General features: G+C 36.9%; 111 protein-coding genes, 2 tRNA genes, 2 pseudogenes and 4 other annotated features (2 of these 119 only partly in view). Of the genes and pseudogenes, 17 read left to right on the forward strand and 98 right to left on the reverse strand.

The window, feature by feature from the left end; all coding sequences use genetic code 11:
• Position 1: a 1-nt sliver of a class I SAM-dependent DNA methyltransferase gene (locus M1D73_RS22485; protein WP_000536320.1), read on the reverse strand. 638 nt of this gene lie to the left of the window's left edge; just 1 of its 639 coding nucleotides falls inside the window; the start codon is cut by the window's left edge — 1 of its three bases falls inside, at position 1; its stop codon lies beyond the left edge, outside the window.
• A 136-nt stretch (positions 2–137) separates the two neighbouring features.
• Here M1D73_RS22485 and M1D73_RS22490 point away from each other — a divergent pair, with 136 nt between their 5' ends.
• The gene (locus M1D73_RS22490; protein WP_000010984.1) at positions 138–353 is read left to right on the forward strand and encodes a YrzA family protein; all 216 of its coding nucleotides are present in this window, start codon (positions 138–140) and stop codon (positions 351–353) included.
• Between the two features lie 34 nt (positions 354–387).
• On the opposite strand, the gene M1D73_RS22495 is transcribed toward M1D73_RS22490, so the two are convergent.
• The 13 genes from M1D73_RS22495 to alaS form a co-directional block, all read right to left on the reverse strand.
• The gene (locus tag M1D73_RS22495) at positions 388–1,050 is read right to left on the reverse strand and encodes a YrrS family protein (RefSeq protein ID WP_121868083.1); all 663 of its coding nucleotides are present in this window, start codon (positions 1,048–1,050) and stop codon (positions 388–390) included.
• Between the two features lie 116 nt (positions 1,051–1,166).
• Positions 1,167–2,921, reverse strand: a complete 1,755-nt coding sequence (locus M1D73_RS22500; RefSeq protein WP_000695149.1) for a peptidoglycan D,D-transpeptidase FtsI family protein — start codon at positions 2,919–2,921, stop codon at positions 1,167–1,169.
• Positions 2,922–3,008: 87 nt separating this feature from the next.
• Positions 3,009–3,689, reverse strand: coding sequence for a hypothetical protein (locus M1D73_RS22505; RefSeq protein WP_000680871.1), 681 nt, complete (start codon positions 3,687–3,689; stop codon positions 3,009–3,011).
• 281 nt (positions 3,690–3,970) lie between these two features.
• Positions 3,971–4,447, reverse strand: a complete 477-nt coding sequence (gene greA / locus M1D73_RS22510) for a transcription elongation factor GreA (protein ID WP_014894880.1) — start codon at positions 4,445–4,447, stop codon at positions 3,971–3,973.
• 278 nt (positions 4,448–4,725) lie between these two features.
• Entirely contained in the window at positions 4,726–5,364 is a 639-nt protein-coding gene (gene udk, locus M1D73_RS22515; protein ID WP_000537078.1) for a uridine kinase, read from the reverse strand.
• A 17-nt stretch (positions 5,365–5,381) separates the two neighbouring features.
• Entirely contained in the window at positions 5,382–6,662 is a 1,281-nt protein-coding gene (locus M1D73_RS22520) for a peptidase U32 family protein (RefSeq protein ID WP_000217974.1), read from the reverse strand.
• Between the two features lie 18 nt (positions 6,663–6,680).
• Positions 6,681–7,610, reverse strand: a complete 930-nt coding sequence (locus M1D73_RS22525; protein ID WP_000742801.1) for a peptidase U32 family protein — start codon at positions 7,608–7,610, stop codon at positions 6,681–6,683.
• Positions 7,611–7,617: 7 nt separating this feature from the next.
• Entirely contained in the window at positions 7,618–8,259 is a 642-nt protein-coding gene (locus M1D73_RS22530) for an O-methyltransferase (RefSeq protein WP_000389102.1), read from the reverse strand.
• 203 nt (positions 8,260–8,462) lie between these two features.
• Positions 8,463–9,533, reverse strand: a complete 1,071-nt coding sequence (gene mltG / locus M1D73_RS22535) for an endolytic transglycosylase MltG (protein ID WP_000572139.1) — start codon at positions 9,531–9,533, stop codon at positions 8,463–8,465.
• Between the two features lie 223 nt (positions 9,534–9,756).
• Positions 9,757–10,035, reverse strand: coding sequence for a DUF1292 domain-containing protein (locus tag M1D73_RS22540; RefSeq protein WP_000392247.1), 279 nt, complete (start codon positions 10,033–10,035; stop codon positions 9,757–9,759).
• Between the two features lie 12 nt (positions 10,036–10,047).
• On the reverse strand, positions 10,048–10,461 hold the full coding sequence (gene ruvX / locus M1D73_RS22545; RefSeq protein WP_001221193.1) for a Holliday junction resolvase RuvX: 414 nt from the start codon (positions 10,459–10,461) through the stop codon (positions 10,048–10,050).
• Between the two features lie 3 nt (positions 10,462–10,464).
• Entirely contained in the window at positions 10,465–10,731 is a 267-nt protein-coding gene (locus M1D73_RS22550; protein ID WP_000348590.1) for an IreB family regulatory phosphoprotein, read from the reverse strand.
• Positions 10,732–10,807: 76 nt separating this feature from the next.
• Positions 10,808–13,450, reverse strand: a complete 2,643-nt coding sequence (gene alaS / locus M1D73_RS22555; protein ID WP_000811828.1) for an alanine--tRNA ligase — start codon at positions 13,448–13,450, stop codon at positions 10,808–10,810.
• Positions 13,451–13,490: 40 nt separating this feature from the next.
• Positions 13,491–13,710: a binding site (T-box leader), on the reverse strand.
• 241 nt (positions 13,711–13,951) lie between these two features.
• On the opposite strand from alaS, the gene M1D73_RS22560 reads away from it, so the two are divergent.
• On the forward strand, positions 13,952–14,296 hold the full coding sequence (locus M1D73_RS22560; protein WP_000209578.1) for a PH domain-containing protein: 345 nt from the start codon (positions 13,952–13,954) through the stop codon (positions 14,294–14,296).
• Between the two features lie 44 nt (positions 14,297–14,340).
• On the opposite strand, the gene M1D73_RS22565 is transcribed toward M1D73_RS22560, so the two are convergent.
• A complete protein-coding gene (locus M1D73_RS22565) occupies positions 14,341–15,408 on the reverse strand; it encodes an AI-2E family transporter (protein ID WP_000793131.1) in 1,068 nt (355 codons plus the stop codon).
• 176 nt (positions 15,409–15,584) lie between these two features.
• On the opposite strand from M1D73_RS22565, the gene M1D73_RS22570 reads away from it, so the two are divergent.
• The gene (locus M1D73_RS22570; RefSeq protein WP_000242535.1) at positions 15,585–15,797 is read left to right on the forward strand and encodes a hypothetical protein; all 213 of its coding nucleotides are present in this window, start codon (positions 15,585–15,587) and stop codon (positions 15,795–15,797) included.
• Between the two features lie 46 nt (positions 15,798–15,843).
• Here M1D73_RS22570 and M1D73_RS22575 read toward each other — a convergent pair whose 3' ends face one another.
• From M1D73_RS22575 to cymR, 7 genes are all read right to left on the reverse strand, one after another.
• Positions 15,844–15,972 (reverse strand): YrzQ family protein, encoded by a 129-nt coding sequence (locus tag M1D73_RS22575; RefSeq protein WP_001053553.1) that lies wholly within the window; start codon positions 15,970–15,972, stop codon positions 15,844–15,846.
• Positions 15,973–15,990: 18 nt separating this feature from the next.
• Positions 15,991–16,179 (reverse strand): hypothetical protein, encoded by a 189-nt coding sequence (locus M1D73_RS22580; protein ID WP_000469281.1) that lies wholly within the window; start codon positions 16,177–16,179, stop codon positions 15,991–15,993.
• Between the two features lie 127 nt (positions 16,180–16,306).
• Complete coding sequence (gene recD2 / locus M1D73_RS22585) at positions 16,307–18,643, reverse strand: SF1B family DNA helicase RecD2 (RefSeq protein ID WP_000528082.1); 2,337 nt, start codon at positions 18,641–18,643, stop codon at positions 16,307–16,309.
• A 95-nt stretch (positions 18,644–18,738) separates the two neighbouring features.
• A complete protein-coding gene (locus tag M1D73_RS22590; RefSeq protein ID WP_000066409.1) occupies positions 18,739–19,398 on the reverse strand; it encodes a tetratricopeptide repeat protein in 660 nt (219 codons plus the stop codon).
• A 109-nt stretch (positions 19,399–19,507) separates the two neighbouring features.
• Positions 19,508–20,623 (reverse strand): tRNA 2-thiouridine(34) synthase MnmA, encoded by a 1,116-nt coding sequence (gene mnmA, locus M1D73_RS22595; protein WP_001038010.1) that lies wholly within the window; start codon positions 20,621–20,623, stop codon positions 19,508–19,510.
• 16 nt (positions 20,624–20,639) lie between these two features.
• Entirely contained in the window at positions 20,640–21,785 is a 1,146-nt protein-coding gene (locus M1D73_RS22600; protein WP_000439881.1) for a cysteine desulfurase family protein, read from the reverse strand.
• 35 nt (positions 21,786–21,820) lie between these two features.
• Positions 21,821–22,237, reverse strand: a complete 417-nt coding sequence (gene cymR / locus M1D73_RS22605; RefSeq protein WP_000704116.1) for a cysteine metabolism transcriptional regulator CymR — start codon at positions 22,235–22,237, stop codon at positions 21,821–21,823.
• Between the two features lie 293 nt (positions 22,238–22,530).
• On the opposite strand from cymR, the gene M1D73_RS22610 reads away from it, so the two are divergent.
• Both M1D73_RS22610 and M1D73_RS22615 read left to right on the forward strand, forming a co-directional pair.
• The gene (locus tag M1D73_RS22610) at positions 22,531–23,817 is read left to right on the forward strand and encodes a replication-associated recombination protein A (protein WP_000812943.1); all 1,287 of its coding nucleotides are present in this window, start codon (positions 22,531–22,533) and stop codon (positions 23,815–23,817) included.
• 37 nt (positions 23,818–23,854) lie between these two features.
• Entirely contained in the window at positions 23,855–24,496 is a 642-nt protein-coding gene (locus tag M1D73_RS22615) for an RsfA family transcriptional regulator (protein WP_000857713.1), read from the forward strand.
• A 574-nt stretch (positions 24,497–25,070) separates the two neighbouring features.
• Here the strand turns inward: M1D73_RS22615 and M1D73_RS22620 are convergent.
• The 11 genes from M1D73_RS22620 to M1D73_RS22670 all read right to left on the reverse strand — a co-directional run bounded on the left by M1D73_RS22620 (position 25,071) and on the right by M1D73_RS22670 (position 39,811).
• Positions 25,071–25,838 (reverse strand): tRNA threonylcarbamoyladenosine dehydratase, encoded by a 768-nt coding sequence (locus M1D73_RS22620; protein WP_000903179.1) that lies wholly within the window; start codon positions 25,836–25,838, stop codon positions 25,071–25,073.
• 496 nt (positions 25,839–26,334) lie between these two features.
• Positions 26,335–28,110, reverse strand: a complete 1,776-nt coding sequence (gene aspS / locus M1D73_RS22625; RefSeq protein WP_000840891.1) for an aspartate--tRNA ligase — start codon at positions 28,108–28,110, stop codon at positions 26,335–26,337.
• 12 nt (positions 28,111–28,122) lie between these two features.
• Positions 28,123–29,394, reverse strand: a complete 1,272-nt coding sequence (gene hisS, locus M1D73_RS22630; RefSeq protein ID WP_000027084.1) for a histidine--tRNA ligase — start codon at positions 29,392–29,394, stop codon at positions 28,123–28,125.
• Between the two features lie 69 nt (positions 29,395–29,463).
• Positions 29,464–29,694 (reverse strand) — a binding site (T-box leader).
• Between the two features lie 54 nt (positions 29,695–29,748).
• On the reverse strand, positions 29,749–29,925 hold the full coding sequence (locus M1D73_RS22635; protein WP_183128497.1) for a hypothetical protein: 177 nt from the start codon (positions 29,923–29,925) through the stop codon (positions 29,749–29,751).
• Positions 29,926–30,090: 165 nt separating this feature from the next.
• The gene (locus tag M1D73_RS22640; RefSeq protein ID WP_001266965.1) at positions 30,091–30,531 is read right to left on the reverse strand and encodes a D-tyrosyl-tRNA(Tyr) deacylase; all 441 of its coding nucleotides are present in this window, start codon (positions 30,529–30,531) and stop codon (positions 30,091–30,093) included.
• A gap of 16 nt (positions 30,532–30,547) precedes the next feature.
• The gene (gene relA, locus M1D73_RS22645; protein ID WP_001262795.1) at positions 30,548–32,731 is read right to left on the reverse strand and encodes a GTP diphosphokinase; all 2,184 of its coding nucleotides are present in this window, start codon (positions 32,729–32,731) and stop codon (positions 30,548–30,550) included.
• 210 nt (positions 32,732–32,941) lie between these two features.
• Positions 32,942–33,454 (reverse strand): adenine phosphoribosyltransferase, encoded by a 513-nt coding sequence (locus tag M1D73_RS22650; RefSeq protein ID WP_000346215.1) that lies wholly within the window; start codon positions 33,452–33,454, stop codon positions 32,942–32,944.
• A gap of 47 nt (positions 33,455–33,501) precedes the next feature.
• Entirely contained in the window at positions 33,502–35,841 is a 2,340-nt protein-coding gene (gene recJ, locus M1D73_RS22655) for a single-stranded-DNA-specific exonuclease RecJ (RefSeq protein ID WP_481157965.1), read from the reverse strand.
• A 101-nt stretch (positions 35,842–35,942) separates the two neighbouring features.
• Positions 35,943–36,836, reverse strand: a complete 894-nt coding sequence (locus M1D73_RS22660) for a cation diffusion facilitator family transporter (protein ID WP_000409743.1) — start codon at positions 36,834–36,836, stop codon at positions 35,943–35,945.
• Positions 36,837–36,992: 156 nt separating this feature from the next.
• Positions 36,993–39,257 carry a protein translocase subunit SecDF gene (gene secDF, locus M1D73_RS22665; protein ID WP_001119067.1) on the reverse strand — a complete coding sequence of 755 codons (2,265 nt, stop codon included), beginning with the start codon at positions 39,255–39,257 and terminating at the stop codon, positions 36,993–36,995.
• Between the two features lie 269 nt (positions 39,258–39,526).
• Entirely contained in the window at positions 39,527–39,811 is a 285-nt protein-coding gene (locus M1D73_RS22670) for a post-transcriptional regulator (RefSeq protein ID WP_000886980.1), read from the reverse strand.
• A 186-nt stretch (positions 39,812–39,997) separates the two neighbouring features.
• Between M1D73_RS22670 and spoVB the strand changes: the two genes are divergently transcribed.
• The gene (spoVB, locus tag M1D73_RS22675; RefSeq protein ID WP_000198301.1) at positions 39,998–41,557 is read left to right on the forward strand and encodes a stage V sporulation protein B; all 1,560 of its coding nucleotides are present in this window, start codon (positions 39,998–40,000) and stop codon (positions 41,555–41,557) included.
• A gap of 80 nt (positions 41,558–41,637) precedes the next feature.
• On the opposite strand, the gene M1D73_RS22680 is transcribed toward spoVB, so the two are convergent.
• Positions 41,638–42,285 (reverse strand): DUF421 domain-containing protein, encoded by a 648-nt coding sequence (locus M1D73_RS22680; RefSeq protein WP_000454837.1) that lies wholly within the window; start codon positions 42,283–42,285, stop codon positions 41,638–41,640.
• Positions 42,286–42,388: 103 nt separating this feature from the next.
• Here M1D73_RS22680 and M1D73_RS22685 point away from each other — a divergent pair, with 103 nt between their 5' ends.
• Positions 42,389–42,772, forward strand: coding sequence for a TIGR04086 family membrane protein (locus tag M1D73_RS22685; protein WP_000349148.1), 384 nt, complete (start codon positions 42,389–42,391; stop codon positions 42,770–42,772).
• A gap of 36 nt (positions 42,773–42,808) precedes the next feature.
• On the opposite strand, the gene yajC is transcribed toward M1D73_RS22685, so the two are convergent.
• From yajC to ruvA, 6 genes are read right to left on the reverse strand one after another with little or no spacing between them, the layout of a single operon-like run.
• Positions 42,809–43,069: a preprotein translocase subunit YajC gene (gene yajC / locus M1D73_RS22690; protein WP_000991115.1), complete on the reverse strand. Its 261-nt coding sequence runs from the start codon at positions 43,067–43,069 to the stop codon at positions 42,809–42,811.
• A 27-nt stretch (positions 43,070–43,096) separates the two neighbouring features.
• Entirely contained in the window at positions 43,097–44,236 is a 1,140-nt protein-coding gene (gene tgt / locus M1D73_RS22695; protein WP_000125365.1) for a tRNA guanosine(34) transglycosylase Tgt, read from the reverse strand.
• Between the two features lie 12 nt (positions 44,237–44,248).
• Positions 44,249–45,301 (reverse strand): tRNA preQ1(34) S-adenosylmethionine ribosyltransferase-isomerase QueA, encoded by a 1,053-nt coding sequence (queA, locus tag M1D73_RS22700; RefSeq protein ID WP_000354014.1) that lies wholly within the window; start codon positions 45,299–45,301, stop codon positions 44,249–44,251.
• A 19-nt stretch (positions 45,302–45,320) separates the two neighbouring features.
• Positions 45,321–45,521, reverse strand: a complete 201-nt coding sequence (locus tag M1D73_RS22705; protein ID WP_000138162.1) for a DUF2905 domain-containing protein — start codon at positions 45,519–45,521, stop codon at positions 45,321–45,323.
• Positions 45,518–46,519, reverse strand: a complete 1,002-nt coding sequence (gene ruvB / locus M1D73_RS22710) for a Holliday junction branch migration DNA helicase RuvB (RefSeq protein WP_000344449.1) — start codon at positions 46,517–46,519, stop codon at positions 45,518–45,520. Before ruvB ends, M1D73_RS22705 begins: the two co-directional genes overlap by 4 nt.
• Before the next feature lie 5 nt (positions 46,520–46,524).
• Complete coding sequence (gene ruvA, locus M1D73_RS22715) at positions 46,525–47,142, reverse strand: Holliday junction DNA helicase RuvA (protein WP_000464511.1); 618 nt, start codon at positions 47,140–47,142, stop codon at positions 46,525–46,527.
• 188 nt (positions 47,143–47,330) lie between these two features.
• Between ruvA and M1D73_RS22720 the strand changes: the two genes are divergently transcribed.
• Positions 47,331–48,275, forward strand: a complete 945-nt coding sequence (locus M1D73_RS22720) for an iron-hydroxamate ABC transporter substrate-binding protein (RefSeq protein WP_000823606.1) — start codon at positions 47,331–47,333, stop codon at positions 48,273–48,275.
• Between the two features lie 14 nt (positions 48,276–48,289).
• On the opposite strand, the gene M1D73_RS22725 is transcribed toward M1D73_RS22720, so the two are convergent.
• Complete coding sequence (locus M1D73_RS22725) at positions 48,290–48,820, reverse strand: BofC C-terminal domain-containing protein (protein ID WP_000871192.1); 531 nt, start codon at positions 48,818–48,820, stop codon at positions 48,290–48,292.
• Between the two features lie 429 nt (positions 48,821–49,249).
• On the opposite strand from M1D73_RS22725, the gene M1D73_RS22730 reads away from it, so the two are divergent.
• Complete coding sequence (locus M1D73_RS22730; RefSeq protein WP_000721223.1) at positions 49,250–49,684, forward strand: hypothetical protein; 435 nt, start codon at positions 49,250–49,252, stop codon at positions 49,682–49,684.
• A 33-nt stretch (positions 49,685–49,717) separates the two neighbouring features.
• Here M1D73_RS22730 and M1D73_RS22735 read toward each other — a convergent pair whose 3' ends face one another.
• The 5 genes and pseudogenes from M1D73_RS22735 to nadB all read right to left on the reverse strand — a co-directional run bounded on the left by M1D73_RS22735 (position 49,718) and on the right by nadB (position 56,210).
• Positions 49,718–50,362 carry a YhcN/YlaJ family sporulation lipoprotein gene (locus M1D73_RS22735; protein WP_001093536.1) on the reverse strand — a complete coding sequence of 215 codons (645 nt, stop codon included), beginning with the start codon at positions 50,360–50,362 and terminating at the stop codon, positions 49,718–49,720.
• 1,947 nt (positions 50,363–52,309) lie between these two features.
• Positions 52,310–52,466, reverse strand: a pseudogene (gene safA / locus M1D73_RS22740) (SafA/ExsA family spore coat assembly protein); the annotation flags it as partial.
• 225 nt (positions 52,467–52,691) lie between these two features.
• Positions 52,692–53,798: a quinolinate synthase NadA gene (gene nadA / locus M1D73_RS22745; RefSeq protein WP_000025342.1), complete on the reverse strand. Its 1,107-nt coding sequence runs from the start codon at positions 53,796–53,798 to the stop codon at positions 52,692–52,694.
• A 29-nt stretch (positions 53,799–53,827) separates the two neighbouring features.
• A complete protein-coding gene (gene nadC / locus M1D73_RS22750) occupies positions 53,828–54,661 on the reverse strand; it encodes a carboxylating nicotinate-nucleotide diphosphorylase (RefSeq protein WP_121868086.1) in 834 nt (277 codons plus the stop codon).
• Positions 54,662–54,680: 19 nt separating this feature from the next.
• On the reverse strand, positions 54,681–56,210 hold the full coding sequence (gene nadB, locus M1D73_RS22755; protein WP_100655102.1) for an L-aspartate oxidase: 1,530 nt from the start codon (positions 56,208–56,210) through the stop codon (positions 54,681–54,683).
• Between the two features lie 152 nt (positions 56,211–56,362).
• On the opposite strand from nadB, the gene M1D73_RS22760 reads away from it, so the two are divergent.
• The 3 genes from M1D73_RS22760 (at position 56,363) to M1D73_RS22770 (ending at position 58,774) form a co-directional block, all read left to right on the forward strand.
• On the forward strand, positions 56,363–57,505 hold the full coding sequence (locus tag M1D73_RS22760) for an IscS subfamily cysteine desulfurase (RefSeq protein WP_000973777.1): 1,143 nt from the start codon (positions 56,363–56,365) through the stop codon (positions 57,503–57,505).
• Complete coding sequence (locus tag M1D73_RS22765; RefSeq protein ID WP_000812275.1) at positions 57,505–58,047, forward strand: transcription repressor NadR; 543 nt, start codon at positions 57,505–57,507, stop codon at positions 58,045–58,047. Before M1D73_RS22760 ends, M1D73_RS22765 begins: the two co-directional genes overlap by 1 nt.
• Positions 58,048–58,126: 79 nt before the next feature.
• Entirely contained in the window at positions 58,127–58,774 is a 648-nt protein-coding gene (locus M1D73_RS22770) for an MOSC domain-containing protein (protein ID WP_000510666.1), read from the forward strand.
• 160 nt (positions 58,775–58,934) lie between these two features.
• Here the strand turns inward: M1D73_RS22770 and pheA are convergent, their stop codons facing one another.
• The 32 genes from pheA to hemA form a co-directional block, all read right to left on the reverse strand.
• A complete protein-coding gene (gene pheA, locus M1D73_RS22775) occupies positions 58,935–59,786 on the reverse strand; it encodes a prephenate dehydratase (protein WP_000621705.1) in 852 nt (283 codons plus the stop codon).
• A 96-nt stretch (positions 59,787–59,882) separates the two neighbouring features.
• The gene (locus M1D73_RS22780) at positions 59,883–61,796 is read right to left on the reverse strand and encodes an ABC transporter permease (RefSeq protein WP_001028683.1); all 1,914 of its coding nucleotides are present in this window, start codon (positions 61,794–61,796) and stop codon (positions 59,883–59,885) included.
• 49 nt (positions 61,797–61,845) lie between these two features.
• Positions 61,846–63,768 (reverse strand): ABC transporter permease, encoded by a 1,923-nt coding sequence (locus M1D73_RS22785; RefSeq protein ID WP_001011410.1) that lies wholly within the window; start codon positions 63,766–63,768, stop codon positions 61,846–61,848.
• Positions 63,743–64,519, reverse strand: a complete 777-nt coding sequence (locus M1D73_RS22790) for an ABC transporter ATP-binding protein (protein WP_000114529.1) — start codon at positions 64,517–64,519, stop codon at positions 63,743–63,745. Before M1D73_RS22790 ends, M1D73_RS22785 begins: the two co-directional genes overlap by 26 nt.
• 93 nt (positions 64,520–64,612) lie before the next feature.
• The gene (locus tag M1D73_RS22795) at positions 64,613–65,695 is read right to left on the reverse strand and encodes a HAMP domain-containing histidine kinase (protein WP_000865181.1); all 1,083 of its coding nucleotides are present in this window, start codon (positions 65,693–65,695) and stop codon (positions 64,613–64,615) included.
• On the reverse strand, positions 65,685–66,392 hold the full coding sequence (locus M1D73_RS22800; protein ID WP_000276723.1) for a response regulator transcription factor: 708 nt from the start codon (positions 66,390–66,392) through the stop codon (positions 65,685–65,687). Before M1D73_RS22800 ends, M1D73_RS22795 begins: the two co-directional genes overlap by 11 nt.
• A 139-nt stretch (positions 66,393–66,531) precedes the next feature.
• Complete coding sequence (gene obgE / locus M1D73_RS22805) at positions 66,532–67,818, reverse strand: GTPase ObgE (RefSeq protein ID WP_000497128.1); 1,287 nt, start codon at positions 67,816–67,818, stop codon at positions 66,532–66,534.
• Positions 67,818–68,366, reverse strand: coding sequence for a sporulation initiation phosphotransferase B (locus M1D73_RS22810; RefSeq protein WP_001003584.1), 549 nt, complete (start codon positions 68,364–68,366; stop codon positions 67,818–67,820). The genes obgE and M1D73_RS22810 overlap by 1 nt, the downstream gene beginning before the upstream one ends.
• Positions 68,367–68,429: 63 nt before the next feature.
• Complete coding sequence (gene rpmA, locus M1D73_RS22815) at positions 68,430–68,720, reverse strand: 50S ribosomal protein L27 (RefSeq protein ID WP_000944958.1); 291 nt, start codon at positions 68,718–68,720, stop codon at positions 68,430–68,432.
• 3 nt (positions 68,721–68,723) lie between these two features.
• Positions 68,724–69,068 (reverse strand): ribosomal-processing cysteine protease Prp, encoded by a 345-nt coding sequence (locus tag M1D73_RS22820; protein ID WP_001973720.1) that lies wholly within the window; start codon positions 69,066–69,068, stop codon positions 68,724–68,726.
• 11 nt (positions 69,069–69,079) lie between these two features.
• Positions 69,080–69,388: a 50S ribosomal protein L21 gene (rplU, locus tag M1D73_RS22825; RefSeq protein WP_000270907.1), complete on the reverse strand. Its 309-nt coding sequence runs from the start codon at positions 69,386–69,388 to the stop codon at positions 69,080–69,082.
• A gap of 14 nt (positions 69,389–69,402) precedes the next feature.
• Positions 69,403–69,480: a sequence feature (ribosomal protein L21 leader region), on the reverse strand.
• A 77-nt stretch (positions 69,481–69,557) separates the two neighbouring features.
• Positions 69,558–70,946 (reverse strand): Rne/Rng family ribonuclease, encoded by a 1,389-nt coding sequence (locus M1D73_RS22830; protein WP_000855491.1) that lies wholly within the window; start codon positions 70,944–70,946, stop codon positions 69,558–69,560.
• Between the two features lie 67 nt (positions 70,947–71,013).
• Positions 71,014–71,874: a stage IV sporulation intramembrane metalloprotease SpoIVFB gene (gene spoIVFB / locus M1D73_RS22835; protein ID WP_000599058.1), complete on the reverse strand. Its 861-nt coding sequence runs from the start codon at positions 71,872–71,874 to the stop codon at positions 71,014–71,016.
• Complete coding sequence (gene spoIVFA / locus M1D73_RS22840) at positions 71,867–72,613, reverse strand: stage IV sporulation protein SpoIVFA (protein WP_000797471.1); 747 nt, start codon at positions 72,611–72,613, stop codon at positions 71,867–71,869. Before spoIVFA ends, spoIVFB begins: the two co-directional genes overlap by 8 nt.
• Before the next feature lie 133 nt (positions 72,614–72,746).
• Positions 72,747–73,544: a septum site-determining protein MinD gene (gene minD / locus M1D73_RS22845; protein WP_000503309.1), complete on the reverse strand. Its 798-nt coding sequence runs from the start codon at positions 73,542–73,544 to the stop codon at positions 72,747–72,749.
• 2 nt (positions 73,545–73,546) lie between these two features.
• On the reverse strand, positions 73,547–74,233 hold the full coding sequence (gene minC, locus M1D73_RS22850) for a septum site-determining protein MinC (protein ID WP_000391522.1): 687 nt from the start codon (positions 74,231–74,233) through the stop codon (positions 73,547–73,549).
• 35 nt (positions 74,234–74,268) lie between these two features.
• On the reverse strand, positions 74,269–74,814 hold the full coding sequence (gene mreD / locus M1D73_RS22855; protein WP_000975766.1) for a rod shape-determining protein MreD: 546 nt from the start codon (positions 74,812–74,814) through the stop codon (positions 74,269–74,271).
• 14 nt (positions 74,815–74,828) lie between these two features.
• Complete coding sequence (gene mreC, locus M1D73_RS22860) at positions 74,829–75,680, reverse strand: rod shape-determining protein MreC (RefSeq protein ID WP_001135488.1); 852 nt, start codon at positions 75,678–75,680, stop codon at positions 74,829–74,831.
• Positions 75,681–75,721: 41 nt separating this feature from the next.
• On the reverse strand, positions 75,722–76,741 hold the full coding sequence (mreB, locus tag M1D73_RS22865) for a cell shape-determining protein MreB (protein WP_000466736.1): 1,020 nt from the start codon (positions 76,739–76,741) through the stop codon (positions 75,722–75,724).
• A 157-nt stretch (positions 76,742–76,898) separates the two neighbouring features.
• Positions 76,899–77,576 (reverse strand): RadC family protein, encoded by a 678-nt coding sequence (radC, locus tag M1D73_RS22870; RefSeq protein WP_001013390.1) that lies wholly within the window; start codon positions 77,574–77,576, stop codon positions 76,899–76,901.
• A 46-nt stretch (positions 77,577–77,622) separates the two neighbouring features.
• Positions 77,623–78,198, reverse strand: coding sequence for a Maf family protein (locus M1D73_RS22875; RefSeq protein WP_001226290.1), 576 nt, complete (start codon positions 78,196–78,198; stop codon positions 77,623–77,625).
• Between the two features lie 232 nt (positions 78,199–78,430).
• Complete coding sequence (locus M1D73_RS22880; RefSeq protein ID WP_000361009.1) at positions 78,431–79,381, reverse strand: stage II sporulation protein B; 951 nt, start codon at positions 79,379–79,381, stop codon at positions 78,431–78,433.
• A 165-nt stretch (positions 79,382–79,546) separates the two neighbouring features.
• On the reverse strand, positions 79,547–80,848 hold the full coding sequence (locus M1D73_RS22885) for a bifunctional folylpolyglutamate synthase/dihydrofolate synthase (protein WP_121868087.1): 1,302 nt from the start codon (positions 80,846–80,848) through the stop codon (positions 79,547–79,549).
• 93 nt (positions 80,849–80,941) lie between these two features.
• Positions 80,942–83,587 carry a valine--tRNA ligase gene (locus tag M1D73_RS22890; protein WP_481157966.1) on the reverse strand — a complete coding sequence of 882 codons (2,646 nt, stop codon included), beginning with the start codon at positions 83,585–83,587 and terminating at the stop codon, positions 80,942–80,944.
• Positions 83,588–83,624: 37 nt separating this feature from the next.
• Positions 83,625–83,856: a binding site (T-box leader), on the reverse strand.
• Between the two features lie 250 nt (positions 83,857–84,106).
• A complete protein-coding gene (gene ysxE / locus M1D73_RS22895) occupies positions 84,107–85,132 on the reverse strand; it encodes a spore coat protein YsxE (protein ID WP_000350658.1) in 1,026 nt (341 codons plus the stop codon).
• Positions 85,133–85,198: 66 nt separating this feature from the next.
• Positions 85,199–86,209: a stage VI sporulation protein D gene (gene spoVID / locus M1D73_RS22900; RefSeq protein WP_002024850.1), complete on the reverse strand. Its 1,011-nt coding sequence runs from the start codon at positions 86,207–86,209 to the stop codon at positions 85,199–85,201.
• A gap of 79 nt (positions 86,210–86,288) precedes the next feature.
• Positions 86,289–87,578, reverse strand: a complete 1,290-nt coding sequence (gene hemL, locus M1D73_RS22905; protein ID WP_000712943.1) for a glutamate-1-semialdehyde 2,1-aminomutase — start codon at positions 87,576–87,578, stop codon at positions 86,289–86,291.
• Positions 87,578–88,567: a porphobilinogen synthase gene (gene hemB, locus M1D73_RS22910; protein WP_001087065.1), complete on the reverse strand. Its 990-nt coding sequence runs from the start codon at positions 88,565–88,567 to the stop codon at positions 87,578–87,580. The genes hemL and hemB overlap by 1 nt, the downstream gene beginning before the upstream one ends.
• A 20-nt stretch (positions 88,568–88,587) precedes the next feature.
• A complete protein-coding gene (gene hemD, locus M1D73_RS22915) occupies positions 88,588–89,340 on the reverse strand; it encodes a uroporphyrinogen-III synthase (protein ID WP_000992353.1) in 753 nt (250 codons plus the stop codon).
• Between the two features lie 2 nt (positions 89,341–89,342).
• Positions 89,343–90,272: a hydroxymethylbilane synthase gene (gene hemC / locus M1D73_RS22920; protein ID WP_001226407.1), complete on the reverse strand. Its 930-nt coding sequence runs from the start codon at positions 90,270–90,272 to the stop codon at positions 89,343–89,345.
• A 15-nt stretch (positions 90,273–90,287) separates the two neighbouring features.
• The gene (locus tag M1D73_RS22925) at positions 90,288–91,121 is read right to left on the reverse strand and encodes a cytochrome c biogenesis protein (protein ID WP_000008991.1); all 834 of its coding nucleotides are present in this window, start codon (positions 91,119–91,121) and stop codon (positions 90,288–90,290) included.
• 17 nt (positions 91,122–91,138) lie between these two features.
• Positions 91,139–92,473, reverse strand: a complete 1,335-nt coding sequence (gene hemA / locus M1D73_RS22930) for a glutamyl-tRNA reductase (protein WP_000547868.1) — start codon at positions 92,471–92,473, stop codon at positions 91,139–91,141.
• Positions 92,474–92,889: 416 nt separating this feature from the next.
• On the opposite strand from hemA, the gene M1D73_RS22935 reads away from it, so the two are divergent.
• Together M1D73_RS22935 and M1D73_RS22940 are read left to right on the forward strand one after the other, a co-directional pair.
• Positions 92,890–93,342 (forward strand): MarR family winged helix-turn-helix transcriptional regulator, encoded by a 453-nt coding sequence (locus M1D73_RS22935; protein WP_000133916.1) that lies wholly within the window; start codon positions 92,890–92,892, stop codon positions 93,340–93,342.
• A gap of 2 nt (positions 93,343–93,344) precedes the next feature.
• The gene (locus M1D73_RS22940; RefSeq protein ID WP_000359781.1) at positions 93,345–93,761 is read left to right on the forward strand and encodes an organic hydroperoxide resistance protein; all 417 of its coding nucleotides are present in this window, start codon (positions 93,345–93,347) and stop codon (positions 93,759–93,761) included.
• Between the two features lie 33 nt (positions 93,762–93,794).
• Here the strand turns inward: M1D73_RS22940 and ysxC are convergent, their stop codons facing one another.
• The 7 genes from ysxC to M1D73_RS22975 form a co-directional block, all read right to left on the reverse strand.
• Positions 93,795–94,391 carry a ribosome biogenesis GTP-binding protein YsxC gene (ysxC, locus tag M1D73_RS22945; RefSeq protein ID WP_000869116.1) on the reverse strand — a complete coding sequence of 199 codons (597 nt, stop codon included), beginning with the start codon at positions 94,389–94,391 and terminating at the stop codon, positions 93,795–93,797.
• Positions 94,388–96,718, reverse strand: coding sequence for an endopeptidase La (gene lon, locus M1D73_RS22950; protein WP_000097289.1), 2,331 nt, complete (start codon positions 96,716–96,718; stop codon positions 94,388–94,390). The genes ysxC and lon overlap by 4 nt, the downstream gene beginning before the upstream one ends.
• Before the next feature lie 182 nt (positions 96,719–96,900).
• Entirely contained in the window at positions 96,901–98,571 is a 1,671-nt protein-coding gene (gene lonB / locus M1D73_RS22955; protein ID WP_000119176.1) for an ATP-dependent protease LonB, read from the reverse strand.
• A gap of 106 nt (positions 98,572–98,677) precedes the next feature.
• Complete coding sequence (gene clpX / locus M1D73_RS22960) at positions 98,678–99,937, reverse strand: ATP-dependent protease ATP-binding subunit ClpX (RefSeq protein ID WP_000472289.1); 1,260 nt, start codon at positions 99,935–99,937, stop codon at positions 98,678–98,680.
• 264 nt (positions 99,938–100,201) lie between these two features.
• Complete coding sequence (gene tig / locus M1D73_RS22965; protein ID WP_000105215.1) at positions 100,202–101,479, reverse strand: trigger factor; 1,278 nt, start codon at positions 101,477–101,479, stop codon at positions 100,202–100,204.
• 309 nt (positions 101,480–101,788) lie between these two features.
• Entirely contained in the window at positions 101,789–102,787 is a 999-nt protein-coding gene (locus tag M1D73_RS22970; protein ID WP_000358277.1) for a hypothetical protein, read from the reverse strand.
• A 197-nt stretch (positions 102,788–102,984) separates the two neighbouring features.
• Positions 102,985–103,233, reverse strand: coding sequence for a hypothetical protein (locus tag M1D73_RS22975; RefSeq protein ID WP_001983650.1), 249 nt, complete (start codon positions 103,231–103,233; stop codon positions 102,985–102,987).
• Between the two features lie 519 nt (positions 103,234–103,752).
• Here M1D73_RS22975 and M1D73_RS22980 point away from each other — a divergent pair.
• Positions 103,753–104,367 (forward strand): PH domain-containing protein, encoded by a 615-nt coding sequence (locus M1D73_RS22980; protein ID WP_000473863.1) that lies wholly within the window; start codon positions 103,753–103,755, stop codon positions 104,365–104,367.
• Positions 104,368–104,451: 84 nt separating this feature from the next.
• On the opposite strand, the gene M1D73_RS22985 is transcribed toward M1D73_RS22980, so the two are convergent.
• Positions 104,452–104,652: a hypothetical protein gene (locus M1D73_RS22985; RefSeq protein ID WP_000124460.1), complete on the reverse strand. Its 201-nt coding sequence runs from the start codon at positions 104,650–104,652 to the stop codon at positions 104,452–104,454.
• A 152-nt stretch (positions 104,653–104,804) separates the two neighbouring features.
• Here M1D73_RS22985 and M1D73_RS22990 point away from each other — a divergent pair.
• Positions 104,805–104,897: pseudogene (locus tag M1D73_RS22990) on the forward strand (DUF6572 domain-containing protein); the annotation flags it as partial.
• 180 nt (positions 104,898–105,077) lie between these two features.
• On the opposite strand, the gene M1D73_RS22995 reads toward M1D73_RS22990, so the two are convergent.
• The 8 genes from M1D73_RS22995 to M1D73_RS23030 form a co-directional block, all read right to left on the reverse strand.
• Positions 105,078–105,151, reverse strand: a tRNA-Arg gene (locus M1D73_RS22995).
• A gap of 1 nt (position 105,152) precedes the next feature.
• Positions 105,153–105,226, reverse strand: a tRNA-Gly gene (locus M1D73_RS23000).
• 108 nt (positions 105,227–105,334) lie between these two features.
• Positions 105,335–105,838, reverse strand: coding sequence for a metallophosphoesterase (locus M1D73_RS23005; RefSeq protein WP_000645488.1), 504 nt, complete (start codon positions 105,836–105,838; stop codon positions 105,335–105,337).
• Between the two features lie 13 nt (positions 105,839–105,851).
• A complete protein-coding gene (locus M1D73_RS23010; protein WP_000815939.1) occupies positions 105,852–106,460 on the reverse strand; it encodes an XTP/dITP diphosphatase in 609 nt (202 codons plus the stop codon).
• Between the two features lie 11 nt (positions 106,461–106,471).
• Positions 106,472–107,212: a ribonuclease PH gene (gene rph / locus M1D73_RS23015; protein ID WP_088322136.1), complete on the reverse strand. Its 741-nt coding sequence runs from the start codon at positions 107,210–107,212 to the stop codon at positions 106,472–106,474.
• Between the two features lie 131 nt (positions 107,213–107,343).
• Positions 107,344–108,393, reverse strand: a complete 1,050-nt coding sequence (gene gerM / locus M1D73_RS23020) for a spore germination protein GerM (protein ID WP_001126746.1) — start codon at positions 108,391–108,393, stop codon at positions 107,344–107,346.
• Positions 108,394–108,574: 181 nt separating this feature from the next.
• Positions 108,575–109,384 (reverse strand): glutamate racemase, encoded by an 810-nt coding sequence (gene racE, locus M1D73_RS23025; protein ID WP_000774005.1) that lies wholly within the window; start codon positions 109,382–109,384, stop codon positions 108,575–108,577.
• A 213-nt stretch (positions 109,385–109,597) separates the two neighbouring features.
• Entirely contained in the window at positions 109,598–110,923 is a 1,326-nt protein-coding gene (locus M1D73_RS23030) for an MFS transporter (RefSeq protein ID WP_000513856.1), read from the reverse strand.
• Between the two features lie 545 nt (positions 110,924–111,468).
• Here M1D73_RS23030 and M1D73_RS23035 point away from each other — a divergent pair.
• Complete coding sequence (locus M1D73_RS23035; protein WP_000823849.1) at positions 111,469–112,152, forward strand: type 1 glutamine amidotransferase domain-containing protein; 684 nt, start codon at positions 111,469–111,471, stop codon at positions 112,150–112,152.
• Positions 112,153–112,200: 48 nt separating this feature from the next.
• Here the strand turns inward: M1D73_RS23035 and M1D73_RS23040 are convergent, their stop codons facing one another.
• From M1D73_RS23040 to M1D73_RS23055, 4 genes are all read right to left on the reverse strand, one after another.
• Positions 112,201–112,839, reverse strand: a complete 639-nt coding sequence (locus M1D73_RS23040) for a TetR/AcrR family transcriptional regulator (protein ID WP_001233006.1) — start codon at positions 112,837–112,839, stop codon at positions 112,201–112,203.
• A gap of 320 nt (positions 112,840–113,159) precedes the next feature.
• Positions 113,160–113,822 (reverse strand): type 1 glutamine amidotransferase domain-containing protein, encoded by a 663-nt coding sequence (locus M1D73_RS23045; protein WP_000919607.1) that lies wholly within the window; start codon positions 113,820–113,822, stop codon positions 113,160–113,162.
• 106 nt (positions 113,823–113,928) lie between these two features.
• Entirely contained in the window at positions 113,929–114,153 is a 225-nt protein-coding gene (gene gerE / locus M1D73_RS23050; protein WP_000659484.1) for a spore germination transcription factor GerE, read from the reverse strand.
• 165 nt (positions 114,154–114,318) lie between these two features.
• Positions 114,319–115,343 carry the 3' portion of a purine/pyrimidine permease gene (locus M1D73_RS23055; RefSeq protein ID WP_000732140.1) on the reverse strand. 271 nt of this gene lie beyond the right edge of the window, so the window shows 1,025 of its 1,296 coding nt (coding positions 272–1,296); the start codon falls outside the window, past its right edge — the gene reads right to left on this strand; it ends in the stop codon at positions 114,319–114,321.

Below are 115,343 nucleotides of genomic sequence, written 5' to 3' on the forward strand. Positions count from 1 at the left end.
TAAAAATTCCCCTTTTTCTTATCGGTTTTATCAGTATGATATTCCCTCTTTCTAAAAATGTCAATTGAAATGTACATGGTATTTCCTTCTTTTCTTTGTTACACTATAGTTGATTACATAGGAGAGGGGCCGTCTTCATGTCATTTACCTTTGAAATGTTAGAAGATAAAGTAGAGTTTTTTGAAGCGGGAGACTTAGCTTCTTTAGAACGAAAAATTAGTGAACAAATTGATAATAATAAAGCACTTATGCTTGAAGTTCATCACATCTCTCATCAAATGGTTATGGATCCTGAAAGCAAAAGACCGTATTATAGCGCGGTTGTTCATTTTAAATTAAAGAAATTGCGTTAACAAAAAAGAGAAGCTCCTAAGGAGCTTCTCTTTTTTAGTTTAGAGTTTGAACAAGTACTGGTTTCCAGCCCTCATTGTCTACCCAATCAATATTTACGTAATATCTTTTCCCACTTTGCTTATCTTGAACATCACCATAAGCTTTGCTCTTTCCAGTTTTGTCTCTTCCAACAAAATGGAATACTAATTGCTCTTTCGGTATCTCAACACCTGCAGCAATTGCACTTTGCATCTCATTCCAATCTGATGACCCTTGTTTAAACGTCATCGCCGGTGATGAACCTTGTTCTGTTCCTACAGCTTTCCAAGAAGGTTTTGTGTAAGCCTCTTTTGCCTTAGATACAGTTTTTTCAGCTGATACTTTCTCGTTAGCTTTCGCTTCTTCTTCAGCTTTTTTCTGTTTTTCTTCAGCCTTTAGCTTCTCTTCTTCAGCTTTTTTCTTAGCTTCTGCTTGCTCTTGTTCTTTTTCTTTTTTCTTAGCAGATTCTTTATCTTCTGATTTTCCAGCTTTCTCATTCTTTGTTGTTTGTTGAGAGACTTTCTTATCAGTAGAAGATGCTTGCTCTTTCGTACTAGGAACGAACAATTGATATGCTACAATAGCTACTAATAGTAATACAATAGCGATTGCAATATTTAAAACACCGTTTTGACGACGTTTTTGTTGTTTCTGTTGGAATCTTGATCCTCCTGCCATTCTCCAAACCTCCATGCAGTTTTTCCTAATTGCTATTGTAACATTAAATCTAGAAAGGTTGAACATTTACAATGATATTTTCATGAAATGAAGACATTTCACTATAAATTGCAAGATTACTTTTCATTCTCCAATTGATAGATTGCTCCCACCATATCTTTAAAAATAGGTGTAACTTTATTCACTTTGCTATCAGTCTCTAGATCAACAACAACTAAAGCATATCTTGGATTCTCATACGGAAAATAACCTGCAAACCAGCGATTCACCCTCGTCCCTTTCCCCGTTTGCGCTGTCCCGGATTTTCCAGCGACACTTAGTGGCAACGAACGGAATGCCGTTCCTGTTCCTTTCTCCCTTGTTACAACGCCTCTTAATAACTCTTGTAATGTTTTCACTGTTTCATACGAAAGCTGTTTTCCATTTAACGTATGGCTCTCAAATGTAAAAAAATCCGCTCCATTTTTATATACTATTTTTTCAACAGCTTTCACTTCCATCTTTTCTCCATTCCTCGCAATCGTCGCCATCATATTGGCAATTGCTAGAGGTGATATACGTACATCTTTCTGTCCAATCGCTGTTTGTTCTACCGCTTTTTTATTACTTTTATTTTCTTCATTCCCCCAAATAGTAGTGCCTTTCTCTTCTGACATTTGCTCAAAATGAGGTGTATGAAATACAGAACCTTTCCATCCAACCTTTTCATTTGCTCCTAGAGCTGCTACGTATGTTTCTAACACCGTCCTATCCTTTTGTAATAGCTCGTTACCTAACTCGGAAAATGTCCTGTTACAGCTCCTAGCAAAGCTCTCTTTAAAGTTAAGCGTACCCATCCTAACTTGCGGGTCGTTTTCACCATATAAATCTTTATTACAGTTAAATGTCCGATTAAACAAATTTACTTTTTGATCAATGACTGCAGCTGCAACTACTGTTTTAAAAACCGAGCCTGGAAAATGTGGCGTTAACATTTGATTTTCAAGTGTAGTTTTATATAAATTCTCATCCCTTACTTGTAAAGACGGCTTACTAACCATCGCTAATATTTCATTTGTCTTTACATCAAGTAATACTAATCCCCCCTTCTTTATTTCATTTGCTTCAATCACTTCTTCTGCTTTTTGCTGCAACTCTTTATGTAAAGTAGTTTGAATCCTAACTGGATAAAATGGATTTCCTGGTGAAGTGTATTTCGCTTGCTTTCCGAAAATTGGTTCTCCTTGCCGATCTACTTGATATAATACTTTTGCCTCTCCATCAGTCAATAGAAATTCATCAAATGATTGCTGTAATCCTGAAATACCTATCGGCGTTTGTTTTGAAATTTTTTTCAATTCTCCATATCGCTTTTGAAATTCCCTTTCGTTCTCCCCTACATCACCAATTAAATGACTTATCTCTCCAGTTTGTTTTAATCGCACTTCAGCTGCTACAATACCTAATACATGTAATTCATTTACCTTCTCCATCTGCTCTCGTGTCACTCGAAATGGAGCAGTTTCTCCTTGTAGGGTAAATGCATTTTTGTTATTTTTCATTTGTCTTCTAATCTCTTGTCTCGACACACCAATGATATGCGCGATTTTCTCTAACATGTCATTTTTTATTTGTAAAAATGGAAAAATAATTAAAACAGGATATTTTTCCTCACCTATTTCTTTACCATTACGATCTATAAACTGCCCACGTCCATCGTCTACTGTAATGGATTGTGTGCGTTGCGTAACACTTTTTTCAATTAAATTTATTTTGCGATCAGTAAATGATTCTGTATCTATAATTTGAATTTGGATTAAACGACAAAGCAATAAAAACATAACGCTCATAAAACAAATTAAAACAATTGTAATTCTCCGTTTTATTTTCATAAAAAACACCTCATCTATTGTAGTTTAGACGAGGTACTATTTTATTTATACAAGCTCCAAAACAAAAATAGATATTATATAAAGCTATTATTGTTTTTTTGGCTTCTCTAAAAATTTCGTAAGAAGCGATTTAAATTCAGTTTCATTCACTCCAGTGTTTTTAGCAACTTCAATTACAGTAGTTGTTACATTAGCCGCTACTTTTAAATAGTCCTTACTGAAATTATCCATTTCATTTCTTTTTTCTTTTGCATTCTCAACTGTTACAGAATCAATACAAGTAATCATCTTATCTACAATATGTAAATAATTATTTTGTGCATCTATTATTTTTTGAACGTCATCTTTATTACTTACTTTCGATTGTTTTAAATATGTATATGCTTGATTCACTTCATCTTTTAAAATTTTATCATTATTTTTCGCCTGTTCTTGTAACATATTCTTCATATCATCTATTGTTTTTTGATCCATCGAATCTCGCAATAAATAATCTGGATTCCCAATCGCATAATCGTACTTAATCGTTACATCTTGAAATATTTTCATCACAATAGCTAATTGATACGCTACATCAAAATCATTGAATTCCTTTTTATCTTGTGGATTTGCTAAGGCTTTTGAACTCTCAGTTGCTTTAATATCCTGTTTTTCTTCTTGCTTCACTTTTTCTCCCTTTGATGATGTAGTTTCCTCTTTCGTTCCGCAGGCAGCAAGTCCTAATATAGAGATACTACAAACCAATCCTGTAAAGATTTTATGTTTCATAATTAGCCCCTTTTCCCTTTTGAAACCTATATTCTCCAATTATGATATCAAAGTTTAAAATGTTTTTTTGACATTTTTTGTCGAATCACTCCCAGGTTTACACAATTTTTTCTATTCTACAGATAAAGTGAAACTTTAATTAGCCCTCACCAAGCGGGCGTTTACGAGCAGTCCGACGCCCACCTAACTTCTTTACTTCCGCTGAAGTTTGAGATAGTGGTCTTACTGCCTGGCAAATAGCGGGATAAAAAAAAAGATTCTCCCGATAGGAGAATCTTTTTTTATTTTACAGAGACAATCTCTACTTGCATTTCTCCGCCTGGTGTTTGGATTGTTACTTTCTCACCAATTTGCTTACCTAATAAGCTTTTTGCGATTGGAGAATCGTTAGAAATTCTTCCTTCAAATGGGTCAGCTTCCGCGCTACCTACGATTGTGTACGCTTCTTCATCTCCATTTGGTAATTCTTTAAATGTTACTGTTTTACCTAATGTAACAACAGTAGATACTTCGCCATTATCTTTAATGATAACTGCGTTACGAATCATATTTTCTAATTGTGTAATACGTCCTTCTACGAACGCTTGCTCATCTTTCGCTGCATCGTACTCAGAGTTCTCAGAAAGGTCCCCGAAGCTACGTGCGATTTTAATACGTTCTACTACTTCTTTACGTCTTACTGTTTTTAATTGCTCAAGTTCGTTCTCTAGTTTTTGCTTACCCTCTTGCGTCATAGGGTATGTTTTTTCTGTTGACATATTTTCCACTCCTTTTATATACCAATCCCCCGAAAAAAAGAGGAGTTCCATATGAAAACTCCTCCGCTTCCATTGTTAGCGGAGGTTTCTAGTACCCTTGCACTAGCGGAGTTGTCACATACAACCCCGTATTTCCAATTCTTCTTTATATAAAGAAGATATGTATGGAAAGTTGATATAAATATGCCCTCACCTATATATAGATGAGGTTGCATGTTTCATTGTATTCGATAGGAAGGGAAAAAATCCCTTCCTACCGTATATCTTTTACTATGCTATTACAAATTTACTTTTTGTTCAAGAATTGTTGCAATTTTTGTCACCATAATATCAATTGCAACGTGGTTTTGTCCACCTTCAGGGATAATAATATCCGCAAATTTCTTAGAAGGCTCAATAAATTGATTGTGCATTGGACGTACAACATTTACGTACTGATCAATAACTGAATCCATCGTACGACCGCGCTCTTTAATATCACGCTGCATGCGACGCAGAATACGAAGGTCAGCATCCGTATCAACGAATAATTTAATGTCCATTAACTCGCAAAGACGTGGGTCTTCTAAAATAAGAATTCCTTCTAAAATAATTACATCTTTCGGCTCAACTGGAATAATTTCTTCTGAACGCGTATGCAATGTATAGTCATATACAGGCTTATCAATTTGCTCATATGCAAGCAACTGCTGCAAATGTTCAATTAACAGATCATTATCAAACGCAAGCGGATGATCATAATTTGTTTTTAAACGCTCTTCCATTGGTAAATGGCTTTGATCTTTGTAATAATAATCTTGCTCTAAGATTAAAATAGAATGACCTTTAAAATGGTCAAAAATCGCTTTCGTTACACTCGTTTTACCTGATCCCGAACCACCAGCAATTCCAATTACAACAGGCTTATTCGTCCCCATTCGACTATCACTCTTTCTTATTGAAGTATGCTTTTGCGCATCATATTATTCACATACACTCGTTGATCCACTTTGAATTTCACGATTTGCAACGGATGTCTCGCTGCATCTAATTCGTTTCCATCCTCATCCCAAATTTTCTCCACCGTTTGCGTAAAGTTTTCTATTTCTGGTCCAAAGAACTCCACTTCATGTCCTGGTTTGAAATGATTACGTTGCTCAATCGTTACGATGCCCGTTTCTTCATTATAATCTAACACTAAACCAGCAAAATCATACGTTGTTTTCTTACTATGATTTCCAAACATTTGCTCTTGATGTCCTGGAACCCCTTCAAAGAATGCAGGAGCTGTATCACGATTTGCACATTTATCAAGCTCATCTAACCATTCTTGTTTAAACTCAAAGTTATCTGGATCCGCACAATAAGCATCAATTACTTTACGATATACAGTTGCTACAGTCGCTACGTAATGGATTGATTTCATACGTCCTTCTACCTTTAAGCTATCGATTCCGATTTCAATCATTTTCGGAATTGATAAAATTAAATTTAAATCTTTTGGACTCATCGCAAAGTGAGCATCTCCTTCTTGGAATAGAGGAAGCTCTTTTGCATCTTTATGTTGTGATACTGTTTGAACTAAATCATAATCCCAGCGGCAAGATTGGCAACAACCACCACGATTAGAATCACGCGCTGTCATATGGTTACTTAATGTGCATCTTCCTGAATATGCGATACACATTGCACCATGTACGAATGCTTCAATTTCAATATCCACTTTTTCTTTAATTTCTTTCATTTCTTCATAGCTTGCTTCACGAGCTAATACAAGACGATGTAAACCTTCTTCTTTCCAATACTGTGCTGCTTTCCAGTTGGATAGTGATTGCTGTGTGCTTAAATGCACCTCAACAGAAGGCGCTACGCGTTTACAAGTCTCAATGATAAGCGGATCAGCAACGATAATTCCCGTTACGCCAGCTTTTTCAATCCCTTTTAAATATTCCTCTAGCCCGTCCATATTTTCATTATGTGCAAAGATATTTGTTGTTACGTATATTTTTGCTCCATACTTCTTTGCAAACTCAACGCCTTCTGCCATTTCTTCTAGCGTAAAGTTACCTGCATTCGAACGAAGACCAAATTCTTGTCCACCTAAATATACAGCATCTGCCCCGTAATGGATAGCTACTTTTAATTTTTCTAAGTTACCCGCAGGGATTAACAGTTCAGGTTTCTTCACAATAACACGTTTGCCATCGATCACTCGTGAAATTTCTTGTACAGTCATTTCCTACACCCTCCTCGTTTAGTAAACCGTTTCTTTAAAGAAGAATCCTGTATCTAACGGACGATTTACTGGTTGCATTTCTTCTATTTCTTTATATAGATCATCTTTCACGTCATAATATGCATCACGATCTTCTACGCATAAATCAATCGCTTGACGATATTTCTTCGTTACTTCAATAATGTATTCAGAGCTTTTTAGTACACCGTCGATTTTTAAGCTATCAACTTCAGCTTCGATTAGTTCCTCTAATTCATCGATGAAACAAATATCGTTCGGACTCATAATGTGAGTACCATTTTCATCTTCATAAATTGGATATTTATTGTTACGCTCTGGGTCATATAAGAACATATTCTCTTCATATTTTTTCTTTTCAATGTCAAGATTACGTCCTTGATACTCAAAGTAGTTTCCTACTAATGAACGCTTCGATTGGAACATACAAGTCATACCGTGAATTTGTACTTCTAGTTCCACTTCAGCATTTTCTTTTAAATCAACAATTTCATCTAAGCTCAGCTCACGAGCTAATACAGCGCGCTTCGCTCCTCTTTGTCCCCAGTAGTTACAAGTGAACCAGTTTGTTGCTGTCGTTTCTGTATTCCAGTGCAACTGCATATTTGGTGCTACTTCGCGAACAGCCATTAATACCGCTGGATCTCCGAAAACAATTGCATCTACATTTACTTCGTTTAAAAATGAAACGTAATCTGTTAATTCTTCTACTTTATCGTTGTGGAACATAGCGTTCATGGCTACGTATACTTTCACACCATTTTCATGTGCAATCTTCACAGTTTGTTTTACATCTTCACGTGAAAACTCCCCTGCTAAACGTAAACCAAACTTTTGCTCACCGATCATTACCGCATCTGCTCCTGCTTTCGCAAGAGGTTCGATATCCGCCACCGCTCTTGGCGTTACTAACAATTCAGGTTTCTTCATACCTTGGTCACCCTCTCTTTTTACTAACAGCTACTCCATCACCAATTGGGAAAATCGTTGTATCATATCCTTCATGATTCATAAGCCACTCATTGTACGTCTTAATACGACGGATTAAACCACGTGTACGTCTGTTTTCAATTTTCTCTTTTGTCGTTACAAGACCGTGGTACATAACATTATCTGAAATAATTACTCCACCAGGATTTAATAACGGTTCATATAAGTCAAAAAAGCGACGATACTGTCCTTTTGCTGCATCAATAAAAATAACGTCAAATGTCCCGTGTTCTTTTACTTGTTCACCTGTCTCTAACGCATCACCGTAAATAACTGAAATACGATCTGTTACTGGGGAACGTTCTATATATTCAAGTGCTTTTTCATATCGCTCACGATTGCGCTCAACTGTCACAATACGTGAATTTGGAATAGCTTGCATCATACGAATACTAGAATAACCGATTGCTGTTCCAAGTTCTAAAATGCTTTTCGGTCCAATTAAACGTAAAAATTGCAGCATAAATTCCATTCCAAGTCGATCCATAATCGGCACATGATTTTCTGTTGCATATTCTTCCATTTCAAGAATTAATTTATCTTTCGGATCAATAAATGATAATAGGTACTCGTTAACTGCATCCTCCATAAATGGTCCTCCTTATTTACATGGAGAAGTGCCTCTATGACGTCTTTTCACACATAGAATGCAATAAAAATACAAGCCAGCTTTACCCTTAGCTTGTACGTCCCGTTTTGATATTAAAAACGATTCTTCTGCCAGTTTTTAACCCGATATATTTTACCACAAAAAAGAGGGATGTGCGACTTTTTTCGCTATCCCTCCCCATTTCACTGTTTTTTCGTAATGTATTTTTGCTTTAATGCATTATGCTCTTCTAATGTTTTCGCATAATACACTTCACCACTTGGTGCAGCTAAGAAATAATAATAATCTGTTTGCGCAGGTTCTAACGCAGCTTCCACTGAATGTTTACCAGAGTTTGCGATCGGCCCTACCGGCAATCCTTTTACAACATACGTATTATACGGTGAGTTGACCTTTAAATCTTCGTATAATACACGTTGTTTATGCTTTCCAAGTGCATATAATACCGTTGGATCCGTTTGAAGTGGCATACCTTTTGTTAAACGATTATAAAAGACACTAGAGATCTTTTGACGATCTGTAAAACCAGTTGCCTCTTCTTCAATAAGTGAAGATAATGTTAAAAGCTGATGAACATCCCAATTCTTCGCTTTCATTTTCGCCTCATTTTGAACAATGATTGCATTTGTTTTCTCAAGCATTGGAATTACAATTTCTTCTAACGTTGTATCTTTCTTATAAAACGAATACGTTGCAGGATATAAATAACCTTCTAATGGGTATTTAATATTACTATCAAAGATTTTATCCGTTAATAACTTCGGATACTTTTGCTGCATTTTTTGAATAAATGCTTTATCGTTTAATTGACGCGTAACATCATCTTTATTCCACTTTAGTTCTGTCGCAATCGTTTCTGCAATTTCAGTTACTTGCGCCCCTTCTTTAATCGTCACTTTATAAAGAGCTGGACGATGCACGTTGCCAGATGACATTTGTTCGATAACATCTTCAGCATTCATTGAAGGATTTAATAAATATGTACCTGCTTGTAAACTTTTCGATTTAGCCTTTGTATAAAAACTAAAAACTGTACCGTTTTTTACAGCGCCTTTTTCTTCTAAAATTTCTCCAATTTTACTTGTAGATGATCCTTTCGGAATTTCTACTTCAATCTCTTTTTTATTCCCGCTATCAACTGGTCCTAATGCGGATGAAATATACGCATAGACTGAACCACAAACTAAAAGCAGTGCAATAATCGAAAATAAAAAGATGCGTCTACGCTTCTTTTTCACTTGATTCTCTATCAAAACATTTCCTCCTTACTTAATTGTAGACCGTATGTACACCTTTCTATACAGCACGATGTAAAAACGCAACAAATTCACTTATCTTTTTTAATTGACACTTTATTTTTCTACAATCCGTCTCATTATACTACAAAGACTTACACAGTTTCGACAAAAAATCTTTCATTTTACATATAAATACAAAAAAAGATGGACTGTATGTCGTCCATCTTTTCAGTACTTATTATTCAGCTTCTTGCTCATCAGCTAGAGTGTTGAACATTTCTTGTACCATTTCCCACTCTTCTTCAGATTCGATTGGAAGTAAAGTTCCGCCCTCTTCTTCATTTTGCTCATAAGCCATTGCATCATAAATTTGGTCTCCATCTTCGTCTACTTCACCGATTGGAGAGAAGACTACGTATGATTTTTTGCCAAATTTTTCAGCGTCAAAAGTGAAAATAATTTCACATAAATGTTCGTTACCTTTTTCGTCTACAATTGTAATTTGATTTTCTTCCATTTTGGTCACCTCTTATTTACTATCTAAAAATCCTTGTAAGATTACGACTGCAGCCATCTTATCAATTACTTGCTTTCGCTTCTTACGGCTTACATCGGCTGAAATGAGTAGACGTTCCGCTGCCATTGTTGACAAACGCTCGTCCCACATTACAACGTCTAATTGTAACAGCTCTCGTAGGTTTTCTGCAAATTGTTGGCACGCTTCACCACGTGGGCCAATTGTACCATTCATATTTTTAGGTAAACCTACTACTATTTTGTCCACATTGTACTGCTTTACTAACTCAGAAATACGATCAAAACCAAAGTGACCTCGTTCTTCGTTAATCTTAATTGTTTCTAATCCTTGTGCTGTCCAGCCCATCTCGTCGCTAATTGCAACTCCGACTGTTTTTGTACCTACATCTAAACCTAATATCCGCATAAACTACTCCTCACGATGATGTTTCAAGTAAGACTTCACAAGCTCTTCAATTAACTCATCACGTTCAAGCTTGCGAATGATGCTACGTGCATCTTTATGGCGAGGTATGTATGCTGGGTCTCCACTTAATAAATAACCGACGATTTGGTTAATCGGATTATAGCCTTTTTCTTGAAGTGCATCATACACAGTTAAAAGTACATCATTTACATGGACACTCTGTTTTTCATCTTGAATGCTAAACTTCATTGTTTTATCAAAACCGTCCATTTCAAGCACCTCACTTATATAGTAAGTATAGGGAGAAGAACTTCTCCTCTCCCTACCATTGTACACTACTATCTCTTTATTTTGAAACAGATTTAACGTACTCTTGTACAAATGCTAAAGCTTCTTCGACTTGAGCTGGGTTTTTACCGCCTGCTTGTGCCATATCAGGACGGCCACCACCGCCACCGCCGCAACGAGAAGCTACTTCTTTCACAAGTTTACCAGCATGGTAACCTTGGCTAATTAAGTCTTTCGTTACACCTGCTAGGATGTTTACTTTATCGTCATTAACAGACGCTAATACAACAACTGCTGACTCTAATTTATTTTTCAGATCATCCATCATCGTACGTAAGTTGTTCATATCTGCAACATTTACTTTCGCTGCTAATACATTCACACCATCAACTGTCATTACAGAATCAGTTAAGTTTCCAGCTTCGATATTGCTTAATTTCGTAGCAAGAGATTCATTTTCTTTTTGCAGTTGTTTCACTTCAGCAAATAGACCATCAACTCTTGTTAAAATATCTTTCGGATTTGTTTTCATTTTTCCTGCTGCTTCTTTTAATAAACCTACTTGATCGTTCATTAATTCGTATGCAGACTTACCAGTTACTGCTTCAATACGACGAGTTCCTGCACCAATACCAGACTCAGCAACGATTTTGAAAATACCGATAGAAGCTGTATTATCAACGTGACAACCACCACAAAGCTCTAAGCTGTAATCGCCAACTTGTACAACGCGTACAACATCTCCGTATTTTTCACCGAATAATGCCATTGCGCCCATTTCTTTCGCTTCTTCGATTGCTTTTTGAGAAATCTCAACATCAATACTTTCCCAAATTTTTTCGTTTACCATACGCTCAATTTTTTCTAATTCGTCAGCTTGTACTTGACCGAAGTGAGAGAAGTCAAAACGTAGACGTTCAGAAGTTACAAGAGAACCTGCTTGGTTAACGTGTGTTCCAAGTACGTCTTTTAATGCTTGGTGTAGTAAGTGAGTTGCTGTATGATTTTTTACAACGCTACTACGGTTTTTCGTATCGATAATAGCTTTTACAGCCGCATCTTTCGTTAATGTACCTTCTTCAACAACAACTTTATGCAAGTTTTGGCCGTTTGGTGCTTTTTGTACGTCTTTTACAAGAACTTTCACACCATCTGCAAGAAGGTAACCACGGTCTGCAATTTGTCCACCACTCTCAGCATAGAATGGTGTTACATCAAGAATTAACTGTCCTTCTTCACCAGCTTGTAAGCTGTCTGTGTATTCGCCGTTTTTCACAAGTGCAACAACGTTACTTTCTGTTGCAACTGTACCGTAACCAACGAATTCGCTCGCTACTTTAATTTCTCCAAGGACACCACCTTGAACTTGCATAGAATCAACGTCTTGACGAGCAGCACGTGCACGCTCACGTTGTTTTTCCATTTCATTTTCAAAGCCTTCATGATCAACTGTCATGCCAGCTTCTTCTGCATATTCTTCTGTTAATTCAATTGGGAAACCGTATGTGTCATATAGACGGAACGCATCTACTCCAGAAATAACAGTTGTTTTTTCTTCTTTTGCTTTTGCAATTACTTCAGCTAAAATCGCTTCACCATCATGAAGTGTTTCATGGAAACGCTCTTCTTCGTTCTTCACAACTTTCGCAATGAAATCTTTCTTTTCAAGTACTTCTGGATAGAAGTCTTTCATTACTTCTCCAACAACCGGTACTAATTCAAACATAAATGGACGGTTGATGTTTAATTTCTTCGAATAACGAACAGCGCGGCGTAATAAACGACGTAATACATAACCACGGCCTTCGTTAGATGGAAGAGCACCGTCACCAACAGCGAATGTTACTGTACGGATATGGTCAGCAATTACTTTGAATGCCATATCTTTTTCTAAATCGCCATTACGATATTTTTCACCAGAAATTGTTTCTGTTGCACCAATCATCGGCATGAATAGGTCTGTATCAAAGTTCGTAGGTACATCTTGAACGATAGATGTCATACGCTCTAGACCCATCCCTGTATCAATGTTTTTCTTAGGAAGTGGTGTATATGAACCGTCTGGATTATGGTTAAATTGAGAGAATACAAGGTTCCATACTTCTAAGTAACGCTCGTTTTCTCCGCCTGGATATAATTCTGGGTCACTAAAGTCATTACCGTAAGCTTCTCCGCGGTCATAGAAAATCTCTGTATTCGGTCCACTTGGTCCTTCACCGATATCCCAGAAGTTTTCTTCTAAGCGAATAATACGCTCTTTTGGAACGCCCATTTTCTCATTCCAAATTGTGAATGCTTCTTCATCTTCTGGATGGATTGTAACTGATAGTAATTCTTTATCGAATCCGATCCATTTGTCGCTCGTTAAGAATTCCCAAGCCCATGTAATTGCTTCTTCTTTGAAGTAATCACCAATTGAGAAGTTTCCTAACATTTCAAAGAATGTATGGTGACGAGCTGTTTTCCCTACGTTTTCAATATCGTTTGTACGAATTGATTTTTGAGCATTTGTAATACGTGGATTTTGTGGGATTACACGTCCATCAAAATATTTTTTTAATGTAGCTACACCACTATTAATCCATAAAAGAGATGGATCTTCATGCGGAACTAGTGATGCACTAGGTTCTACTGCATGTCCTTTTTCTTGGAAAAAGTCTAAAAACATTTGACGAATTTGTGCGCCTGTTAGTTGTTTCATTGTATTTTCCTCCTTAAATATAAAAAACTCCCGTCCCTATAAAAGGGACGAGAGTTAACTCGCGATACCACCCTAATTATGAATTGATTACAATAACAATCAATTCATCACCTCATGGTGCCGTAACGTGGCAAGACGGCAGTGATTAGCTGCTCTCAGGATTAGCTTTCTGTTACCCTTCATTTAAAGCTTCTTTCAGCCATATGGAAGCTTCTCTCTATAAATGGACTGTAACGTACTTGTTCCGTCATTGATTTAATGTATTATATGACTAAATATAATAGAATTCTCTTAAGTTTGTCAATGTAGATAATCATTTATATTGTATTAATTGCTTATTAATCATAGGTATTCTACTATTCATTCTTAACAGCCTTTTCATATATTATGCGTTTATTAACAAATCGGAATCTCCTTATAAGAATGATTTATAAAAATTTCTAAATATTACTTTTTTTGCTACAATTAAATTATTGTTAATAAAATAAAGGAGCGATCACAATGACAACCTTACTTAGCAAAGCTAAAAACATATTAGCGACTGACGAAACGATATTATTTTACGCAGCATGTTCATTAGACATATTTATTTATCGTTCCGTCGCAAGGCCAGGATTGCTAATTTTAACGAACAAAAGACTATTCTTTTATGGGCCAGATGTAAGTAAGAATCCAATATTTGAAGAGTACTCTTTCGCAAAAATTTCTAATCTAAAAGAACAAAAGCGTCTTTTCAACAATCAAATTATATTTATGTATGATAACGAATGGAAAAAAATAAAACATATTCAAACAAATGATGTGAGCTCCCTCGTTCAAAAAATACACGAGCAACTTTCTAAATAAATATATGATTAGCCCTCTATTTCTTACATAGAGGGCTTCTATACTTACACATCTTCTTTTTTCAAGAGCGGTCTCACATGAACAATGACAGTGCGAATAACTGCTAAAACCGGAACCGATATTAGCAATCCTACAATCCCAGCTACCTCTCCCCCAACTAGTAAGGCAAGCATAATAATAACGGGATGCATACGAAGTGACTTACCAACGATGTAAGGCGATAAAATGTTACTCTCCACAAATTGCAAAATCGCAATCGTGATCCCCGCCTTAATAAGTAAACTCGTTGATACTGTTGCTGCAATCATTAACGTCGGGATCGCTCCTAAAATAGGACCGAAGTATGGGATTATATCCGTTACCCCAATAATAATGCCAAGCAATAATGGATATTTCATACCGATAAACCAAAAAGAAAGAGCTGATACTCCCCCTAATACTAAACAAACAAATAACTGTCCTCGAATATAGCTTCCAAGTGACTTATCAATTTCTTTCGCAAGCATTTGCCCCGTACCTCGCCATTTACTTGGGACTAGTTTCCAAAAGATATGATAAAACTCACCATAATCTTTTAATATGTAAAATACAATGAACGGTATTAAGAAAATAATGAGCAATGAATCGAGTACACCACGAGCTGTACTCATCACTTTATTTAAAAGCGCTTGAATCTTCGTTTCCACACCCACAAAAAGTTGTTTCACCTTTTCATGAATGAACGAAGGGAAATTCGCTGTTTGTTCTGTAACGCCATCCATCCACGAATCGTACATCTTTGTAAACTGGGGAAATTGTTCATTAATCTCTTGTAACTGTTTAATAACGACTGGTGTTCCTTTATAAATCCCATAACCAATTCCGCCAAAGAAAAGGATATAAATGAGCAAAATGGCAAGTGTACGGGGCATCCCTTCCTTATGAATTTTTTCAATTAAAGGGTGCAATAAATACGCAATAAAACACGCGATAAGAAACGGCGTGATTGCTACTTTAAATACAAAAATAATCGGTGCCCATAGCGGCTTAATTTTTAAAAAGACGAGCAGACAAAGAAAAACAAGTAACAATAATCCTAAACGATATATCCAAATGATTTTAAGATTCTTCACATGAAAAACCTCCTCCACCTTTATTTTGAAAATAAATGGGGTAGGTTATGTGCGAAACTTTTAAAATCTTTTCATACGGACCATACTGTTTTTTAAAGACGTACATATAAATAACATAACAAGGACAACCACCCCTGAGAATACAGCATGAATTAATATAATCAGGAGGGCTAATTATGGTTTTGTTTATGCTTGGATTATCAGCACTTTTTATGATTCTTGAATGGATTTGTATCGGGTTCGGTATTTGGAAGGGGTTCTTTATTCATTCCTCACGTAAAGAAAAAGCGAAGCAATTATGGCAGTATGGAATACTTGGCGTTGGCTGCTACGGTCTATCTTATCTTTTCTCAGAGATCGGACTTTTTTATTTGCATATGGGTGCATAAAAAAACTCCCTTGTCTACAAGGGAGTTTTTCAATTTATCGAAATGATTATAAGTAAGACTTAATCATCTTACGTGCTTTTTTCATATTGCGTTTTGAAAATACATCTTGTTTACGAGCATATTGATATGCTGCAGCTCCAACACCTAATGCGATTAATGAATTGCGTAGATTCAAAGTAAATCCCCCTTTTCGTTATCCGATCGTTCTTTCATTCTCATCAAATAAATCATCAAGAGAGCTTAATGAACCGTCTTCCTCAACTTGATGTGTATGGATTTTCCCCTTTGAAACCGATAATTCGATATAACAATTCCAGCAATAAAATTGGTTGACACCTATTTTTCCAATGTCTTTCCCTTTGCAATTTGGACAAATGAACATATGGCTTTCATCTCCTTACAGTCTCCCAGATTCTATTCGCCATTATGTCCAAACTGCATTCATTTATACATTACTGGAGCCTTTCAACGCTATGCGTTTGAAAGTTTCACTATATAATTTCACCTTGTTACATGAAATCATACGGTGAAATGTTTTCCACGTCCATTTCCTCGCCATTAACTGTGACCATCTGTACTTCTCCTTGTGATTCTTGCAAGCGACTAGCTAAAGTTGTTTGACGCATTGCATCATCAAGGCGATTTACACCAGATTGGAAAGCTGCTTCCTCCCCGCAAATAATAAGGAACTTCTTACTTCTTGTAATACCCGTGTAAATTAAATTACGACGTAACATACGGTTGTAACTTTTCACGATTGGCATAATAACAATCGGAAATTCACTACCTTGTGATTTATGAATGGAACAACAATATGCATGCGTAATTTGATTTAAATCGGGCTTCGTATACGTTACCTCAATTCCATCAAATGAAACGATAATCATATCTTGTTGCTCAACGTTTTCTTTTGCATAAAACACCGAAACAATTTCCCCAATATCACCATTAAACACTTGGCTCTCCGGCTGATTCACGAGTTGCAGTACTTTATCACCTCTTCGGTACACAACATCACCGTAAGCAATTTCTTTACTCTTTTCCCTCTTCGGATTAAATACTTGTTGCAGCGCTTCGTTTAATACATTAATACCAGCAGGCCCGCGGTACATCGGTGCTAATACTTGAACATCCCTTGCACTAAAGCCTTTTGTTTTAGCATTTTCGCAAACTTTTTTCACAACCTCAACAATTTGAGCCCCTGTACAGCTGATAAACGAACGATCTTTTTTGTTTTGCGCTAAATCTGGTGGTAGAGTTCCATTTTTTATCGCATGGGCAAGTTGAATCACTGATGAGCCTTCCGCTTGACGATAAATTTCAGTAAGCTTCACTGTCGGAACTGCGCCTGCATTTAATAAATCTTTTAATACTTGTCCAGGTCCTACAGATGGCAACTGATCTTCATCACCTACAACGATAACTTGAATATTCGTCGGCAACGACTTAAATAGCTGATTTGCAAGCCAAATATCAACCATTGAAAATTCATCGATAATAAGGAGCTTACCTTGGACAGGATCCGTTTCATTACGTTGGAAAGATCCTTCTGGCGTCCAACCAAGTAAACGGTGAATTGTGCAAGCTGGAAGTCCTGTCGATTCACTCATCCGCTTCGCTGCTCTTCCTGTTGGAGCTGTTAATAGTATTGGAAATGGATTATCATCACTGTATTCATTCGGATTTAACGATAATCCGTGAAGTGACGCATACATTTCAACAATCCCTTTAATAACTGTTGTTTTCCCTGTTCCTGGTCCACCTGTCAATAACATCATCGGTTTATGAAGTGCCGTTTGAATTGCTTCTTGCTGAAACGGTGCATATTGTACGTTCAGTTGTTCTTCAATTTCACCTAACGTTTTTAACACTTCCGCTTCTGGAAATGAAGGTGTTTCTTCTTGATTCATAAGCCTGCGAATAGACTTTACAACACCTTTTTCAGAGTAGAATAACGTCGCTAAATACACTCGTTCTTCTTCTATGATGACTTTCCCTTCACTTTGCATCGTTTCAATACAACCTATAATATCTTCCTCAGTCACTCTTCCTTCTTGATTGTTTAAAAGTGACATCGTTTCTCTTACAAGTTGATCTTTCCTCATATAAACATGACCAAGTTGTAATGAGACATTCTCTAATGTGTAAAAACATCCCGCTCGTACACGGTCGTCATGATTACCCGATATCCCTAACGCACGCCCTATATCATCCGCTCTTCCAAAACCAATCCCGTCCACTTCTTCAATAAGTTGATACGGATTATTACGAATCACTTCTAATGTCATCTCTTTATATTGCTGGTAAATCTTAATAGAAAGTTTCGTTCCAAAACCGTAGCCATTTAAAAAGCTCATTACTTTCTCTAATCCTTGATGTTCAACAATTGTCTCATATATTTCCTGAGCCTTTTGTTTATTAACAACACCATTTAACGCCTCAGGGTCATCCATAATTTTAGAAATAGCATGTTCTCCGAGATGGTCCACAATTTTTTCAGCTGTACGTTTTCCTATCCCTTTAAATAAATCACTCGCTAAATATTGCACCATACCTGCTTTTGTTTGCGGCAATTCTTTTTTAAATGTTTCAACCATATATTGTTTTCCATACTTTGGATGGTCCTTAAAATGACCTGTCAATGTAAACACTTCATCTTCATGCATGCGGGGAAAATGACCGTTTATCATTACTTTCTTTTCGTCATACGTTTCATTCGTTTCAATGACTTTCATACTGACAACGGAATAGAGGTTTTCTTCGTTGTGGAAAATGGTATGAAGAACTTGCGCTTTTATAAACTTTTTCTCTTCCTCAAACAAATCCATTGCATGTTGATTTCCCATCTTTCCTCTCCTTTCCGATATTTTCACTTTAATGAGCAGTACATCCCCCACCTTTTTAGATGAGGGATAACTACCCATTAAACTATATTTTTATCTTATTCAGCTTCTTGCTCTAATAAACGAACGCCATTACCCGCTAAAAAGTGATCTGGCTGAATTTCAGTTGCTTTCTTAAATAAAGCGAGAGCCTTCTCATTATTTTCCTCAAATACGTACGCAACACCTAAATTGTAATACGCATCTGCATGCTCTTCATCCATTTCTAATACCTTTTCAAAATAAGGTTTCGCCTCTTGAACATGTTCTAATCGCGCGAAGCAAAGTCCGCACTGGAATACAGCTTCTACATCGTTTTCATCTAATTCTGTTGCTCTTTGTAAGAATGGTAGTGCAAGACGATCATTTCCAAGCTGTACATGTGTGATACCTAACATAAATGTTACATCAGCTGATTGTAATCCAGCTTGCATTGCTTGTTCAAATACAGCTTTCGCCTCAGTAAATTGCTCTTGGCCATAATATACATTTCCTAAACCATAATAGGCAGCTGCAGATTTATCATCTAACTCTAGTGCGCGTTTATAAAATAAAATCGCTCGCTCGCTATCACCTAATACGTCTAATAAATTTGCAAAATTAATGTATCCAAGCGCATCTTTCGGATTTTCTTCGATTGCTTCTGTAAAATTTTTAGCTGCTTCTTCCCAGTTTCCTTCTTGCATATATTGAATACCTGTTTCAAGTTTGTTTGACATGTCCTTCACCTCTACAACAAATTATAACAAAGAATGTATTTTCCAAGCGAACGAAAATTCGCTTTATGTAAAAGAAACCTCTAACCGCTAATCGGCAGAGGCTTCTCGTTTATCCTAAATAATCCAATTTCTTACCACTACGGTATACTTCATCAATTGTAGCACCGCCTAAGCACTCATCTCCATCATAGAAAACGACTGCTTGTCCTGGTGTAATTGCACGAATTGGCTCATCACAAAGAATACGAACTGTATTTTCATCAACGATTTGAACCGTTACTTTATTGTCTTCTTGACGATAACGGAATTTCGCCGTGCACTTAAATTCGGTTTCTTTTTCTTTGTTACTTACCCATCCTACATTCGTAGCAATAACTTCATCACCATATAGAAGTTCGTTATGGAATCCTTGATCAACATATAAAATGTTTTCTTTTAGATTTTTCCCAACAGCAAACCATGGATCACCATTACCACCAATTCCAAGGCCATGACGTTGTCCAATTGTATAATACATTAAACCGTCATGCTTCCCTTTCACTTCACCAGATAATGTTTGCATTACACCTGGTTGTGCCGGTAAGTAGTTACTTAAGAAATCTTTAAAGTTACGCTCACCAATGAAGCAAATACCTGTACTATCTTTTTTCGCCGCTGTCGCTAAGCCAGCTTCTTTCGCCATTTCACGAATTTGCGGTTTCTTTAATTCACCTAACGGGAACATTGTTTTTGATAATTGCTCTTGGCTTAATTGATTTAAGAAATATGTTTGATCTTTATTGTCATCAACGCCGCGAAGCATTTTATATTCGCCGTCCATATAAGCAACGCGTGCATAATGGCCTGTTGCCACATAATCCGCACCAAGCGCAATTGCATGCTCTAAAAATGCTTTAAATTTAATTTCTTTATTACACATTACATCTGGGTTTGGTGTACGACCAGCTCGATACTCATCTAAGAAGTACGTAAATACTTTATCCCAGTATTGTTTTTCAAAGTTTACTGCATAATACGGAATACCAATTTGGTTACACACTTCAATTACATCATTGTAATCTTCTGTTGCTGTGCAGACACCATTCTCATCTGTATCATCCCAGTTTTTCATAAAAATTCCGATTACATCATAACCTTGCTCTTTTAATAAAAGTGCTGCTACAGATGAATCGACGCCACCGGACATTCCGATGACAACGCGTGTTTCGTGAGGTAGTTTGTTCATCATGTCACCTCCCATGCTAATTTTGTGTTAATCGCTTCACGATTTTCACTGTTTCGTACGCCGCTTTTTCAATTTGCTCTTTCGTATTTCCAAGTCCAAAACTAAAGCGTACGGATGAACGTATTTGATCGGAGTCTTTTCCAAACATCGCTACTAATACATGTGATGGATCAATCGAACCAGCTGTACAAGCAGAACCGCTTGATACTGCAATGCCAGCAAGGTCTAAGTTCACAAGAAATGGTTCAATGTTCATTCCTGTAAAACTTACATTAAGTACATGCGGTAAGCGATGTTCTAAGTTTCCGTTTACCTCGAAAGTAATGCCTTCATTTTTGAAGACAGATACCATTATATCTTTAAACTCTTCATATTGGGCATTTTTTTGCTCACGAGTTTTTTCAGCTATAAGAATTGCATGCTGAAGCCCAGCAATACTAGGCACATTTTCCGTACCAGCACGGCGTTTTCTTTCTTGCTCTCCGCCTATTAATAACGGTTCAAATTTCACATTTGCACCAGCGTATAAGAACCCTACACCTTTTGGCCCATTAATTTTATGAGCTGAAATTGATAATAAATCAATTCCAAACTCTTTCACATTAATTTCTACTAAACCGTAAGCTTGTACCGCATCTGTATGGAAATAAGCTTGATGATCTTTTAGCAACTTTCCTATTTCCACAATTGGTTGCATTGTCCCTACTTCATTATTCCCAAACATAACAGATACAAGAATCGTCTCTTCTGTTAATGCCTTTTGTATGTCAGAAACTTGAATAAGCCCTGTTTCATCGACAGGTAAATATGTCACTTCAAACCCTTCACGCTCTAACAATTCGCACGTATGCAAAATCGCATGATGTTCAATTTGCGTCGTTATTATGTGGTTACCTTTATGACGGTTCGCACGTGCTACACCGATAAGCGCTAAATTATCAGCTTCTGTACCACCGCTCGTAAATATAATTTCATTCGGATTCGCATGAATGCTGCGTGCACACACTCGTCTCGCCTCATCTACTGCATGGCGAGTTTGACGTCCATAAAAGTGAATACTAGACGGGTTCCCGAATATTTCTGTCATATATGGAATCATCTTTTCGACCACTTCTGGGTGAGTCGGAGATGTCGCAGCATGATCTAAGTAAATGCGTTCCATTAAATCTCCTTCTTTCCAAATCGTTTCACAAGGAATTAAATGTAAAACATATAGCCCCCGTGATTTTCTTCCTCATAACGTACTAAATCTTCTAACGTTGTACTATCTAACACTTCTTGCACCGCATCACGAACACGCATCCATAACTGGCGCTGTGCTGGCTCTTCTTCTTCTATCATTTCTACAACACTAATCGGTCCCTCTAATACACGGATTACATCCCCAGCTGTAATGTTAGCCGGTTGATCAGATAATACATATCCGCCGTATGCCCCGCGCGTACTTTTTACAAGACGAGCGTTACGAAGTGGTGAAATTAATTGCTCTAAGTAATGCTCGGATAAGTCATGCGCCTGCGCAATTGATTTTAATGAAATCGGACCTTCACCAAACTTTTTTGCAAGATCAATCATAATTGTTAAGCCATAGCGGCCTTTTGTTGAAATCTTCATCTATTTTGCACCTCTTTTCAAATTTTCACTTCTATTGGTTATATCTTATTTATAAAAAGAACACAATTTAAAATCCTATGAAATTATAGCATAATATAGTATTATAAGAAATTTCAACTTGTGTATCAAAATGATAACATAAAATCACATTGAAAAACTCGGAAATTATTACAATTGAAAGAAAAATGAAAATATTAACCTTCATTTTTCCCATAAAACAGCATCCTATTTCAAATTCCGTAGAAAAAAATGATACGATAGAACGAGATTATATATTAAGGGAGACGGTCCAAATGAAACAACCACTCGCACATCGAATGCGCCCTACAAATATTCAAGAAATTATTGGGCAACAACATTTAGTTGGTGAAGGAAAGATTTTATGGCGAATGGTCCAAGCCAATCATTTTCAATCTATGATTTTATACGGTCCTCCAGGTACAGGAAAAACATCCATTGCCAGTGCAATTGCAGGAAGTACCGGTACCCCGTTTCGTCTATTGAACGCTGTTACTCACAATAAAAAAGATATGGAAGTTGTCGTACAAGAAGCGAAGATGCATCGACACCTCGTTTTAATTTTAGATGAAGTTCACCGTCTAGATAAAGCAAAGCAAGACTTTCTATTACCTCACTTAGAAAGCGGACTTCTTACTTTAATTGGTGCTACGACAAGTAATCCATTCCATGCAATAAACTCCGCTATTCGAAGCAGGTGTCAAATTTTCGAATTACACGCACTAACAGAAGAAGATATTTTAATTGGGTTAAAAAGAGCTTTAGAAGATAAAGAAAAAGGGCTTGGAGAATATGCAGTAACGGTAACAGATGAAGCACTACATCACTTTGCAAACGCCTCTGGTGGTGATATGCGTTCCGCTTATAACGCACTTGAGCTTGCTGTATTATCTAGCTTTACTACAGACGATCAAGCGGCTGAAATCACACTCGAGATTGCAGAAGAATGCTTACAAAAGAAGAGCTTCGTCCACGACAAAGGCGGCGATGCTCATTATGATGTATTATCAGCATTTCAAAAATCAGTGCGCGGAAGTGATGTAAATGCAGCACTCCATTATTTAGCACGCCTTATTGAAGCAGGTGATTTACAAAGCATTGGCAGACGCCTTCTTATTATGGCTTATGAAGATATTGGACTTGCTAGCCCACAAGCTGGACCACGTACACTAGCTGCAATTGAATCAGCTGAACGAGTTGGATTCCCAGAAGCACGCATCCCACTTGCAAATGCCGTTATCGAGCTATGCTTATCACCAAAATCAAATTCAGCTTATAAAGCACTTGATGCTGCATTACACGATTTACGCAACGGTCAAACAGGTGACATTCCAAGCCATTTAAAAGATAGTCATTACAAAGGCGCAGAATCACTTGGAAGAGGCATTGGATATTTATATCCGCACGACCATCCAAACGGCTGGGTAAGGCAACAATACTTACCTGATAAAATAAAAAGCAAGCAATATTATAAACCGAAAACGACAGGAAAATTTGAGCAAGCACTTTCTACTGTTTATGAAAGATTACAAACTTCGAATAAAACGAAAAATAAAGGGTAACATAAACGAAAACGTCACCATTATGGAGGCTTCGCTTATGAAAACACGTCAAGATGCATGGACAAAAGAAGATGATCTCCTTTTAGCAGAAACTGTTTTACGACATATTCGCAGCGGAAGTACACAAATAAAAGCATTTGATGAAGTTGGCGATGCGTTGAACCGGACTTCAGCAGCTTGCGGCTTTAGATGGAATGCTGAAGTAAGACCGAATTACGAAGATGCGGTGCAGCTTGCAAAAAAACAACGTAAAGAATTAAAACGTTCTGAAGCTAATATAGAAAAAAATCGGTTCACGAAAACGAAACAACTCGTAATTGACGCCGATTTTTCAGAAGATATTACGCCAAGTAAACAAGATCTTACAATGCAAAATGTCATTTCATTTTTACAAAATTTAGAACATAACAATCCTTCACTTGCAAAGTTGCAAACTGAAAATGATGTATTACAAGCTCAACTCACCTCTCTGCAAAAAACGAATCATGAACTTGAAACGAAATTAGCGGTACTCACAAAAAAACAACAAGCAATCGAAGAAGATTACGCGATGCTTGTTCGAATTATGGATCGTGCTCGAAAACTTGTTTCAGTCGAAGAGCAAGAAGAGCAAATTGCCCCGATTTTCAAAACCGATCAAAATGGGAATTTAGATATTATTTATTCTGCAGAGAATTAAAAACAGGGATGTCACTTTTTTAACTGAGTGACATCCCTGTTTGTTTTCGGTGAACCATATATAGATATCGGTAAATGAAATTATACTAACGGTTTTTCGAATATATCTATCACAACTTGCAATATATCAACGATTTTTCGAATATATCTATCACAACTTGCAATATATCAACGATTTTTCAAATATATCTATCACAACTTGCAATATATCAACGATTCAATAAAGGATATCGATTTAACGACAAAGATTGACAATAACATTCCTCCTTGTCATACAAGGAAACTCCTAAAACGGATTGGATATTTTTTACTAAAATGTTATTATAAACATATACCTTTAAAGGGAGATGGTTGCTATTTCATTAATAATCTTCAAAATAACTCTTGGCCTTCTCGTCCTAACTTTAGCTCTTTTCACCATTAACAGTCTAAAAAAGACATCCGCCTATAAATCAGATAAATATGATTATTGCTTACTAACCTTACTTACATTTGAACTAGTAGTGATGCAAATATTCACATTTCTTTAATACATATAAAAAAGCATATATCCAAAATGGATATATGCTTTTCTTTTATTCTTGCCCTACACGTTTCACTTCTACGTTTTTAATGCGTTCACGTACAACGTGACTTGCCATAATTAAGCCTGCCACAGATGGTACGAATGCATTTGATGAAGGCGGTAATTTCGCCTTACGAATTTTTGCATTCTCGTCTGGTACAATTTCTTTACGTACTTCTTCACGAATTACGATTGGGTTTTCGTCAGAGAAGACAACTTTTACACCTTTTTTAATACCCTCTTTACGAAGCTTCGTACGAATGACTTTCGCAATTGGATCTGTATGTGTTTTAGAGATGTCCGCAATACGGAAACGAGTTGGGTCCATTTTATTCGCTGCACCCATACTTGAGATAATTTTAATTTTACGACGTAAACATTGTTTAATTAAATGAATTTTGAACGTAATCGTATCAGATGCATCCACTACAAAGTCTAAACCGTACTTAAAGAACTCTTCATATGTTTCATCTGTATAAAACATTTCTAGTCCAATTACTTCACACTCTGGGTTAATGTCCGCGATACGCTCTTTCATTAATTCTACTTTTGAACGTCCTACAGTAGATACTAAAGCGTGAATTTGACGGTTTACGTTTGTAATATCTACAACGTCTTTATCAACTAATACGAGACGTCCTACGCCAGAACGTGCTAACGCTTCAGCTGCAAAAGAACCTACACCGCCAATTCCTAAAATACCGACTGTACTATTTTTTAATATTTCAAGTCCTTCTTTACCGAAGGCTAATTCATTACGTGAAAATTGATGTAACATTCAGCTCTACACTCCTATTACAAAAATGGTCTACCATGTATTCTAGCGTTTTTCCGACTATTTGTATAGAAAAAGTTATAGAATTCCTAAAAATACATATTTCGAGAATGAAAACATAGACCAGAATTTTATTTCTTCCTAAATACACGTTTAAAAAAGAGGATTTAGAGAACCGAGCAGATCGAGGCGCTGAAGCCAGGAGGAGCGCAGTGTAGAAACACTACTCGAGCACCGGACTGGCGAAGCAACGATGAGATGCGACAGTTATCTGAACCAGACTTTTTAAACTTCCTTTCAATACAGGTTTAAAAAGGAGGATTTAGAGAACCGAGCAGATCGAGGCGCTGAAGCCAGGAGGAGCGCAGTGTAGAAACACTACTCGAGCACCGGACTGGCGAAGCAACGATGAGATGCGACAGTTATCTAAACCGGACTTTTTAAACAACCTCTCAAAAAAAGTCTAGACGGTTATAGTATAACCATCTAGACCCTATTCTTACTTCTCTTCTTTCAAGCTTAATTTTAAGTTCAGTTCTTCAAGCTGCGCTTCTGCAACTGGGCTTGGAGCTTCTGTTAATAAGCAGCTTGCGCTTGCTGTTTTCGGGAATGCAATTGTATCACGAAGGTTCGTACGGCCTGCAAGTAACATAACAAGACGATCTAAACCTAATGCGATTCCGCCGTGTGGTGGTGTACCGTATTCGAATGCTTCTAATAAGAATCCGAATTGCTCTTGCGCTTCTTCTTGTGAGAATCCAAGTGCTTTGAACATTTTTTCTTGTACGTCACGCTCGTAAATACGAAGTGATCCACCACCAAGCTCATAACCGTTTAATACAAGGTCATATGCTTGTGCACGTGCTTTTTCTGGTGCTGTTTCTAGTAACTCAACGTCTTCACGGAATGGCATTGTGAATGGGTGGTGAGCTGCGAAGTAACGATCTGCATCTTCATCGTACTCAAGTAGTGGCCAATCAGTTACCCATAGGAAGTTAAATTTACTTTCATCAATTAACTCAAGCTCTTTACCTAGACGTAAACGAAGTGCGCCTAAGCTATCTGCAACAACGCTCTTCTTATCTGCTACGAATAGTAATAAGTCGCCAGCAGTAGCTTCTAATGTGCTCATTAACACATTTGCATCTTCTTCACCGAAGAATTTCGCAATCGGTCCTTTTAGGCCGTCTTCTTCAACTTTAAGCCAAGCTAGACCTTTTGCACCGTATACTTTCACGAATTCAGTTAATGCATCGATGTCTTTACGAGAATATTTACTTGCAGCACCTTTTGCATTAATTGCTTTTACTTGTCCGCCGCTTTCTACAGCACTTGTAAACACTTTAAAGCCACAATCTGCTGCAAACTCAGATAAGTCTGTTAGTTCCATTTCAAAGCGTGTATCTGGCTTATCAGAACCGTAGCGAGCCATTGCATCAGCATATTTCATACGAGGGAATGGTGCACTCACTTCTACACCTTTTGCATCCTTCATAACTTTCGTCATCATACGCTCCATCATATCTAAAATTTCATCTTGTGTTAAGAATGAAGCTTCGATATCGATTTGCGTGAATTCTGGTTGACGATCCGCACGTAAATCTTCATCACGGAAACAACGTGCTACTTGATAGTAACGCTCAAATCCGCCGACCATAAGAAGCTGTTTAAATAACTGTGGTGACTGTGGTAATGCATAGAATTCACCATCATGTACACGACTTGGCACTAAATAGTCACGAGCTCCTTCTGGCGTGCTTTTCGTTAAAATTGGTGTTTCTACTTCTAAGAACTCTTCTGTATCTAAGAAGTTACGAATTGTTTTTGTTACATCGTGACGCATTTTGAATGTGTTGAACATTACAGGACGACGTAAGTCTAAATAACGATATTTTAAACGCACATCTTCTGATGCATCTGTATCATCAGCAATGATAATTGGCGTTGTTTTCGCTGCATTTAGTACATTTACTTTTGTTGCTTGTACTTCAATACGACCAGTTGCCATATTGTCATTAATTGCGCCTTCACCACGTTCAACAACTGTACCTTCTACGTGTAATACGTATTCGCTACGAATTGTTTCTGCTACTTCTAACGCTTCTTTTGATGTTTCTGGGTTAAATACAACTTGTACGATACCTGTACGGTCACGTAAATCGATAAAGATTAATCCACCTAAGTCACGGCGTTTTTGTACCCAACCTTTTAATTGAACTGTTTGTCCAACAGCTTCTACTGTTACTTTTCCACATGCATGTGTTCTTTCAGCCACTGTAAGTTCCCCCTATATTAATTTCTCTGCTACGTATGAAGCAAATACATCTAACGCTACTTCTTCTTGTTCACCTGTTGCCATATCTTTTAAGTTAATGATGCCTTTATCTAGCTCATCTTCTCCTAATACAGCTACAAATTTCGCCTTTAGACGATCTGCTGATTTAAATTGTGCTTTCATTTTGCGATCTAAATAATCTTTTTCAACTGACAATCCAGCTTTACGAAGATCGAACGCAACTTTTGCAGCATGGTCTTTCGCTTTTTCGCCAAGCGCTACAACGTAACAATCAATGCTATGTTCAAGTGGTAATTCAATGTTTTCAGCTTTTAGCGCCATAATTAAACGTTCAATACTCATTGCAAAACCGATACCTGGCATTTCTGGTCCACCGATTTCTTGTACAAGTCCGTTATAACGGCCACCACCGCTTAATGTAGTGATCGCACCGAAACCTTCTGCCTCACTCATAATTTCAAAAACAGTGTGTTGATAGTAGTCTAAACCACGCACTAAGTTCGGATCTTTTTCAAATGGAACATCCATCATCGTTAATAGTTCTTGAACTTTGTCATAGTATACTGCTGAATCTTCGTTTAAGTATTCTGTAATAGATGGTGCTGTTCCCATTAATTCATGGTTACGGTCTTTCTTACAGTCTAAAATTCGAAGTGGGTTCTTTTCTAAGCGAGATTGACAGTCAGAACAGAATTCGCCGATACGTGGCTCAAAGTGTGCGATTAATGCATCACGGTGTGCTTGACGGCTCGCTGCGTCACCTAAACTGTTTAATACAACTTTAATATTTTTTAAGCCCATGCCGCGGTAAAATTCAACAGCAAGTGCAATTACTTCTGCATCAATTGCAGGGTCATTACTGCCGATTGCTTCGATACCGAATTGTACGAATTGACGATAGCGACCTGCTTGTGGTCTTTCATAACGGAACATTTGACCGATATAGTATAATTTCGTTGGTTGTGTCGCATCACCAAACATTTTATTTTCAACGTAAGAACGTACAACAGGTGCAGTACCTTCTGGACGTAATGTTAAGCTACGCTCTCCACGATCTTGGAATGAGTACATTTCTTTTTGTACGATATCTGTCGTATCACCAACACCGCGTAAAAATAGCTCAGTGTGTTCAAAAATTGGTGTACGAATTTCTTTATAATTGTAACGACGGCAAATTTCGCGTGCTTGCCCTTCGATATACTGCCATAACTCAACAGTGCCTGGAAGAATATCTTGCGTTCCGCGTGGGATTTGAATAGACATATTCAGTTCCTCCTCAAATTGTTTTAATCTTAATAAAAATAAAAAAACTCCCGCCTCTACTGTTTAAACAGTAGGGACGAGAGTATTATACCCGTGGTGCCACCCTAATTGAAGCACGTATGCTTCCACTTTTTTAATAACGCTTAAATATGCGTTCATCCCTACTAAGCATATATGCCGTTCAAGTTGAAACCTCTAGAGTGTCATTCAATCAGTCATCATGCAGAAATGTTTTCAGCCTAAGACATTCCTTCTCTTTCCATGTGTGTCTCATTTACTCTTCTCTATCAACGGTTATATTCATATGTAAATATAAAATTACTATACGTTTGTTAAGTAGGATTGTCAAGTGCTCTAAGAACGTTCAATCTGCTTCTTTAAACGCTTTACATCTTGAAGAGAAATCCCAAACCCCGAAGCAAGCTCCATTGAAGTATTGTTTTGCTCTTTTGAAATAAAATCATGAAAATTCACGTTAAACAGTTGATTTGCACCATTTGTAACAGAATGCCCTTTTTCATTCATACGCATACGTATATCCCTCACATTCAATATGGATGTTTTACTTTTTATTGTTCCATATTGATGAGAGAGTTATACATAACCGAAACTGCTATTGATTCCAAATAAATGAACAAAACATACAACAATGTATAAAAAAGAGAGGATTATATAACCCTCTCTTTTTTATGAACACTATTTACTTTCTACAATTAAGGTCACCGGACCATCATTGATTAAAGAAACGTCCATCATTGCTCCAAACTTCCCTGTTTCCACATGTAATCCTTGTTTACGAACTTCTTCATTAAAGAAATCGTATAAACGCTCTGCATAATCAGGTTTCGCAGCATCCATAAAGTTTGGACGTCTGCCCTTGCGGCAATCTCCGTATAATGTGAATTGCGAAATAGATAGAACTTGTCCTTCTACATCAAGTACAGAATGATTCATCTTTCCGCTCTCATCTTCAAAAATACGTAAGTTTGCAATTTTTTCCGCAATGTAAGTTGCATCTTTTTCTGTATCTTCGTGCGTAATGCCAACTAGTAATGTTAAACCGAACGGAATTTGTCCTACGATCTCACCGTCTACTGTGACAGACGCTTTCTTTGATCGTTGTAAAACAACTCTCATCTTTCTACACTCCCTATTAATGCATCATGCGTCGTACTGCATAAATTTCTGGAACGCGTTTAATGCGTTCTACTACTTTTTTCAAGTGTTGTAAGTTACGAATCGAGATTGACATATTAATTGTTGCCATCTTATTACGGTCACTTCTACCAGAAACAGCTGAAATGTATGTTTTCGTCTCTGTAACAGCTTGCAGTACTTCATTTAATAAACCGCGGCGATCGTAACCTGAAATTTCAATATCAACGTTATACTCAATTTCTTTTTCAGGGCTACCTTCCCACTCTACCTCTAATAATCGTTCTACAGCTTCTTCTGTATGAACATTTACACAATCACGGCGGTGAATTGATACACCTCGGCCTTTCGTAATATACCCAACGATATCATCGCCCGGAACTGGGTTACAGCATTTCGATAAACGGATTAATAAATTATCAGCACCGCTTACCTTTACACCAGAATCCCATTTTCGAATTTTCATCGGTTTACGGACTTCTTTAACTTCAACAATTTCTTCTTCTTCGCGTTGTTTGCGGAACTTGTCCGTTAGTCGCGTAACAATTTGCGAAGCTGTAATTCCGCTATATCCAACTGCTGCAAACATATCTTCTTCATTTGCAAAGTTAAATTTCTCAGCGACGCGTTTTAAGTTATCCGGCGCCAATACTTCTTTCATCTCATACTCTAGACCACGTACTTCCTTTTCAACAAGTTCACGGCCTTTTTCAATATTTTCGTCTCTACGTTGTTTCTTAAAGAATTGACGAATTTTATTTTTCGCATGAGATGTTTGAGCAAGTTTTACCCAATCCTGGCTTGGGCCATATGAATGTTTCGACGTTAAAATTTCAATGATGTCGCCTGTTTTTAATTTATAATCCAGCGTCACCATTTTCCCGTTTACTTTTGCACCAATTGTTTTATTCCCAATTTCCGAATGGACACGATACGCGAAATCAATTGGAACAGATCCAAGTGGTAATTCCATTACATCGCCTTTCGGTGTAAAGACGAATACCATGTCAGAGAATAAATCAATTTTTAATGACTCCATAAATTCTTCTGCATTAGAAGCTTCATTTTGCCATTCTAATATTTGACGGAACCATGTGAGTTTCTTCTCTAATGTACCTGTTGTTTCTGCTGTTTTTCCTTCTTTGTATGCCCAGTGTGCCGCGATCCCAAATTCTGCAATTTCGTGCATTTCTTTCGTACGAATTTGCACTTCAAGTGGATCACCTTTCGGTCCAATTACAGTCGTATGAAGAGATTGATATAGATTTGCTTTTGGCATTGCAATATAATCTTTAAAACGACCTGGCATCGGCTTCCAGCACGTATGAATAATTCCAAGCACCGCATAACAATCTTTAATACTATTTACAACGACACGTACAGCTAATAAATCGTAAATTTCATTGAACTGCTTATTTTGCAGTGCCATTTTACGATAAATACTGTAAATATGTTTCGGTCTTCCAGAAATCTCAGGTTGAATTGCAACTTCTTTTAATTTCTCACGAATACCAGTCATTACTTCGTCTAAATATTCTTCACGTTCTGCACGTTTACGCTTCATTAAATTTACAATACGATAATATTGTTGTGGATTTAAATAGCGAAGTGACGTATCCTCTAGCTCCCATTTAATAGTACTAATTCCGAGTCTATGTGCCAAAGGTGCAAAGATTTCTAACGTTTCATTCGCTATGCGACGCTGCTTCTCTTGAGGCAAATGTTTCAATGTACGCATGTTATGAAGACGATCAGCTAGTTTAATTAAAATAACTCGAATATCTTGAGCCATTGCAATAAACATTTTGCGATGGTTTTCTGCTTGTTGTTGTTCGTGAGATTTATATTTGATCTTCCCAAGCTTTGTAACGCCATCAACAAGCATAGCAATTTCTTTGTTAAATTCCCGTTCAATATCTTCTAATGTAATCTCTGTATCTTCCACTACATCATGTAAGAAACCTGCTGATACCGTAGCTGGATCCATGTGTAAATCAACTAAAATACCTGCAACTTGAATCGGATGAATAATATACGGTTCACCCGATTTTCTATATTGTTCGCTATGCGCATCACGTGCATATTCATAGGCACGTGCCACTAGCTCAATATCTTCATCCGCTAAATATTGACTTGCTTTCTCGAGTACCTGTTCAGCTGTTAGTACCTGCTCATTTGCCATCGAATCACCTTTTATTGAAAATTGACTTTATCTTTATTTAATAGAATAAATTATATTCTATCATTATAACCCAATGATTGTGAATTGTGAAAAGGAAAAGATTTTACTGACATTTCACCATAATTTTTTGTTCAATTATACAAAAGTACCCGCTCCTCTCCAAGAGATTCACGGGTACTTTTTATCACCGTAGTTTTACCTATATAGTGATTAGTATTTTTCTAATACTAATACATCGTAACCATCTAACATTTTACGACCATCTAAGTAAGTAAGTTCTACTAAGAATGCAATTCCTGCTACAACTCCGCCTAGCTCTTCAACTAACTTAATTGTCGCTTCGATTGTTCCACCTGTAGCTAATAGATCATCTGTAATTAATACGCGTTGACCTGGCTTAATTGCATCTTTATGGATTGTTAAAACGTCTTTACCATATTCTTTACCGTAGTCAACTGTAATTACTTCACGTGGTAATTTTCCTAATTTACGAACTGGCGCAAATCCTACTTCTAACGCATAAGAAACTGGGCAACCGATAATGAAACCACGAGCTTCTGGTCCTACTACAACATCGATATCTCTTTCTTTTGCGTACTCAACGATTGCGTCTGTTGCTGCTTTGTATGCTTTACCGTCATTCATTAAAGGTGTAATGTCTTTAAACACAATACCTTCTTTCGGATAATCCGGTACAATTGCGATATGTTGCTTGAAATCCATATTTCTGAATCCTCCTCAGATCTAAAAGGTTTGTAAATACAAATCCTTTACCCTAACTGTTCTACTTCTTTATGATTACGAATCGTTTCAAACCATGTATATAGTTGCTGATATGTGCTATAAACCAATTCTTTTTCTAATTGTAAGTGGTTCATTTTCTCACGATATGTGTTCGATTCAATTAAATCACGCTTTTGTTTTTTGTCTGCCATAAAAATGACGCCATCTTTTATTGTAACAAATTCTAACTCAAAAAACACCTGTGTCATGAAATTTACTGTATCTTTTGACCAACCTTTATGACGACATAGTTGTTCTCCATATTGTCTTAAAGAAAATGGTGTTTTTTTGCTTAAGAAAGAATAGTACCATTTAAAGTGTTCTCTCGTCGGAACTGTACTAAATAAGTGGTTATTCTCTTGATAAAATAGCGTATAAATTCGCGCTGGGAATCCTACCTTAAATAGCTCACGTAATTCATCTGTTCCTTTTGGTAAATCAAGTAACACGATATATTGATCATCTAAATGCGTTACTTCTGAAGCATGCATGAGCTTTTCTTTATAGCTCTCTAAAGAAAATTTATTCAATACCTCTTCAGAAAAATACACCATTGTTATTTTTTCTTTCGGAAGTTCTGCTAAATTTGCTTCTGCATTACGCATACTACGCCAATCAAATAATTGCCACGCCTCTACAGCAATATCTTGTACCATTAGTTGTGGCTTCTTAAAGTTATTCCATTCATTAATAGACGCTTCTCCTATTACAGATACTTTTGCAACTGGAGAGATTTCTTTCGCATATGCACCAAAGCCAAATCCAATTGTATCCAGTGTTGCTTGTCCATCACGAAGAGCCATTTTTAAATGAGAGCCATCTGATCCGATTGCGCGAATGCTTTCTAACTCTGCATCTTTTACTGCAATACGTGGTTTCGGATTTCCAACACCAAACGGGGCTAGTTTTTGCATATCTTCAATTGCCGCTAGCGTTACATCCTCTACTTTACAAAAAACATCAACTGCTGTAATTGGAATAAAATCTTCTTCTGTTAAAATTGCATCTGCTTGTTCATTTAAGCGGCGACGTAATTCATCTACATCATTCATATGTAGCGTCATTCCCGCTGCCATCGGATGCCCTCCGAAGTGTGGTAATAACTCTCTACAATCTGATAAATTTGCAAACAAATCAAATCCTGCAATACTACGTGCTGAGCCTTTTGCTGTTTCTTTTATAGGATCAATGCTTAATACAATCGTCGGACGATAAAAACGTTCAACTAATTTCGAAGCAACAATTCCAATTACCCCTGGGTTCCAGCCTTCTTTCGCAAGTACTAATACTTTATTTTCTTCTGGTGGGAAGTTATTTTCCACTTCAGCGATAGCCTCTTCTGTAATTTGCTTTACAATATCTTTTCGCAGTTTGTTCAGCTCATCAATTTCTTCAGCTAGCTCTTTCGCTTCCTCTGGATCATCTGATAATAAAAGGTGTACAGCCGGCGCAGCATCTTCTAAACGCCCAACCGCATTAATACGAGGTGCAATTGAGAAACCAATACTCTCTTCGGTAATTTCACTTTGCGAAACGTTAGCAACTTTAAACAATGCCTTCAAACCAATATTTCTCGTCATACGCATATGTTTTAAACCGCGTTTCACTAGCAACCTATTTTCACCATGAAGTGATACTAAATCGGCTACTGTACCAATTACTGCGATCTCTAATAAATGTTCTGGTACACGGCCTAATAGTGCATGCGCAACTTTAAACGCAACACCTACACCAGCTAAATAGTGAAACGGATATACACCGCCATCTAATTTCGGATGTATAATCGCAAGTGCTTCTGGCAATTCTGGCGGTGGCTCATGGTGATCTGTAATAATTAGATCTATTCCAAGCTCTTTCGCTACATTCGCTTCATGTACCGCTGCAATACCAGTATCGACAGTAATAATTAGCGAGAACCCTGCGCTATGCGCCCAACGAAATGCTTCTTCGTTCGGTCCATACCCTTCTGTAAAACGATTTGGAATGTAAAATTCTACTTCTGCACCTAATTCTTGAAGAGCAAGATATAAAACTGTCGTACTACTTACTCCGTCCGCATCGTAATCACCAAATATTAATATTTGCTCTCCATTTTGAATCGCCTTATTTACACGTTCTACCGTTCTATCCATTCCTTCTAATAAAAATGGATCATGAAATTCTTGATTTTCTGTATTTAAAAAATCTAAAATCTTATCTTCTGTATCGAGTCCTCTACCGAGGAATAACGAAACGACAAGTGGCGATAACTTTAATTTACTTGCTAATTCACTCACTCGCTCGTCATTATATTCTTTTTCTTTCCAACGCGTCTTCGGTTGTAACACGAAATCACCCCTTAACCTGTTCATTATACAAGACAGATTAAGGGGTGACAATATAATGCAAACTACGATGCAATATCTATATACTAAAATGTTAATGATGTTTAATTTGGAGAATACGGATTTATATGTACGAATACATTTTGTACATTATCTTGTTTCATAAGTATTTCTTTCACATGTTTTCCAATACGGTGTCCTTCTTCTACAGTAATGTATGGATCTACGGACACTTTAATATCGACAATAACATAATGACCATGCTCCCGTGCATATAAAGAACCAATTTTTTTCACACCATCTACTTGAAGAACTGCTTCTCTAAGCGGAATAACATCCTCCTCATGAAGAACATGGTCAAGCGTTGCATGAATTGCTTCCGCTCCAATGCTCCATGCCATTTTTACAACAAGAAGTGAAACAACTAATCCCGCAATTGGATCAGCGTATACAAGCCAGTCTATACCAAGCTTACCACCTATTATAGCTGCACAAATACCGATTAAAGCTGCAATTGAAGAAAATACATCCGAACGGTGCTCATATGCATTTGCAATAATTGCATCACTGTTTACTCTTTTCCCTAATCGGAATTTATATTGAAACATTCCTTCTTTCACGACGATTGAAAGAACAACAGCAAATATCGTAATTCCTTTCGGCGGTTCTAGTTCTTGCGAAAAAGCTTTTATAGACGAAATCGCGATTTCAAGTCCCACAATAAATAATAATACCGCAACAATAATCGCTGAAATCGATTCCGCTTTACCATGACCATACGGATGATCCTCATCAGGTGGCTGCTTTGCCGCTCGCAATCCAAAAAGTACAGCTAGCGAACCTATTACATCTGATGCAGAATGCACGGCATCCGCTAATAGCGCTTTACTGTTCCCAATATAACCAATTACCGCCTTTACAATCGCTAATATAATATTACCAACGATCCCGACAATAGCACCAAACTCGGCCTGTTTAAAACGTTCATCTTTTTCCATAATTAAAATCCCTTCTTTTCTTAACCTATCTTTTTATTTTAACAAAAACAGCGATAACACCACCACTTTCTTCCATCTTCTTTCTGTTAAAAAGTTGCTATCTTATTGTATCCACAAACGAAAAAAGAGATGCCTCATAAAGAGACATCATCTTTTCTATACTTGCGGTTCAGATTCTACTTTCTCAACCTTCTTCTTGTTTCTTCCCTTTTTCAAACGACGGTTTTCAAGCATTAACCAAATTTGAGAGGCAACGAAAACAGAAGAGTACGTACCTACAATTAATCCAACAAGTAGCGCAAACGAGAAGTTACGTAGTGACTCACTACCGAAGATAAGCAGTGCAATTACTGGGAATAACACTGTTAATACGGTGTTAATCGAGCGACCAAGCGTTTGGCGAATACTTGCATTTACGATTTCTTCTAGATCTTTTATATCGCGCACTCGTTTTTTCTGTTTGTATAATTCACGGTTTCTATCAAATGTAACAATCGAGTCATTAATAGAATAACCGATGATTGTTAGTACTGCAGCAATAAACGTTAAGTCTACCTCTAGTTGGAAAATACTAAACATAACAATCATAACGAATGCGTCATGTAATAATGCAAGTACTGCAGATAACGCATACGTAAATCGGAAACGAATACTTACGTATAAAATGATAACCGCAGAAGCAATCAGTACTGCGATAAATGCATTTCGTGCAATTTCTTTACCGATTGTCGGTGAAACTGTACTTACGTTTGGATCTGTACCATATTTATCGTGGAAGAATGTTTTTGTTTTCGCAATTTCATCTTTTGATAAAACACCTAATGTACGAACTGCGAAACCTTTATTGTCATCTCCAGTCGGTACAATATTTTCTTCCTTCACATCAATGTTCAATTCTTTAAAATCTTTATGAACATCAGACACAGTAACGGCTTGTTTTGATTGCAAGTCGATACGTGTACCACTCGCAAAGTCAATACCAAGATTCAATTTGAAAATTGGTAAGATAATTGCACCCGCAATTACAACTACAATCGAGAAGATAAGGAATTTATGACCGATATTTACGAAATTAATACGATCAAATCTTGTTGGCGGATGTACTACACCTTTTGTTAATGGAATAATATCCTTTTGTTTCACACCAAAATATCCTGGTTTTTTATCAAAGTAACGGCTCTTTACAAGTAGACCTAGCAAGAAACGAGTACCGAATACGTTCGTAATAAAACCAACTAAAATACTTACGATTAAACTTGTTGCAAATCCTTTTACAGAGCTATTACCATAAACGAATAACACACCAGCTGCTGCAAGAGTCGTAACGTTTGCATCTAGAATTGTTGCTAATGAACGATGGTTACCAGCACGGAATGCCGACATCATTGACTTACCAATTTTCAGCTCTTCTTTCAGTCTCTCGTACGTAATAATATTTGCATCAACTGCGATACCTACCCCGAGCACTAACGCTGCAATACCTGGCAACGTAAGAACTGCATGCATCCAGTTAAAGACAAGTAATGTAACGAAAATGTATAACCCTAACATAATAACCGCTACAAGTCCTGGTAAACGGTAGAATACAAGCATAAATAAGAAAATAAGAGCGATACCAATCGCACTAGCGAAAATCGTTTGCTCTAACGCTTGTTGACCAAATTTCGCTCCAACAGATGTTGAATACATTTCTTTTAAATCAACAGGAAGTGCACCTGCATTTAATAAAGATGAAAGTTGTTTCGCACTTTCAACTGTGAAGTTTCCACCTACGATAGATACTTCAGCTTGGTTAAATACTTGGTTTACTGTTGCTGCTGATAAGAATTTCGGATTCGGTTTTGCAGATTCTGCTTTATACGAATCTTTTCCTTCTTCAAAGTCAAGCCAAATTACCATTAAATTCGTTGGTGGTGGCATTTTAGAAATTTTTTCAGTTACTTCACGGAATTTTTCAGCACTTTTTAGTGTAAGACCTACGCTCGCACGGCCTTGCTCATCAAATGTTTGCTTCGCTCCGCCGCCTTTTAAATCCGTTCCATCCATAAGAAGGTTATCATCCACATCACGGAATGTTAATTTCGCTTGTGTTGATAACATTTCACGTGCTTTTTGCTGATCTTGTACACCAGCAAGCTGTACACGAATTCGATCTTGCCCTTCGATTTGAATGTTCGGCTCACTTACACCGAGAACATTGACACGATTTTCAAGAGCACCTACTGTACTTACAAGTACATCTCGATCGATTTTATCACCTTTTTTGGCTGGTTTTACTTCATACAGAATTTCAAAACCACCGCGAAGGTCTAGTCCTAGACTAATTCCTTTTGCTATGTCTTTTCCTGCCGCACCAATTACTCCACCGATTAATAAGACGATGAGGAAAAAGGCGGCAATTCTCGTACCACGCTTTGCCATATGTACCCTCTTTCTGCTACTAACACTTTCAATAAATCTCTTACGATTCACTGCTATACGTGTGCATACGCCTAGTTAGTAGACTTCCTTTCTATAATTTTTGCTAGTTCATCACTAGCTCTATAGGTAAGCTTTTACACTACCTACACTTCCATCATTTATTTTCCTCTTCACTACCTCCTTTATATATAATCTTAGACATAATTATTTCCTCTTTATCAATACATATCATTATACTGCAAAAGGAAGAACAAACCAATTGCAGTCGGTTATTTATTTTCGTACTCATCAAATGACCAAAGTGGCGCTTGGTAAGCTTCAACAGTTAAATATGTCATATATTCATTAGCTGTTACTGTTAATACGTCATTAACTAATTCATACAATCTAACATCGCTGTCTATCTTCTTCCACTTTTTCACTTTAAGAAACTTCCAAATGTCATCATCTGTCACTCGGTCGTAACCGAACATTTGAAACTCTTCTACTTTACTTTCTAAAACGACTTGTAACTGTCCGCGGTATGATTCTACCAAAGCCTCTCTATCTAACATCTATAAACATCTCCTTCTTATTTCAGCACGAAAAAGTCGCTTTAATCCCGCTCTAATGGACAGCAATAACTACTTTCAAGAGCACTATCATACTTCACTCTCTTAAATGCTTGTCATTCTTGTCTCGTACGTGCATATAAATTATTGTAAATCATTCCATTGATTTTGAGAAGGTAGGAGAAGAACATGACGAGACAAAGCTTTTTAAAAGGCGCATTTATTTTAATGATAGCCGGCTTTATTACAAAAATACTCGGCTTTATCAACCGCATAGTAATGGCACGTATTTTAGGAGAAGAAGGCGTTGGTCTTTATATGATGGCCGTTCCTACATTCATTTTAGCAATTACATTGACACAAATTGGTCTTCCTGTCGCAATCGCAAAATTTGTAGCAGAAGCGGAAGCTGTGAACGATAAACAAAGAGTTAAAAAAATATTAACCGTATCACTAGCTGTTACATCCGTTATTAGTATCATTTTAACAATCGGAATTATGTTCCTCACACCTATTTTAGCAAAAACATTATTAACCGACGAAAGAACCTACTATCCATTAATGGCCATTTTGCCCGTTGTTCCTGTTATTGCTGTTTCTTCTGTGTTGCGTGGTTACTTTCAAGGGAAACAAAACATGAAACCTAGCGCTTATGCGCAAGTTCTAGAACAAGTCGTCCGCATTACCATTATCGCTATATGCATTCAATTATTTTTACCTTACGGCATAGAATATGCTGCAGCCGGCGCTATGTTATCAGCTGTTCTCGGTGAAGTTGCATCCTTATTATTTTTACTCACGTTATTTCAGCGAGAAAAACATTTATCAATACGCTCTGGATTTTTCACTACTGTAAAGGAAAGCAAAGGGACATTTTATTCTCTGATGGATATTGCCCTTCCAACTACAGGAAGTCGTTTAATCGGCTCCGTTTCATATTTTTTTGAACCTATTGTCGTTATGCAAAGCTTAGCAATCGCTGGTGTCGCTGCTTCTGTTGCAACCCAGCAATACGGTATATTAAACGGTTATGCATTCCCGCTCCTATCACTACCTGCCTTTATTACATACGCTCTCTCTACAGCGCTCGTTCCTTCTATTAGTGAAGCAATGGCAAAAAGACAACATAAATTAGTAGAGCACCGTTTACAACAAGCACTTCGAATTTCATTAATTACCGGCGGATGGTCTGTCGTTATATTATACGTATTCGCTTCTCCTGTTTTAACTCTTATGTATGGATCAGACAGCGCAACAGCATTCATTCAACTTCTTGCGCCTTGCTTTTTATTTCATTATTTCCAAAGTCCACTTACCTCTGTTTTGCAAGCTTTAAACTTAGCAAGAGCCGCAATGATGAATACATTTATTGGTGCCATCGTGAAATTAATCGTTATTTTTGTACTAGCATCAAGGCCAGAGTTTCAAATGATGGGGGTTGCACTTGCTATTGCTGCAAATATTGTAACAGTAACATTTCTTCACTACGCTACTGTTTTAAAAAAGATTACATTTACCATTTACGCAAAAGACTATATTTTCGGCGGACTTGCCATCGGTATCGCAGGCGCCTTCGGTTTTTATCTTCATAAATATATTATTTTCTCTCATTCCCTTGGCATACAAACATTATGGGAAATCACTTTAACAACAATTGTTTATATCGTACTTCTCTTCACTTTCAAACTCATTCGAAAAGAAGAGTTAAGTCGTCTCCCTATCATTCGTAAGCTTTCATTTTTGAAATAAGGTGAAACTTTAATCAGTGGGGTAATCTCCACTGATTATTAGTTATACTAATCATTCTTACTCTTCCAAAGGATAAGTCTCTAATTTTCTTTTACATCAACAAAAAATTGTCCATTTTGAAAACTACAGTATAAAATTTGTGTTATATCGTTATAACCTAAGTTTTTTAATTTCTCAATAAGCCATTCATCTGTATGCTCAATCATTTGTAAATGACTAGATTGAATTTCTCCATCAATAATAAGAGGAAGCGTAAACTGCAATGTATCTTGTTTATTTTTTTGTTTTTGAAAGACAGATAACTTCCCAGACGCTTCCAAAATAGCATATTCTACATCCCGAATATCTCCAACTCCTTGTTCCCTTAATTGCATCATTAAATCATCAATATTATATCGTTGGTTTCTCATCTTTTTTTCATCAATCTTTCCCGCATTAATAATAATTGCTGGTTCACCTTCTATTAAATGCCGAAATCGTTGAAACTTTAATGAAATGACTGACAAAATGATTTGTATGCACATAAGAAAAGTCATCGGAACTAATTGATGCCAAAGTGATTTATCGGTATTTTCAATTGCTACTACAGCCATTTCTCCAAGCATAATAAATACGACTAAATCTAATACACTTAGCTCTCCTATCTCACGTTTACCCATAAGACGAAAAATAATTAAGATGATGATATACAAAAGCATTGTCCGTCCAATTACCGATATCCATTCCATTTCTACATCTCCTTTTTTACGTATAGACTCCCCTATAAAAAAGAAACTAGTCTAACTTGAGCAAAAGGAAAATATGCTTGTATTAAAAAGGGGGAATGCATAAATGGATGGAACGAAAAAATTATCAACTGCAATTGGCTTCGGTATTGTTACGCTACTAATTCTCGCATCTATTACTAGTATGATTATGGCTCTTTTATTAAAGTTTACAAATATAAATGAAGGGACATTAACCGTTACTATTTTTATACTCGCTCTTTTATCTATGCTTATGTCTGGATTTACTGCCGGCAAAAAGGCTCAAGGAAAAGGTTGGCTAGTAGGTTTCACAACAGGGCTCACGTTCACTATACTCGTCTTTCTAGTTAACTATTTAGGCTTTTCTCAAACCTTATCGAACTCACAATTACTATATCAATTAGCATTAATGGGGGCGAGTACACTCGGTGGTATTTTCGGTGTAAATATGTCAAAGCAAAGTAACTAAAAAAGGCCCTGCACATTTCATGCAGGGCCTTCCACATTAGTTTTTCACAACTTCACGAATCGCATTGCGATCGAAAGTTAAGTGTGAACCACCAGATTTAATAACGATTTTTGTCTCATCTACTGATTCGATTGTACCGTGTAAACCACCGATTGTTACGATAGCATCACCTTTTGCTAACTCACTTTGCATTTGAGCAACTGCTTTTTGACGTTTTTGTTGCGGGCGAATTAATAAGAAATAGAAAATCGCAAACATCGCAACGATCATAACGATATTCATCATACCTGCATTCATCTTTTGTTCCTCCTTTTAAATTATGTATTAGAAGTTTTTAGCATTCGGTTTATTAAAGCCATACTGTTCAAAGAACTCTTCGCGGAAATCGCCAAGACGGTCTTCACGAATAGCTTGTCTCACCTGCTCCATTAAGTTTAACAGAAAATGAAGGTTGTGATAAGACGTTAAACGAATTCCGAACGTTTCATCACATTTCATTAAGTGACGAATGTACGCACGTGAGTAGTTTTTACATGTGTAGCAATCACAGTTTGGATCAAGCGGACCGAAGTCTCTTGCGAATTTCGCATTTTTTACAACAAGGCGACCTTCACTTGTCATACATGTACCATTTCGAGCGATACGAGTTGGAAGTACACAGTCAAACATATCAATACCACGAATTGCGCCATCGATTAACGAGTCAGGAGAACCTACACCCATTAAGTAACGAGGCTTATTATCTGGAAGAAGTGGTGTTGTAAACTCAAGAACACGGTTCATAATATCTTTCGGTTCACCAACAGATAAACCACCTACAGCGTAACCAGGGAAGTCCATTGAAACAAGATCTTTCGCACTTTGACGACGAAGCTCTTCGTACTCCCCGCCCTGTACAATACCGAATAAACCTTGATCTTGCGGACGTTCATGCGCTTTTAAGCAACGTTCTGCCCAGCGGCTCGTACGCTCTACAGATTTCTTCATATATTCAAAAGTAGCTGGGAATGGTGGACACTCATCAAATGCCATCATAATATCTGAACCTAATGCATTTTGGATTTCCATCGCTTTTTCTGGTGATAAGAATAATTTATCTCCATTTAAGTGATTACGGAAGTGAACGCCTTCCTCTTCAATACGACGGAAGTCACTTAAACTGAATACTTGGAAACCACCAGAGTCTGTTAAGATTGCACGATCCCAGTTCATAAATTTATGCAAGCCGCCTGCTTCACGAATAATTTCATGACCTGGACGTAGCCATAAATGATACGTATTACTTAAAATAATGCCAGAATCCATTGCTTTTAATTCTTCTGGTGACATTGTCTTAACTGTTGCAAGTGTACCAACTGGCATAAATGTTGGTGTATCAAATGAACCGTGCGGCGTATGCACACGACCTAAACGGGCACCCGTTTGTTTACATGTCTTAATAAATTCATAACGAATTGCTGTCATAACTTACTCCTTTTATTTGTTTCTCATTTTAGCGTGAGATGCAACGAACATTGCATCACCGAAGCTAAAGAAACGATATTTTTCTTTTACTGCTTCATTATAAGCATGAAGTACATTATCTCTATTTGCAAATGCACTTACAAGCATAATTAATGTTGATTTCGGTAAATGGAAGTTTGTAATTAAACCATCAATTGCTTTAAATTCATATCCCGGATACATGAAAATATCTGTCCATCCAGAAGCGGCGCAGAGCTTACCGTCATGATCTGTTGCAATTGTTTCTAACGTACGAGTTGATGTCGTACCTACAGTAATAATACGTCCACCATTCTCTTTCACACGATTTAATAATGCCGCTGTCTCTTCAGACATATGATAATATTCTGCGTGCATATGGTGTTCTTCAATCGTGTCTGCAGAAACTGGTCTAAATGTTCCAAGTCCTACGTGAAGTGTAATGAATGCTAACTGAACGCCTTTTTGCTTTAACTTCTCAAGTAACTCTTCTGTAAAGTGAAGTCCCGCAGTCGGCGCTGCTGCTGAACCGATTTCTTTCGCATATACTGTTTGATAGCGATCGCGATCTTCCAGCGTCTCTTTAATATATGGAGGAAGCGGCATTTCCCCAAGTTCATCTAAAATTTCATAGAAGATGCCATCATATGAAAATTCAAGCTGGCGTCCACCTTGATCTGCAGTTCCTGTGCAAGTTGCTTTTAATTTCCCTTCGCCAAAAGAGATAACAGTTCCTTCTTTTACACGTTTCGCTGGCTTTACAAGCGTTTCCCACTTATCACCTTCTTCTTGTTTTAAAAGAAGTACTTCAATGTGCGCGCCTGTATCTTCTTTCACACCGTGCAAACGAGCAGGCATAACTTTCGTTTCATTTAAAACTAAGCAATCCCCCTCATGTAAGTAAGAAAGAATATCCGTAAAATGTTTATGCTCAATATCACCTGTTTCACGGTCTAACACCATTAATCTTGATGTTTCACGATCTTCTAACGGGACTTGTGCAATAAGTTCTTCTGGTAAATGAAAATCAAACAGATTTATATCCATAGCTATATCCACCTATTTCTTATTTAAATCGATTTATTATATACATAATAAAAGATAATACAATACTTAACACAATACATGTAATGATAGGAAAATAAAAGGTAACGTTTCCTTTTTTCACAAAAATATCGCCTGGAAGCCTTCCAATGAACTTCCAAGCTAATCCAACAACAATGAGTAAGATCCCGGCTGTAATAAGCAGCTTTGGCATCTCCGTCATACTTTTGGTATCTCCATTCCGAAATGTTCATACGCAAGCGGCGTTACAATTCGGCCCCTTGGCGTTCGTTGTAAAAAGCCAATTTGTAATAAATACGGCTCATACACATCTTCAATCGTATGAGATTCTTCTCCAATTGTTGCTGAAACCGTTTCTAATCCAACTGGACCGCCACGGAATTTCTCAATAATACCAAGCAGTAATTTATGATCAATATGATCTAGACCTAATTTATCTACTTGCAGTAGCTCTAATGCCATTTGTGTAATTTCCATCGTAACCGTTCCGTTACCACGAACTTGCGCGAAATCACGTACACGTCTTAAAAGACGATTCGCAATACGAGGTGTACCACGAGCACGTCTTGCAATTTCTAATGCAGCTAACGAATCGATTTCAACTTCAAATACTTCTGCTGTACGTTCAACAATCGCAGAAAGCTGATCTACTGTGTAGTACTCTAACCTTGAAAGTACACCGAAGCGGTCACGAAGCGGTGCCGATAATGCTCCAGCACGTGTTGTTGCTCCAACTAATGTAAATGGCGGTAAATCTAGGCGTACAGAACGTGCTGAAGGCCCTTTTCCAATTACAATATCAAGGCAAAAGTCTTCCATCGCAGGATACAATACTTCTTCAATTGATCTATGCAAACGATGAATTTCATCAATAAATAATACATCCCCTGGCTGAAGCGCTGTTAATACAGCAGCTAAATCTCCTGGTCTTTCAATTGCGGGACCTGAAGTTGTTCTAACATTAACGCCCATCTCATTGGCAATAATATTCGCAAGCGTCGTTTTACCAAGACCTGGTGGTCCATATAAAAGCACGTGATCTAACGTTTCTTCACGCATTTTCGCCGCTTCAATAAATACTTCTAAATTATGTTTTGCTTTATCTTGGCCAATATACTGACGGAGCGTCTGTGGCCGTAATGAATATTCTAAATCCGCATCTTCATATGCAGATTCCCCTGAAAGGAGACGTTCGTCCATTATACTCACCTCTTACCATTTAGTAAAAGACTAAGTGCCTTTTTAATATACTGATCCGTCGTTAATGATTCTTTTAATAACTCTGGTACAACACGAGAAACTTCGCGTTCTGCGTATCCAAGTGCGCGGAGAGCTTCCAGTGCCTCATCAAGCTCAGCTGATGAACCTTTCTTCTCATCAAAACGTTCTGTGTCTGAGAATAAATCAACAAATGCATCTGGTACGACATCTGCTAGTTTTCCTTTTAAATCTAAAATCATTTGGCGTGCTGTTTTCTTTCCGACGCCTGGGAATTTCACTAAAAACTTCTCATCTTCATGCTCAATCGCTTGAACGACCTGTCCTGTTTGACCAGAAGCTAAAATTGCAAGAGCTCCTTTTGGCCCAATGCCAGACACGCCTAACAACTTTGTAAATAATAAACGCTCTTCACGTGTTTTAAACCCGTAAAGTGCCATAATATCTTCTCTCACATAATGATATGTATAGACACGGATTTCTTGCTTACTTCTTTGAAATACATACGGATTTGGTGTGAAAATTTGATAACCAATTCCATTATGATCAATTACGACATATTCCGGCCCTACATACTCCACGTAACCTGTAACATATTCAAACAAAATACGATCTCTCCCTCTTAAATCATGTATTCCATTTTAACATATTTAATGATAGAAAAGCGAGACTGCCCCAACAAATGTTCTCCACTTGAAACTTCTGTTATTTTCCATTGACAGAAAGGTTAAAGCACCTTAATATACAGAAGTCGATAATGATTATCAATACTAATTAAAGGGGTTACATCAGGATGAAACGTAAGCTATTTATTTTATTTACTATTATGCTCGTTGTTCTTTCTATCGTTGGCTGTTCTTCTCAAAAAGAAGAATCGAAGGCAAAAGAACAACCGAAAACAAAAGTTGTAAAACATGCTAAAGGTGAAGCTACAATTCCAGTAAATCCAAAGAGAATTGTTGACTTATCTGGATCAACAGAAGAACTATTACTTCTTGGACACAAACCTGTTGGTACAGCAAATACATATAAAGATAAAATCCAAAATCACTTAACAGACAAGTTAGATGGAGTAAAAGCAGTAGGTTGGTACTGGGCACCTAAAGTTGATTTAGAAGCTGTTACTGCTTTAAAACCAGACTTAATTATTTTAAACAACCGTCAATTAAAAATTTATGATCAACTAGAAAAGGTTGCACCTACAGTTGTTCTAGAAACAAACTTAGAAGACTGGCGTGGTAAGTTTAAAGAAGTAGGTAAGCTATTTGACGAAGAGAAGAAAGCAGACAAATGGATTGCAGACTACGATAAGAAAGCAGACTCTTTATCTAAAAAAATTAAAGAGAAAACAAAAGATGAGAACTTTATGTTCGTTGCAGTTACACCACAAAACTTCCGTGTATACGGTAGCTTCGGATACGGTGACATCATCTTTAATGACTTAAAACTTCCAGCAACAAAAGGTACGGATTTAAAACAAACGATGGCGCAAGTATCACTAGAAGGTCTAGTTGCATTCCAGCCTGACCAAATGTTTATTGTAAACTTCGGCGGCGAAGCTGATAAAGTTTACGAAGACTACAAAAACAGTGCCGTTTGGAAAGACAATAAAGCAGTTAAAAATAATCACGTATATGAAGTATCAAATGAAGTCTTCAATACGAAAGCATTCAATCCAATCGGAAAAGATATGCTAATTGATGAAATCGCAAAAGAAATTTTAGCTAAAAATAAATAAGAAAAAAAAGCAGCTCACCATGAGCTGCTTTTTTTCTTACTTTGAACTGCGTATTGCTTCATTTTTTCAATCGTCTTCACAAAACCTTCTTTTGATTTAATACGAATGCCACGTTTCAATTTCGCACGTTCATAGCTCTCAAGCTTTTTCATATCAATTTGAAAGAAAGAATGGATCGCATTATCACTTTTCGGTACACCTTTGAAAATTTGTAATATCCCTTCCTCCGAAACACCAAAATACCCGCTCGTTTTCAATAACGGAGAAATATCATCAACTTTCTTTTGCAATACAATTTGTACATCATCACGATCAACGAGCTGCCATTCTTTATACTGCTGTAAAAACTTTTCTAAATCCGTCACTTTTTCTGTAAGTATTTCTTCGCTTACTTCGCCATCAACATACATACGCTCTAATAAAATTGTAACCTCAGGTTCTTTTTTCGTTACTTCTGGTACTGGCCCTTCCGCCTTCACATTCGTTCCATAAACGAAACAAAACATCATAACGAAAGCTTGCATCGCAATCAGTATCCATTTCATTTCCGTTCACCTCTTTTAGGCAAGATCATACTTTCATTAGTAGTTTTTCCGGAAATGGGGGTTTTATCCATATTACATTTCTTTCGAAAAATAAAAAATGCAGATAAGGGTTTACCTCATCTGCATGTATCATTTACTTTTATATAAAATGAAAGACGCCTGCAAAGCAGGCGTCTTGATGCGTTTACGGCGAGAGACCAGGCGACCACATTCGCGTGTTTAGCACTTAAGCATATCTCTCGTCTTACGTAAATTAGCTCATCGCTTTGCTAATATAACATTAATAAAGTATAAGTGCAACATGTTTATAAAAATATTTCATTTCCTCTTTCATCCAAATTATTTTATGTAAATTATAAATTGATAATTGCAATATATATGTTACAATTAATGTGACAGCGAAATCATAATAAGCAGGGGATGAATATTATGAAAAAAATAAAGGATGAACGCCTCATTCTTCAAATGTTAAAAAACATACGTATTGTCTTTCTTTTTCAATACATTGGCGTAGTTGGAATTTTAGGCTATATCGGATTCACTGAAGGCATTGATCAAATTACGAAATCTCCATTGTGGCTATTATTTATGTTTACAAGTATTTTACTTGCTTATTTACAGTTAAGTGTTTCAATCGATGTAGAAGAAGGCGAAAAGGAAATACAGTTAACTCCTTATTACAAACTTGTCTTCCACTCCCTTATTGTAGGAATCGTTACGGCTATTATTTATATTATTTTCAGTCCAGAAAGACCTCTATTTGAAGCTATTTCAACAGGTAGTATTCTTTTCATATGCTTTTTAGTTTCTTATTCCGTTAGTTATTTTATTAAAAAACGTCGCTTACAAGACAACGATGAATAAAGAGGAAGGGCTATCCCTTCCTCTTTTGTTTTGTTATCGCACTGTACCAGTTAAACCGTAACGAATGTCTCGGAACATATTCACTATGTCACGATTAAAATCGTTTGTAACTGTACCGTTACGTAGACGCGTACTCATTGCATCGACACGAGTAAACATATCATTTCTTACAGAAACATATACGTTTCTGTTTCCAACTTCATTTGCAACAGCTTGACGAATTTCGTTAGCCATCGCCGTTTCATTTGTCACTGTGTTACGTGGTTTTACCGCAATCGCTACATCGTTTCCATATACAACTGTAGACACACGGTCTACGTTATTCATACGTTTCACACGATTTGTTATTCTTTCAGCTGTTTTACCATCATTGTTAATGTATGAATTGTTCATTGTAATATTACGAGTTGGATGCGGATTAGCAATTTGTCCATTGTAATTTACATCTCGATAATAATTGTATCCTGTATCGTTACGACCATTTCTATATGTTACATAATCTGTATAACGATCATTACGTGTCACATTATCACGATACTGGTGTGTATCATTATAAGATGTACGCTCGTAATTGTAGTTACGTCCATCCATTGCATTGTTATCTTTCGGTGTACCACATGCAGCTAATGCACTGGTAACTAACAAAGAAGCAGCAATCACTTTTACTTTCGTATTCAATACAAAAACCCCCTCTGTTAGAATGAGCTTCTCTACTGAAAAGCTCCCTCTTATGATGAGTAACCGAGAAGGTTTTTACACTGTTAATATTTCACTGGGAATTTTCTAGCACTTCATAAAAAAACTTCATTTTCTTAATTAACAGGAATGTAAAAAAGGCGGGAATACTCCCGCCTTTTTAAACTTCTTCTTCGTCCTCTTCTTCTGAAACGGGCTCTCCAAATACATTCGGTGGATCTGGTTGATAATACATCGTTCCTGGCTGTGGTGCATATGCAGACTGAGTTGGTTGGTAATATAAAGGATTCGCATATTGCGGACCGCCTGGTTGTGGACTATATAGTCTACTTTCTCCTCCGCATCCACAATCTTCCTCACCCTGCACAAGCGGCGGCATATTATTATCCATTGGCATCATATTCTGGTTTGGCATAGACGTATATTGCGGTCCGAACGGCGCTCCTTGCTGATATGGCATTTGATATGGATTTGGTTGTTGATAATACGGATTCGGCGGCATCATGGGCTGTTGATACGGCATTTGATAGGGCATCATATTGGGTGGTTGATTGTTATCCATAATCGGCATCATATTCGGCATTTGATTGTTATCCATAATCGGCATTATATTCGGCATTTGATTGTTATCCATAATCGGCATCATATTCGGCATTTGATTGTTATCCATAATCGGCATCATATTCGGCATTTGATTGTTATCCATAATCGGCATCATATTCGGCATTTGATTGTTATCCATGATCGGCATCATATTCGGCATTTGATTGTTATCCATAATCGGCATTATATTCGGCGGCTGGTTGTTATCCATAATTGGCATTATATTCGGTGGCTGGTTGTTATCCATAATTGGCATTATATTCGGTGGCTGGCTGTTATCCATGATTGGCATTATATTCGGTGGCTGGTTGTTATCCATGATTGGCATTATATTCGGTGGTTGGTTGTTATCCATGATTGGCATTTGAATATTTGGCATTTGAATATTTGGCGGTATGACTTGTGGAATAACTACATTTTCTTTCGATACATTTGGCGATACTATATTCCCTACGTTTTCTTTTTTCACTTGCGGTGACACTATATTCCCTACGTTTTCTTTTTTCACTTGCGGTGACACTATATTCCCTACATTTTCTTTTTTCACTTGCGGTGACACTATATTCCCTACATTTTCTTTTTTCACTTGCGGCGATACTATATTTCCTACATTTTCTTTCTTCACTTGTGGCGATACTATATTTCCTACATTTTCTTTCTTCACTTGTGGCGATACTATATTTCCTACATTTTCTTTCTTCACTTGCGGCGATACTATATTTCCTACATTTTCTTTCTTCACTTGCGGCGATACTATATTGTTTTTTTTCGTTTGCGGAGAAATGATATTGTTAGGTTTCATTTTACTAATTTGAGGAGCAATTAACTCGCTTCCTTTTTTTATTACATCTGAAATTTTATATTCTTTTTTCGGTTTTATTGGTGGTTGTGGCGGCTGCGGTAATACATTTACCGAAAACTTCGTGTTTTCTTTTTCCGCCGGTTTTTGTTTTTCTATCACAGGTGGTTTTTGAATAACAGACGGTTTTTCAACTGATTTTTCTTTTTGAATTGGCTGTTCTTTTTGCACCTCTTTTTGCGGTTTCACCTGTACTTCTTTTTGTGGCTTTACCTGCATCTCCTTCTGTGGTTTCACCTGTACTTCTTTTTGCGGCTTTACCTGCATCTCCTTTTGCGGTTTTACTTGCACTTCTTTTTGTGTTTGTTGCATAGCTGGCTGCTGTGTAATTGGTGCTGATTGATACGTAACTTCTTCTTCATCTTCTATTCCAAGCGGAGTTGGTGTTGCTGCAAATTCTTTTTGCTGCACTTCTTTTACGTATTGCTTTGGAGGCGCTGAACCTGCTCCAGCCTGTTGTTTCATGTGAACACTCTTGGATGGCACTTTAATTTTCATACCTGGCATAATTAAATCTGGATTACTAAGTTGTGTATTTGTTTTTTTCAACGTGTCAAAATCCACTCCGTACTTTTTCGCAATTTTCCAAAGGGTATCCCCTTTTTGCACGATATGAATTTTCAAATTTTCCCCCTCCTGTATAACTTATCTATAAGTAACAAATCTCATGAAGTAACTCTTTCTAAATAACATTAACTTCTTTTCACTTTTATCACTTCTTCGATTTTCAATATCATTCGAAGCGGAATAAGCATAAAGAACCACAATGATTTCTTCAAAACAATGTATGCCCATTTCGTTCTCGTTATGATTATATGTATGAAAAAAAGCAACAGGAATACCGTTGCTTTACACACGCTCTAACATACGATTTAATGCAAGAACCGCTTCTGCCGTTACTTGTTTGTCTACGCTAATAACGTTAATTTCTTCTCCTCTTTCTATCGTTTCAAGTGCCCATAATAAGTGAGGCAGATCAATTCGGTTCATCGTTAAGCACGGACACATAAATGGATTAAGTGAAACAATTTCTTTATCTGGATGTTGCTGAATAATTCGGTTCACTAAATTCATTTCTGTACCAATCGCCCATTTGCTACCAGATGGCGCTGATTCAATCATATCAATAATATATTTCGTTGAGCCTGCATAATCTGAAGCAGCTACAACTTCATAGCAACATTCTGGATGTACAATAATATTCATATCAGAATGATTTTTTCGTACGCTCTCAATGTTCTTCACTGTAAAATTTTGATGAACAGAACAATGCCCTTTCCATAAAATTACTTGAATTTCTTCTATATCCCCATCGTACTCTAATGAATCTGTGTGTGGGTCCCATACTGCCATTTTATCTAACGGGATACCTAAATCGTACGCTGTATTTCTCCCTAAATGTTGGTCTGGTAAAAAGACGAGACGTTCTTTTTGAGTAAACGCCCAAGATACCATTTGCTTTGCATTAGAAGATGTTACTGTTGCTCCTCCGTTACGACCACAAAACGCTTTAATTGCAGCTGTAGAGTTCACATATGTTAACGGAATCATCGTATCTCCAAATAATTTCGTGAGCTCTTTCCATGCTCTTTCTGTTTGTTCAATATCTGCCATATCCGCCATCGAACAACCTGCACGCATATCTGGTAAGATGACAACTTGATCATCTGTCGTTAACATATCTGCTGTTTCCGCCATAAAGTGCACCCCGCAAAACACAATATATTTTGCGTCTTTATTGCTCGCTGCAACTTGCGCAAGCTGAAGTGAATCCCCTACTGCATCTGAAAATTGTACCACTTCATCTTTTTGATAATGATGCCCTGGAATGAATAACATTTTCCCCATTTTCTCTTTAATTTCACGAACACGCTTTTCCATATCTTCCGTTGACATCGTGTAATAACGCTCTGGTAACATCGTTTCAATTGGCTGTACTTGTTCTAAAATACTCATATACGTTTCTCCCCTCTAAGCCACTTTCCTTATCCTTCAATATTGAAACTAATATCAAGTGCTTTCACTGAATGTGTTAACGCTCCAAGTGAAATATAATCTACTCCTGTTTTTCCGTATTTCGGTAAATCTTCAATTGTGATGCCCCCTGAAGCTTCTGTAACGATAGCACTTGGTACAATTTTTGAAAACTCCCGGATTTCATCTAGCGTACGATTATCGAACATAATAATATCAGCACCAGCAGCAACAGCCTCTCTCACCTGTTCCTCATTTTCTGTTTCTACTTCTACTTTCACCATATGTCCTAACTTCTCTTTCACTGATGTAACAGCTTTTGTAATAGAACCAGCAAACGCAATATGATTGTCTTTAATCATGACACCATCATATAAACCGAAGCGATGATTAAATCCACCGCCGCACACGACTGCATGCTTATCAAACATACGTAGTCCTGGCATCGTTTTTCGCGTATCACAAATGCGAGTATGACTGCTATCTAAAGCAAGAACCGCTTTACGCGTCATCGTCGCTATTCCGCTCATACGCTGAATAACATTTAATATAACGCGCTCTGCTGTTAATAACGATGCAATTGGACCTTGCACAGTTGCAATGATTTCGCCTTTTTCTACAAGGTCCCCATCTTTTTTATGAAGCTCTACTTCAATTCTCTCATCAATTAATTTAAATCCTGATTCAATTACTAAACGTCCTGCAAAGACCCCTGTATCCTTCGCAAGAAATGTTCCTTTCGAAAGCAAGTTATCTGGAAAAATAAGCTGAGATGTTACATCTCTTTCCCCTATATCTTCTAAAAAAAATCGATTTAATGCTTCTTTAACTTTTATCGTGTTCATAAAGCCCCTCTTCCCCTCATCACACAAGTTGTCGTTTTCTCTTTACTCGAACAATCTCTTTCTTTCCTATATTTCTATCTGGATAATCACTCCTGTAATGCCCGCCAATACTTTCTTCTCTTTGCAAGGCTGACACAACTATAAGCTCACAAACCGTTAACATATTAATAAGCGTTATCTCTTCATTCGTAAGAACATCATGTTGTAATATCATATTTCGAACACCATACTTACTAAGCCATCTCTTCGCATAAGATAAACTTTGCTCTGTTCGCACAATCCCAACATATTTCATCATGCATTTTTGTATTTCTTCTTTCGTCGGTAAATGATTCAGAACGATAAACTTTGCTTCCTTTTCGGCTAGCATGTTCACCTTTTCTTTTGTCTCTCTAGATAAAATGTGTCGTCCGATTCTTTTTCCAAACACAAGACCTTCTAATAATGAATTACTCGCTAATCTATTTGCACCATGAACCCCGTTACAAGCTACTTCACCGACTGCGTATAAGTTCGGAATAGACGTCTCTCCATCACAGTTCGTTTTCACGCCGCCCATGTGAAAATGAGTACCAGGCACGACTGGAATAAGTTTTTTATTTATATCGACTCCATTTGTTTTACATATCGATGACACGGTCGGAAAGCGTTGTTCAAAGTTTTGAATCATTTCGATGTTTAAGTACACTTTTTCACCCGCAAGTAGCTGTTCATGAATAGCCCTTGCGACTACATCACGAGGCGCTAAATCCTGTTCGGAATGTATATCCATCATAAAGCGCTGCCCTTTTCCATTTACAAGGACAGCTCCTTCTCCGCGAACAGCTTCGGACACAAGACCAGAACAACGCCCACCCGCGTATAACATCGTCGGATGAAATTGTATAAACTCTAAATCTACAAGCTCTCCGCCTGCACGGTACACCATTGCAAGTCCATCGCCTGTAATCGTCTCATCATTAGAAGTAAAGGCGTATAAACCGCCAATACCGCCTGAAGCTAACACCGTATAATCTGCATTGTAACGTTTCAATTCTCCTTTATTGTTGCGAGTTAAAGCCCCAACACATTTATCTTTTTCTATAATAAAATCGAGCACCATTTCCTGTTCCACTACCGTAACGTATGGAGCTACTTCTTGAATAAGATGCTCTAATAAATTCTTTCCTGTTGCATCGCCACCTGCATGTAAAATACGACGTTTTCGATGCGCTCCTTCTTTTCCAAGATGAGGACCTGTTTCATCTCCATCAAATTTCATTCCATTTTCAATAAGGTTATTAATTTCTTTCGGTCCTTCCTCGACTAAATAACGGACCACTTCTTCATTGTTATAATGACACCCTGCTACTAGCGTATCTTCAAAATGATCATTAGGATTGTCGTATGTAGCTACCGCTGCGGCAATTCCACCTTGGGCTAAATGTGTATTATTATTACGTTCCGTCTCCTTTGTGATAATAATCACATTCTTTTCGTGACAAATCTCTTTTGCAACACGAAGTGCCGCAACGCCACTTCCAATAATTAAGACATCTGCGCTTGGCATAATTGTTGCCTCCTACTTTACACTTTTCAACTGTCTTGACACCTATATTTACATAGTTTTAAAATAATGACAAGAGTTTTTTTATAATTCTTATTTTCACTACCATTTAAAAAGTAAAAGAAATGTAACTCTTACTAGAGAGAGGAACTTACATGATGATATATCTTGACTATGCAGCTACTACACCTATGAGCGAGGAAGCGTTACAAACATATATGAAAGCAGCATCGCAATACTTCGGAAATGAACAAAGTTTACATGATATTGGAGGAACGGCTTCTTCTTTATTACAAGTTTGCCGAAAAACATTTGCGGAAATGATTGGAGGCAAAGAACAAGGAGTATTTTTCACAAGCGGTGGATCGGAATCGAACTATCTTGCGATTCAATCACTTCTAAATGCCCGAAATAAGAAGCATATTATTACGACACCTATGGAACATGCATCCATTCGAAGTTATTTTCAATCTCTAAAATCAAAAGGCTATACGATCACTGAAATTCCTGTTGATAAAAATGGACTCATTTGTTTAGTAGATTTAGAGGCAGCTATTACGGAAGATACTGTGCTAGCAAGTATACAGCATGGAAACTCTGAAATCGGAACCGTTCAAAACATTACAGAAATCGGGGCACTTTTAAAAAAATATAATGTTTTATTTCATACGGATTGTGTGCAAACGTTTGGTAAACTGCCTATCCATGTTTTTGAGATGGGGATTGATAGTCTTTCTGTTTCAGCACATAAAATATACGGACCAAAAGGTGTCGGCGCTTGCTACATAAATCCGCAAACTCGCTGGGAACAAGTATTTCCAGGAACTTCTCACGAAAAAGGATTTCGCCCAGGTACAGTGAACGTTCCCGGCATCGCATCTTTTTTAACAGCTGCTGAAAATATATTAAAAACTCAATGGGAAGAAAGTTTACGTTTTAAAGAGTTACGATCCTACTTTTTAGAGCAAATACAAACACTTCCGCTAGAAATTGAAGTAGAAGGTCATTCTACTTCTTGTTTACCACATATTGTTGGGGTTACAATAAAAGGAATAGAAGGTCAATATACTATGCTAGAATGTAATCGCCATGGTATCGCCATTTCCACCGGAAGTGCTTGCCAAGTCGGTAAACAAGAACCTTCGAAAACTATGCTTGCAATTGGAAAAACGTATGAAGAGGCAAAACAATATGTCCGCTTCTCTTTCGGACAACAAACAACGAAAGATCAAATTGATACTACTATTCATGCACTACACACAATTGGAAATCAATTTTATAGAGGTGTTAAATCATAATGAAACAAAATGAACAAAAAAAGATTTTAGGTGAAGAAAGACGACAACTTATCCTCCAGTGGCTTCTTGCTGCAAATGAACCGTTATCGGGGAATGAACTATCGAAAAAGACGAACGTAAGTAGACAAGTTATCGTGCAAGATATTTCCTTGCTTAAAGCACGAAACGAACCAATTATTGCGACTGCTCAAGGTTATTTATATTTAAAGCCACAAGAGAAGCAACAAACTTTTGAACGCGTAATCGTATGCCAACATAAACCAGCAGAAGTACGTCAGGAACTTACAATGCTTGTTGACCATGGCGTTACGATTAAAGACGTAAAAGTTGAGCATCCTGTATACGGTGACTTAACAGCCTCCATTATGGTAAGCAATCGCTTTGATGTAGAGCAATATTTACAAAAAATCGAAAACACAAATGCTTCCTATCTTTCACAACTAACAGATGGTATTCACTTACATACAATCGAGGCAGATTCTAAAGAAAAATTAGATGCTGCTTGTGAGGCGTTAGATAAAGCAGGATTTCTCGTTTATTAATGTAAAGCACAGAGTTTTTATCATTCTCTGTGCTTTTTTAATGCTATAATATTGTAATCAATCGTAAAGGAGATCAAATATGGGAATTGAACTCGTTCACTTTAGCATTGGCAAACCGAAACAAATGAAATATGGCGAAGATAAAGAAATGATAACAGGTATATGTAAAGATCCTACAGAAGAGGCCTTTCTCTCAAAAGACGGATTTCGTGGTGATGACGTAGCGGATTTAAAACATCACGGCGGACCTGATCGCGCTGTTTGTGTGTACCCACACGAGCATTACGCACTATGGGAAGAGGAATTTCAAACTACGCTTCCCGCTTCCACATTTGGTGAAAACATTACCGTAACAAATATGTTAGAGCATGACGTATGCATCGGAGATACATATCAACTAGGCGAAGCAATCATTCAAGTAACGCAAGCTCGCGTACCTTGTAGCACAATTTCAAAACGTCTTGGCATCCCTGGCATACTGCCGCGTATTGTAGCAACTGGATTTACTGGCTACCTATGCCGCGTTCTTCAAGAAGGTACTGTACGTAAAGATTCAAAAATTACATTACTAGAACGTCCATCAAGCAATGTTTCTGTTTTATTCTCTAACGAAATTTATTTTCATAATAGAAAAGATAAAGATGGCATCGAGAAGATTCTTGCTGTTCCAGAACTAGCTGATATTTGGCGTGGTCAATTAGAAGATCGTCTTGCGAAGTTAAAATAAAGTGAAACTTTAATCAGCCCTCACCAATCGGGCTGCCCGGCAAATAGCGGGATAAAGAATCCCACCTTTTGCAGGTGGGATTTTATTAATCTATCAAAAAATATACTAGGCAATGAAATGATATGGACGATTAGGCAAATACAAATATTCCATCTACATCTTACAACCAATAAGAAGAATAACTCCCCAGTACAGTAACAGAAAAACCGAGTGCTTCAAGTTCCATCGTTACGCCTGGCAATAATACGTCATCGTATGCTTTATCGACATCGATTAAGAAAAAGTAATTTCCAAGACCTGTTTTCATCGGACGCGATTCGATTTTTGATAAGTTTAATTTTCTCCATGCGAAAGCTGATAACACTTGATATAGGGCACCTGCATAATCTGCAGGTAACGTTATCATAAGCGTCGTTTTCTCTCCGCGGTTCTCTCCGTTATTCGGGAGTACTGCTTTCTTTTTCTTATGGAGTACTAAGAAACGTGTGTGATTATTTTTATGCGTATGAATACTACGTCTCACAATTGTTAATCCGTATTTTTCTGCAGCCGCTTCATTTGCAATAGCGGCAATTTTCTCTTCAGGATGTTCTTTCACATATTGTGCAGCAGCACTTGTAGATGTCATATCTCGAACAGTTACTCCTTTTAATTCTTCATTTAAAAATTTATGGCACTGTGCAATGGCATGCGGATGAGAATGCACTGCATATACTTCTTCCCACACTTCTGCATACTGCGGATGTACAAGTAAATGCTGCTGAATTGGTACTGTAATTTCTCCTACAATGGAAAGCGGCTGCTCATGTACAAGGTAATCAACCGTTATATTCACTGAACCTTCTATTGCATTTTCTAACGGTACAACTGCGAAGTCTACATTTTCATTTGCAGCTGCATCTATACAATCTGGAATCGTTCGATACGGTACATGCTCTGCTTCCGGAAAAAAACGACTCACCGCCATATTTGTAAATGTTGCTTCTGGTCCTAAATATCCTACTCGAATCATCGTCTTTTCCCCTCTTTTTCGTTTTCTTACTGTTATACCATACTTTTTTATATTCTTCTATGTAAATTTCGAATATTTAAAAAAGACTAGCATTCGCTAGTCTAAATGTTTCTTATACTCTCTTTGAGCGAAGAAGAAATAAATGATACATGCTGCGATATAAAACAGAATGAACAAACCTACTTTTCTGAATGATCCATCCATAAAAAGCGTATTATGAAACGTATATAATGCAACTGCACTATGCATACTCCCTACTATAATTGGCGCAAAAAATAGCATACATAATTGCCAACGAGAAATTTTCCATACTTCTTCCTTCGTCATTCCAAGTTTAGAGAGTGCACCATACTGCTTTCGGTCCGATGCAATATTATGGAACCATTTAAAATACACGATACTACATGAAGTGAGAAAGAATAATATACTAATAAATGAGCCTACAAATAGAGTAATATCGCCGCCTTCTTTCATATTTACATACAACTCCATATTGCTTCGAAATGCATTATTATTATCTTGTTTTATATGTCTCCGTAAATCTTCATTTAATTTCTTCGTCTTTTCGATATTTGATAATGTGTAGCCTCTATATATCATTTTTTCAGAATCAGGAACCTGATTTGCTATACTGTCAAAATCTTCATCATTCATAACGAAGAACAGACCATTAATGTACGAAGGGTGATGGTTAAATTGAACCCCTTCTTTCTGACCGTTAAATACGAATTGATATGGTTGATTCATTACTTGCAATTGAATCTCTTTTTGATTATATACATTCGAATTATTGTATTTATTATAATAAACGAGTGTCACTGTACCTTTTTTAGGACGATACGTTTTCTGTCTTTGTTTCCTTGCTTCTTGGTTATATTCACTTTCTTTTATAAGCGGTACTATTGTTGTTTCTCCCTTATTAGACTGAAAGGATGCATAAACTCCAACAAAACTCATATATTGAAAATCATCATACTCATATTGATGCAGTAATTTTTCAACCGCACCTTCCTCAAAGACTTCATGAGTAGAAATACCTTTTTCTATGTACGAAAACGAGTGTACCCCTCCAGTTCGCCACATATCTTGCATGCTAGAAAAATATAAGAACACCGTACCTGTTGCTGTAACTACAAACGTCGTTGCCATAGACATCAGAAAGAAAAAGCGACCATTTTCCTTCATTCGATGTGACAATTGATTCACTATAAATAAATACGGATATGTATACATAATCTTTTTATTTCGCTTTATCATTTCTAACACTTGGGTAGCTCCATGTGTAAAAGAAAAGTACGTTCCAAAAAAGACAAGTATAGACACAGGGAAAAAGTATATTGCTATCGTAGTCATCGTCACTTGTAGCGCCAACGCATACCCGCCCACTAAACAAGCAAAACCAAATAAACAAAGCCACTTTGATGTTTTCTTCTCTTTTTTATCTGTTCGAAATTCTTTCAATAACCGAATGATTTTTATATTCCATATACGTAAAGCACTTATAAAAGATAACAAAATAAAAACGACCATATATGTAATAAATGTTACACCAATCGCCCTTACGTCAAATATCACAGGGAGTTCTTTCGGAAGCCCCAGTAACATACTAAATACCATGAAGAAGAGCTTTAAAAAGATCAAGCCCAGCCCTATACCGAAAATATTAGCAAAAATTCCAATTAATATTTGCTCGGTCATAATTACTCCTATTACGTTAGACTTCGTTGCTCCCATTAACATATATAACCCTAATTCTTTCTTACGTGCTTCTATGAAAATAGAAGTAGAGTACAAAATAAATATGACGAAAAAAGAAATGATTATAACATTACATATGATAAGTCCCCAACGTACGTTTTGATACCACATCGTCTCTTGCATATACGGATGCACAATGACAGACATATATGCGTAAGAAGCAAATATTGCAAAACAACTACTTAAGAAAAACACTTTATAATTACGCCAATTTCCTTTTATATTTTGCAGCGCTAGTTGCCAAATGTTCATCTATCGTCCTCCTGTAACTTACTACATAGGCAAAAAGCTAGAGGTTCCCCTAGCTTTTTACGTGTTTTAAATATCCTCTTTGCGCGATCATAAAGTAAATGGCAGAAGCTAAAATGTATGCTCCAATGACAAGCGCACCTGATTTCCATAAATCAATATAAAGCATTTTCCCTAACGTATGAAGAGCAACTCCACTATGAATGGAACCGATTAAAATTGGGATAAAGAAGATAACTCCCATTTGTCGAATCGCAATTTTGCGAATTTCTTTATCTGTCATACCGATTCTCTTTAACGATTTAAATTGAATACGATCTTGTTCTTTATCGTTAAACCATTTAAAGTATGTCATACTACAAGCGAAGAAGAAGAACAGTACCGCTACGAAGAAACCGATGAACATTGTAATTGCTCCACCTTCTCTTATATCCTTATACGCAAACACTGAATTTCTCAATTCTCCTTGCTTTTCTGGTGCAATTTCATTTTTCAAATCTAATACAAGATTTTCTGTATTTTTCCAATCCTCGATATAATAACCGTAATATTTCGTCTTTTCTTCATCTGGTACGAGTTTTGCATATTTCTCAAAATCTTGATCATTTACAATAAGATATTCACTATCATTAAAAACAGAATACTGCGTTGGATTATTTAATTGAACAGACTGCTTTTGCCCGTTAATTGTAAATTCATACGGTTTCGTACGATCTATCTTCATCAGTTCATTCGACATATCAACCATAACCATCGTTGCACTACCTGGTGCATTATGAACTTCTGTAGGTTGCTCTCTCTTTTGTTTGCGCACTTCTGCATTATATTCTTTTTCTGAAATAATCGTCATCGGTACTTCATGTTCACTATTAAACAACGTTATTTTCTGTGTTGCCGGTAGTTTAACGTAGGTTACTTTTCGCGCATCTTCAAACCCGTGTCTCTTCACAAGCTCCTGTACCTTTTCTTCATTAATAAGATTATGCGTATTTAACCCCTTTTCCTCATATGAAATAGCATGTGGTGTAAGTTCTACCGTTTTCGCACTCATATTTTCAAAATATACGTACAGTGTACCTACTGCTGAAGATACTACCGCCGTAATAATAGAAATTACAAATAGAAAACGAGCATTATCTTTCATTTTATAAATAAGATTGCTAAGAACAAACATATTTGGATACGTATAGAAAGATTGCTTTCTTTTTTGTAATGCTTTTAATACAACTGTACTACCTTGTGTAAATAATAAATACGTTCCGCCAATTGTCAGTCCTACCACCGGTAAAAAGAGGATGAGGAAATTCAGAAACGTTACTTGGAAGCTAAGTACATATGCAGCAATAATACATCCTATACCAACTACACATAACCATGTAAATGCAAACGGCTCTACTTTTTGCTTTCTAGCTTCTCTTAATAAATCAATAATTTGCAAGCGTCCTACCGTCCAAACGCTAAACAATGATAGGATTAAAAATAGGATAAAGTATACGCCAGCTGTAATAAGAACTGCTTTACTATTCCAAACAAGTGGAAGTGTCTTATCTATTTTCAATAATACGCTTAACGCTTGGAAAAATAATTTTGAACAAAGCATTCCAACCCCAATACCAATTACAATTGCAATACTACCTAACATCAGTTGCTCTAATATAATCATTCGGCCGAGCTGCGATTTCGTTCCGCCTATTAATGTTAGTAGACCAAACTCTTTTTTTCTTGCTCGTAAAAACGTTGAATTTGCATATAAAATAAAGAGTGCCGAGAAGATGACCACAATATAATTCATCGATTCTAATCCTTTTGTGATCATCTTTCTCATACTAATATTACCGCTTACGACATCTGGATGATAAATAAAAGAAGCATACATGAAAAATACGACAATCGATAAACAACTACTTATAAGAAACGCTTTATAGTTACGCCAATTTCCTTTTACGTTATTAAGCGCGAGCTGGCGAAAGTTCATGATATTCTCCTCCTAGCATCGCAAGTACGTCCAGAATTTCTTGGAAAAAGGCTTGTTTCGTTCTTCCTTTATGTATTTCCGAGAAAATTTCCCCATCGCGTATGAAAAGGATACGTTCACAATAACTAGCCGCTACTGGATCGTGCGTAACCATTGCAATCGTTACTTTCTTTTGCTCATGTAAATCTTGCAGAGCGCCCATTAGCGATTTCGCTGACTTCGAATCTAAGTTTCCAGTTGGCTCATCTGCTAAAATTAACGTCGGTTCATGAATGATTGCTCTCGCTGCTGCTGCACGTTGTTGTTGTCCCCCAGATACTTCGTATACTTTTTTATTTAAAATTTCTTCGATGTTTAAAAACTTCGCAATTTCCAGTACTTTCGCATCGATTTCATTTACAGATTTCTTCGCCATTACAAGTGGTAAAATAATATTTTCTTTAATCGATAGCGTATCAAGTAAATTAAAATCTTGAAAGATGAACCCTAAATGTGTACGGCGAAACTCCGCTAATTTTGCAGCACGCATTTGATTAATTTCTTCACCATTTACAAGCACATGACCTGAAGTTTGCTTATCAATTGTTGCTAATAAATTTAAAAGCGTCGTTTTCCCGCTTCCTGAAGGACCCATAATCCCTACAAATTCGCCTTCTTCTATTTTAAAATTTATATCGTTTAAAGCAGTCGTCGCTACTGAACCTTTTGATTGGTACACCTTCGTTAATCCTTTTACTTCAAGAACACTCATTTCTAATCCCCCTACGTGTTTTCTTCTTACATTTACTATAAGAAAAATAAGAAAAAGAAACGAGTGATTTCCCTTACAAAACGTTTTGTTATCTTACAGTTTTGTCATTTTTCTCATCAATGTATGATATTCTTCATCTTTTGCAAATTGGAACGTGAATGTTGTCCCTTCTCCTTCAGCCGATTGAACATACATTCCATGATGTAAATTATCGCAAATTTCCTTCGTAATATATAAACCCATTCCAGTCGCTTCTCTCGTTTTACGGCCATTTACCCCCGTAAAGAATGGATCAAATATACGCTTTACATCTTGCTCTGGAATACCGATTCCATTGTCCTTAATATGTAATAACACCTTTTGGTCTTTCTCTTCAATTTGAAATTGAATTTCTTTTTTCTCTGCCGCTGAAATTTTTGTATACTTAATTGCATTTACAACAATTTGACCTATAGCAATACTTAGCCATTTTCTATCAGAGGCAACCATACAAGTATCTTCTTCAAACATCACTTTCGGAAATACAGACGATTGAATGAAGGATTTCCGATTTTCATTAATAATACCTCGCACGACATCTATAACATTTACTACTTCTACCTTATAATCTTTCGCAAACTGCTCTAGTCTTGCCATATGTAACGCTAAATCTAAACCATTTAGTATACGATTATTTTCTTCACGAATACTTTCAACTGTTGCTCTTGCCTCACGATGCTCTTTGCCAAACTTTTGCAGCAATAATTCAATAACAGATACTGGTGTTTTCATTTGGTGAATCCATTGGTTCATAAATATCATTTGCTGTTGCTCTTTCGCATGCTGTTTATGAACTTCATTCATATATTGCTGTCTTAATAACGTAAAAGATTCAACGACCATTTCTTGCTCTGATGTATAAGATTCATCAATAAGTAAAGAGTCATGTAATGTATTTCCACCAGTAACATACTTTTCGATCCTCTTTAAAAACACACTCCGTTTTCGGTAATCGTAAATGAGGTATACAGTAAACACAACTGTTCCTAATAAAAGTCCATATAACCATGTACTCCAATCAATGGATCGCTTTTCTAAAAGACTTTGCAACTGTAAAACGAGCCCAAATAAACAAAGGCTAACAATATAAGAAAGAATTAAAGAAAAGCGGTCCATGAGGTAAATTTTAACCTTCATGCCCTTCGCCCCACTCCGTAAGAAGCGCATAACCATATCCACGTTTCGTTACAATTGCATTTTTAATGCCTAACTCCTCTAGTTTCTTCCTTACACGTTTTACATTTACGGTTAATGTATTATCATCCACAAATGCTACTTCATCCCATAGAGCTTCTAACAGTTCTTCGCGCGTTACATATTGATTCACCTGTTTCATTAAACACTCTAATAAGTAAAACTCATTTTTTGTCAGTTCAGTTTGTTGTCCTTGCCACTCAACAATATGCTGAGACGGGAATAACAACAGTCCATTTACACCTAAACAATCACTCTCAGCAGCAGAAGCATACTCTCCGTAACCACGGCGAAGCGCACTCTTCACCTTTGCCATTACGATATCTAAATGGAATGGCTTCGTAATATAATCATCGCCGCCATTTTCAATCGCCATTACTTGGTCCATTTCTCCTGTTCTTGCAGAAACAAAAATAATTGGCGCATTCGATACAGTACGAATTTGACGACACCAATAAAAACCGTCAAAGTACGGTAAATTAATATCAAGTAACACGAGATGAGGATTCACTTTTACAAACTCATCTTTTATTTGACGTAAATCACTTGCTCTAAATGATTGATAGCCATATCTTTCTAAATGCTCTTCTAATATTCCCGCGATTTTCTCATCATCTTCTACAATTAATATTTTATACATGTTCGTTTTCTCCCCATAAAAAATTCTTCTAAAAACCACTCCCTTTTTATTATAAATTGAAAATTTAATTAGTGGGGATTTTTTCCTATATAAATCCGATTTTTACGATATAAAAAAAGACTGCCGTATTTCGGCAGTCTTAATCGATAAATTCAAATTCATATTCAAGAATTTTTACAATATCTCCGTCTTTTGCACCACGTGCACGAAGCGCTTCATCAATACCCATTCCGCGCATTTGACGAGCGAAACGACGTACAGATTCATCACGTGAGAAGTCTGTCATCTTGAATGTTTTCTCGATATCGTAACCAGAGATAACAAACGTGCCATCACTTTCACGTGTAATTTCAAATTTAACACCTTCAGTATCAAATTTGTACATTACACTTGTATCAGACTCATCCGCAACTTCATGTATTGGGAATTCTGGTGTTGTTTCTATTAAGTTCGCTACTTCAAACAGTAAGTCACGAACACCTTGTCTTGTTACAGCTGAGATTGGGAAGATTTTTACTTCGTCCCCCACTTTCTCTTTAAATGCTTGTAAGTTTTCTTCTGCATCTGGCATATCCATTTTGTTTGCAACAACAACTTGCGGACGCTCAGTTAAGCGAAGATTGTATTCTTTCAATTCATTATTAATCGTTACGTAATCTTCATATGGATCACGGCCTTCTAAACCAGACATATCAATAACATGCACGATTACACGTGTACGCTCAATATGACGTAAGAATTGGTGTCCAAGTCCGACGCCAGCATGTGCGCCTTCAATTAGTCCTGGAAGGTCAGCCATAACGAAGCTGCGGTTATCACCAGTTTCAACAACACCAAGATTCGGAACGATTGTTGTGAAGTGATACTCTGCAATTTTCGGACGCGCTGATGATACAACAGATAATAATGTAGATTTACCTACACTTGGGAATCCAACAAGTCCAACATCTGCTAGTACTTTAAGTTCTAGAATAACATCACGCTCTTGACCTGGTTCCCCGTTCTCAGCGATTTCTGGCGCTGGGTTCGTAGCTGTTGCGAAACGTGAGTTACCACGGCCACCACGGCCACCTTTTGCAATTACAGCAGTTTGTCCATGCGTTACTAAATCGGCAAGAATTTGACCAGTTTTTTCATCTTTTACTACTGTTCCTGGCGGAACCTTTACAAGTAAATCTTCAGATTTACGTCCGTGCTGACCTTTACTCATTCCGTGCTGACCGCGATCAGCTTTGAAATGACGTTGGTAGCGGAAGTCCATTAATGTACGTAAGCCTTCCTCAACTACGAAAACAACATCTGCACCTTTACCTCCGTCGCCACCTGCTGGGCCACCTTTTGGTACATACTTCTCACGACGATACGCAACCATACCATTACCACCGTCGCCGCCTTTTACATATATCTTGACCTGATCTACAAACATTATTTCACCACACTTTTTTCAATTGGTTGTAATATAACTGAGACTTCTTCGTCTCGCACTGTATAAGAAATGGAATACCATTTATTGTTTTGGGTCGCAAGCCAATTCTGTAGTTCTTCTACACTCGTTAGCTTACCACGAAAATCAAAAAAGAAACGAGCATTATCCGCGTCACATTCAATTGTGATACAAACATAATTTTCAACATATACGTCTAAACTATGCTGAAGCATCGAGAAAAATTGATTCGTCCATGTACATACAGTCTCATCTAAGTGAGATAAGTTATGTAATTTCCCTAATACTTCGTACTCCAATAAGCACGGCTGCTGTTTCCAATTATATGTTAAAATCCACTCTGAAAATAAAGGCATTGATAGCCCCATCAGATTGGATTCTTGTCTCGCTTCTTGGACAAAACGATCGATGAGACTATGAATTTCTTCCACTTTTCCAAGGGAAAGGTTTCCTTTCACCATCTGCATACGATTGAGCCAATCATGTCTTGAATGGCGCAATGCATCTATAATTGTCCATTTTTCATTCATTTAGATACCCCTTAATATAGAAAAACTCTAACCTGCACTCAGGTTAGAGTTTTCCGTGAGTTCTTATGCTTCTTGAGCAACAGGATATACGCTCACTTGTTTGCGGTCACGACCAAGACGCTCAAAGCGTACTACGCCGTCAACTTTCGCGTATAAAGTGTCATCGCCACCACGACCAACGTTAACACCTGGATAAATTTTTGTACCGCGTTGACGGTAAAGAATTGAACCACCTGTAACCGTTTGACCATCTGCGCGTTTAGCACCAAGACGTTTTGACTGAGAGTCACGACCGTTCTTTGTACTACCTACACCTTTCTTAGATGCGAAAAACTGAAGATCTAATCTTAACATACGTTACACCTCCTGCACTTTTTCTATTAAACGGATATACTTTCCGTAATCAAGTTCGATCGTCTTAAGCGAAACAACTAATCCTTCTAAAAGCGTTTGTGCTTTTTCTGCTGCATGAACGTCTAAATCATTAGGCAATTCATACGTTAAGAATCCGCCATCACTTCCGAGTTCAATAGTTGCTTGCACATTACAAAGTTCTTCCACTGCATTTATAGAACCAAACACAACCGCTGTAGTTCCAGCACAGACAAGGTCTTGTCCATGTGGCGCATAATCGGCATGTCCAGTCATTTTAAATGATTGGATACTTCCTAATTTCGTGCGACTTATCGTAATTTTAATCATGTTAACCAGAATTAAGCGTTGATAGCTTCAACAACTAGCTTAGTGTAAGGTTGACGATGACCTTGTTTCTTACGATTGTTCTTTTTCGCTTTGTATTTGAAAACGATGATTTTCTTAGCGCGACCTTGTTTTTCAACTTTCGCAGTAACTGTTGCACCTTCTACAACTGGGCTACCAACTTTAACGTTTTCGCCACCAACGAAAAGAACTTTGTCAAAAGTAACAGTTTCACCAGCTTCAACATCTAATTTTTCAATGTAGATTGCTTGACCAGCTTCAACTTTAATTTGTTTTCCACCTGTTTCGATAATTGCGTACATACTTGCACCTCCTCTTAATTACTAAGACTCGCCAAAAACGAGGTAGACATAAATGCCTTTAGGGAACCTGTCTTGTGCGGTTGTAGCATATAGCCGTTTAGGTGCTATAAACTATAACATAAAGATGTTATCATGAATCATAGACGGTTGTCAATAAATGTTCTGCTAACTATTTTTTCCGTTCTACAATTTCTTTTTTACTTCCAAAACGAACGATAGCATACTTTTCGATAATATCATCTTTGAAATAAATCTCAAATGGAATATTTTTTTGTAATCCTTTTTGCAAAAACTGTTTTTGCAGTTCTTTAGGCGCAGCGATTAATACTGCTTCATCTTCTATATTGCCATATGTGATTAGTTCTCTCTCTAACTCATACGCAATTGTTTCATGCGACATCACATAACCCGTCGCTTTGCAAGGTACACACTCTTTTAATAATACGTCCCGTAAAGAATGCTTTTTACGTTTACGTGTCATTTCCAAAATCCCTAGCTCCGTAAAGCCGAGCACCCTTGTATATGTTCGGTCATCTTGCATAGCAGCTATGAGACATTCTCTTACCTTTTCTTTATCTTCTCTTTTTTTCATATTAATAAAATCAATTAATATCATACCACCAATATCACGAAGTCTTAATTGGCGTGCAATTTCTTCAGCGGCTAGCTCATTTGTGCGAAGTACTGTATCTTGTAAATTTTGTTTTCCCGTAAACTTGCCCGTATTCACATCAATTACAGTCATCGTCTCCATTTGTTCTACAATTAAATAAGCACCATTTGGAAGCCAAACAATTTTTTGGAGTGCTTTCTCAATCTCACGCTCTATTCCAAAATGGTTAAACATCGAAGACTTTTCATTATAAAAAGATACTTTTTCTTTTCCAACTTTGTCTTCTAATTCCTTTACTATACTTCTTGTATCTACAACTACTTTTTCAATTGTTTCAATTGGGTTCTCTTGAAATACACGATCTAAAAAGGTCGCCGGTCGATGAAGTAATAACGGCACCTTTCCTTGACCCTCTTTTCTTTTTAACTCTTCATACAACTGTTGTAATCCTTGCATTTCAGCTTGTATTTCTTCAATTGCTCCTTTTTCAGAAGCAGAACGGAAAATGTACCCCCCCGTTCCCTCTATTTCAATTTGGAGTAACTGTTGTCTTCTTTTATTATTTTTTATTTTTCGAGAAACAGCGCGCATCTCATCAAACGGCATATAAACGACATATTTCCCGGTAAATTCTATATTCGCTGTCAATTTAGGCCCTTTCGTATCAATTGCCTCTTTCACAACTTGTACGAGTATCGCTTGCCCTTCATGTATACGATAAGAAGATGGTACATCATCGTATGAAAGGTAAGCATGTTTTTCTAAACCGATGTTTACAAAAGCTGCATTCATTCCAGCAATTGTTCTTACGACACGTCCAACATAAATATGCCCAACAATCTCTTGCTCTTCATTACGTTTCCATAAAAACTCAACAATCTTTTTCTTCTCTTCAATTGCAACGCGCTTTTCCGAACCAGCGTAATTCACATATAACGTTTTCAAAATTATTTCCTCACTTTATAATCTTCTTTGCTTTTACAATAATAAAAGGTTAGTGCTATCGTCAACACTAACCGATTAATTCTTCAACTGATGAAGTTGTTCGTTTTTCAGTAAAATATGCATAGAGCAATTCATTTTCATCCAATGTGTAATGCTCTTTATATTTTCCACGGACGATAATAGAATGCTTATATCCTCTACGAAATTTTGTGAAAATCGTATATAAACGATCTTCCGTTTGCACTTCAATAGGTGCAATCTTTTCGATTCCTCTTTTGTTTCCATAATAACGTTCTAATAAAAAACGCATAAATGCATACCGTCTTTGTTTCCACTCTTGATATAATGACACTGCTAAAAATATGAGTAGTACCCACATCATAATATTGTTACTATTCCAAAGTAACTGCCATCCTAATATTACACTAAAAAAAACACATGACAATTGCATCATCTTTTCATGTGCTTGTAAATAAGGGAAACGATATGATAATACATTAAACAATACTTTCCCGCCATCTAACGGCCAAATAGGAAGTAAATTGAATGCTAAAATAATTATATTATTCCACATGAAGAAATAATATAAATCTGCATTCAGCCAACCAGCTTTGAACAACATATAACCTACCAGCATCATCCAAACATGTTGAATCGGTCCTGCAATTACGACAACAAGTTCCTCTTTCAATGACTTATTACCATGTTCCTCAAGCTCGGCAACGCCACCAAACGGCAAAAGCTGAATTCTTTTTATACGCCAATTATAGTGTGCTGCTGCAAAAGCATGCCCAAGTTCATGAATAAGAACAATACAAAATAACAGTAGTAACTCTTTAAAACGCGCAGTAAAAATACCAATGACAATAATAACCCAAAATAATGGATGCACGGAAATTTTCGTTAAAACGTCCCTATATTTAATCAAATGATATCACCTGGATCGGATCAATAAATTTCTCATTCTTTTTTATCGCGAAATAAAACTTTCCATTTTTATCATTTGTATCATTACTCACCGTTCCAATTTTTTGTTTCTTTGAAACGTAATCATATAATTTCACTGACATATCGTTTAAGTTTGCATACCATGACTCCGTACCATCTGCATGTTGAATTTGAACTGTATTTCCAAGTTCCTCTTTCTTGCCTGCAAAAACAACTAACCCTTCATTTACTGACTCCACTTTTGCATTTGTAGCTGTTTGGACAAATACACCTTGGCCATTTTTTTGAAACCCTTGCATTACCTTTCCAGAAGCAGGAATTGCATAATCTTTTTGCTGAATACTTCCTTCTTTTTTCTCGTTCGGCGAATAGAATACAAGCGGTTTTCCAAATTGCTTTTCGTACCATTTCGCTACAGTAGCAAACTGAAATTCCTCTTTCATCACTTTTTCTGTAACAGCTTTAGCTCCATTGAATGAAGAAGGAGCATTCTTATATAAAATAGCAACCGAAAGAACTAATATTGCTGATAATAAAACTTTGAAGAAAAAGACTTCCTTTCGAAATAAAGGATGCATTTCCTTTTCTCCATCTTCAATAAATACTGCTTCACTATCAAAATTCCCTCCGTTAAAATACTGCTCTTCCTCCATCCTTTCTTGCTCGGCCTTCCTTTTTGCAATCCGCTTTTTAATTTCTTCTACGCGTCTATTCTTCATACTGTCTCCTTTCTTTCGTTAAGCTAATTTCATTAGAAACAGTTGTATACAGTTTGTACATATGTATGAGCTAAGAAAGAAAGATATTCGTGTGAAGAAAAAAGAAAGCACCTCGCATATGTGCGAAGTGCTCTTAACGGATTCCAAAGAAGTTTTTCACCTTTGCAAATACCGATACCTTTTCTTGTTCAAATGCTTGTAATGGTACATTCTCACCTAACAAGCGTCTTGCAATATTACGATAAGCCAACGCTGCTTTTCCGCTTGGTTGCAACGCCACAGGTTCACCTGTATTTGTAGCTCGAATAACTTCATCGTCATCTTCGACAACACCAAGAAGCTCGATTGACAATGTACGTACAATTTCATCAACATCTAACATATCCTGTTCATGAAGCATATGACTACGTACACGGTTAATAACAAGCTTGGGTGGTTCAATATCCTCTTTTTCTAAAAGCCCAATAATACGATCCGCATCGCGCATTGAGGATACTTCTGGAGTCGTAACAACGATTGCTTTATCCGCACCAGCTACCGCATTTTTAAATCCCTGCTCAATCCCCGCAGGACAATCGATTAATATGTAATCATAATCTTGACGTAATACTTGTATTAATTCATCCATTTGTTCAGGTGTTACCGCTGATTTATCACTCGTTTGTGCTGCAGGTAATAAATAAAGATCATCAAAACGTTTGTCTTTAATAAGAGCCTGAGGTAAACGGCAACGCCCTTCAACGACATCAACAAGATCAAATACAATACGATTTTCCAGCCCCATTACTACGTCTAAATTTCGAAGACCGATATCTGTGTCAATTAAGCACACTTTCTTTCCAGATAACGCTAGGGCCGTACCAATGTTCGCAGATGTAGTAGTTTTACCTACTCCGCCTTTTCCAGATGTAATTACTATTGCCTCTCCCACAGCTATACAATTCCCCTTTCTAACTTTGTTAAATTAGGTCTAAGATGAGTGAGAAGTTGCAGGCGATCGACAACAATGTGATTGTTCTCATTAATATACGCACATTCTGCCGCCTCCGCTCCGTCTTCTTTCTCTTCCGGAGCCCGCATTGCCACATCACTAATTCGAAGTTGCATCGGGTTCATAACAGATGCAGCGATTACAGCATCCGAATCCCCATAATACCCAGCATGTGCAATTCCTCTTAATGATCCTACGACAAAAATATTCCCCCCAGCGATAACCGTTCCGCCTGGATTAACATCTCCAATTAACAATAAATTTCCTTTTACATGTAAAACTTGTCCAGAGCGAACAATTTTGGAAATAGGGACAATTTCTGTTTCTTCTTTCCAAGCTATTGCTTCTGCTTTAGTGATAACATCACTTTCAATTGAATCCACAACAAGATTCTTTTTATTACGAATTAACGTACGAATCTCTTCTTGTTGGACTTCTGTTAAATAACGATTTCCTACTCTCACATGCACTTCAATTAAAGAGCGCCCATCACCATCGTAGTAATGTGTAGAAAGTTTTTCGTCTAATTCCATCAATAATTCTGAGAATGAACAACAATCATCTAAATGAAGCGTTATCCCATCTTTTGTCCCTTTTATCGTTACATTTTGTTGCTTTTTTTCTTCCACTAAAGTTCACCCCACCGATTCAATTCGACATAAAATTAGAAAATCCTTTTTTCTTTTTCTTCCATCGCTTTTGAAAGACGCACTATATATCGTCTCAGTGGGAAACAAACTATCAATAAGAAAATAGCATTTAACAATAAAGTAGAAAGGAGACGATCTGTGAAAAAGACATACGCTGGCATATGAGTACGTCCTAATAAAGTTAAGAATCCATACACATAATACTCTAGTGCTACAACGCTAGCTAATATGATAGAAACAACAATAAATAAATTCAATTGTAGTACTTTCATCACACTATATACTAAATAAGCTAAAATCGGATAAGCAAAAATATATATCCCGACAAGTTCTGTGTATACGGTATCAAATAAGAAGCCAAATAATAGTCCGTAATAAATCCCTTGGACCGGACTATAATACACTGTAATAAAACATAAGACGATTATAAAGAAATGCGGTGCTGCTATGCTGTCTTTCCAAAATACATCCGTTGGAACAACAGTAGCAAACATATTTTCAAATAGAAACACAAAAAGGAGCAAAAGAGGAAGAGCTGCTCTTTTTAATATCTTCATCATCTCTTCTTCTCCTCCTATTCTAATGGCGCTGAAGGTGTTGCACGTTTAGCAACCGTAATATGCTCTACGTCATTTAAATCAGCGGCAGGTTTTACATAAGCTGTTTTTGTTAAGCCATATGCATCCGGCTGAACTTCAACGATTTTTCCAATTACAAGACCTTTCGGGAAAATATCACCCAGTCCAGATGTTACAACTAGTTGATCTTTCTCTACCGGTGCATCAGAGCCAATCTTTGTGAAAAGAAGTAATTGCTTTTCTTTGTCATAACCTTCAATCAATCCAAAGATTTTCTCTTGCCCTTGTACAATAGCAGAAACGCGATTTGTTCGGCTCATAGAACTTAGTAATTCTACTGATGATGTAAACTGAGATACACTTTTCACTCTTCCAACTAACCCTTGTGAAGTTACTACAGCCATATCTTTTTTAATTCCTTGCTGTGCCCCTTTATCAATTCCAATTAAATCGTACCATTTATCTGGATTACGAGAAACAACAGTAGCTGGAATTTCAGTATACCCGCTATTTAACTCTTTTTTACCAGTTAGCTCTTGTAACTTCTTGTTATCATCTTCTAATTGTTTTACTTTCCCTGATAGACCTGCATAATTATCTAATTTTGCTTTTAATTCTTTATTCTCTTCATACGTGCGCTTTACATCCTCTACATTTTCGAAGAATCCAGCTACGTATTTCGCTGGCTTTTGGAATACACGTTCTACAACACCGACAGTATCTTTAACAAACTGCTCTGGCCATGTTAAACTGTTCCGTTCTTTCAATGAGATTCCAATCAATGCCACGAGAAGAATAATACTAACCAACAAAACAATTAATCTTTTGTTTAAGAAAAACTGTGGCACGTTCACACCCTCTTAATTTCACTGATTTTTATTTTGCAATATTATCGAGCAGCAGTTTTGAAAAGATCGATATTGTCTAATGCTTTACCTGTTCCAATTGCTACGCAATCTAATGGATCTTCTGCAACAAGAACTGGCATTTTCGTTTCTTCACTAATTACTTTATCTAAATTACGTAGTAATGCCCCGCCACCTGTTAATACGATACCGCGGTCCATAATATCAGCCGCTAATTCAGGTGGAGTTTTTTCTAACGTATTTTTAACTGATTCTACAATCGCATCTACTGTATCTTTTAATGCATCTGCAATTTCTTCTGGCTGAATTAGTACTGTTTTTGGTAAACCACTTACTAAATCACGACCGCGAATTTCCATAGGCTCGATACCTTCTGGCTCGCCTGCAGAACCAATTTCTAATTTTAATGCTTCAGCTGTTCTTTCACCGATCATTAAGTTATAGCTTTTCTTAATGTACTGAATGATTGAATCGTCCATATCATCACCAGCAACACGGACTGACTGGCTTGTTACAATACCACCTAGAGAAATAATTGCAACTTCTGTTGTACCGCCACCGATATCAACAACCATACTACCAGTTGGTTCCCAAACAGGTAAGTTTGCACCAATTGCTGCTGCAAATGGCTCTTCGATAGGATAAGCATCACGAGCACCCGCTTGACGAGTCGCATCGATTACTGCACGTCTTTCTACAGCTGTAATACCAGATGGTACACATACCATTACATACGGCTTACGTGAGAAGAAACCGTTTGATTTTTGAGCTTGTTGAATGTAATATTTCATCATTGTTGCAGTTGTTTCATAATCAGCAATTACACCGTCTTTCATCGGGCGAAGTGCCACAACGTTCCCTGGTGTACGACCAATCATTTGTTTTGCATCGCTACCTACAGCAACGATTTGTTTCGTATCAGTTTGTAACGCAACTACTGAAGGTTCACGTAAAACTACACCTTTTCCTTTTACATATACAAGCGTGTTCGCAGTTCCTAAGTCTATTCCAAGATCGCGAGTAAATCCACCAAATCCAAACATATTATTTATCTTCCTTTCTTGTTTTCACGGACTCATTTTTTCTTACTTTATATTATAAAAACAGTACGTTTTTTATATCTTTATCCTTTTTGTAGATAAATTTCTACAAAAAACTCATAAATCACATTATAAAACAAAATAAGTAAAAAGCATAGTCTTAAATATGACCTTTTTCCTTTAAACTCACGAATTTATGGTCACCTATTATAATATGATCAAGCACTTCAATTCCGATAATCTGGCCGCATTCTACTAAGCGTTTTGTTACTGCAATATCTTCACGGCTCGGCGTGGGATCTCCTGAGGGATGGTTATGAAGACATATGATAGAGGCTGCTGCACGACGGAAGGCTTCTTTAAAAACTTCTCTCGGGTGTACAATTGACGTGTTTAAACTTCCAATAAAGATCGTTTGCCTATGTATAACTTGATTTTTTGTATTTAAATATAAACAAACAAAATGCTCTTGTTGTAAAAAACGCATTTCTTCCATCATGTATTTCGCACAATCTTCTGGACTTCGAATACTATATCTATTTTGATATTCTAAACGTACCATTCTTCTGCCTAGTTCAAAGGCTGCCATAAGTTGCGATGCCTTTGAAATCCCAATACCATGTATACTAATTAGCTCTTCTAATGTTGCATCTTTCAACATACGTAAGCCATCAAATTGATGTAAAATTTTATCTGACAACTTTAAAACTGTTTCTTCTTTAGAACCTGTTCTGAGTAACACTGCGAGAAGCTCTCGATTTGATAAACTTCCAGCACCTTCTAACAATAAACGCTCCCGTGGCTGTTCTTCTCTTACAACATCACGAATACCGTTCATCTCTCCACCCCTTTATTTGTTCTCTCAAAGAAAACCCCATGCAATTTTACGCATGGGTTACATCAATATCAAATTGTTTTAATTCCCGAACGAGACGTGCAATTGGTAAGCCAACTACACTATAGTAGTCCCCTTGAATATTTTGAACGAAAATAGATCCTTTACCTTGAATCCCATAACTACCGGCTTTATCAAAAGGTTCTTTCGACGCGACGTATGTATCAATTTCCTCTTCTGTTAACTCCCAAAATGTAACTTCTGTACGCTCATAAAAAGTAACCGTTTTTTCTTTTGCTATAATTGCAACACCTGTATACACTTCATGTGTTTTCCCTGATAGTAATTGCAACATCTCTTTCGCCTCATCCTCATTAGAAGGCTTACCAAGAATACGCGACTCATATGTAACAATTGTATCTGCACCTAACACAATGTGATCACTATTATTTTCTGCCACCGCTGATGCTTTTTGCAAGGCAAGCGACATTACAATATCAGAAGGCGATGAATATGCACCAATTGTTTCCTCTACTTCACTTACAACGATTTCAAATGGCACACTAGCTAACTCAAGCAATTCCTTCCTCCGAGGTGACCCTGAAGCTAAAATTATTTTTCTCATATTTTCTCCTTCCTTTCTCACATGAAGCAGAACAATTTATATTAATCGTATCAAAGGAATAGTTTGCCCACAAATGAAAGAAATATTAATTTCTCTAACTAAAATAACACTTCTTTATTGCATACGATTATATTCCTGTCATAGAGAAAGCACTTTGCTCTAAATTCAAAAGAAAAGAAAGAAGTACATGTACTTCTTTCTTACTCATTTTATTATCCTATCATTTCACTTTCTACGAAACAATTTTTTCATACGAGAGTAAACCATCAATAATAACTTGATTTAATTTCGCCAAAGATTCCTTATCCATCTTCCCATCTTTTACTGTTTGTACAGCTACCGACGTATACATATACAGTTTCTTTGCTTCTTCTTGTTTCATACTTTTCCCTTCTTTTTCAACCTTTTTCCATTCTTTTTCAATTACTTCTATATCTTTTGCGCTGCTTTTTCCACCAACTTGTACGCTAGAAGCATATTTTGCTAAATGAGTGTATAATGGCTGCACTTTTGTTAAAAATGTTCCTACTTCTTTATCATCTTTCAGCAATGCTTTATCTGTTATATCCCAGTTCTTTTTTAAAACGGAGACACCATCATTTTTATACTTAGTCATTAATTGATTTATAGACTGTTCATCGCTAGCAATACCAACAACTATTGCATACTTATCACCGCTCGGTCTCAAAGCACCAATGCCCCCATTGCCTTTCCATTCTTCAAGAGCTGCCTGTCCCTTTTCTTCAGAAGAATAAAGCCCCCCTTGAACAAAAAATAATTTCATTGGATCCAATGAAGTTCCTGCTTGTGCTTTTTGTTTTTCTTCTTTCGGTGCTGGTGTTTGTTCTGCCGTTCCACCCACCTTTGATTCTCCATTTCCAGTCGGCCTTGAAGCTGTCACTTCACTTCCTCCTGTCGTTCCTTGTCCAGTAAGTAAATGAAGCATCCCCATTCCAAACGCCGTACCGATAATGATTGCAGTTGCAACGATTACAATTAATGTATTACTCCACTTCTTTCGGTATTTTTCCACAGACATTGATTTCGCTTTTTGAAACGGAACAACATTTTTCGGTCGTTCACTTTCTACTACCATCCATTCAAATTCATCTTTCTTTTTTTCCTCATACTTCGCTTCTGTTCCATTCACTTTCACTGAGATCGTTCGTGATTGCTTGTCCATACACTCACACCTCACCTCTTATCGTTGTCCGCATCATATCATATTCATTTCATAAAAAAACGAGATATTTGTCAGAGGAATTCGCCAAATAACCCTATATATTTATCTTATATGTATGCATTTGACTTCATTTGTAGAACAAAAAAACTAGATAGCAAAGACTATCTAGTTTTTCTCGCAAATATATTTTCGTACTTCAGAAATGAAATAAAGAGAACCTGTTATGATAAAAACATCATTTTCTGCTATCATTTCAACTTTTGTATCAATTGCCTCTTTCCAATTTTCAAAAACTAATTTTGATTCTTTCTGTGAATATGATGCAAGCTTATCAGCAGAAATAGCACGATCAAAGGCGAATGTTGTAAAAATAATTTCATCTGCAATGGTTTCTAATTGGCCTACCATGTTATGTAATTGTTTATCACCAAGGGCAGTAAATAACACTATTACATTTTTATCTTTGCAATGCGCTTCTACTGTTTTCACAAGGCTTTCGATACCTTCTGGATTATGAGCACCATCTATAATAATATCTGGATTACTTTGCAGTTTTTCAAAGCGCCCCACCCAATACGCTTCCTGTAATCCAGTTCTTATTTCTTCTTCCTCAATTAAAAATGATAAGTATGTTTTTACATACATGACTGCCATAAGCGCAAGTGCTGCGTTTCCTACTTGGTGGCTGCCTTTCATTGTGATTCGCACATCTTCAAAAGAGGCGAAAGGACAAGTGAAATCGAACTGTTCTCCATCTTCACTAGACTGTTTATGTAATGCTGTAAAATGGTTGCCCATCTCGTATAAGTTTGCATGATTTTCCTTTGCAACATTTTGAATGACTTGCAAAGCTTCTTCATCTTGTACACCAGTAATTACCGGCACGCCAGACTTAATAATCCCCGCCTTTTCATATGCAATTTCTCCTAGTGTATTTCCTAAAATATGCATATGATCGTGACCGATATTCGTAATAATCGTGAGAACAGGGTGTATAACATTGGTAGAATCAAAACGTCCACCAAGCCCTGTTTCAAATAAAACAACATCACAGAAATTGAATTTGCCGAAATAGCAAATCGCCATAACAGTAATAATTTCAAACTCTGTCGCTTCCCCTAAATCCGTTTCATCTAGTTTTTCCACGACTGGTTTTACCAGCTTTACAAGTTCAGTAATCTCTTCGTCTGCAATTGGTGTTCCATTCACACTAATGCGTTCATTAAATGATTCGATGTAAGGAGAGGTAAACGTTCCTACCTTATATTTCGCGCCTTCTAACATGTAACGCATATATGTTAACGTTGAACCTTTTCCATTTGTACCAGCAAGATGAACACATTTTATATGACGCTCTGGATTTCCGAGCTCTTCTAGCATCCAATTCATTCTTTCTAATCCTGGTTTAATACCAAATTTCAATCGGCTATGAATCCACCCTATCGCTTCTTCGTATGTATGTATCACGTATGCTTTTCCCCTTTCAAAAGACAACTTTCATAGTTCTATTATACGCAAAGAAAAGAGACTCACCAATATAGTGAGTCTCTAAAAATATTTTTACTTTTCAAGATCTGCTAGACGTTGACGAACTGCTTCGCGTTTTTCTAGGTAATCTTGCTCTTTCGCACGCTCTCCTTCAATAACCGCTGCAGGAGCTTTCGCTACGAAACCTTGGTTAGAAAGTTTCTTCTGTACACGTTCTACTTCTTTATCGAACTTCTCAAGTTCTTTCTCAAGACGAGCTCTCTCTTCATCAAGATTGATAAGATCAGCTAACGGTAAGAATAACTCTGCACCTGTTACGATTGCAGTCATTGCTTTTTCTGGCGCTTGTAAGTCCGTTTGAATTGTTAATTCGCTTGGGTTACAGAAACGCTCAATGTAAGAGCTATTTTTCGTAAGTTGAGCAAGTACAGCCTCATCTTTTGCTTTAATTTGCATTTGAACTTTTTTGCTCATTGGCGTATTTACTTCTGCACGGATGTTACGAACAGAGCGAATGATATCAACTAGAAGGTGCATTTCTGCCGCAGCCTCCGTATCTTGTAAATCTTCGCGAACTGTTGGCCACGCAGCTACTGTAATAGACTCGCCTTCATGCGGTAAATGTTGCCAAATTTTCTCTGTTACGAATGGCATGAATGGGTGTAATAGACGCATTGTTTGATCTAATACGTAAGCTAAAATAGAACGAGTTGTTTTCTTAGCTGCTTCATCTTCACCGTATAGTGGAAGTTTCGCCATTTCAATATACCAATCACAGAAATCGTCCCAAATGAAGTTGTATAATGAACGACCAGCTTCACCGAACTCATATTTATCCATGTTACGTGTTACGCTTTCGATTGTTTCGTTTAAGCGAGTTAAGATCCACTTATCCGCAACTGATTTTTCACCAGTTAAATCGATTTCTTCATACTTCATATCATCCATGTTCATTAATACGAAACGTGATGCGTTCCAAATTTTATTAATGAAGTTCCAAGTAGATTCTACTTTTTCCATGCTGAAACGTAAATCTTGACCTGGTGCACTTCCTGTTGATAAGAAGAAACGCATTGCATCTGCACCGTACTTCTCGATAACATCCATTGGATCAATACCGTTACCAAGAGATTTACTCATTTTACGACCTTGCTCGTCACGAACTAAACCGTGAATTAATACATCTTTAAATGGACGCTCGCCTGTAAACTCTAAACCTTGGAAAATCATACGAGATACCCAGAAGAAGATGATATCATAACCCGTTACTAGTGCATCTGTTGAATAGTAACGTTTGAAGTCTGCTGAATCTTCATTTGGCCAACCAAGTGTGGAGAATGGCCATAATGCTGAACTGAACCATGTATCAAGTACATCGTTATCTTGATTCCAGTTTTCAATATCTGCTGGTGCTTCTGTACCTACGTATACTTCACCAGTTTCTTTATGGTACCAAGCTGGAATACGGTGTCCCCACCATAATTGACGAGAAATACACCAGTCATGAATATTTTCCATCCAACGTAAATATGTGTTTTCAAAACGCTCTGGTACGAACGTTACTTTTTCTTCTTCTTTTTGTTGAAGCGCTACTGCTTTTTCAGCAAGTGGAGCCATTTTTACGAACCACTGTGTTGATAAATAAGGCTCAACAACCGCACCGCTACGCTCACTATGACCTACTGAATGCATATGTGGCTCGATTTCTACTAATACGCCAGCTTCTTGTAAGTCTTTTACTAATTCTTTACGGCATTCGAAACGATCCATACCGTTATACTTACCAGCTTTTTCGTTCATCGATCCATCTTCGTTCATTACTAAGATGCGTGGTAAGTCATGACGGTTACCTACTTCAAAGTCATTCGGGTCATGAGCTGGCGTAATTTTTACAACGCCCGTTCCGAAATCTTTTTCTACGTACTCATCAGCAATAATCGGAATCTCACGGCCTACGATTGGAAGTGTAACTGTTTTTCCGATTAAATGTTTGTAACGATCGTCTTCTGGATGAACTGCTACTGCTGTATCACCAAGCATCGTTTCTGGACGAGTAGTAGCAAGACGAATGTGACCAGAACCATCTGTTAACGGATAGTTCATATGGTAGAATGCACCTTGAACTTCTTTATGAATTACTTCAATATCAGAAAGAGCTGTACGTGTTGCTGGATCCCAGTTGATGATATATTCACCACGGTAAATTAAGCCTTTTTCGTATAATTGAACGAATACTTTATTAACCGCATCTGATAAACCTTTGTCTAATGTGAAGCGTTCACGAGAATAGTCTAGTCCTAAACCAACTTTCCCCCATTGTTGACGAATGTGAGAAGCGTACTCTTCTTTCCACTCCCAAGCTTTTTCAAGGAATTTTTCACGGCCAAGATCGTAACGTGAAATACCTTCTTCACGAAGTTTTCCTTCTACTTTCGCTTGTGTTGCGATACCAGCATGGTCCATTCCTGGAAGCCATAGTACATCGTATCCTTGCATACGCTTCGTACGAGTTAAAATATCTTGAAGAGTTGTATCCCAAGCATGACCTAAGTGTAACTTACCAGTTACGTTTGGAGGTGGAATTACAATTGTATACGGTTGTTTCTTCTCGTCTCCTGTTGCTTCAAAATATTTGCCTTCAAGCCACCATTGATAAAGGCCTTCTTCAACGGACATATGATCATATTTAGTTGGTAAATTCTTTTCCGTGTTTGACATTATTTTCCCTCCTTAAAATAAAAAATGTCCCTCATCCAAAAAGGACGAGGGACATCGCGGTACCACCTTTATTTACAAACAAATTCATAATTTGCTTATACTCTTAATTTGATAACGGACAAATCCGTCTTTTCCTAATAAGAACTATTCCGTTCAGAAAAGATGCTCCAGGGCTACCTTCTAACATAACTATCTAGAGAATCTCCCAGCTAATGATTCTCCTCTCTGAAGACGTTTCATGTTATACTCTTCCCCTTCAAGGCATTTATATGATTGTTAATTATTATATACAATAGTGTAAAAAACGAAACCTTATTCGTCAAGATAAATTTAAAACTACAGCTTTTGGTGCCAAAAAGAAGATAAGTAGAATCCTCTACTTATCTTCTTTACCCCGCTATTTGTGGGCAGTAAGACCTCCACCTCAAAACTCAGCTGAAGCAAAGAAGTTAGATGGGAGCCCTGGTGCCCGTAAACGCCCAATTAGTGAAGGCTAATCATCAGCGGGGAATGTTTACTTTATCCGTTCCCTTGCTGGGCAGCTTGTAATTGTGACAGGAAATATTCTATATTGCTAACGAGCCAATGCGATTGTTGCAAACTCTTTACTCCGCGCAGTTCATTTTCCTCGTTACGATTATCTCTTCTTTTCTTATAAGACTGGATTTGCCGAATAAATTGCGATGGATACGTCATATACGCAAACATAAGTAGTTGCTCTTCTTTCGTAAAAGGGAAATTTTTTTGATACATTTGAAACCATTCAAACCGATCACTTCTTGCGATTGGATATGTGTTTAAAGACCGTGAATAAAAACCTACTATATCTTGCACAGGCGTTGCAAACTTCGATTTTTCTAAACTAATAAAATAGCCATTCCGTTCATAGTCAAATAAAAAATGATTCAGTGACACATTACCATGCACAAAAGTAATACGCGTTTTCTCCTTTTCTTTCATCGCATCGTTCCACTCATTTAATTGCTTCGTTGCAAATTCACGCGCTCTCATTACATGATGATAGTACGTACAATATTGCAATTCAAACGGGGACATATACCATTTTGATTCAGATTCTACGAGAAACTCTTCTAACATCTCACCATCATTTTCCCAACGATCGGATATACTTGTATAATGTTTTTCTAAATCTTCTTCCGTATACGTTTCTTCCTTCACAGTTTTTTGATGCAACGTTCCAAGTGTCTGAAACATTTTATGGTATTGATCATTGTCCTCACCGTTTCCTTCTGCACGTTCTAACCAAGGCATTAAATAATAATTATACGTCCCGTCACTTAAAATATAACTTCCATCCGTCGCATGATATATAGGTACATAATTTGAAAAACCTTTCTCCTTCAAATATTGAATATGATGCAGAAAGTTATTCCGCTCTAACTTTCTGCCTTCTATTTTCTTGAGTGCATATGGACCTTGATTCGTATAAATTTTCATTACATTTCCGTGCTCTTCCATATGCTGCGTATCCAATCTATATTGCCTCACGATAGGTTCATAGTGATTTCGCAACTCAATATCCATACGAATAACCCTTTCTATTCAAAACATAGCCTCTAAGAAAGGAAGTGAGTGAAAACACTCACTTCCTTATTTCGCCTTTACCCTTGAAACGGGAATATAAATAATTTGCCCCGTATTTAAAAATATATCTTCTGTTTGATTGACACGGTATAAATTTTGTACAGACGTTTCATAACGGTCTGCAATAGATTCAATTGTATCCCCTTCTTGCACGAAATACATTCTTAACTTTGTAAATTCTTCTTCCGGTTCTTTCGTAAATAGTTTTGTTAAATAAAGCGCATTTTCATCTCGCTGTGAGTACTCTTCTTCTTGTTCTTCCTGCTTTTTCGCTTTTTCTTTCTTGAAATCTTTTCGTCCGAACAGTTCAAATTGCGGCGTTGTTTCTTGCTCCTCTTCACGTTCCACAAATTCATGTTCTTCTATTTTCTCTTCTTCTAATTCCTGCTCTTTTCTTTCCTCTAATTGGAACGGTTCAAATGCGTAATCTTCCCACTCATCTGATTCCTTATATGCTGGTTCTTCTACATGCGGCGCCGGTCTATTTTCATCCTCTTGCGCTGAATCTTCTTCTAACTCAGCATACACCGTTTCTTCCTCTTCAACTTCATCCTCGCTTCTCTCTTCATCACACAAACCGGTAATAGATATATCCGCTAATAATTGTAAGCAACCATTTTCCTTTAATTCATAATCAAATTCCTCGATTGATACATATAGCTCTTCAATTACTTTCACTCGATTTCTCGGAATTGATATTTCAAGTGGAAAGGAATGAACAAGTTCATTAACCCCATCTTCTCTTGTTTCTACATAATCAATTGACTTTGCTGGCGATAGTTCTCTTAATGAATACGCGGAATCATCTTTTCGTGCAACATACTCTCCCGTTAAATCTAATTGTCCTCTCACGATTACTTCATGATCAAGCTCTTCTATCTCAACGTCTGGATCTAACGAAATTGACAAAAGTTCTTCGACTTCCTGTCCTTTTTGGAACCACACAGATTCTTTTAATGAAAATCGTAATGAATGATCTGTAGCCACTTCTTTTCCCCCTCCCAAACTATATGTCATTACAGATTTATGTGTGGGAAGCTTACTTTATGAATAAAAAAAATCGCTCCCCTTATGGAGAGCGATTTTCTCTAATACACTACGCTTTTAATTTTGACATTGCAATTTCAGCTGCTGCAATCGTCGCTTCAATATCTGCATCACTATGTGCTGTCGATAAGAATAAACCTTCGAATTGAGATGGTGGTAAGAATACACCTTGTTCTACCATTTCACGATAGTAAGCCGCAAAGAATTCTAAGTTTGAAGATTTTGCTGCATCGTAATTAATAACGGGTTCATCTGTAAAGAAAATACCAATCATAGAGCCTGCACGGTTAATATGATGCGGAATGCCATGTTTTTCAGCTGCTTTACGTAATCCAGCTTCTAACATTTCAGCTTTACGCTCAAATTCTACATATGATTCTGGCGTTAACTGTACTAACGTTTCATAACCTGCCGCCATTGCAAGTGGATTACCTGATAAAGTACCAGCTTGGTAAATCGGTCCGCTTGGCGCAACTTGGCGCATAATTTCTGCTTTACCACCGTATGCTCCTACCGGTAAACCACCACCGATTACTTTACCTAGGCATGTTAAATCAGGCGTTACGCCATAATAACCTTGGCCACAATTATAAGCTACTCGGAACCCTGTCATTACTTCATCAAAAATAAGCAATGCACCGTTTTGTTCTGTTACTTCACGAAGACCTTCTAAAAATCCAGGCTGCGGAGGAACAACCCCCATATTTCCTGCTACTGGTTCTACAATTACACAAGCAATATCATCACCGAATTGTTCAAACGCGTATTTTACGCTTTCTAAATCGTTATAAGCTACTGTAATCGTATTTTTCGCTACACCTTCTGGTACACCAGGACTATCTGGTAAACCTAAAGTCGCCACACCAGAACCAGCTTTAATTAATAACGAATCACCATGACCGTGGTAACAACCAATAAATTTCAAGATTTTATTACGACCTGTATAACCACGAGCTAAACGTAGTGCACTCATTGTTGCTTCCGTTCCAGAGTTAACCATACGCACAATCTCAATTGATGGCACGCGCTCAATAACAAGTTTTGCTAATTTATTTTCAATTTCTGTTGGTGCACCGAAGCTTGTACCTCTTTCAGCAACAGATTTTAACGCTTCTACAACACGATCATTTGCATGACCATGAATTAAAGGACCCCATGATAATACGTAGTCGATGTATTCATTCCCATCGATATCATATACTTTAGAGCCTTTTCCACGCTCCATAAACAACGGATTCATCCCAACAGACTTAAAGGCACGAACCGGGCTATTTACGCCACCAGGCATTAAGTCTTGCGCCTCTTCAAACGCTGCAATTGACTTATCAAACTTTTTCATTATTTAGCGCCTCCTTCTTGTAACCATCTTGCTGCATCTTTTGCATGATACGTAATAATTAAATCTGCCCCTGCACGTTTCATACTAATTAATTTTTCAAGAACAACTTCTTTTTCATTAATCCAACCATTTTGCGCTGCCGCTTTAATCATCGAATATTCACCACTTACATTATAAGCGACAACTGGTAAATTAAAGTTATTTTTCACATCACGAACGATATCTAAGTAAGAAAGAGCTGGTTTTACGATTAAGAAATCTGCACCTTCCATTACATCTGATTCTGCTTCACGGAATGCTTCCATACGGTTTGCCGGATCCATTTGATATGTTTTACGGTCACCAAATTGCGGTGCACCGTGCGCAGCATCACGGAATGGTCCATAAAATGCTGATGAATATTTCACAGCGTACGACATAACTGGCACGTGTCCAAAACCATTTTCGTCTAATGCATGACGAATTGCTGTTACGAAGCCGTCCATCATGTTTGATGGCGCAATAATATCCGCTCCTGCTTTCGCTTGACTTACAGCTGTTTTCGCAAGAACTGCAAGAGACTCGTCATTTAAAATAATCCCATCTTCAATTACACCGCAATGACCATGGCTTGTAAATTGACATAAACATGTATCTGCAACTACTACTAGCTCAGGGAAATCACCTTTAATTTGCTGAATAGCACGTTGTACAATTCCATGATCACAATATGCTGATGATCCAACTTCATCCTTTTCAGCAGGTAAACCAAATACAATAACAGAACGAATACCTAAATCAACAACTTCTTGCATTTCAGCTTGCAATAAATCTAAAGACATTTGATATACGCCCGGCATAGAAGGAACTTCATTACGAACATTTTCACCTTCTAATACAAAAATAGGGTAAATAAAATCTTCCGTATGTAAAAACGTTTCACGCACAAGTGCACGCATGCCCCCGCTTTGTCTTAAACGACGATGACGATTAAATTGTAAAGAGTTCATAGATTTCTATCCCCATTCTTTCATTTTATAGATTCACAAACATATTGTAGTAATGCTTCTACAGTGTACTCTTTCGGCACAATAACAGACGGAAAATAAAGACTTGCCTCTTTTTCCGTAATAGGTCCTATACAAGCAATTGTACATTTTTTTGTCCATTCTCTCCAGTTTGTACCCTCAAGTAAACGAACAAAACTAGTAACAGTTGAAGGGCTCGTAAATGTAATAATGTCTACTTTCCCTAACTTCAATGCTGCTATAAGTTCTTGCTTTTTTTCTATATTCACTTTCGTACCGTATACGATTAGCTCATCTAGAGAAACACCAATTTCCCGAAGTGCAACCGGAATTACCTCTCTTGCTAAATTCCCTTTCGGAAATAAAATACGTTCGTTTCCACTTAATTCTTTTAGAAACTCTTCTGCAAATGCTTCTGCAACAAATGAAGTCGGAACAAAATGAACTTGATAGCCCCTTTTTTCTAACTCTAATTTTGTTTTCACACCTACCGCAGCGATTCTAATGGTTAGCGGTAGTTTCTTTTTTAAACTATCTAGAAAAAAAGCTACACCATTTCTGCTCGTAAAAATAACCCAGTCGTATGAATGTAGCTGCTCTTCAATATGTTGAATTTGCCTATGAGACATACCTTCCATACGCAAAAGCGGAATTTCCAATGGAATTCCGCTCTTTTCTTTCACTGCTACACTCATTTGTTTCGCTTGATGCTGGGCACGTGTAATCAATACCGTTTTTCCAGCGAGAGCGTTCATATTTATTGTTGCTCCTTATTTGCAGCAAGAATGAGTTCTTTGGCGCCTTGTTTAATTAAACGGTCCGCGGCCTCTAACCCTACTTCCTCAGGATTAGTACCCACTACTGTCTCTTTTAATAAAACAGAGCCATCCATAGAGCCGACAAGAGCTGTTAATTCGATTGCATCGTTTTCTGTAAGGGTTGCATATCCAGCAATTGGAACTTGGCATCCACCTTCAAGTTTATGAAGAAATACTCGCTCCGCTGCCACTGTTCTTTCTGTTATCGTATCATTAATATGCGCTAACAACTGCAATAAATCCTTATCATCCTCACGACACTCAATCGCTAATGCACCTTGTCCTACAGCAGGTACACATAACGTATCATCTAAATGTTCTGTAATAACATCATTATCCCAGCCCATTCTTTGTAATCCAGCTGTCGCTAAAATAATCGCATCGTAATCTTCTTCTTTTAATTTACGTAAACGTGTATCGATATTCCCGCGAATCCACTTCACTTGTAAATCTGGTCTCGCAGCGAGTAGCTGTGCACTACGTCTTAAACTACTCGTACCTAAAATAGCACCTTCCGCTAACTCTTTAAACGATGCTCCATTTTTTGAGATAAAAGCATCACGAGGGTCAACACGCTTTGGTGTACAGCCAATCATTAAACCTTCTGGAAGTACGGCTGGCATATCTTTCATACTATGTACAGCCATATCGATTTCTTTCGTAAGTAACGCATGCTCAATTTCTTTAACGAACAAGCCTTTTCCGCCTACTTTTGAAAGAGTAACATCTAAAATAACATCACCTTTTGTGACAATTTCTTTCACTTCAAATTCATATGGTAGACCTAGGGCTTTTAACTGATCAATAAACCAGTTTGTTTGCGTTAATGCTAGTTTACTCTTTCGTGACCCTACAATAATTTTGCGCATAATTCTCTCTCCTCATTATAAATACCAAAAGTGGAAATTGGACAAACTGCTTAATAGAAAAATGTTTACTAGCATTACGAGAAACGATCCGATATTCCACTGTACAATTTTCTTACCTTGCAACACATCTGCCGCTCGTAAATATAAACCTGTGCAATACACAAATAGAACGACAAAAGATCCGATTACTTTCGTATCATACCAATGGAAATTATCCAATTTTGTATATCCCCATATACATCCTAATAAAATTGCTAGTAAGAAAAATGGAACAGAAAATAAATTTAATCCGTAAGACATAGATTCTAGCTTCGGTAAATTCCCTAACCTTCTTAATCTCGCATTCCATTTTTTCTTTTTTAATAGGCGATATTGCAATAAATACATAATAGAAAAAATGAACGATACAGTAAACGTTGCGTAAGAAATAATTGCCATACCGACATGCACGTATACAAGTTCTGAAACTAATTGTTCCGCAAGTACTGGCGACATCTTTCCGAGCGGTGTAAAAATAGAAAAAGCGCTTACGCCAAATGCTACAACATTTGTAAAAAAGACTAAAAAGTCAATTCTCATAAATCGATTAATAACTAACGACATCGTAATCAATAACCAAACATAAAAATAAATCCCTGATAATAAAGTTAAAATAGGATTCGTTTCTGAATCTGTAGCTCTAAGCAACATAAAAATAGACTGCAGGACCCATACAATCGCAAGTAACCAAAAAGCAAATCGGTTCGCCTTTCGGTTACTTTGGAAATAATCTATAAAATATAAACTAATGCTACAAGCATATAAAATAATTGCAATATGATAAATAATACTGTTATTTAAAAAACTCATCCGATCATCCTTCCAAATTATAAAGATGGAACGGATGGTGTCCACACTCTTTTATGTTCTACTTCTTCCGCACGACTCTCTACTTCTTCCGTTTCTAAATCAAAAATCTTTGCAAATAACGCTAATTTTTCGCTCGCTCCCTCTTCAGCAGCTATTTCTTTCGCTACTAAAATTGGGTCTTTTAATAATTGATTAATAATACTTTTCGTATGCTTACTAATAACTTTTTTCTCACGATCACTAAGGTTTGGTATTTTTCGCTCTAGGCTTACCATCGTTTCACTTTGGATTGCAAGTGCCTTATCACGAAGAGCTGATATTAATGGAACAACACCAAGTGTACTTAACCACGTTTTAAACAGAACAATTTCCTCTTCAATCATAAATTGAATTTTCTCTGCCTCTTTCAAACGCTCAGCACGGTTTGCCTCCACTACTCCTTGTAAATCATCAATATCATACAAGAAAGAACCTTCTAGCTCATCAATCGCTGGATCAATATCACGCGGCACTGCAATGTCAACCATAAATAATGGACGACCAGAGCGCATTTTCTCCACCTTTGTCATCATCTCTTTCGTAATGACATACTCAGATGCACCAGTTGAACTAATTAAAATATCTGCTTCTAATAATGCACATTGTAATTCGCTTAACGATTTTGCATGTCCCATATATTTCTCAGCCATTACTTCTGCTTTCGAAAGCGTCCTATTCATAACTGTTACTTTACGAGCACCACTTCCATATAAGTTTTGTAGTGCAAGTTCGCCCATTTTACCAGCACCAAGAATAAGCACATGACAATCTGTTAACTCGCCAAATATTTTCTTTCCAAGCTCAACAGCAGCATAACTAACAGACATTGCACTTTCCCCGATTGTTGTTTCTGAGTGGGCACGTTTTGCTAATGTAATGACTTGCTTAAACAATTCATTAAAAATTGTGCCTGTTGCTTTAACTTGTTGCGCTTCTAAAAAGCTATCTTTTATTTGACCTAAAATCTGCGTTTCTCCGACTACCATTGAATCTAAACCGCACGTTACGCGGAATAAATGATCTATTGCGCCATCTTGTTCAAAAATAGTTAAATATGGCGCGACTTCTTCTATTTCAAGCTGAAACCAATCAGCTAAAAACTTCTTAATATAATACCGTCCCGTGTGTAATTGATCGACAACAGCATAAATCTCAGTGCGATTACAAGTTGACACAATGACATTCTCTAACACGCTCTTTTGATTTTGTAATGTAGTCATCGCTCGCTCTAGTTCTGCTGCCTGAAATGTGAGTTTCTCACGAAATTCTACAGGGGCTGTTCGATAATTTACACTAACAACAAGAATATGCACGCAGCATGTCCCCCTTCACCCGTTTTATCACTTTATCTACTATCATAATACAACTTTCCTCTTATGAATCTGACAATCGTGTGAACAACCGATTATTTTTTAATTATTCTCCGTATGTAATAAAGGAGATTCAGTAACACTAATAAAAAAATTTCTACTTTATAATGATTATAAATTAATAACTCTATTTGTACGTTACCAAAAAAAGCCCTCATAATCAAGTGATGGAAACTATTCCATATAAATTATAACATCATCTTCCCTATCTTCTTTCATCATGAAGGAAAATATGTATGATTGTTCCAAAATGTAACAAAGACTTTCTCAATACAATGTATTTGACATTGCATTTCTTTTTCGTTATATTAATTTTACAAAATTAAATTGTGCACAACTTAATTAGAAGGGAGTTATTTATGACAGAAGACTCTTTGCATCTAGATAACCAACTTTGTTTTTCTATTTACGCCTGCTCTAGAGAGGTTACTCGTTTTTATCGACCTTATTTAGAAGAAATGGGTATTACGTATCCCCAGTACATTACTTTACTCGTACTATGGGAGCAAGATGGACTAACAGTAAAAGAAATTGGAGAACGTCTATTTTTAGATTCTGGTACGTTAACACCTATGTTAAAACGTATGGAATCATTAAAACTTGTAAAACGTGTTCGTTCCAAAGAAGACGAGCGAAAAGTTTGTATTGAATTAACAGAACAGGGCAAAGATTTAAAGGAAAAGGCTTGTTCATTACCGACAACGATGGCTACAAACTTAGGAATTACAGAGCAAGAATATCGCTCTTTATTAATTCAACTAAATAAACTGATTGACACAATGAAAACAATTAATGATGGAAAAGGGGAATAAATATGGATAAATTATATACTGCTTCAGTAACAGCAACAGGTGGAAGAAATGGGAAAGTAGTTTCAGATGATGGCATATTAAATCTTGATGTAAAAATGCCGAAAGCACTAGGTGGTGCAGGCGGAGAAGCAACAAATCCAGAACAACTATTTGCAGCTGGTTATGCAGCTTGTTTCGATAGTGCATTACAACTTGTCATTCGTACAAAACGTGTGAAAGTAGAAAGTACAGAAGTAACTGCTCACGTTTCTATCGGAAAAGATACAGATGGTGGTTTCGGCCTATCTGCTGTACTTGATGTACATGTGGCTGGCGTTTCACATAGCGAAGCACAAGAACTTGTAGAAGCGGCTCACGGTGTATGTCCTTACTCGAAAGCAACACGAGGAAATATTGAAGTTACATTAAACGTACGCTAAAAAATTTAGCAAAACAAAAACGCGCGACATTCGTCACGCGTTTTTTGTTTTTGTAAATTTATGAATTGCTTTCCACGCTTCTTCTTTTCCAAGTCCTGTTTCAGAAGAGAATAGAACAATTTCATCGCCAATTTCAACAGCAAGCGTTTCTTTTACAACTTTTAAATGCTTTTGCCATTTCCCTTTCGGAATTTTATCGGCTTTCGTCGCAATAATAATTGTTGGGATTTCATAATGCTTTAAGAAATCATACATCATCACGTCATCACTTGTTGGTTGGTGACGTAAATCAACTACTAATACAGCTGCGTCTAATTGTTCACGCGTTGTAAAGTACGTTTCAATCATTTTCCCCCATGCAGCGCGCTCCGATTTAGATACTTTCGCATATCCATAACCTGGAACGTCAACAAAGTGCATCATCTCATTGATTAAGAAAAAGTTCAGCGTTTGCGTTTTTCCTGGTTTAGAAGAAATACGTACTAACTTTTTACGATTTAAAATTTTATTAATAAAGGAAGACTTCCCCACATTTGAACGACCTGCTAATGCAATTTCTGGTAAATCACTGTCTGGATATTGTTCTGGTTTAACAGCACTAATTACAATATCTGCTTTTGTTACTTTCATTGTTTCACTCCTACTAATGCGTGCTCCAATACTTCATCTAAATGAGATGCAAGCACAAACGTAAGGTTTTCTTTTACGCTCTCTGGAATATCATCTAAATCTTTCTCGTTTTCTGCTGGCAAAATAATTTTTGTTAAGCCTGCGCGGTGAGCACTTAATGTTTTTTCTTTTAAACCACCAATTGGTAATACACGACCACGAAGTGTAATTTCACCTGTCATACCGACTTCTTTACTTACAGGAATACCTGTTAGCGCAGAAATAAGTGCCGTTGCCATCGTAATACCTGCTGACGGTCCGTCTTTTGGAACTGCTCCTTCTGGAACGTGAATATGAATATCATTTTTCTCATGGAAATTCGGATCGATCTGAAGCTCTTCTGCACGAGAACGTATATAACTAAACGCAGCTTGTGCTGATTCTTTCATAACATCCCCAAGTTTCCCTGTTAAAATTAGTTTCCCTTTTCCTGGCGCTACAGAAACTTCAATGGCAAGTGTATCGCCGCCTGCTGCTGTGTAAGCTAGACCTGTTGCCATACCAACTTGGTCTGTTTTTTCAGCTTGCCCATAACGGAATATGTGTTTACCAAGTAAATCAACAATCTTTTTCTCTGTCACAACGATACGTTTACGTTCTGCTGTAACGATAATCTTCGCTACTTTACGGCAAACTTTTGCAATTTGGCGCTCTAGCGTACGAACACCAGCCTCACGTGTATAATAACGAATAATCTCAAGCAGCGCTTCATCACGCACTTGTAAATTACCTTTTCGTAAGCCATGTTCTTTTAATTGTTTCGGCAATAAATGCTCACGAGCAATGTGTACTTTTTCAAGTTCTGTATAGCCAGCAATCGAAATGATTTCCATACGGTCAAGTAATGGACCTGGAATACTTGAAAGTGTATTAGCAGTTGCTACAAACATAACTTTTGATAGATCATATGGTTCTTCAATGTAATGATCACTGAAGTTATGGTTTTGTTCTGGATCTAATACTTCAAGTAATGCCGCTGATGGATCTCCACGGAAATCGTTAGACATTTTATCAATCTCATCTAATAAGAAGACTGGATTAACTGTTTTCGCCTTTTTCATACCTTGAATAATGCGTCCTGGCATTGCTCCAACATATGTACGGCGGTGACCACGAATTTCAGATTCATCACGCACACCACCAAGAGATACACGGACGAAGTTACGATTCAATGATGTTGCAATTGAACGCGCTAACGAAGTTTTGCCGACCCCAGGAGGGCCTACTAAACAAAGGATAGGTCCTTTTAATGAATTCGTTAACTTCTGTACAGCTAAATATTCAAGTACACGCTCTTTCACTTTTTCAAGACCGTAATGATCGTTATTTAAAATCTCTTCCGAATGAGCAAGATCAATTATATCTTCTGTTGCCTCTGTCCACGGAAGCGCTAATAACCAATCAATATAATTGCGAATAACACCACTCTCCGCAGAACTTGCTGGTAACTTTTCATAACGATCTAATTCTTTCAGCGCAGCCTTCATTGTTTCTTCCGGCATTCCTGACTGTTCAATTTTCTCACGAAGTTCTTCTACTTCTCCGCCCTTGCCTTCTTTGTCGCCAAGTTCAGTTTGAATCGCCTTCATTTGCTCACGTAAGAAATATTCTTTTTGCGTGCGCTCCATGGAACGTTTCACTTTTTGCCCAATTTTCTTTTCTAGGCTAAGTAACTCTTGTTCATCTTGAATAATTGAAATAAGTGTTTGTAATCGTTCTTTTACAGATACAATCTCTAGAATCTCTTGTTTCTGCTTCGTTTTAATCGGCAAGTGAGAAGCAATTAGATCAGCTAATCTCCCTGGTTCTTCCACATCAGCTACCGTTGCAAATGTTTCATTTGAAACTTTTTTCGAAACTTTAATATATTGTTCGAAATGCTCCAGTAACGTACGCATAAGAGCTTTCTCTTCTAAATCATCTTCTACTTCTTCAGTTACCGTTTTAATCGACACTTGTACTACATTTTCTTCTTCGATAAACTCTATTACTTCTGCTCTATGTAAACCTTCCACAAGGACACGAAGCGTACCGTTCGGCAATTTTAACATTTGCTTCACTTTCGCCACCGTACCTACACTATATATGTCATCTTCTTTCGGATCATCGATATTCATTTCTTTTTGCATTGCTAAAAAGATGATATTTTCATCCATTGCCGCCTGCTCTAGTGCTTGTATCGATTTATCACGTCCTACATCAAGATGCAAAACCATCGTTGGATATACGAGAACGCCTCTTAATGGTAGGAGGGGCACGATTCTTTCGTTCGTATTCATACTAGACATAGCACCTCCATAATAAATTAAACTCCTGTTCAACTATTTTATATTACAATACACCTAGATGCAATTGCTGAGATTCCGCGCAATTGTAAATAGCTTGTTTTTCTACCTCACGAAAAGAAAAAAGACTCCGATTAAGCATACAAACTTAAACGAAGTCTGGCAAATTTTATTATTGTTTATTTTCACATAGATTGTGCATCAGTTTCGTCTACCTTAGTATGTACATCTAGCTCTCTATGCATATTTTCTTGCATAAACGTTAACTCAAATACTTCTTTTAACTTACGGACAGGAATAATTTCAATTCCCTTGATCGTATACAAAAATGGTTGCATATTTTCAGCAGGAATAATGACTTTCTTAGCTCCCGCTTTTTTCGCAGCTTTTATTTTTGCGTACACGCCACCAATAGGTTTTACTTCTCCGTGTATACTTATTTCCCCTGTCATCGCTACTTCATTATTTACATACGTGCGGTGCACCGCAGAATATACACCTGTTGCCATAGCGATTCCTGCAGAAGGGCCATCAATCGGGATACCACCTGGAAAATTAATATGTATATCATATCCTTCTGGCAACACATCTAAAGAACGAAGTACTGTTAATACATTATCAACAGAGCCTTTCGCCATACTTTTACGACGAATCGATTTCGTTTGACTACCAATACTTTCTTCTTCCACAATTCCGGTAACATTTACCGATCCTTTATCTTTCGCCTTGATTGCTGTTACTTCAATTTCTAATAACGCACCTGTATTTGGTCCGTATACAGCAAGACCATTTACAAGACCAATCCTTGGAATCGGATAAATGCGCTTTTCATATTTCGGTGTAAGCTGACTTGAGTGAACAACCCACTCTATATCTTCATCCTTAATGAAAGAACGTTCTTCATTTATCGCCATACCAGCAGAGATTTGCACGAGATTAATCGCTTCTCGTCCATTCCTTGCATACATCCCGATCATTTCAATACCATTTTCACCTATTTGCATTTCCACTTTTTCCGCGGCATTTTTCGCTACTTTTTGAATTTCTTCCGTATCTAATTCACGGAAAAATACTTCTAAGCAACGTGACCGAATAGCAGGAGGAATTTCCTCTGGCGAACGTGTCGTTGCTCCAACTAAGCGAAAATCTGCCGGTAAGCCTTTTTGGAAAATATCATGTATATATGTTGGGATCATCGTATTTTCTTCACTATAGTACGCACTTTCTAAAAATACTTTTCGATCTTCTAACACCTTTAACATTTTGTTCATTTGAATCGGATGGAGCTCGCCAATCTCATCAATAAACAAAATACCACCATGTGCATCTGTTACAGCACCTTTTTTCGGTTGCGGAATACCTGCTTGCCCCATCGCCCCAGCACCTTGATAAATCGGATCATGCACCGAACCTATTAAAGGGTCTGCGATACCACGTTCATCAAACCGAGCTGTTGTCGCATCAAGTTCAATAAATGTTGCATTCGTACGAAATGGAGATTTAGGATTTCGTTTCGCTTCTTCTAATACAAGACGTGCTGCCGCTGTTTTCCCAACACCTGGCGGGCCATATATGATTACATGTTGCGGATTCGGACCACAAAGAGCCGCTTTTAACGACTTAATTCCGTCCTCTTGCCCTACAATATCTAAAAAGGTTGTAGGACGCACCTTTTCTGCTAGCGGCTCTGTTAAAGAAATCTCACGCATTTTACGAAGCTGTTCTAATTCTTTTTTCGATTCTCGATCAATTGAAACTTTTTGTGTTCGTTGATTTCGAAGTAAATGCCAGAAATACAATCCGACAATTACACCAAAAACAAGTTGAACAACTAAAAATATATTTGTCCAGCTCATTATTTATTTCCTCCCGCAATATTTTATCTCTTAGTATTTCCGCGGAGGAACGTAGCTAAACATAAAGAAAAACAGCAATTATAAAAATTGCTGTTTCCCTTTCGCATTATGCAGATGTTTTTGTATCAAGTACAGTACCGTCTTGTAACACCAATTTTGGCGGCTCATTATCAGCTACTGTTTCTTTTGTAAGAATACACTTCTCGATATCTTTACGAGATGGAAGTTCGAACATTACATCAAGCATTAAGCCTTCAATAATAGAACGAAGTCCACGAGCACCCGTTTTACGTTCAATTGCTTTTTTCGCAATTTCGATTAGTGCACCTTCTTCAAACTCTAACTCAACATCGTCAAGCTCCAATAATTTTTGGAATTGCTTAACAAGTGCATTTTTCGGTTTCGTTAAAATATCAACAAGAGCATCTTCATCAAGTGGCTCTAGGTTCGCAATAACTGGAAGACGACCGATAAACTCTGGAATTAAACCAAATCTTAAAAGATCCTCTGGTAATACGTGAGATAAAACATGCTTCTCATTCACATCAGCATTTTTCTTCTCAGAACCAAATCCAATTACTTTTTCACCAAGGCGACGTTTAATAATCGGCTCAATGCCATCAAACGCTCCACCACAAATGAATAAGATGTTCGTTGTATCAATTTGAATAAACTCTTGGTGCGGATGCTTACGACCACCTTGAGGTGGAACGCTTGCTACAGTACCTTCTAAAATTTTCAGAAGTGCCTGCTGCACACCTTCACCAGATACATCACGTGTAATTGATGGATTTTCGGACTTACGTGCCACTTTATCAATCTCATCAATATAAATGATTCCTTTTTCCGCTTTCTCTACATCATAATCAGCTGCTTGAATTAATTTTAGTAAGATATTTTCTACATCTTCCCCAACATATCCAGCTTCTGTTAAAGATGTTGCGTCCGCGATTGCAAATGGAACATTTAAAATACGCGCTAAAGTTTGTGCCAGTAATGTTTTACCACTACCTGTTGGCCCGATAAGTGCGATATTACTCTTCGCTAATTCTACATCATCAATTTTGCTGTTAGAATTAATGCGTTTGTAATGGTTATATACCGCTACCGCTAGTGCTTTTTTCGCGCTATCTTGCCCGATGACATACTCATCTAAGATTTCACGAATTTCTACCGGTTTCGGTACATCTTTGAATTCTACTTCTTCGTCCTTCGCAAGCTCCTCTTGTACAATTTCAGTACAAAGTTCGATACACTCGTCACAAATGTAAACACCTGGACCTGCCACTAACTTTCGAACTTGCGTTTGTGTTTTACCACAGAAAGAACATTTTAATTGCCCTTTTTCATCATTAAATTTAAACATATTTTCACACCCCTTACAAAGTGCTAACCTCTTGCCTTCGTATGTACACGATAAATGTATCGTATGTAAATACATATTATGTCACTACGTGGCGAGAAATACAAATAATATGACTAGTTATGTACAAATAAAAAATTTTTAAAACTTTTGAAATATGTATATTCGACTTGTAAAGGAACTTTTCCTTCTCCATCGAAAAGTTTTATAAATATATTTCTATATTTATAAAACAAGGCACGATTTTAATCGTGCCTTGTTATTTTATTATGCAGCGTTTTCTACTAAGAAGTCTACAGCTTTACGCACTTTAAGATCTTCAGCTAAAGCGTCTACGCTTCCAAGAGCTTGCTTGATAGCGTCTACTGGCATACCGTACATTTCAGCCATTTTTTCAACTTCTGCAGTTACTTCTTCTTCAGTAACTTCGATGTTTTCAGCTTCAATGATAGCTTCAAGAACAAGATTGATTCTTACACGTTTTTGTGCATCTTCTTTCATTTGCTCTTTTAATTTGTCAGCATCAGTACCTGTGAATTGGTAGTAAAGCTCAAGGTTCATACCTTGTTGGCTTAAACGTTGCTCGAATTCACGAACCATACGATCTAACTCAGTGTTGATCATAGCTTCTGGAATTTCGATTTCAGCGTTAGCAGCAGCTAATTCTACTACTTCGTCACGTACTTTGTGCTCAGCTTCGTGCTTTTTGCCTTCTTCTAAGTTTGTGCGAAGTTTTGCTTTTAATTCATCAAGAGTTGCAACCGCTTCGTCTGCTTCTTTAGCGAACTCGTCGTTTAACTCAGGAAGTTCTTTTGTTTTGATTTCGTGAATTGTTACTTTGAATGTTGCTGGTTTGCCAGCTAATTCAGCAGCATGGTACTCTTCTGGGAATGATACTTCAACGTCTTTAGACTCACCAGATTTAAGACCGATTACTTGCTCTTCGAAACCTGGGATGAATGTACCAGAACCGATTGCTAGAGAGTAGTTTTCGCCTTTTCCGCCTTCAAATGCTTCGCCATCAACGAAACCTTCGAAGTCGATTACAGCTGTATCACCGTTTTCAACAGTTCCTTCTTCTTTAACAACTAGTTCAGCTTGACGTTCTTGTAAAGATTTTAATTCGTTCTCTACATCTTCGTCAGTTACAGTTGTTTCAACTTTTTCTACTGCTAAACCTTTGTACTCACCTAATTTAACTTCAGGTTTCACTGTAACTTTTGCAGTGAAGATAAGGTTAGCATTTTTTTCGAACTTCTCGATGTCGATTTCAGGATGATCAACTGGGAAGATACCAGCTTCTTCAATCGCTTCACCGTATGCTTTTGGTAAAATGATATCTAAAGCATCTTGGTATAAAGATTCAATACCAAAGCGTTGTTCGAATAATGGACGAGGCATTTTTCCTTTACGGAAACCTGGTACGTTAATTGTTTTTACTACTTTTTTGAACGCAGCGTCGATAGAGTTGTTTACTTCTTTAGCATCAACTTCGATTGTTAAAACGCCAACGTTACCTTCTAATTTTTCCCATTTTGTAGACATTTATTCTTTCCCTCCAACTATAATAATGTATGCACATACCTCTATAGATTAAGATCTTCATTATCTCTTTTTTGAAATAACAAATACACAAATAATCCTCTAGCAAAAGCTTTCAGATATAATGTTCCAATCTACTAATTGCCCAGAAGACAACTACGGTATATTTTGTTCGAGAATAATATGAAACATATTAAGTAAGAGAATTACACTTCTCTTCTCTTACAAACAGGCAGTTTTCTGCCTTTTGCAACCCTTACATTATAACATAGAATATGCTCGTTTCAAGAACTGAACGATTCTTTTTCATAATTATACGGGCAAATATCCTTCTCTTTCAACACGTAATAACCATTGATAGGCAATATGAAACTCTTCCAATTCGATATTGTATGCTGCCATAAGCTCTTCTTCATCAATAGCCAATCCGAAACGCTTTCTTCCAATTCTCTCTAAAACAGCTGACCAAATCTCTTCTTTATCCATTAATAGAGCAAATGGGAAAACACTAATTTGCAATTCTTTCCAATATGTAACCATTGCTTCAAATATATCGGGATAATTTTGCTCTAATCGACTTGATAATTTATGTATAATGTTATTGGATTGCTCCTCATTATGACCTGTAAATGCTGGAATTACCTTAATCGTATTCCCAAACTTTTCTACCTCTATTTCCTCTTCTACCTGACTTTCTATCATTTTATACAAAATAGAAGTTTTCAAATAGGGGTGTTGCTCTTCTTCTATTAAAAATTTCTTTAAAACAGGTAATGCAAGATCTAAGTCTTTTAACGAAAGTCGCTGAATCGCTCTTAGCTTCTGTCCAAAGTTTTCTCCAAAAATTTCATTAGTAAACTCATCCAACTCAAAATTTGAATCCACTAGCGATGCGTCTCCCTCATTGAGCATACCTTCTGCAAATAAAGCAAGTTGCGCTAATTTTTCCTTTTGATCAGGCATTATATCTTTCGTTTGTAAAACCTTTTCAACAGTTTCAATAACACCTTCATAATCATTTGTTTGAACTAAAATAGTCACGTACGTTTCAAGAATATCACCAAATAAGACAACTCCTGTTTTAAGCAACTGTTCACATTTGTCTTTCGCTTCTTCCATACGTTTTAATTCGAGTAAACAAATAACTGAAGCTAATTCCGTTTGTTCCGTTTCCGCATTATACTGACGTAATATTTCAAAGCAGCGCAATGCATCTTCGAACTTCCGCTCTTTCAGCGCTAAAAAACCTTCATCAATATAGCGCTCTGATAGTTGTGGAAACAATACGACCGTATTTTCTTTTTTATCCATACGTCCGCCTCTTTTTCTTGATTTTAATTATGTTCAAAGTAAATATATCAAATGCGTAATGAGAACACAACATCCCAAAACTATTTGTTTGAAATATAAAAATATTTAATTTTTACATTCCAATACGAATAAATCTCTACTAAAAATTAAAATTGTACAAATAAAAATCCCCAGCAACAAGCGCAGAGGATTCATCATTAATGGAAAGCTTTTATAATTGTGGGGTATATTACAAGGGTAATAATTTGGAGAACAATAATTGCCATAACAATCATGCTAAAATAGAAGATTGGTTTACTTCGCTTCATTAAAAACATAATAATAAGCATCGTACAAGCAAACAAACTTAAGAAGAACAAACTTGTTGTCGAACTAAGTATACCACTTGGGACAAAGAACAATAACACTACACTACAAGTACCTATAATTCCAAATAACCATTCCATTCATTCACTCATTCCCTTTCCCTCTCATGGCTGTTTTCTCTAAGCAATCAAATGTTTCACAACATCAACTACATACGTTAATTTCTCATATGCTACAAATCCAAAAGCAACCGTTAAGCCCGTTACAACTAATCCTTTCATCATTTCTGCCTCCTCGTTTTATCGTTGTTATCTTCATTATAAAAGATTAGCAATTTGTTACCATCGAACTACCTTACAGTTACCTTACAGAATTGTAAGATTTCAAAAGAGGATAGAAAAACACCTCACATAGCTTAAGGTGCTTTCACGGAATTTCTCTATAATCACTTGCAAAATTAACTTTTTTCTCTTGGTTATTTTTAGGAGAATCCAATCTTAAACTAATAGATTTACTAAATAATTTAGGATCAAAATAATTATTCATTACTTTTCTTAACTTACCTTCAGATATTTTCGTATTACAAGAAAACAAAGGATGAAAATGATGTTAATATATTTTTATACAATTAAGAATTTAATTTACAAGGGGGATTATATATGTTTAAAAAAATGGCCGCAGATGTATTAGGACTAAGCGATGTAGGTTCTGTTATTACACCTAAAGACTATGATAAGGTCGATGCCGATGATTATGTAATGCATGAAGATGGAGAGAAAATTTACTTTCTAATTAAATCGAAATCAGATGAATATTGCTTCACAAACAAAGGGTTAATTCACTTAGACGGTACAAGCGCAACAAGTAAAAAACGTACACTACGCCGCTTTCGTTATAGTAAATATCAAATTAAAAACGTAGCACTCGAAACTGCAGGAACGATTGATTTAGATGTAGAAATTAAGTTTCAAATGGGCGATGAACATTACTCAATTGATGTTCATAAAAAACATATTGAAGAATTAAAAGATTTATATAAGGCTTTACTTAAAATCGAAGAAATTTCATACGACAACGATATTACATTACAATATGCACATAAAAGTTTAGATATGGCATCTAATGCCTTTAGCCGCATTTCAAACGCACAAGTAAATTTAGCAGAGCAATTTAAAGAAATGAACGAGATTGCCTTTAACTGGCTTGTTGATACGAAGAAACAATATAATGTGAAAGATTATGGTTTTGTATTTGAGAAGTTTATTAATAACTAAACAGAAAACCTTGTTATCAAAAGATAACAAGGTTTTTGTAGCGTACCAGGAGAAATTCGAACTCCCGCTCCGCCCATTTCCGTACTATTTTATATATTTTGATCGCAGTCTTAATATATCTTCTCCTTCGCGAATGCCTGCCGATCCCTTCCTCACATTTTTTACGACAGTCCAATTCGGGTTAGTTTCATCACCGATGTTCTGTACTGTAAAATTGCCATCACCATATTTTCGGTGGCCTTCTGCCAATTTCTCCGTTAAATCATTCTCATTTGATCTCGCCATCTTTGCGCCATCTCCCTTTTTTATACGACCTTCTTAAACCATCTAACCAATCACAGGTCCAGTCAATTGGAGATTCTCATTTTCCGCTTCTATTAATTGTAACACACTGCCGGGGATAAGTTCCGATAACTGCTGCTCAACCGTACTAGAATGGTAAAGAATTTTATAATATTGCAAGTAAACAATTAAGAGAATCTGGATATGGATTTGAGTTCCATCATAAACCTATTAATTCTTTAAATTAAATAAGATGAATAGGGCGCATAAATGGCGCTCTTTTTATTTAAGAAAAAAAGTACATATGCAACTGCTTAATATCAAAGGAAAGGTCGCAAATATTAAGCATGAACTACACTTATAACCCAAACATCAAATTTTAGACAAACAAAAAACCTTGTTATCTTTTGATAACAAGGTTTTTTTAGCGTCCCAGGAGAGATTCGAACTCCCGACCGTACGCTTAGAAGGCGTATGCTCTATCCGGCTGAGCTACTGGGACATGGAGCGGGTGAAGAGAATCGAACTCTCGACCAGAGCTTGGAAGGCTCTTGTTTTACCACTAAACTACACCCGCATATGTTATTTTCTTTTCTTCGTTAGCGCCGTTTCCCTATCGACAATATTTATTATATGTATAACCACGCATAAAGTCAACACCTTTTTTAAAAGAGGATAAATTTTCTTATCCTCTTTTAAAAACTGCCTGTTCAACTAGTTGTCCGTCTAACGTTTCAAAACGAACTTCCATTTGATTTTCATCCATTTCTAATAAAGCAAATGTCTTTTCTACACGCTGACGTGGTAATAAAATACTGCCTGGATTAATAAATAAAACGCCCTCGATTAATTCCGCACCTAATACGTGAGAATGTCCGAAGCATGCAACTTGCGCTCCCACTTCTTCAGCATGGTACGCTAGCGTTTGTAATGTCATTTTTACATTATGTCGATGCCCATGTACAACTAAGAAGCGAATTCCATCTACATCAGTTACAATTTCATCTTGAAAGTTAGCATAATCACAATTTCCTTTTACAACATGGAAACCTTGCAGCTCTTCATGAGCAGGCGTTAGCTCTGAATCACCGCAATGAATCATGATATCTACTTTCCCTTCATACTTCTCTTTTAACTGCTGTAATTCCTTCACAGAGCTATGACTATCGCTTACGATTAAAGCTTTCATCAATCTCTCTCCCTTATTCTCCTAAAAACCATTCAGGGATTTTTTCTTCTAGCTTACGAAGAGCACGTCCGCGGTGACTAATAGCATTTTTTTCATCTGAACTTAATTCCGCCATTGCTTTTTTGTATTCTTCCACATAAAAGATCGGATCGTATCCAAAGCCATTTTCTCCGCGGCGTTGTTCTAAAATAAATCCTTCACATGTCCCGTTTACAATGACAGGCTTTTTATCACCTTCAGGGAAAGCTACTGCTAATGCACAGTAGAAGCGAGCTTTACGCTTATCAAACGGTATTTCATTTAATTCTTGTAAAACTTTATCAATATTCGCTTGATCATCTTTTGGCTCTCCAGCAAAACGAGCTGAATACACGCCTGGTTTCCCGTTTAACGCATCTACAATAAGACCTGAATCATCCGCAATTACAATTGCATTCAACTGTCTACTCAAACTATCCGCTTTTAAGATCGCATTTTCTTCAAATGTTTCACCAGTTTCTTCGACTTCTTCAATATGAGGAAAATCGTGTAATGATTTCACTTCTAAATCAAATCGCTCAAATAACTCAGCAAATTCACGTACTTTCCCCATATTTTTTGTCGCTACAACAACTTGTTTCATACTTTCCACCTCTACTCTATATGAGATACGATGTCACCTAACGCTTCTTTTTGCATATCAATCAGTTGGAAAATGCCTTGTTCTGCTGCATCAAGTAATTCATTTAACTGCGCTCTACTAAACGTCGCTTCTTCTCCAGTTCCTTGCACTTCAACAAACTGACCTTTTCCAGTCATAATTACATTCATATCAACGTCTGCTTTAGAATCTTCTGCATAGTTTAAATCTAAAACAACACCTTGTTGCTCTTCAACAATTCCTACTGACGTTGCTGCTAAATAATCTTTTACTGGAATTTTAGATACTTTTTCTGCTTGTAATAACTTCTCAAACGCTAATACCATCGCTACGTATGCACCTGTAATAGAAGCTGTTCTCGTTCCACCATCTGCTTGGATGACATCACAGTCAATCCAAACTGTTCTCTCGCCAAGCGCTTCTAAATCAACTACCGCACGTAATGCTCGTCCAATTAAGCGCTGGATTTCCATTGTACGCCCTGTTACTTTCCCTTTGCTCGACTCCCTAATCGTACGTTGTTCTGTTGCACGCGGAATCATCGCGTATTCAGCTGTTACCCATCCTTTTCCTTCTCCACGCATAAACGGTGGTACACGCTCTTCAATTGTTGCTGAGCAAATCACCTTTGTATCCCCAACTTCAATTAATACAGATCCCTCTGGATGTTTTAAATAATTCGTATGAATATGTATATGGCGTAATTCTGTTTTCTCTCTACCATCTACTCGCATAAAAATAACCTCCTCTTAATTACTACTCGTTAGTATAGCCAAATTTAAATGTATGATATGTATACAATAAAAGAAGGAGAACCCAAAAAGCAATTCTCCTTTCTTACTTAAGTATATCAAATTATTCAAGATTAAAAACTACCTGTATTCACGTTTTCTGGACGATCTACAGGTTTTATTAACTTTCCGCCCTTTTCATCTATAAGATTTGCTTTTCCATTCACTTCAATAGAAATATTTTTCACACCTTTCTTTTCTGTTAAAGATAAAACTAACGACTTCAATACGTAATTTGAGATCATATTTTTATCTGGGTTTACAAATATATTTTCATTAAAGTTTAATGTAAGATTTCCGTCTTGTAATTTCGGATTCGTAATAAGCTTAACGCCTGGATTAAAATCATTCAGGAGCGATTGATGGATCGGACCTTTTACAAGTTCATCTATAATTGCTGCATAGTCATTTTCTTTACCTTCCGCAACGCGGCGTGTGACTGGTACGTAGTATTGCTGTTTATTATTATTTTGCGCCATAAAATACAGTGTGACTGGTTTTGTATTTGTTACATCTGCTACTTGTTCATCATCGAAGTTAATACCATTTGCACGGCTCACTCCTTCACCAAGCGGTGTACCACCAACCGGCATCTTTGCCAATTTCTCACCATTTATTTGGAACTGCACTTGTTTTATCTCTGTAAATTGCGTCAACGTCCAAGCTATAGATTCAACGATTTGACGCTCTTCTTCTTTCGCATAGTTTTTCATTTCTTTAGAGAAATCAATAACTGCCGTTCCGTCCTTTTTCAAATCTAAAGTCATCGTTGTATTCGCCGGAATGACTGCACGAAACCCATTCGGTAATAAATTCGTTACCGGTCCATCTTTCACAAGGTATTCTAACGTTTGCTTCACAGTCTCATTTGCTTTCGGAGTAGGTATAGCTAACGTTTGTGGTACAACATAACCATTTTTATCAACAAGGTATAGTTCTCTGTTTACCATTTGCCCTTGCTTATCTTTTTTAGCTACTTCTTTCTTCCCACCCTCTGTATACGTAACTTGTTTTGGCGGATCAATTTGTTCAGTTGCTTTCTCTTGATTTATAAAGCCACACCCTGTTAGTAAAACAGCGCTCACAGTAGCACCAACAACCCATTTAAAAGTGGATTTAGGCATGCCATTCCCCCCTAAAATCTAAGTTTGTACTATTATGTATACGAGCTGTTTCACGTTTTAGAACAAGCTGCGCCTCTTATAAATTGAAACTTTAATCAGTAGGGGTCTTACTCCCCAGCAAATAGCAAGATAAAACAAAAACTCCTGATTTCTCAGGAGCTCACTTATATAAATTCTACTATTATTCTTTTTCTAAATGAATATGCTTCACATTTTCAATCGGTTGACCGAACCATTTTGATGCAATTTCTTTAAACAAGCCTATTTTTCCTGTTGTTAAGAAGAGATGATCGCTTTGTTCTTCTCCTTCATTCAACATTTTACTATGATATAAGATTGTACTTACTTCACGTGCTGTTTCATCACCAGAACTAATTAGTTGCACTTTATCTCCCATTACTTTTTTAATAACAGGTCCTAAAATCGGATAATGTGTACACCCTAATATAAGTGTATCAATATCGGTACTTTTCAGTGGTTGCAGCGTTTCTCTTACAACTTCATACGCCATTTCACTTTCGAAATTCCCACTCTCTACAAGTTCAACGAAAGGTGGACAAGCTAAACTTTCTACCATAACACGGTTATTAATAGACTTTAACGCCTCTTCGTATGCACCACTTTTCACCGTTCCAATCGTTCCAATAATCCCAACGTGATACGTGTTTGTCACTTTTAAAGCTGTACGTGATCCTGGGTGAATAACTCCTACTACTGGAATTGGTAATTGTTTTTGCATCTCTTCTAATACAACTGCAGTTGCTGTATTACACGCAATAACTAACATTTTAATATTTAAGTCTAGTAAATGCTCTGTCATTTCCCACGTAAATTGACGTACTTCTTCTCGAGAACGTGGACCATAAGGACAACGTGCTGTATCTCCTAAATATATGATACGCTCTTTCGGCAACTGACGAATTAATTCCTTCGCTACTGTTAAACCGCCAACTCCTGAATCGATAACACCGATTGCTCTATTCAACTTCATCACCCGTTTTCTCATTCATCATCTTTTATGTTTATCATTATATTTTACACACTTTAAGTTCGCTCACTTCAAATGCTTCTGTATGAAAATTTTCATTTTCCCATGTATAGACTAGGACCTTTTTTATTTTGCTCCTTTTTTTCGTAATTTGCAAGATAGAAAAATAACCGACCTTCTATAAGAAAGTCGGTTTCTTCTATATAAAGTGCATATTCATTGCTCCATCTTTTTTTGAAAAGAAGACATTCCCATTAATAAGAAGAAATGAGCAGCAATTAAAATGACGATCAAAATAAAATTCAATCGATAACTATTTGTAGATTCCATAATTTTGCTCGCTACAGCTGGTCCAAATGCCATACCGAAAAAGTTAATTAAATTATATAAACCAAGACCGACTCCAACTTTAGCTGGATTTAATGTTTTCGGGATAAATGTGTTTAATGATACTTGAATTGCCGAATAACTCATAAATGTTAAAATAACCGCAAATAAAATAAAGAGTAAGTTCCCGTCCGGAATAATCCCTAAAATTAAAAAGCCAATGATCATAACTACAGAAGCTACATACATCATCTTCACATTCCCAAACGAAGGAATAATCTTTCCGGTAATAAAACTAGATACAATACCAAAGAGAGATGCAATAAACAATACAATTCCAATAACGAATGGAGACAATCCATGTCCTCTTCCTAACAGTAATGGTAATAATAATAAACTAGCACATAACGCCACATTAATGATAAATCCGACCGCTATTAAACGAAGTAATGGTTTATTTGTAAATAACTCAATATCAATAAACGGCGACTCCGTTCTCTTCATATGAGCCTTAAATAAAAATAGAAAAACAACAGATAACACAAAAAGCCAACTATTAATATTAACTCCTAATAAAATGGTCGTAATCAATACAAATAATAAAATTGCTCCAATGAAATCAAAGCGAAACACTTCATCTGTATGTCGCGCCTCTTCTGGCATAAATTTTACGAGTAAGAAAATACCAATCATTGAAATAACCATAAATAAAAATAAATACGGCCACCCTAACGTATTTGTAATTGCCCCACCTACTAAAGGTCCAATACCAACCGCTAATGCAATAGAAGAACTAATCATTGCTAACGCACCTGGTTTTTTAGCTGGAGCAACTAATTTCGCCACCGCAATCATACTAAGCGCAATAAACGCTGCTCCGCCGCTCGCCTGCACTAACCTTGCGAAAATGATAATTTCATAAGATTGATTCACAAATCCAACAATAGAACCAGCTACAAATATGATAATAGAAATAATTAATAGTCTTTTTACACTGTAACGATCAGCCAGCTTTCCATATATTATCGAACCAATACCGACAACTAAGGAATACCCTACTACAACCCAGCTTACTTTCGATTGACTAATTGATAAATCATTGGCAATATCCTCTAGCGCTACATTAAATAACACAGCGTTCATCGGTCCTAACAAAACAATAAAACATAATGTAAAAACAAACCATTTCGAATGGTTTCTTATATCTTTCCCCATGTGTAACACTCTCCTGATTGCAATTTTAAAACTATCAAACTATAGATAAAAAAATGAACTTATTTAAATGTTGTATCACCACTAAACAACTTCATTAAATGTGTAAAAGTTGCTAATTTATCGCGCGATAAAGTGAAACTTTAATCAGTGAGGTTTGTGTTCATCTCCCACTGATTATTAGCCCTCACCAATCGGGCTTTTACGGGCAGCCCAACCCCCACCTAACTTCTTTGCTTCCGCTGAATTTTGAGATGGAGGTCTTACTGCCCGTTAATGCGGGGTAAATTGAATTCGAAACGAAACACGTATGTTGTTCGATATTCATGGAACTATCATAGTTTCAGCATTACAGTTTGTCAACGAAAAATATACAAAGTAAACTAATTAAGTCTTTTTAGTTTACTTTGTTCAAAAGTTATTATACACTAATTTCGAAGCCGATATAAGGAGGACTGGCATGATTATTCAAATTTACATTTTTTAACTTAATAAAATGAAACGCATACAGAACTTTTATATAAAAGAGACATTATAGGAGGATTATGATGAAGAGAAAAATGTTAGTTGTATTAACAAGCGTAGAAAAATACCCAAATTTAAATAGGGCTACCGGACTTTGGCTTGGTGAAGCTGTACATTTCGTAAAAAAAGTAGAAGAAGCGGGTTACGAAGTTGATTACGTCAGTCCACAAGGCGGTTATACACCAATTGATCCACATAGTTTAGCAATGGCGGAGAGTATCGATTGGGAATGGTATCAAAAGAAAGAGTTTATGAATCGCCTCGGTTCTACAATGAAACCAAGTGAAGTGAATCCAGAAGACTACGCTGTTATTTATTACGCAGGTGGCCACGGGGTTATTTGGGACTTCCCAGAAAATAAAGAACTTCAAAATATTAGCCGCAATATTTATGAAAACGGCGGAATTGTTTCTTCGGTTTGTCATGGAGCTGCTGGTTTATTTCATATTACATTAAGCAATGGGGATCGTTTAATTAGCGGTAAGAAGGTAACAGGCTTTTCAAATGAAGAAGAAAAATTAGCTGAATTAGATCAATTCGTTCCATTTTTAACAGAAGATAAACTCATTAAAAATGGAGGACTTTACGAAAAAGCCGCGCAACCGTGGGAAGCTTATGCTCTAGAAGATAATCGTGTTATCACTGGTCAAAACCCAGCTTCAGGTGGTCTAGTAGCCGAATTAGTATTAAAACAGTTGCAAAAATAATATGTACTAAAAAAGCAGATTCTCCTCTATTAAGGGAGATCTGCTTTTTTACGAAATCATTTGCAAAATAGCAATAACTTCTTTTTCAATTTCAGAATCATCAATTGCTTCTATATACTCTGGTTTAAAAAGTTGATACTTCTTTAATTGATAAAAATCAAGTATCGCTTTCTTTAACGTAATATCGTACTGAATACAAAAAGAATGATCTATAATACGTCTTAACATCACATCATCTTGTACCATAAATAATTGTGCATTCATTTTATTAAAATAACCTTGTTCCATACCCGCTTCAAAAAACATTTGCAAATTATGGTTACGATTTTGTTGGGCAGCGACTAATTGATCCGACAAATGCGGATATGCTTCTTTCAAATCTTGCAAAAAAACATCCGAAATATATGTCACACATTTTAAAGAATGGATAAACGTCTTTTGGAAACGTTCTGTAAATGACATACTTTCATCTTGATTATCCGCATCACCTTCGAGTAGATAGTTCATGAAATCCTCTACTACCGCCTCAATAATTTCATCTTTCGAAGAAAAACGTTTATATAAAGTAGCTTTACTAATATCCATATATTTCGCAATTTCATCTATTTTCAATTGGCTAAAACTTGTCTTTCTAATAATGGGCTTTATTTTATTAATATAAGTATTTGCACATGCGACTTTTCTCATTTAAAAGAGCCTCCCCTTTTGTCCATACAAAATAGTATAGCAAATTCACGAATGATTATAAATGAAGTTATTATACTCACTATGCCTTTTTAGTTTATTACATTTTCATATACTATACATAAAAAACTATAATCAATTATTACCAACTGGACGGTTACAAACCAATTTCGAGGCGGGAATTTTAGAATACAGTGAAACTTTAATCAGTGGGGGGGCGTTCATCCCCACTGATTATTAGCTCTCACCAATCGGGGGTCCTACTGCCCGGCAAATAGAGGGATAAAAATACCCACTACCTTTGTTAGTAGCGGGTACTTTTTCTATAATTTATTTACAGCCCTTTTTATAGCCTTACCTATTTCCACGCTAGACTGTGGATTTTGTCCTGTAATTAAATGACCATCTACTACTACATGCGGCGTAAAATTGGGGGCTACATAAAACAAAGCTCCTTCTTCTTTCAACTTACTTTCTAGCAAAAACGGAACGCGCTTTTCTAAATGTACAGCTCTTTCTTCATCGTTTGTATAACCTGTTATACGCTTACCCGCAACAAAAAACGAGCCATCCTTATTTTTCACACCGACTAAAGAGCTTACTCCGTGACAAACAGCCGCTACAATCCGGTTATTGTTATACATATTCTCAATCAAATTTGCTACATATGGATTACCTGGAAAATCTACAATCGCCCCGTGCCCACCACCAAATAAAACCGCATCATAATCCGAAAAATGAACATTTGAAATCGGCTTCGTATTTTGCAATAAAGAAGCTACATGCTTGAATTCGCGAGGTATACCATTCGGAATAGACACTCTATCTATAGGTACTCTCCCGCCTTTTATTGACACAATATCAACATCAAACTTAGCCTTTTTTAATACATGATAAGGAGCTGCGAGCTCTTCAAGCCACAAACCAGTCGGGTGTCCATTCATATCATGAGCACTTGTTGAAACTAACAGTATCCTTTTCAACATATCCCCTCCTTATTACCTATTTATGTATGAAACGTTTTTATCATTCATATAGCAAGTGAAGCAAACAAAAAAATAGCCGACTTTTATATAAAAGTCGGCTGCTTTCTTATAATTCGAGCTCTCCCATACGAAGAAGCTCCACAACTGCTTGTGAACGTCCTTTAACCCCTAGCTTTTGCATTGCGTTTGAGATGTGGTTGCGAACTGTCTTTTCACTTATAAAAAGTTCACCTGCAATTTCCTTCGTTGTTTTATCTTGAACCAGCAATTCAAATACTTCTCTCTCTCTCTTTGTGAGTAAAGGTTTAGATTGATACGCTTTTTCCTTCAACTGGTATAACCCTCCTTGCTTAAGCCAGAGCTGTGTATGTGTAAGTTGGGTGTTTATTTAGTCAAGATATTGTATGAACGAAATGTGCAGGTGGTGAATGAAAATGGGCTTTATTTCCTATGTTATTTTAGACTTTTATACAGTGCGTACACTCTTTTTATCCACTTACTTTCCAACGCGCCATATTTGTTCTAGCAATATACTTACAACCGTACCTACAAATAAGCCATTACCGAATATATATTGCATAACAGACGGCAAGGATTGGAGTGCTCCAGACGGTAAAAACATAACGCCGCTGCCAAATAATACTGCAACGCCTAAAATCGTTACATTCCTTTCACTCATCGGCACTTGTTTTATATTATTAAATCCAATTCCAATTAACTGTACGAACGAAGCCATTAAAACAGCCGATGCGACAGCTGATGGTAAAGATGCTAAGTAACGAATAATACTTGGAAAAAGAGACATTACGACTAGTAACGCACATGCCATTAAGAACGATCGGATATATTTTTGTTTTGTTAAACGTATAAATCCTGCCGTTGCTGGTAACGGAACGACACCTACAGTTGAAAATACAGAAGAGATGATATGCGAAATCCCCCCAACCCATGTTCCATCTTTCAACTGTTTTTGTTCAATAGTCGCTTTATGAATAGTTGCTTGATTAATTGCTATAATAGCTGCCACCGTATTCGAAACTAAAATACATACCATAACAAAACTTGATACAGCCATACCTGTATTCCATTTTGGAAGCCCCCAAGCAAATATATGTGGAAGTTGCACAAAATGAGTTACTTGAGATGGGATTGTCACTTTTCCTGCAATGAGAAAAATAATCCACCCACTAATTAATCCTATTAAAACTGCATAACTTTTGACAAAGCCTTTTCCAAAATTAGATAGTATAATAACGAACAGAAATATACTAAACGCGATCATTGCTGTAAATCCGTCGATTTGAGAAATAGTAGCTGTAATTCCTAACATTCCTTTTAAAAACACACCACTTAATTGTAAACATAATAAAAGTAAAAACGTCCCTGTCACAAGCGGTGTAAATAAAAATAAAATACGTCCTATAAAACCAGTTACTCCTAATCCTATTAAAATAATACCGGAGATTATCATTCCTAATTCTAAAATTTGCAGTGTACTATGTAATTGATCTTGTCCGGCCG

Source organism: Bacillus sp. PK3-067 (assembly GCF_056738645.1).

Bases quoted from the DNA above. Each gene is read 5' to 3' on its own strand.
- hemL (WP_000712943.1), bottom strand. From the start codon at position 87,578: ATGAAAAAGTTTGATAAGTCAATTGCAGCGTTTGAAGAGGCGCAAGAC.
- M1D73_RS22570 (WP_000242535.1), top strand. From the start codon at position 15,585: ATGGTTTTGTTTATGCTTGGATTATCAGCACTTTTTATGATTCTTGAA.
- ruvX (WP_001221193.1), bottom strand. From the start codon at position 10,461: ATGCGGATATTAGGTTTAGATGTAGGTACAAAAACAGTCGGAGTTGCA.
- clpX (WP_000472289.1), bottom strand. From the start codon at position 99,937: ATGTTTAAATTTAATGATGAAAAAGGGCAATTAAAATGTTCTTTCTGT.
- M1D73_RS22685 (WP_000349148.1), top strand. From the start codon at position 42,389: ATGGATGGAACGAAAAAATTATCAACTGCAATTGGCTTCGGTATTGTT.
- relA (WP_001262795.1), bottom strand. From the start codon at position 32,731: ATGGCAAATGAGCAGGTACTAACAGCTGAACAGGTACTCGAGAAAGCA.
- radC (WP_001013390.1), bottom strand. From the start codon at position 77,576: ATGAACGGTATTCGTGATGTTGTAAGAGAAGAACAGCCACGGGAGCGT.
- tgt (WP_000125365.1), bottom strand. From the start codon at position 44,236: ATGACAGCAATTCGTTATGAATTTATTAAGACATGTAAACAAACGGGT.
- M1D73_RS22875 (WP_001226290.1), bottom strand. From the start codon at position 78,198: ATGAGAAAAATAATTTTAGCTTCAGGGTCACCTCGGAGGAAGGAATTG.
- M1D73_RS22615 (WP_000857713.1), top strand. From the start codon at position 23,855: ATGAAAACACGTCAAGATGCATGGACAAAAGAAGATGATCTCCTTTTA.
- M1D73_RS22680 (WP_000454837.1), bottom strand. From the start codon at position 42,285: ATGGAATGGATATCGGTAATTGGACGGACAATGCTTTTGTATATCATC.
- M1D73_RS22940 (WP_000359781.1), top strand. From the start codon at position 93,345: ATGGATAAATTATATACTGCTTCAGTAACAGCAACAGGTGGAAGAAAT.
- greA (WP_014894880.1), bottom strand. From the start codon at position 4,447: ATGTCAACAGAAAAAACATACCCTATGACGCAAGAGGGTAAGCAAAAA.
- rph (WP_088322136.1), bottom strand. From the start codon at position 107,212: ATGCGAGTAGATGGTAGAGAGAAAACAGAATTACGCCATATACATATT.
- M1D73_RS22600 (WP_000439881.1), bottom strand. From the start codon at position 21,785: ATGGAACGCATTTACTTAGATCATGCTGCGACATCTCCGACTCACCCA.
- M1D73_RS22970 (WP_000358277.1), bottom strand. From the start codon at position 102,787: ATGGATAAAAAAGAAAATACGGTCGTATTGTTTCCACAACTATCAGAG.
- M1D73_RS22780 (WP_001028683.1), bottom strand. From the start codon at position 61,796: ATGAACATTTGGCAACTAGCGCTGCAAAATATAAAAGGAAATTGGCGT.
- udk (WP_000537078.1), bottom strand. From the start codon at position 5,364: ATGGGGACGAATAAGCCTGTTGTAATTGGAATTGCTGGTGGTTCGGGA.
- ysxE (WP_000350658.1), bottom strand. From the start codon at position 85,132: ATGGATATTGAGTTGCGAAATCACTATGAACCTATCGTGAGGCAATAT.
- M1D73_RS22530 (WP_000389102.1), bottom strand. From the start codon at position 8,259: ATGGAGGATGCAGTTAACGAGTACCTATTATCATTTATTGATCCGAAA.
- hemC (WP_001226407.1), bottom strand. From the start codon at position 90,272: ATGCGCAAAATTATTGTAGGGTCACGAAAGAGTAAACTAGCATTAACG.
- hisS (WP_000027084.1), bottom strand. From the start codon at position 29,394: ATGTCTATTCAAATCCCACGCGGAACGCAAGATATTCTTCCAGGCACT.
- M1D73_RS22795 (WP_000865181.1), bottom strand. From the start codon at position 65,695: ATGAAGGTTAAAATTTACCTCATGGACCGCTTTTCTTTAATTCTTTCT.
- nadC (WP_121868086.1), bottom strand. From the start codon at position 54,661: ATGAACACGATAAAAGTTAAAGAAGCATTAAATCGATTTTTTTTAGAA.
- ruvB (WP_000344449.1), bottom strand. From the start codon at position 46,519: ATGGACGAACGTCTCCTTTCAGGGGAATCTGCATATGAAGATGCGGAT.
- queA (WP_000354014.1), bottom strand. From the start codon at position 45,301: ATGGATATAAATCTGTTTGATTTTCATTTACCAGAAGAACTTATTGCA.
- M1D73_RS22490 (WP_000010984.1), top strand. From the start codon at position 138: ATGTCATTTACCTTTGAAATGTTAGAAGATAAAGTAGAGTTTTTTGAA.
- M1D73_RS22765 (WP_000812275.1), top strand. From the start codon at position 57,505: ATGAAACAAAATGAACAAAAAAAGATTTTAGGTGAAGAAAGACGACAA.
- M1D73_RS22620 (WP_000903179.1), bottom strand. From the start codon at position 25,838: ATGTTACATCAATTTTCACGTAATGAATTAGCCTTCGGTAAAGAAGGA.
- gerM (WP_001126746.1), bottom strand. From the start codon at position 108,393: ATGCCTAAATCCACTTTTAAATGGGTTGTTGGTGCTACTGTGAGCGCT.
- mreB (WP_000466736.1), bottom strand. From the start codon at position 76,741: ATGTTTGGATTTGGTGGATTTACTCGCGATCTTGGAATAGACTTAGGA.
- spoVB (WP_000198301.1), top strand. From the start codon at position 39,998: ATGACGAGACAAAGCTTTTTAAAAGGCGCATTTATTTTAATGATAGCC.
- mreD (WP_000975766.1), bottom strand. From the start codon at position 74,814: ATGATGAAGATATTAAAAAGAGCAGCTCTTCCTCTTTTGCTCCTTTTT.
- M1D73_RS22935 (WP_000133916.1), top strand. From the start codon at position 92,890: ATGACAGAAGACTCTTTGCATCTAGATAACCAACTTTGTTTTTCTATT.
- M1D73_RS23010 (WP_000815939.1), bottom strand. From the start codon at position 106,460: ATGAAACAAGTTGTTGTAGCGACAAAAAATATGGGGAAAGTACGTGAA.
- M1D73_RS22925 (WP_000008991.1), bottom strand. From the start codon at position 91,121: ATGAGTTTTTTAAATAACAGTATTATTTATCATATTGCAATTATTTTA.
- M1D73_RS22640 (WP_001266965.1), bottom strand. From the start codon at position 30,531: ATGAGAGTTGTTTTACAACGATCAAAGAAAGCGTCTGTCACAGTAGAC.
- M1D73_RS22880 (WP_000361009.1), bottom strand. From the start codon at position 79,381: ATGGACAAGCAATCACGAACGATCTCAGTGAAAGTGAATGGAACAGAA.
- rplU (WP_000270907.1), bottom strand. From the start codon at position 69,388: ATGTACGCAATTATCGAAACAGGTGGAAAACAAATTAAAGTTGAAGCT.
- M1D73_RS22975 (WP_001983650.1), bottom strand. From the start codon at position 103,233: ATGGAATGGTTATTTGGAATTATAGGTACTTGTAGTGTAGTGTTATTG.
- M1D73_RS22730 (WP_000721223.1), top strand. From the start codon at position 49,250: ATGAAAAAAATAAAGGATGAACGCCTCATTCTTCAAATGTTAAAAAAC.
- M1D73_RS22980 (WP_000473863.1), top strand. From the start codon at position 103,753: ATGTTTAAAAAAATGGCCGCAGATGTATTAGGACTAAGCGATGTAGGT.
- lonB (WP_000119176.1), bottom strand. From the start codon at position 98,571: ATGAGCTGGACAAATATATTTTTAGTTGTTCAACTTGTTTTTGGTGTA.
- recD2 (WP_000528082.1), bottom strand. From the start codon at position 18,643: ATGGGAAATCAACATGCAATGGATTTGTTTGAGGAAGAGAAAAAGTTT.
- M1D73_RS22520 (WP_000217974.1), bottom strand. From the start codon at position 6,662: ATGACTGTACAAGAAATTTCACGAGTGATCGATGGCAAACGTGTTATT.
- cymR (WP_000704116.1), bottom strand. From the start codon at position 22,237: ATGAAGATTTCAACAAAAGGCCGCTATGGCTTAACAATTATGATTGAT.
- hemB (WP_001087065.1), bottom strand. From the start codon at position 88,567: ATGAACTCTTTACAATTTAATCGTCATCGTCGTTTAAGACAAAGCGGG.
- M1D73_RS22810 (WP_001003584.1), bottom strand. From the start codon at position 68,366: ATGAATGAAAAATGGACAATTATAGATGCATTGCGCCATTCAAGACAT.
- M1D73_RS22635 (WP_183128497.1), bottom strand. From the start codon at position 29,925: ATGCGTATGAATGAAAAAGGGCATTCTGTTACAAATGGTGCAAATCAA.
- M1D73_RS22650 (WP_000346215.1), bottom strand. From the start codon at position 33,454: ATGGATTTCAAGCAACATATCGCAATTGTACCGGATTATCCGAAAGAA.
- nadA (WP_000025342.1), bottom strand. From the start codon at position 53,798: ATGAGTATTTTAGAACAAGTACAGCCAATTGAAACGATGTTACCAGAG.
- M1D73_RS22725 (WP_000871192.1), bottom strand. From the start codon at position 48,820: ATGAAATGGATACTGATTGCGATGCAAGCTTTCGTTATGATGTTTTGT.
- M1D73_RS23040 (WP_001233006.1), bottom strand. From the start codon at position 112,839: ATGAGAAAAGTCGCATGTGCAAATACTTATATTAATAAAATAAAGCCC.
- M1D73_RS22760 (WP_000973777.1), top strand. From the start codon at position 56,363: ATGATGATATATCTTGACTATGCAGCTACTACACCTATGAGCGAGGAA.
- M1D73_RS22500 (WP_000695149.1), bottom strand. From the start codon at position 2,921: ATGAAAATAAAACGGAGAATTACAATTGTTTTAATTTGTTTTATGAGC.
- yajC (WP_000991115.1), bottom strand. From the start codon at position 43,069: ATGAATGCAGGTATGATGAATATCGTTATGATCGTTGCGATGTTTGCG.
- tig (WP_000105215.1), bottom strand. From the start codon at position 101,479: ATGTCTACAAAATGGGAAAAATTAGAAGGTAACGTTGGCGTTTTAACA.
- M1D73_RS22890 (WP_481157966.1), bottom strand. From the start codon at position 83,587: ATGTCAAACACGGAAAAGAATTTACCAACTAAATATGATCATATGTCC.
- M1D73_RS22705 (WP_000138162.1), bottom strand. From the start codon at position 45,521: ATGACGGAGATGCCAAAGCTGCTTATTACAGCCGGGATCTTACTCATT.
- M1D73_RS22560 (WP_000209578.1), top strand. From the start codon at position 13,952: ATGACAACCTTACTTAGCAAAGCTAAAAACATATTAGCGACTGACGAA.
- M1D73_RS22820 (WP_001973720.1), bottom strand. From the start codon at position 69,068: ATGATTAAAATTACGATAAGTCGCACGAAATTAGGAAGTATCCAATCA.
- M1D73_RS23005 (WP_000645488.1), bottom strand. From the start codon at position 105,838: ATGAAAGCTTTAATCGTAAGCGATAGTCATAGCTCTGTGAAGGAATTA.
- M1D73_RS22505 (WP_000680871.1), bottom strand. From the start codon at position 3,689: ATGAAACATAAAATCTTTACAGGATTGGTTTGTAGTATCTCTATATTA.
- mnmA (WP_001038010.1), bottom strand. From the start codon at position 20,623: ATGAACAAACTACCTCACGAAACACGCGTTGTCATCGGAATGTCCGGT.
- obgE (WP_000497128.1), bottom strand. From the start codon at position 67,818: ATGTTTGTAGATCAGGTCAAGATATATGTAAAAGGCGGCGACGGTGGT.
- M1D73_RS23035 (WP_000823849.1), top strand. From the start codon at position 111,469: ATGAAGAGAAAAATGTTAGTTGTATTAACAAGCGTAGAAAAATACCCA.
- M1D73_RS22525 (WP_000742801.1), bottom strand. From the start codon at position 7,610: ATGAAGAAACCTGAATTGTTAGTAACGCCAAGAGCGGTGGCGGATATC.
- spoIVFA (WP_000797471.1), bottom strand. From the start codon at position 72,613: ATGAAGAATAGACGCGTAGAAGAAATTAAAAAGCGGATTGCAAAAAGG.
- M1D73_RS22610 (WP_000812943.1), top strand. From the start codon at position 22,531: ATGAAACAACCACTCGCACATCGAATGCGCCCTACAAATATTCAAGAA.
- ysxC (WP_000869116.1), bottom strand. From the start codon at position 94,391: ATGAAAGTAACAAAAGCAGATATTGTAATTAGTGCTGTTAAACCAGAA.
- M1D73_RS23030 (WP_000513856.1), bottom strand. From the start codon at position 110,923: ATGGGGAAAGATATAAGAAACCATTCGAAATGGTTTGTTTTTACATTA.
- M1D73_RS22550 (WP_000348590.1), bottom strand. From the start codon at position 10,731: ATGGACGGTTTTGATAAAACAATGAAGTTTAGCATTCAAGATGAAAAA.
- M1D73_RS23045 (WP_000919607.1), bottom strand. From the start codon at position 113,822: ATGTTGAAAAGGATACTGTTAGTTTCAACAAGTGCTCATGATATGAAT.
- M1D73_RS22800 (WP_000276723.1), bottom strand. From the start codon at position 66,392: ATGTATAAAATATTAATTGTAGAAGATGATGAGAAAATCGCGGGAATA.
- hemD (WP_000992353.1), bottom strand. From the start codon at position 89,340: ATGAACGCTCTCGCTGGAAAAACGGTATTGATTACACGTGCCCAGCAT.
- M1D73_RS22670 (WP_000886980.1), bottom strand. From the start codon at position 39,811: ATGTTAGATAGAGAGGCTTTGGTAGAATCATACCGCGGACAGTTACAA.
- rpmA (WP_000944958.1), bottom strand. From the start codon at position 68,720: ATGTTAAGATTAGATCTTCAGTTTTTCGCATCTAAGAAAGGTGTAGGT.
- secDF (WP_001119067.1), bottom strand. From the start codon at position 39,257: ATGGCAAAGCGTGGTACGAGAATTGCCGCCTTTTTCCTCATCGTCTTA.
- lon (WP_000097289.1), bottom strand. From the start codon at position 96,718: ATGTCTAGTATGAATACGAACGAAAGAATCGTGCCCCTCCTACCATTA.
- M1D73_RS22770 (WP_000510666.1), top strand. From the start codon at position 58,127: ATGGGAATTGAACTCGTTCACTTTAGCATTGGCAAACCGAAACAAATG.
- alaS (WP_000811828.1), bottom strand. From the start codon at position 13,450: ATGAAACAACTAACAGGCGCACAAATTCGTCAAATGTTTTTAGACTTT.
- nadB (WP_100655102.1), bottom strand. From the start codon at position 56,210: ATGCCAAGCGCAGATGTCTTAATTATTGGAAGTGGCGTTGCGGCACTT.
- M1D73_RS22985 (WP_000124460.1), bottom strand. From the start codon at position 104,652: ATGGCGAGATCAAATGAGAATGATTTAACGGAGAAATTGGCAGAAGGC.
- M1D73_RS22580 (WP_000469281.1), bottom strand. From the start codon at position 16,179: ATGTTCATTTGTCCAAATTGCAAAGGGAAAGACATTGGAAAAATAGGT.
- M1D73_RS22495 (WP_121868083.1), bottom strand. From the start codon at position 1,050: ATGGCAGGAGGATCAAGATTCCAACAGAAACAACAAAAACGTCGTCAA.
- M1D73_RS22590 (WP_000066409.1), bottom strand. From the start codon at position 19,398: ATGTCAAACAAACTTGAAACAGGTATTCAATATATGCAAGAAGGAAAC.
- spoVID (WP_002024850.1), bottom strand. From the start codon at position 86,209: ATGACATATAGTTTGGGAGGGGGAAAAGAAGTGGCTACAGATCATTCA.
- M1D73_RS22540 (WP_000392247.1), bottom strand. From the start codon at position 10,035: ATGGAAGAAAATCAAATTACAATTGTAGACGAAAAAGGTAACGAACAT.
- M1D73_RS22660 (WP_000409743.1), bottom strand. From the start codon at position 36,836: ATGGAAAAAGATGAACGTTTTAAACAGGCCGAGTTTGGTGCTATTGTC.
- M1D73_RS22785 (WP_001011410.1), bottom strand. From the start codon at position 63,768: ATGAACTTTCGCCAGCTCGCGCTTAATAACGTAAAAGGAAATTGGCGT.
- pheA (WP_000621705.1), bottom strand. From the start codon at position 59,786: ATGATTCGAGTAGGATATTTAGGACCAGAAGCAACATTTACAAATATG.
- racE (WP_000774005.1), bottom strand. From the start codon at position 109,384: ATGAAGTTGAATAGAGCAATCGGTGTTATCGATTCAGGAGTTGGCGGT.
- M1D73_RS22790 (WP_000114529.1), bottom strand. From the start codon at position 64,519: ATGAGTGTTCTTGAAGTAAAAGGATTAACGAAGGTGTACCAATCAAAA.
- M1D73_RS22720 (WP_000823606.1), top strand. From the start codon at position 47,331: ATGAAACGTAAGCTATTTATTTTATTTACTATTATGCTCGTTGTTCTT.